Source organism: Stenotrophomonas sp. 116085_Sma (assembly GCF_056479585.1).
Genome location: NZ_CM151057.1, coordinates 2979900 through 3090630 on the forward strand (window position 1 = coordinate 2979900; position 110731 = coordinate 3090630).

Below are 110731 nucleotides of genomic sequence, written 5' to 3' on the forward strand. Positions count from 1 at the left end.
TCGGCGCACGTTGGAAAGCGTGCAGGTCAGCATGGGTCACGCCCGGCGTGGCATCCACCCATGCCCAGCCTTCGGCCTTCACCTGGGCGGCCATGCCCGCCAGCCGGTCTTGCGCCAGCCTGTCCAGCAGCGCGGCATCGGTCAGATACACGCCCGCGTCACCTTCGGCGAACAGATCACGGCGCACGCCACCGCCTGCGGCTTCATAGGTGTCCAGCCCGACGAAGTGCACCAGCGGATGCCGGTAGGCGTCGATTTCCCGCTCGGTGAGGCGGTCGCGCAGCGCGGACGGCTGGCGCTGCCACGTCGGCGCATCGTAGAAGGCGGCTTCCTGCGCGGCGTGGTCGTCGGTGATGGCAAGGGCCATCAACTGGTCAAGGCTTACGGCTTCGGCGCGGTAGTCGGCCAGCAGCCGGGGCGAGACGTTCGCCAGCTTCAAGCGGCGCTGCACCACCAGCGGGGACACGCTGAAATCGGCGGCTATGTCCTCGATGGGTCGGCCTTCGGCCACCAGCGCGGCGAATGCCTCGAACTGGTCTGCGGGGTGCATGGCTTCGCGCTGCACGTTCTCGGTCAGGCTGGCGGTGCGCGCCGTGCCATCGGCCACCAGCAGGCAAGGCACCTCCCATTCCTTGCTGATGCGGTGCTTCTTCGCCAGCAGCTTCAACGCGGCCAGCCTGCGGCCACCGGCCACGACTTCGTAATGTTCGCCATCGGCGGCGGCAATCACGATCAAGTTTTGCAGCAGGCCCACGCGCTGGATGCTCGCGGCCAGTTCGGGGATGGACATGCGCGGGGTCTTGCGCACGTTGCGGCCCGTGGGGCGCAGCACCAGCCGCGACAGCGGAACCAGAATCAGGTTCTTGGTCGGGTCGGCGGCTTCCAGCGGGATAGCGGCGGCGGCATTGACGGCGCGGGCTTCGGTGTAGGTGGTTGCGTTCATGGTGATAACTCCTAACGGTTCAGGGATGCAGCAGCGAAAGAAGCGGCAAGGGCTGCTGCCTGCCCCTGCCGCGTGGGGAATCAGGCTTTCAACTGGCGCAGGCCATCGGCCAGCATCCAGAGGGCGCGATTGAGGCGCACACCGGAATCAATGCCCTGCACGGGGCGGGTCTGCTGGCGGCGTCCGTTGGCGCTGCGGCCATGCAATCCGCCTTTGGTCAGGTTTTCTTGCGTGCGGTTGAACACGCTCCACAAGTCCGGGCGGCGGTCGTCGAACCGGCGCGGCATCAGGATTTGCGATTCGGTGATGGGCGCGGGCTTGTTGTCGGTGGGGTCGTACTTGAGGGCCAGCGCGGCGCGGGCGAATACTTCGGCCTCGCCTTCGTCCAGCGTGATCGCACGCATGGCATCGCGGGAATCCTTCACCCGGTCGAAGCCGCGCAAGACTTCGTAAGCGCCTTCGATGACATGCCCGGAAACGTCGCCCTTGTGGGGTACGCGCACATCGGCCACGGTGTCGCCACACACCAGCCCATTGCTGCACACGAACCGGAACATGCCCGCGAGCATCTGATAGCTGCTCGTGCCATCGTGCGAGTTCAACAACACGATTTCATTGGCCTCCGCGCCGTTGATCTGGCTGGCGTGGCGCAGGCGCAGCATGTGTTTCGTATGCTCGCGCTTGCCTTCATCGCGCACGCGGGTTTGCGTCACCAAGAAGGGCTGGAACCCTTCTTTGCGAAGCTCGGCCAGCACGGCGGCGGTGGGGATATAGGCGTACCGCTGCGAACGGCTTTCATGCGGCGCGTCCGCGAAGATGGACGGCGCTACGCGGTGAATCTGGTCATCGGACAGCGGGTAGTCGCTGCGCAGCGAGGGGGAGCGGGAAGCGAAGCGGGATGCGAGTTGCATTTCATTTCTCCTGACAAAGAAAAAAGGGTTTGCTGTTCACCGCACACCGGATTCCTAGATTCGGAGCCCAGCCTTTCGGCTGTTTGGTGCGGTCGGCGAGAGGAACCCGGTTGGCCCTGTTGCCACCGTCTTCCTGAGTTCATCGCCCGCGACGGTCAGGAGCGCGCGGACGGGGGCCGTCAAGGAAACAAGCGCAGGGGGTGGTGCGGCCCGCAGGCGTAGCCGAGGACACGGCCCTGCGCGCCTTGATGGCACGCGGGAGCGGGCTACAGTCGCGGACAAGGTGATGAAGTCAGGGGAGACGGCTGGACATGGCAACGGCCTTCCCCTTGCGCTGACTGCACGGCAAGCGAAGCGCGCAGGCCCGGATCTGGAAGCCGGGCCGAAGGCGTCAGCCGAGCGGAGCGAGGGAACGATGGAAGCCCGACAGGGGCGAGACGCCGCAGGCGGCTCGATGCGCTACGCGCACGACAGCGCGACCGGCCATGTTTCTTGGCCGGGGACGCCCAGCCTTCAAGGTTCGATGAGCACCAGGCGCACTACGCCCCACGCATCGGGAAGCGGGTTCTGCTGTGGCTGCGGATTTCTGGCCGAGCCGACGCAGCCGGTTCGGCGGTCTTTAGGGGTGCCAAGCATCGCGCGGTGGGGATAGCCCGCAGGGCTTTCCCCTAGAGGCAAGCGAAGCGCGCAGCGCCCCGGAAGGGGCGCGAAGGCATCAGGCCGAGCCATCAGGACGCAGGCTGGATTCCGCAACCGGCATCCACGGCGATGCCGAGTCCAGCAGGTAGCGCGCACCGCGGGCGTACATACCTGAAAGCCCGGTGGGCTGATAGAACCCGGTGACGCGGAGCCGGAACTGTGCGCCGTACTCGTTGGTGAAGATCACCGCGTCGCCGATCTTGAAGCGCAGCGGCTGGCCGTTTTCCGGCGCGAACGGCTTGAGCGCATCGTGCTGCGCGGTGATTTCGATGATGTAGTCGTGATGGCTGCTCATGGCATTGATCTCCTGTGATGGTCGAGAAAGCGCAAGGAGCGCCTTGCGGCGCTCCAGGTGCGAGGTCAGAGAACGATCCGCCCAGCCAGCCGCGCATCGCGCGCATAGCCGCTCAACCGCTTCTCGGCCCGGAAATACAGGTCACGCTCGATCGGCAGGCCCAGCCCGCCGCGCACGGTCGCCAGCTCGTTCAAGCTGACCCAGCCGATTTCCGGCTCGCCCAGGCCCAGGTCGAAAAGACCAAAGGCGTGGTCATGGTTGTCGGGATCAATCTCGGTCAGCAGCCAGGTCGCGCCACCGTCCGGCGTGAACAGCTTGACCACCGGGGCCGGATCGAAGTCCGGGTTCTCCAGCGATGCGCGGCCGTTGGCCTGCAGCACGATGCGCTGCTCGGCAGTGATGAGTGCGTTGTTCATGGTGAACTCCTGAAAGGTTGCCGGGCGGAATTGCCCGACCCTTCCGGGGCACGGCGCAGCGCAAGCAGTCAGGGGTCGCAGACGGCCGCCAGGACGCAAGCGCCATCGCGCGCAGCCCTTGACGGCGAGAACGCCGTGGCACGATGAAGGGGACAGCAAGACCGCCCCATACCTCCATGCAGGCCATGAATTTCCGAAACGCTGTCTCGGAAATCCGAGGCAGCGTTTTCGCCCGGCCCGCGCCGGGCGCAGCAAAAAGGGGCCGAAGCCCCTTGGTCAGATCAAGCCGCATTCGGCAAACGATGTGGTGTCGGTGCCCGCCACGATGACGTGATCCAGCACGCGCACGTCCACCAGCCCCAGCGCCTCCTTGAGCCGCTGGGTCAGCGCCCGGTCGGCACCGCTCGGCTCGGGATTGCCGCTCGGATGGTTGTGCGAAATGATGACCGCCGCCGCATTGAGCCGCAGCGCCTCCTTGACCAGCTCGCGCGGATACACCGATGCGCCGTCGATGGTGCCGCGGAACATTTCGGCGTATTCGATCAGCCGATGTTGCGTGTCCATGAACAGCACCGCGAACACCTCATGCTCGAAGCCGGCCAGCTTGGCGCGCAGGTACTCCTTGACCGCCGCCGGCGACGTGAACGACGTACCGCGTTGCATCTTGCGCTCGATGGCCTGGCGCGCGGCCTCCAGAATCTGCTCGGCAGTCGCCAGCAGGTAGCGGCCCTGTGCGTCACGCACCATCAGCGAGGAATCGAACGAGGAAAAGGACAGTTGCGACATGATCGTGCTCCGGTTGCTCGGGCGGAATTGCCCGGAACCGTGGAGAGCACGGCGCAGCGCAAGCAGTCAGGGGTCGAGGACGGCTGCCAGGCCGCAAGCGTGCAAGCACGCGCAGCCCTTGACGGCGAAAACGCCGTGATACGGTGAAGGGAACAGCAAGACCGCCCACACCCGCCCAATGCACACACTCGCCTTTGTGCAAGCGGAGCGCGCAGGCCCGCCAGGGCCGAAGGCGTCAGGGGTCAAAGCCGGATGGCCGCGATTCGGCACGAAGCGCGGGGCGCAGCCCGCGAACCCGACGGCGGTACGCCGGGACGCCACCAAGCGGTGTTTTCCTTTCTTCTTTCTATTAATTCTATAATTGTTGTATCATCGAATAATGAATGAAGATCAAGCCGTTTCCGCCCTGAGTGCGCTGGCCCACACGCAACGACTGCGTGTATTCCGCGCCCTGGTCGTCGCCGGGCCGGAAGGACGCACGCCCAGCGTCCTCGCCGATCAGCTCGACGTGGCCCGCAATACCTTGTCCTTCCACTTGAAGGAACTGGCCCACGCTGGCCTCGTTTCCATCGAGCAGCAGGGCCGCAACCTGATCTACCGCGCCGAGTACGGTCACATGAACGGCCTGATCGGCTACCTGACCGAGCATTGCTGCCAGGGCGGCGTCTGCGAGGTTTCCGAATCCCCTAACTGCAACTGCTGACGCCATGACCGACACCACCTACAACGCACTGTTCATCTGCACGGGAAATTCGGCCCGTTCCATCCTCGCCGAAGGCTTGCTCAATGAGCTGGGCCAAGGCCGCTTCCGTGCCTGGTCGGCCGGCAGCCACCCGAAAGGCGAAGTGAATCCGCTGGCACTCGCCACGCTGGAACGCCTGCGCCTGCCGACCACGGGCTACCGCAGCAAGAGCTGGGACGAATTCGTGGTTCCCGGTGCGCCGGTGTTCGACTTCATCTTCACCGTCTGCGACAACGCCGCCGGCGAGGCGTGTCCGCTGTGGCCGGGCCAGCCCGTCTCGGCGCATTGGGGCGTGCCCGACCCGGCCGCCGTCGAAGGCACCGAGGAACAACAGCGCAAGGCGTTCATGGACGCGGCCATCACGCTGCGCCGGCGCATAGAACTGTTCCTGTCGCTGCCGCTCCAGCGCCTCGATGCCATGTCCTTGCAGCGTGAGCTGCACGACATTGGACGCAAGTGAGGCAACCATGACCGCCAGTGCATCCGCCAGCCGCGCACCGACTGTTTCCGCCATGAGCGTGTTCGAGCGATACCTGACCGTGTGGGTGCTGCTGTGCATCGTCGCCGGCATCGCGCTCGGCCAGTTCGCGCCCGGCATGTTTCAGGCCATCGGCCGCATAGAAGTCGCCCAAGTCAATCTGCCGGTCGGCGTGCTGATCTGGGTCATGGTGATCCCAATGCTGCTCAAGGTGGATTTCGGTGCGCTCGGCCAGGTCAAACAGCACTGGCGCGGCATCGGTGTGACGTTATTCGTCAACTGGGCAGTCAAGCCGTTCTCAATGGCACTGCTGGCGTGGATCTTCATTCGGCACGTCTTCGCCGAGTGGCTGCCGGCCGACCAACTCGACAGCTACGTGGCCGGCCTGATCCTGCTGGCCGCCGCGCCCTGCACGGCGATGGTGTTCGTCTGGAGCCGGCTGACCGGCGGCGACCCCGTATTCACGCTCTCGCAAGTCGCACTCAACGACACCATCATGGTGTTCGCCTTCGCGCCCATCGTTGGCCTGCTGCTCGGCCTGTCGGCCATCAGCGTACCGTGGGACACGCTACTGATCTCGGTGGCGCTTTACATCGTCATCCCGGTCATCGTCGCGCAGCTCTGGCGGCGGGCGCTGCTGCGCCGGGGCCAGGCCGCATTTGACCGCGCCCTTGAACGCATCGGCCCGCTGTCCATCGCCGCGCTGCTGCTGACGCTGGTGCTGCTGTTCGCCTTCCAGGGCCAAGCCATCCTGCAACAACCACTGATCATTGCCATGCTGGCGGTGCCGATCCTGATCCAGGTGTTCTTCAATTCCGGCTTGGCCTATTGGCTCAACCGCAAGACAGGCGAGCAACACTGCGTCGCCGGCCCGTCGGCCCTGATCGGCGCGAGCAACTTCTTCGAGTTGGCCGTGGCCGCGGCCATCAGCCTGTTCGGTTTCCATTCCGGCGCGGCGCTGGCCACCGTGGTGGGTGTGCTGATCGAGGTGCCGGTGATGCTGCTGGTGGTGCGCGTGGTCAACCGCTCGCGCCGCTGGTACGAGCGCGGCCACGCAACGAACTGAGAGAAACCCATGAGCAACATCACGATCTATCACAACCCGAACTGCGGCACCTCGCGCAATGTGCTGGCCCTGATCCGCAACAGCGGCGAGGAACCCACGGTCATTGAGTACCTGAAGACGCCACCGACGCGGGAAACGCTGGTCAAGCTGCTGGCGGACGTGGGCCTGAGCGCGCGCGAGGTGCTGCGCGAGAAAGGCACGCCCTATGCGGAGTTGGGCTTGGCCAACCCAAAATGGACGGATGATCAGTTGCTCGATGCCATCGGGCAACATCCGATCCTGATGAACCGGCCCATCGTGGTCACGCCGCTGGGCACGAAGCTGTGCCGCCCCTCGGAAACCGTGCTGGACATTCTGCCGAATCCGCAGCGCGGCGCGTTCAACAAGGAAGACGGCGAGGCGGTAGTGGATGCAAAGGGGCAGCGTGTCTGATACCCGTATCGGCCTGCCGAACCTCGATGCCACGCTGTTCCAGCAGCCGGACAAGGAACGGCTCCTGACACCCGAACGCGCCACGCACGCGCCGCGCTTCCTGCTGCTCTACGGCTCGCTGCGCGACCGCTCGTACAGCCGCCTTGCCGCCGAAGAAGCGGCGCGCATCCTGCGTGCGCTCGGCGGCGAAACACGGTTCTTCAACCCGTCGGGCCTGCCGTTGGTGGACGATGCCGGCGACGATCATTCGAAGGTAAAGGAACTGCGCGAACTGGCGCAATGGATGGAAGGCATGGTGTGGTGCTCGCCGGAGCGCCACGGCGCGATGACCGGCCTGATGAAGACGCAGATCGACTGGATTCCGCTGTCCTCCGGAGCGGTGCGCCCGACCCAGGGCAAGACGCTGGCGGTGATGCAGGTATCAGGCGGCTCGCAGTCATTCAATGCGGTCAACCAGATGCGCGTGCTGGGTCGCTGGATGCGGATGCTGACCATCCCGAACCAGTCTTCGGTCGCCAAGGCATATCAGGAGTTCGATGAAACCGGGCGCATGAAGCCCTCGGCCTATTACGACCGCATTGTGGACGTGATGGAAGAACTGATGAAGTTCACGCTGCTCACGCGCGACGCGGCACCGTATCTGGTGGATCGGTACAGCGAGCGCAAGGAAAGCGCCGAAGCGTTGTCCAAGCGCATGAAACAGGAGTCGATTTGATGCCAGAGCCAGCCACCGCAGAGCGCGACAACGCCGGGCGCGTTTTTCTGGTCTTTCTGCGGCTGGGGCTGACCTCCTTCGGCGGGCCAATCGCGCACTTGGGCTACTTCCGCACGGAGTTCGTCGAGCGTCGCCGCTGGCTGGACGATCGCAGCTACGCCGATCTGGTCGCGCTGTGCCAGTTCCTGCCGGGGCCGGCCAGCAGCCAGGTCGGCATGGCGCTTGGCTTGGGCCGTGCTGGTGGGTGGGGCGCACTGGCGGCTTGGGTCGGATTCACGTTGCCCTCAGCGCTCGTACTGATCCTGTTCGCCTACGGCATTTCCGAATACCACCCGCTCGCTGAAGCCGGTTGGGTGCATGGCTTGAAAGTGGTTGCCGTCGCCGTGGTGGCGCAAGCGGTGTGGGGCATGGCGAAAACGCTGTGCCCCGACCGGCCCCGCGCCGCGCTAGCGATCCTGGCCGCGTTGCTGACACTATTGCTGCCGTCGGCCTGGGTGCAAGTCGCGGCCATCGTCATGACGGGCCTGATCGGTCGCTGGTGGCTGCAACTGCCGCCGCTGCCGGCAGCGCATCTGGCCTCGTATGCGGTGTCGCGCCGTACTGGCGCGATAGCGTTGGGCTTGCTGGCCGCGTTGCTGCTCGGTCTGCCGTTGTGGGCGGCGGCCAGCGGCTCGACGATGGCTGCGCTGATCGACGGCTTCTTCCGCGCCGGCGCACTGGTGTTCGGTGGCGGCCATGTCGTGTTGCCGCTGCTGCAAGCAGTCACCGGCTCGACCGGCGCGGTCGGCAATGCCGATTTCCTGGCCGGCTACGGTGCGGCGCAGGCCGTACCGGGGCCGCTGTTCACCTTCGCGGCCTATCTCGGCACTGTGGCCGACTGGCCCTTGCACGGCTGGCTTGGCGGGCTGGTGCTGCTGATCGTGATCTTCGTGCCAGCCTTCCTCGTGCTGATCGGCACGCTACCGTTCTGGCAGCGGTTGCGCCACCGGCCGAGCATCCAGGCTGCAATGGCGGGCATTAACGCAGGGGTGGTCGGCATCCTGCTGTCCGCGCTCTACGACCCCGTATGGACAAGCGCCATCCACGGACGCACCGATTTCGCTCTGGCCTTGGCCGCCTTCGGCCTGCTGGTCTATGGACGCTTGCCGCCGGTGCTGGTGGTTGTGCTGGCCGCCATAGCGGGGCAAATCCTGTCTGCCTGATCCTGCGCAGAATCAGGAGGGCGCTACGTCATGCACCTGGGTGTGCTGGGCATCAGGCGCATGCGGGTAGGCAAACGGGATGAGTGTGATTCGGAGCGAAACGCGGGGTGCAGCCCGCGAACCCGACGGCGGCACGACAGGACGCACAAATGCTGCTTGGCCTACTCCGTGTCCTGCGTGCGCTGTTCGATCTGTAAGCGCGCCCGCTCGGTCGCCTGCTGCAATCGTTCGCCCAACACCGCACGCGGCGGCAAGGTGGTCAGGTACTCGGCGACGTGGATGCCCGACTTGTCCAATTCCAGTAGTTCGATTTGCTCGCGCTTCTTGCCCGTGCAGAGGATGATTCCCAGCGGCGAGGCTTCTTCCGGCTCCCGCTCGTGCTTGTCCAGCCAGCGCAGATAAAGCTCCATCTGCCCCTTGTACGCTGCCTTGAACTCGCCGATCTTCAATTCGACGGCCACCAGCCGCCGCAGCTTGCGGTTGTAAAAAAGCAGGTCAAGGTGAAAATCCTCGTCGTCAATCGGGATGCGCTTCTGCCGGGCAACGAAGGAAAAGCCCGCGCCAAGCTCCAGCAGGAAGGCTTCCATTTCGCGGATGATCGCGGCTTCCAAGTCGCCTTCCTGCCAGCTATCCCGCAGGCCCAAGAAGTCGAGGATGTACGGATCGCGCATGACCAGCGCCGGGGTCATGCGCTGCGCATCGCGCAGGGTCGCCAGTTCCTGCGCGATGGTTGCTTCCGTCTTTTGGGACAGCGCCGTGCGCTCGTACAGCATCGAGTCGATGCGCTCGCGCAACGTCCGCACGCTCCAGCGTTCGGCGCTCGCCATCTGCGCGTAGTAGTCCCGCTGGAGCGGGTCTTTCAGCGGGATCAGGGCGATGAAGTGCGTCCAGCTCAATTGTCGTATCAGTGATACGACAATTCGCTCGTCCGGGTAAGCGACGGCGAACTGCACCATCCGACGCAGATTCTTGACCGAAAAACTGCTGCCGTACTCCTTCACCAGTTGCGCTGCCAAGGTCAGCACGACTTCCTCGCCGTAGTCGGCCCGCCGACCTTCCAAGACCTGCGTATGGATGCGCTGGCCGATGCGCCAGTAGAGCATCGACAGCTCGCTATTCACCGCCGAAGCGGCGCGCTTGCGCGCCGCTTCGATCAATGTCCGAATGTCGCCCAGCAGCGCCGTCGGCGCTGCGGGCGAAGGAACAGATGCTTTGCGCCTGTTCATGCGATGGCCTCCTGGGGCTGCCGCGCGCCCGTGATGGCCTGCCGCCGGCTCGCCACCAGTTCGGCCGCATCACGCACCGGCTTGTCCTCGGTGTGAACGTAGTGCATGAACATTGCCACGGTCTTGTGGCCCGTCAGCTTCATACCTACCTTGGTCGGCACGCCCGAATTGGCAATGTCGGTAGTCGAGCGATGGCGGATGCCGTGCGTACCGACATGCGGAACACCGGCGGCCTTGAGCACGCGGCACCAGCCGCCATAGTGCTCGCCAAAGGTCAGGTGCTTGGTCGGGTCGTTGGGCGACGGCAGGACGTAGGGGCAACCGTCCCGGCGCGGTGCGGTCGAGAACAGCCGATAGGCTTCCGCGCTCATGGGCTTGGAAAGGCCGCCGGTCTTGCTGTCCGGCCACACCACGCGCCGATTCTCCAGGTCGATCCAGCTCCATTCGAGCGTGCAGATTTCGGAGCGACGACCGGCAAACTCGAATTGCAGGCGGATCGCCAGCGGGATGACGTAGTTCTCCAGCCCTTCCGCCTCCAGCTTCTCCAGTTGGCGGAAGATCAGCGCCAGCTCGTCGTCCACGATGAGCCGGGTTTCCTCGCCGGGCGGATACATCGGGACGTGGCGGCACGGGTTCGTGCCGTCCGGGCGGAAGCCCCACACTTCGGCCAGGTTGAACATCTTGCGCAGCACGCCAAAGGCATTGTTCGCCTCGGCCGGCTTGTAGGCCAGCTTCTCCATCAGCCCGGCAATGTCGGGCCGCTTCACGTCCTGCACCTTCTTAGGGCCGATCAGCGGGACGATACAGCGGTCGATGACCGCCTGATAGCCGCGCTGCGTGCTGGGCTTGTTGCGCTTTTTGGAGTAGTCCTCCATGAACTTCTTGCACAACGCTTCGACCGTGGGTGCCTTGCGCGCCTCGGCCTTGGCACCGCCGGGATCGCCGCCCCGGCGAACCTCGGCCAGCCAGTCTTGCGCCATGACGCGGGCCTGCTCCACGGTCAGTTCCCCGAACAGGCCCAGCGAGGGCTTGCGAGGCTGCCCGGAGTTCGTGCGGTACTGGAGCATGAACACCCGGCGGCCCTTCGGGGTAATCTTGCAGAGGAAGCCGGGCACAACGGTATCCCGTAGTTCGATGTCCTTCGCCTGGGGTTGCGCAGACTCTACGGCGGTCTTGGTGAGCTTGATTTTTGCCATGATGACTCCTTGGAACGACCCGGATTCCAAGAGCCAGATAGGAGCGGCGCGAGGGCAAACCGGGTCAGATTTCAGAAAGCACCGGCATATGATGGACGCGCGTAAGCTATTGATAAACCTGCTGTATCGAGCTGCTGCGCAGTCCAGCGAACTACCGGGCTGGAGTCATCGTCAAACAAAAAACCCCGCTTGCGCGGGGTTCTCTGTGTGCTGCGGGCAGCAGGTGATTACGGGCGACGCTCCAGGGCTTCGATGTCCTTTGCCTTGGGCAACAGGTCCTGCTTGCTGACGCGCAGGAAGCCGATCGTCAGCATCGGCACCGCCACCAGGATCGAGGACAGCACCACGATCACTGCACCGATCATGTGCGTCTCGGCCAGGCCTTCCATCGAACTGCCACCGTACAGGTACAGGGCAAGCGCCGACAGGAAGAACATCACCGCGGTGATCACCGTACGCGACAGCGTCTGGTTGATCGAACGGTTCAACACTTCCATCGAGTCCACGCGCAGGCTGCGGAAGTTCTCGCGGACGCGGTCGAAGACCACGATGATGTCGTTGATAGCAAAGCCCATCACCGACAGCAGGCCGGCCAGCACGGTCAGGTCGAACTCACGGCCCAGCAGGGACACGTAAGCCACCGTCACGATCAGGTCGAACATCGCCACGATGCTGGCGGTGACCGCGAACTTCCATTCGAAGCGCACCGCGATGTAGATCAGGAAGCCGGCCAGCATGAAGATGGTGGCGTACAGGCCATTCATCGCCAGGTCCTTGCCGATCTGCGGACCCACGAACTCGTTGCGCAGCACGGTGGCCTGGTTGTCGGCCGACGACAGCGCCTTCACCACAGCGGCAGCAGTGGCCTTGTCCTCGGCGGCGGCGTCACCGGTACCCGGCGCATGCTCACCGTGCGGGGCCAGGCGGATCAGCAGGTCGGTGTTGCCACCGACGCTCTGCACCTGGGCGCCTTCGAAGCCATTCTGCTCGAGCTTGGTGCGGACCTGCTCGACGTCCACCGGCTTGTCGAAGCGGGCTTCGATCAGGGTGCCGCCGGTGAAGTCCAGCGCGTAGTTGAAGCCCTTGATGCCGATGATGGCGATCGAGGCCAGGAACACCACGATGGTGACTGCCATGGCGACATGGCGCCAACGCATGAAGTCGATCTTGGTGTCGTTCGGGAGGATGTGCAGCGGAAACAGTTTCATTGTGCGTGTCGTCCCGTCAGATGGCCACGTTCTGGAGCTTCTTGCGACGGCCGTAGATCAGCGTCGCCAGCGCACGCGACACGGTGATCGCGGTGAACATGGAGGCGAAAATACCGATGATCATGGTCAGCGCGAAGCCCTTCAGCGGACCGGTACCGAATGCGAACAGCGCCACGCCGACGATCAGGCCGGTCAGGTTGGCGTCGAGGATGGTGCCCGAGGCACGCTCGTAACCAGTCACGATCGCGGTCTTGCCCGGCACGCCGGCACGCAGCTCTTCACGGATACGCTCGTTGATCAGCACGTTGGCGTCCACCGACAGGCCCACCGACAACGCCAGGCCGGCGAAGCCCGGCAGGGTCATGGTGGCACCGAACAGCGACATCACCGCCACTACGATCAGCAGGTTGAACAGCATCGCCGCCGAGGTGATCACACCGAACATGCGGTAGTACACGCTGAAGAACACCAGGGTGAACAGGAACGCGAACACCACCGCGCGCATGCCGTTCTTGACGTTCTCGGCGCCCAGGCTCGGGCCGACCACGCGCTCTTCGACGAAGTCCATCGGCGCGGCCAGCGAGCCCGACTTCAGCAGCTTGGCCAGGTCGTCGGCTTCCTTCTTCTGCAGGCCGGTGGTCTGGAAGTTCTTGCCGAACACACCGTTGATGTTGGCCACCGAGATCACTTCCTCGTTGACCTTGAAGCCACGCACTTCCTGGCCGTCAACCATGGTCACGGTCGGCACGCGTTCGGTGTACACCACCGCCATCGGCTTGTTCACGTTGGCGCTGGTGAAATCGAACATGCGTTGGCCGCCGACGTTGTTCAGCGTCACGCTGACCGCCGGGGCACCGCTGGTGGAGTCGGTCACCGCCTGCGCGCCGACCATCTGGTCGCCGGTGACGATCACGCGCTTGTTCAGCAGGATCGGACCGCCGCCGTCACGACGCTGATAGACCTTCGCTTCCGGCGGGATGCGACCGGAGTTGATGGCGTCCTGCGCATTGCCCTCGACCACCGCACGGTATTCAAGGGTGGCGGTGGCGCCGATCATGCGCTTGGCTTCGGCCGTGTCCTGCACGCCGGGCAGCTGCACGACCACGCGGTCGGCACCCTGGCGCTGGATGATCGGCTCGGCCACGCCGAGCTGGTTCACGCGGTTGCGCAGGGTGTTGATGTTCTGCTCGATCGCGCCGTTGGCGATCTGGGTGATCTCGGTTTCCGGCACGGTGACCGTGATGCGGTTGCCGCTGACGTCATAGCCGAGCGTCGGCTGCGCCTTGACCAGGGCCGTACGGGCACGCTGCGCGGCGTCATCACCGGCGGACGGGCTCAGGTTGGCCACGATGCTGTTGTCCGCGCGGCGCTCCACCGACTGGTAGGCGATGCGCGCGTCACGCAGGGTGCTGCGCACGTCTTCGGTATAGGCGTCCAGGCGCTTGTCCAGGGCGGCCTTCTGGTCGACCTGCAGCACGAAGTGCACACCACCCTGCAGGTCCAGGCCCAGCACCATCGGACGACCGCCGAGGTTGGCCAGCCAGTCCGGCACGGTCGAGGCCAGGTTCAGGGCCACGGTGTACTTCTCGCCGACGGTGTCACGCAGGGCGTCGCTGGCGGCGGACTGCGCCTTCAGGTCCGGCAGGCGGACGATCAGGCTTTCCCCTTCCTTCTCGGCACCGAGGGTGTCCACTCCGGCCTTCTTCAGGTCGGCCAGCACACGGTCGCGCAGCGCGTCGTCGACCTGCCCGCCACGGTTGGCGGTGATCTGGACGGCCGGGTCCTTCTGGTAGATGTTGGGCAGCGCGTACAGCGAGCTGAGCGCCAGTACGATCAGGATGACGACGTACTTCCAGCGTGGAAATTCGAGCATTGCTTGGGTCCCGCGCGGCGCCATCCCCGGCGCCGCGGTTGTGCATCGGAAAGGGAGTGGCTTACTGGGCCGACTTCAGGGTACCGGCCGGCAGCACGTTGCCGACAGCGCCCTTCTGCACGCGGATGCGCACGTTGTCAGCCACTTCGATGGTGATGAAGTTGTCGCCGATGTCGGTGACGATGCCGGCGATGCCGCCGTTGGTCAGCACTTCGTCGCCGCGCTTGATCTTCTCCAGCATGGCCTTGTGCTCCTTCTGCCGCTTCATCTGCGGGCGGATCATCAGGAAGTACATGATGGCGATCAGGATGATCGGGAACAGCAGGGTGGTCAGGCCCATGCCCTGCGGTTGGCCGCCGGCGGCCTGGGCGTGGGCGGCGGGAATCAGGAAGGCAAGCAGGTTCATCGTTGGTCCTTTGGTTGGGCGGCGCTCCGGCCCTTTCACGGGCACGGGGTGTCGACCGCGGATCTGGGTCAGCCTTGAAGTATGCCACGGCCCCGGGCGTTCGTCCTTGGGCCGTTTGGCAGGGGGCGTCCGGGTTACAGGGCCGGCGCGACCGCCCCGCGTGCCGCGTAGAAAGACTCACGGAAGGCCAGGAAGGTTCCCGCCTCGATCGCCGCGCGGATGTCGGCCATCAGCTTTTCGTAATAGAACAGGTTGTGCAGCGTGCCCAGCATCGGCGCCAGCATCTCGTTGCAGCGGTCCAGGTGGCGCAGGTAGGACCGGGTGTAGCCGCCGGTGCAGGCCACGCAGCCGCAGCCCGGCTCGATCGGATCCATGTCCCGCGCGTACTGGGAGTTGCGGATGCGGACGGTGCCGAACGAGGTGAAGTAGTGACCGTTGCGCGCATTGCGGGTCGGCATCACGCAATCGAACATGTCCACGCCACGTGCGACACCCTCGACCAGGTCCTCCGGCCGGCCGACACCCATCAGGTAGCGCGGACGGTCGCCCGGCAACTCCGGGTCCAGGTGGTCAAGCATGGCATTGCGCTCGTGCTCGGGCTCGCCCACGGCCAGGCCGCCGATGGCATAGCCGTCGAAGCCGATCGCCTGCAGGGCCTCGGCCGAGCGGCTGCGCAGGTCGGTGTGAACGCCGCCCTGGACGATGCCGAACAGCGCCGCGTCATTGCCCAGCTCGTCATGCGCATTGCGGCTGCGCTGGGCCCAGCGCAGGCTCAGTTCCATCGAGCGGCGGGCAACATCCTCTGTAGCCGGGTACGGGGTGCACTCGTCGAAGATCATGACCACGTCCGAGTCGAGCACCTTCTGGATCTTCATGCTCTCTTCCGGGCCCAGGAACACGCGGGCGCCGTCGGTTGGCGAGGCGAAGGTCACGCCCTGTTCGGTGATCTTTCGGCGGTGGGCCAGCGAGAACACCTGGAAGCCGCCGGAGTCGGTCAGGATCGGGCCATCCCAGCGGCAGAAGCCGTGCAGGCCGCCGTGGTCGGCGATGATGTCCAGGCCCGGGCGCAGGTACAGGTGAAAGGTATTGCCGAGGATGATCTCGGCACCCAGCGCACGCACCTGGTCCGGCAGGATGCCCTTGACCGAGCCATAGGTCCCCACCGGCATGAAAGCCGGCGTTTCCACCGTGCCACGCGGGAAGGTCAGGCGGCCACGGCGGGCACGGCCGTCGCGGGTCTTGAGCTGGAACTGCAATCGGGACATGGAGCGGTCGTTCAGGCAAATAGTCGCCTATTGTCTCCCAAAACCGGGTCGGCCGCCCATTCAGGCCTGAATGGAGCCGAGGACCTGGCGACGCGACTGCTGGGCTGTCGTCTCTGGCCTTGGCCTTGGCCTGTCGCCACTCCAAGATGGGCGGCATATGTTGTTCCGCCAGAAAATCAGCCCCGAAAATGAATAAAGATGGCCGCGAGGTACTAGAGACAATTCTTGGGGGAAAGATCGAGCAACGAGCCGATCGAATCGCCCCGGGTATCAATCCCGTGGCCGGAGTGGAAGTTGTCTACTTTGAAGCTGACAAAACGACCCGCGCGGCAAGACAATTCGATGCGCTGCAGGACTCTGCTGGCGAGCTCACCGCAAGCAGCGGTGGCATCGTATCGGACAGCTGCCGGATAACCCTGCCCAACGGCCAGTGCTTCCGAGCCCTTTCCTTCCACGGCGATCTGGATGGATGGCGGAAGGCGGTTGAAGCCGGGGCAAGGACCCTGGGTCTTCGCCTGGCCCGTATTGAAGATGACCACCTGATCATCTCCGACGGCCAGTCTGTTCCGCTCAGCGAATGCGAGGTGGATTTGGGCTGAGCAGCCCGGCGGAACCGACTTGCGGAAGGAATTATCCACGCATGGCGTGGATCTACCTGGGTAGTAGAGCCACGCCATGCGTGGCTTTCCTGGCCTCCAGGTACCTGTAAGTGCGCACCAACGGTGCGCACCCACCACATGCGGAGGCTGTGGCCCTACCCCGCCTGCGGGAACAGCAGCATCGCGTCGCCGTAGCTGAAGAAGCGGTAGCGCTGCTCGATCGCGTGCTGGTAGGCCTCGAATACGCGCTCCTTGCCGGCGAACGCGGAGATCATCATCAGCAGCGTGCTTTCCGGCAGATGGAAGTTGGTCACCATCGCGTCGACGCTGCGGATGCGGTAACCGGGGGTGATGAAGATCTGGGTCTCGCCGGCAAACGGCAGCAGCTCACCGTCACGCATCGCGCTCTCCAGCGCGCGCACCACGGTGGTGCCCACGCCAATCACCCGGCCGCCGGCCGCGCGCGTGCGCCGTACCTGCTGCACCAGCTCAGCGCCGACGTTCAGCCACTCGCGGTGCATCACGTGGTCCTTCAGGTCATCGGCGCGCACCGGCTGGAAGGTGCCCGCGCCAACGTGCAGGGTGACGTGGCCGAACTCCACGCCCTTCTCCTTCAATGCGGCCAGCAGCGGTTCGTCGAAATGCAGGCCGGCGGTCGGCGCGGCCACCGCGCCCACTTCGCGCGCGAACACGGTCTGGTAGCGCTCGCGGTCGTCCACGCCCGGCTCGCGCTGGATGTAGGGCGGCAGCGGCAGGCGGCCGGCATGCAGCAACCACTGCTCCAGCGACTCCGGCACATGGAACTGCAGCACGTAGAACTCGCCGTCACGGCCCAGCACCTCGGCTTCGCCACCTGCGTCCAGGGCGATGCGACTGCCGGCCTTCGGCGACTTGCTGGCGCCGACCTGCGCGCGGGCCTGCTGGCCACCGAGCAGGCGCTCGATCAGGATTTCAACGCGGCCACCACTGGCCTTCTGCCCGAACAGGCGCGCCGGGATCACCCGGGTGTCGTTGAACACCAGCAGATCGCCCGGCTGCAGCAGCGACGGCAGGTCGCGCACCTGCAGATCGGTGAAGGCGGCCGGTGCCGGCGGCACCAGCATCAGTCGGCTGGCGGAGCGCTCGGCCAGGGGAGCCTGCGCGATCAGTTCAGCCGGCAGGTCGTAGTGGAAATCGGACTTCTTCAAGGCGGTGGGCGGCAACAGGTCGACAATGGCGCGCATTGTACGTCCAGCGTCTGCGAGCCGGCGCGCTTCGCGGCGAACGTCGCGCAAAATGCTGCTATGCAGCAGGTTTCTGCGGGGTTATCGCGCAAAAAAACAAGTGCTAGCATCGAGTCGGAAGTCCGCTGCACGAGCCTGCCCCAAGCGCGCGTGATGACGCGCGTTTTGCTTTTGAAGACCCGTGCGACCCATTGTTTCAGGAGATCTGCAATGAGCTTCATCGAACGCCTCGCCCCCCTGCGCAGCCAGCCCGGCACCCGCCTCACCACCGGCCTGGACGACGCCACCCTGACCGCCCTGTCCGCCCACCACCCGCAGCTGATCGCCGCGGTGGACGCCGCCGCCGAGGAATTCGCGCGTGTGCAGGCCGACCTGGGGCCGCTGCTGGCGCAGGACGAACAGGCGCAGATCGACGCGATGCAGGACGGTTTCGTCAATTTCTACGCCGATGACGCAGTGACGCCGTACGTGGCGCTGGCCGCGCGCGGCCCGTGGGTGGTCACCCTGAAGGGCGCCGTGCTGTACGACGCCGGCGGCTACGGCATGCTCGGTTTCGGGCATACCCCGGACGCGGTACTGGAAGCGATGGCCCGTCCGCAGGTGATGGCCAACATCATGACCCCCAGCCTGTCGCAGCAGCGCTTCATCACTGCCCTGCGCGCCGAGATCGGCCACCGCCGTGGCGGCTGCCCGTTCACCCGTTTCATGTGCCTGAATTCCGGCTCCGAAGCGGTCGGCCTGGCCGCCCGCATTGCCGACGTCAATGCCAAGCTGCAGACCGACCCGGGCGCGCGCCACGCCGGCGCCGCGATCAAGCGCGTGGTGGTCAAGGGCAGCTTCCATGGCCGCACCGACCGCCCGGCGCTGTACTCCGATTCCAGCCGCAAGAGCTACATGCAGCACCTGGCCAGCTACCGTGGCGAGGATTCGGTGATCACCGTGGCGCCTTACGACGAGGCCGGCCTGCGCAAAGTGTTCGAGGATGCCGCGCGCAACCAGTGGTTCATCGAGGCGGTATTCCTGGAGCCGGTGATGGGCGAAGGCGACCCGGGCCGTTCGGTGCCGCCGTCGTTCTATGCCGTTGCCCGTGAACTGACCCGTGCCCATGGCAGCCTGTTGCTGCTGGACTCGATCCAGGCCGGCCTGCGCGCGCATGGCGTGCTGTCGGTGGTCGATTACCCCGGCTTCGAAGGCCTGGACCCGCCGGACATGGAGACCTACTCCAAGGCACTGAACGCGGCGCAGTACCCGCTGTCGGTGCTGGCGGTGACCGAACATGCCGCGCAGCTGTACCGCAAGGGCATCTACGGCAACACCATGACCAGCAACCCGCGTGCGCTGGACGTGGCCTGCGCCACCCTGGCGCAGCTGACCCCGCAGGTGCGCGCCAACATCGCCGAGCGCGGTGCCGAGGCCGTGCGCAAGCTGGAGCAGCTCAAGGGTGAGCTGGGTGGCCTGATCACCAAGGTGCAGGGCACCGGCCTGCTGTTCTCCTGCGAGCTGGCCCCGCAGTTCAAGTGCTACGGCGCCAACTCCACCGAGGAATGGCTGCGCCAGCACGGCATCAACGTGATCCACGGTGGCGAGAACTCGCTGCGCTTCACCCCGCACTTCGGCATGGACAGCGAGGAGCTGGACCTGCTGGTGGGCATGGTCGGCCGCGCCCTCCGCGAAGGCCCGCGCCGCGAGCAGGCCGCGGCGGCGTAAGCCCCTGCTTCTTGTAGAGCCGAGCCATGCTCGGCTGGGACCTTGCCGCGATCTGAACGAAGAGCAGCCGAGCATGGCTCGGCTCTACAAGGGCATGTGGCGATTCAAGGCCTCATACTCTACGCACACCCCGTCCCTGACCGCCTTCCGGTTGGCGACGGGGCGTTTTCGTTTCCGGCCAAGAGACAGGAAGATCCATGAAATCGATCTGTGTGTACTGTGGTTCCAACGCTGGCAGCAAGCCGGCCTATACCGAACGTGCCATTGCCCTGGGTGACCGCATTGCCCGCGACGGCCTGCGCCTGGTGTATGGCGGCGGCAACGTCGGCCTGATGGGAACCGTGGCCAATGCGGTACTCGCCGCCGGTGGCGAGGTGACCGGCGTGATCCCGCGCCAGCTGGCCGATTGGGAAGTGGCCCACCGTGGCCTGACCGAACTGGAGATCGTCGGTTCGATGCATGAGCGCAAGTCGCGCATGTTCGATCTTGCCGACGGCTTCGTCACCCTGCCGGGCGGCTTCGGCACCATGGAAGAGATCTTCGAGATGCTGACCTGGCGCCAGCTGGGCATCGGCAACAAGCCATGCGCATTCCTCGACGTGGAAGGTTTCTACGCCCCGTTGATCGGCATGATCGACCGCATGGTGGAAGAGCGCTTCCTGCACCCGGACCAGCGCCAGGACCTGTGGTACGGCTCGGACATCGAAGAGATGCTGGAGTGGATGAAGAACTACCAGCCGGCGCAGGCCTCGAAGTGGATCGACGAGAAGCGCCGCGCCGCCCTGCGATGATGCAGCGGCACGCGGCGGCTCAGGCCGCCGCGTGCGCCCACGGGGCGGGCCGCCCCAGCAGGTAGCCCTGGCCGTAGTCGCAGCCCAGTTCGCGCAGGGTATTTCGCTGCGCCTCGGTCTCGATGCCTTCGCCGATGGTTTCGATGCCCAGCGTGCGCGCCAGCGACAGCACGCCCTCAACCAGCGCGCGCGTACTCTGCACTTCCGGACCATGCAGGCCGGCGATGAAGCTCTGGTCGATCTTCAGCGTGCTGATCGGGAAGCGATGCAGGTAGGACAACGCGGAGAAGCCGGTGCCGAAATCATCCAGCTGTACCTGGATGCCGCGCTCGCGCAGGCCCTGCAGGATGCGCAGCGTGTGCGGGCCATCGTCCAGCAGTGCGACCTCGGTGATCTCCAGCCGCAGTCGCTGCGGATCGGCGCCGTATGCATCAAGCAGGCCGAACAGGCGGCCGCTGAACTCCGCCGAGCGGAAATGACGCGGTGACACGTTCACCGATACGTAGCTGTGCCCCCCTTTGGCCAGCCCCGCGATGACCTGCTCGTAGATCAGCCAATCCACCTGTTCGATCAGGCCACTCTCTTCGCCCAGTTCCAGGAACGCACCGGGCAGCAGCAGGCCACGGCGCTCGTGCTGCCAGCGAAGCAGCGCCTCGTGACCGACCACTTCGCCGTCGGACAAGCGCACGATCGGCTGATAGAACGGCAGGAAGTCGCGGTTGTTGATCGCACGTCGCAGATCGGCTTCCAGGTCCAGGCTGCGCATCGCTTCTTCGCGCATGTCTTCGTCGAAGATCGCGCAGCGGTCATGGCCCTGCGCCTTGGCCCGGTACATCGCTGCGTCCGCATCGCGCAGCAGCTCTTCACCGGTGCGGTAGCGCGGATTCCACAGGGCAATGCCCAGGCTGCCGGACGGAAACAGTTCGCGCCCGGCGATCCACATCGACTCCTGCAACGCCAGCAGCAGCCGCTGGCCGAAATCCAGTGCCTGCGCCAGCCCCTGCGGGCACTGCAGCAGCACGGCAAACTCATCACCGCCGAGCCGTGCCACCACATCTTCGGTACCGGCCATCGACACGATGCGCTTGGCCACTTCCACCAGCATGCGGTCACCGGCGGCATGGCCGATGCTGTCATTGACCAGCTTGAAGCGATCAAGGTCGAGGAACAGAACGGCAAACACCGGCCCGCCCTCACGCTTGGCCAGTGCCAGGGCATCCTGCAGGCGATCCAGCAGGTGCAGACGATTGGGCAGGCCGGTCAGGGCATCGTGCATGGCCTGGTGGGTCAGGCGCTGTTCCGCACGCAGGCGCTCGCCGATCTGGCCGAGCAGTTTCTCGTTCACTTCGGCCAGTTCACGGGTGCGTTCTTCCACGCGCTTTTCCAGCTCGGCATGCGCCGAACGCAGCCGCTGCTGGTCGCGCTGGCGGGCCAACCCGGTACCGATGTTCTGCGCAACGAAGGTCAGCAGGCGCTGGTCGTGCACGCTGAAGGTACTGTTCTGGCTGTAGCTCTGCACCACGATCGCGCCGACCACTTCGTCGTCGCGCAGCAGCGGCACGCCCAGCCAGCAGTGCGAACGCGCGCCGTGTTCGCGCACTTCGCCGGCCGCCAGCAGGGCATCGATCTGCGCGCGCGATGCCAGCAGCGGGCGCCGGTTGCGCACCACGTATTCGGTCAGGCCACGGCTGAACGGCCGCGGCGCGCGGCTGGCGTTGTGCTCGTCCACCGAATAGACGAAGTCCAGGCCATTACCGGCGGCGTTGACCAGGGCGATGTAGAAATTGCGCGCATCGAGCAGGCGCCCGACCACGCCGTGCACCTGGCCGTAGAACTGGGCCAGGCTGTCGGCCGACATCGCCATCTCGGCGATGTTGTAGAGCGCGGTCTGCAGCTGCTCGGCACGGCGCCGTTCGGCTACTTCGTCCTGCAGGCTGCGGTTGGCGCGCTGCAGTTCCTGGGTGCGCCGCTCCACCTGCTGCTCCAGCCGTACCTGCGCCTGGCGCCGGTCCATCGCGGTCTGTACGTGCTGGGCGACGAACCCCAACAGGGCGCGCTCGGCCTCACCATAGCGGGCGGCACGCTCATAGCTCTGCACCACGATGGCGCCACAGACGCGGCCATCGCGCAGCATCGGCACGCCCAGCCAGTCCAGGCTTTCGGGGCCACGCTGCGGGTCATGCTCCTGTTCCACCACCCGCGCCAGCAGTTCGCGCGACGGGCCACTGAGCGGCTTGCCATGGCGCAGCAGCGCCACGGTCAGGCTGCGCGGCATCTCGCTGGCGTCATGGCTCTGCGACGGATCGGCAACGAAGTCATCCACCTGGTCGGCGAAGTACAGGAAGCGGATCTGTTCACGCACATCGTCGTACTCGACGATGTAGCAGTTCTCCGCGTACATCAGCGTGCCCAGCACACCGTGCACGTGGCGCAGCATCTCGCCCATCTCCAGGTCTGCGCCGGCCAGGTCGGCGATCTGGAACAACGCCTGCTGCAGCCGCTCGGTCTCTTCCAGGGCCTTGATCTGCCCGGCCTGTCGCCCGCGCTGCAGGGCCAGTTCCATCGCCTGCCGGGCCAGTCCCCACCACGCGGGCGAAGGCGCCGCACCGACCACCGACAACAGCAGCCGCGCGCCGTCGTACTCCCAACCGTGCTGGCCATCGCCAACGCCGGGGTCCACGAACGCGGCGCCGTCGATCACGACCGGGGGCCAGCCGCCCTGGCCACGCCCCACCTGCGGGTCGTCCCAACCGACCCGGACCACCGCCGATTCAGGCAGCAGCGCATGCAACGCGCGCACCAGCGCCGTGCTCAGCACGACCTCGTGTGGTGGCTCTTCCGCCGGTTCAGCATGCGTGGACAAATGACAATCTCTTGGCGCCGTCTAAGCGTCGCCTCCCCTGAGCCGCCGAGCATAGCGCGCCACCCGGGGGGCAATGGAAGCCCGTAAACCCCGAATCGTGCGCCCGTACGTTTTTCGTGCTGTCCGTAGCCGCTTCCATGCCATGAACCTCGCCCTGCCCGCCCCTGCCACCGGCTATGCGCCACCGCCTGCAGGCCTTACCCTGTACGCCGTGGAAGCCAGCGCACTGCCAACCGATGAAGCCTTGATGCTGGCCTGGGCCGGTGGTGACCTGCGCGCGTTCGAAAGCCTGTATGCGCGCCACCGCAAACGCCTGTTCGGCTTCCTGCTGCGGCAACTGCGCGACACGGCACTGGCCGAGGAGATCTTCCAGGACGTGTGGCAGCGGGTGATCAGCGCGCGCGCCGGCTGGCAACCCGAGGCGGCGTTCAGCACATGGCTGTTCCGCATCGCCCACAACCGACTGAACGACCATTGGCGTGCGGCACGTCATCGCCCGGCCGCACCTGCCGATGCCGATCTGCGCCTTGCGGCGATCGAGGATGGGCAGACCCCGGAAGCGGAACTCTCTGAATTCGAACAACGTCGCCGCATCCAGCTGGCGATGGAGCAACTGCCGCCGGAGCAGCGCGAAGTGCTGCAGCTGCGGCTGGATCAGGAACTGAGCCTGGAGGAGATCGGCCAGATCACCGGCGTGGGCCGGGAGACCGTGAAATCGCGGCTGCGCTATGCGATGGACAAGCTGCGTGCGGGACTGAACGCATGAACCGAGACGAACCCCTGACGCCGGAAGAACGCGAGCTGGCCCGGCTGCTCGGCCGTCGCGCCGAGCAGGCACCGCCGCCCGCGCTGGATGCTGCCATCCTGGCCGCGGCGCGTGCCGCCGTGGATGCTCCGGCCGCTGGCGCCGTTGCCTCTGCGGACGCACCGCGCGCACGACAGGCACGCCCTCGCTGGCCGGCAGTGTTCGGCATTGCCGCCTCGATGGTGTTCGCCATCGGCATCGCCTGGCAGCTGCGCCCGGAGCCGCCGCCGGTTCCGGCCGGTGAGGCCGCTGTTGCTGCGGCACCGGCAGCGGCAGAAGACGTTGCGGCTGCCGATCAGGCCGCTGGCCGCAGTGCATCCGACAGCGCTGTGGCGGCTGCCGAACCAAGCGCTGCGCCCGCAGCACCCGAGGCCGCCCCTGTTGCCGCTGCCCCGGCACCGGCCATCGCTCGCGCGCCCGAGCCGGCGCCGGCCGAGACCGCTGAAGCGCCGGCCCAAGCTGCACGATCGATGGCTGCGGATGCGGCCGCCGATACCGCCTTTGCGGCCCTCCCACCGGCGCCGACGGCAGCGCCGGCAGCAGCGCCGCCTGCGCCACCTGCACCCGCAGCCTACTCGGCACCGGCATTCGCGCCGGCAGAGTCCGGGGCACTGAAAGCACGCACGGCCGCGGCACCTGCACCGGCAGCCAATGCCGCCGAGGTCGAGCGGGCGGAGGCGCTGGATCGGGTGGAGATCACCTCGATGAAGCGTGAGGCTCCCAGCCGTTCGGCTCCGGGCATCATGCGCCGCGGCAGCGATGCGGGCCTGAGCGCGGACACGGTGCAGGCCGAAGTAGACGCCGACGCGCGCCTGCCACGCCGGCAGTGGCTGCAGAAGATCCGCGAGCGCCGTGACCAGGACCAGCGCGACCTCGCCCGCGCCAGCCTGGAACGCTACATACAGCAGTATCCGGAAGCGCGCCTGCCGCGCGACCTGCGCCCGCTGCTGGACGACTGAAACGGAGGGGGGGACCCGGCAACGCCGTAGAATGATGGGAATGCTCGATACCCTCGCCCAGCCCGTCAGCCACACGCTGGAAGTCAAACACAGCCGCTTCATCGCCCATGCCGCGCCGATCGATGGCGCCCCCGCAGCATTGGCGTTCCTGCAACAGGTTGCCGTGGCCGACGCCACGCACAACTGCTGGGCCTACCGGCATGGCCAGGACTACCGCTCCAGCGATGACGGCGAGCCGGCAGGCACCGCCGGGCGGCCGATCCTGGCCGCGATCGACGGCCAGGGCTTCGACCGGGTGATGGTGGTGGTGACGCGCTGGTTTGGTGGCATCAAGCTCGGAGCAGGCGGCCTGGTCCGTGCCTACGGCGGGGCCGCCGCCGAATGCCTGCGCACCGCGCCGCGGCTGGCGCTGGTCGCCATGGCACGGCTGCAGCTGCAGGCCGGCTTCGAGGACCTGGGCACCCTGCACGCCGCCCTGCCTGCGTTCGGCGTGGAGAAGCGCGATGAGCAGTTCGACGCGAACGGGGTATGCCTGCGGGTCGAATTGCCGGCCGATCAGGTCGACGCATTGAAAATCCGCCTGCGCGACGCCACTCGTGACCGTATCCGCATAGAAGACGACCACCAGGATGACTGACAAGGACGGCGCCCCCGCCTCGCCCCCGCCGCTGCGCCGCCTCGGCAGCCTGCGCACGCTATGGCCGTTCGTGCGCCGCCATAGTGGCCTGTTCACCGCCTGGCTGCTGGCGCTGGCGGTGTCTTCGGCGGCCACGCTGAGTCTGCCGCCGGCGGTCAAGCAGATGATCGACCATGGTTTCAGCAGCGGCGGCCAGATCAACCGTGCCTTCGCCCTGCTGATGCTGGTGGCCGTGGTGCTGGCCCTGGCCACCGCCGCGCGCTTCTACTTCGTGTCGCTGCTGGGCGAAAAGGTCGTAGCTGACCTGCGCAGCCGCCTGTACGCACACCTGATCCAGCTCGGTGCCGGGTTCCATGACCGCAGCCGCAGCGGTGAGCTGGTCTCGCGCCTGACCGCCGACAGTGAACTGCTGCGCAGCGTGGTCGGCTCGACCATGTCGGTGGCACTGCGCAGCAGCGTCACGGTGGTCGGCAGCCTGGCGATGCTGTTCGTCACCAGCCCACGGCTGGCGGCGTGGTCGCTGCTGGGCATTCCGCTTGCGGTACTGCCGATCATCATCGGTGCGCGCAAGCTGCGTACCGTCGCGCGCAGCAGCCAGGACCGCATCGCCGATGCCAACAGCCTGGCCAGCGAGACCCTCGGTGCGGTACGGACGGTGCAGGCGCACGCACGCGAACCCTACGAGCGCGGCCGCTTCGACCACGCACTGGGCGATGCCATCAAGGCCGCCCGCCGCCGCATCGGTGCGCAGTCGCTGGTCACCGCCAGCGCCATCCTGCTGGTGTTCGGCGCCATCGTCGGCGTGCTGTGGCTGGGTGCGCACGATGTCATCGACGGTCGCCTCAGCGCAGGCACCCTGGGCCAGTTCGTGCTGTACGCACTGATCGGCGGTGGCTCGGTCGGTGCGCTGGCCGAAGTCTGGAACGAACTGCAGCGCGCGGCCGGCGGCATGGGCCGCATCGGCGAACTGCTGGAGGAAGACATCGAGATCCGCGCGCCGGCGCAGCCGCACGTGCTGCCGCAGCCGCTGCGTGGCGAGATCCAGTTCGACGACGTGGTGTTCCACTACCCGCAGCGACCTGACCAGGCGGCGCTGGACCATTTCAACCTGCACGTGCGCCCGGGCGAGACCGTGGCCCTGGTCGGCCCGTCAGGCGCGGGCAAGAGCACGGTGCTGTCCATGCTGCTGCGCTTCCACGATCCGGCGGGTGGCCGCATCTGCGTGGATGGCATCGACGTTCGCCAGGTCGACCCGGCCGAGCTGCGTGGACAGCTGGCGCTGGTGCCGCAGCAGCCGACGCTGTTTGCCGCCAGTGCGCGTGACAACATCCGCTATGGCCGCCTGCAGGCCAGCGACAGCGAGGTCGAGGCTGCCGCACGCGCCGCCGAGGCAGACGGCTTCCTGCGCGCGTTGCCGCAAGGCTACGACAGTGAGCTGGGCGAGCGCGGAGCGCGCCTGTCCGGTGGCCAGCAGCAGCGTGTGGCGATTGCCCGCGCACTGCTGAAGGACGCACCGATCCTGTTGCTGGATGAAGCCACCAGCGCGCTGGACGCACAGAGCGAACATGGCGTGCAGCAGGCCCTGGAGCGCTTGATGGCTGGCCGCACCACGCTGGTGATTGCGCACCGCCTGGCCACCGTACTCAAGGCCGACCGCATCGTAGTGATGGACCAGGGCCGCATCGTGGCGGAAGGTACGCACGCACAGCTGCTTGCCGAAGGCGGCCTGTACGCTGAACTGGCACGACTGCAGTTCATCGATTGATGACGGCCGGCTAACATCGGCGGAGTGAAGCTGGCACCGCATCAACAGCATCCGCTGAAGGAGGTGCACGATGTCGTTCCGTCAGTTTCCCGCCGTCGACAGCCATGGTGAAAGCCACATCATTATCGAGTTCAAGCCCGAGGCGAACGGCAGCGGGCACCACTCCGAAGCCACGCCCCGCTACGAGCTCGACGATGGTCGCTTGCTGGTGCGAAATGGCCGCGAATTCACTACCAGCGGTGGTGAGCTGAGGCTGACGATCTGAGGTACGCCGGGCATGGCCCGGCACTCCCGGATCCGCTCTGGTGGGTGTCGACCTTGGTCGACACGCGCCGTGGCCGAAAGCAGCCGAGCATGGCTCGGCTCTACGGTAATGGCATGGTCAATTTTTGATCAACCATCTTGACAGCCTTGGCTGCCAAGGGCTGCACGCGGTTATCCACATGTTTGCTCAGGAATCATCCACACCGCCTGTGGATGAATGCGCTCAGCCGAGCACGCGTCCGATGCCGCTGGCGTCCACGTCGGCCGCCGCCAGGGTGATTGCAGCAGGATCACTGCCCGCAACGAAACCGATGCGGAAATGGACTTCGCCGCCGGGCGTACGCGAGGAGTGGATCGAGGCCAGGCTGATGCGGTGCTGCTCGAATACGTTCAGCAGTTCGCGCAGCGAACCCGGCCGGTCTTCGGGCAGGTGGACCGACAGCGCGTTGCGCTCGGTCAGGTCTGCCAGCAGATAGCCCACGCGTTCGAAGGTGTAGTTGCCCTCGGCCAGCGCCTGCTCACCGAACGCACTGCGATTGGCCGACAACAGCTGCTCGCGGAATGCACTGCGTGCAGTGTCGTCGCCCTGCCCGACCTGGCCCTGCAGGGCCTGCAGTTGGGCGACCAAGCGCTCCAGCATCGGCGCCACATACGGGTTGCCGAACTGGATGTCCTCGTAGATCGCCGGGTTCAACGACAGGATGCGCGAGATGATCGCCGTATCCAGTTCGAACGACGCCGAACGGTACGGCATCATCGCGGCCAGGTCGCCCAGCTGCGGCTGGTACTGGCGCAGCACGCCGGCCTGGGCCAGATGGGTGGCGTGCACCATCGCCTGCACCAGCGCCATCATCTGGTCGTGGTGCTGCGGCATGGCGCGCACGCATTCGGCCTGCAACGCCGCGCACAGCGTATCGACCCACGGCTGCCAGTGTTGCAGCCGCGCTTCGCAGACCACCATCACCCGGCCCTTCAGGGTGGGTGCCTTGGGCGGCGCGGTCATCGGATGCAGCCCGACCACCTCTGCCAGCGAGGCCAACATCGCCTGCACCGGCGCCTCCTTCACCGAGGTCACGTCCAGCCACAGTCGGTCGCGTTCACGGCCTGCGGACTGCCGCACGTACTCGGCGATCAACGCGGGCGTGTGCCGGATCGGCGCCGAGAACACCAGCACGTCGGCCTGCGCCAGCAACTGCTCCGGTGTATGCGATTGCGGATCAGCCGGATCATGGCCAATCACCTGCAACTGCATGTGCTGCTGGAAGAAGCGGGTCAACCAGCGCCCGTAGGCGCCAGCACTTCCGACGATGCCGACCGTGCGCGGCGTGCGTTCAAGCAGGCCGCTCATGCCACGCGTTCGGCGCGGAAGCGCGTGCCTTCGGCGAGGGCAGCGGGTGCTGCGACTATTACGTCGAACTCTTCGAAACCGTTGTCCAGGGTTGCTTCCAACGCCGCATGGGTACCGGCGATCGCACGCGAGATCGCCTGCTGCATCGATTCACCGCGCAGCAGGAACGACACCACCAGCGACATCAGCACATCGCCGGTGCCGGCCACGTCCACCGGCAGCAGCGGCGAGGTCCAGCGCCAGGTTTCCTCGCGGCCAACGGCCAGGGTCACCAGTTCCCCCGGGTTGCCGCCGACGCTATGCGCGATCACCCAATGGGGGCCACGGTCCAGCAGCGTGCGCGCGGCGGCGATGGCATCGGCTTCGGCCAACGCCGGCATGCCAGTAAGGCGATTGAGTTCGAAAGCATTCGGCGTGACCAGCCAGGCATGCGGCAGCAGGCGCTCGGCGAAGATCGCTTCCAGGCCTGGCTCCACATAGGGGCCGGTGTGGGTGTCGCCGATGACGGGGTCGAGGCAATAGCGCAGCTGCGGGCAGGCCGGCAGGATTTCGTCCAGCCAGTCGGCAAACGCGGCACCGTTGGCGGTGCTGCCGAAGTAACCGGAGACGAGCATCTTCGCCCGCTGCGGCAGGCCGCGCTCATGGGTACCGAGCAGCAGGTCGGCGAACCAGTCGGCCGGCAGCACGCGGCCACGGGTGGTGTCGTAGAACGGCGCATTGCTGAGCAGCACGGTCGGGATTTCCGCGACGCGCACGCCAAGTGCGCGCATGGGCGGCACGGCGGCGCTGTTGCCGGCGTGGCCGTAGACGAGTTGCGACTGGACCGAGATGACATCGATCGGCGACGGACCGTCGGGCCGCTGGCGGCGGCCGTGGACCAGGTGGTTATCAAGGGATTCGCTCATGCCCGCATTCTACGCCCGGTAAGGGGTTCGGCAGGGCTTGCAGCCCTGCACCTGCTCAATGCAACAGCAACGGCAACGGCAACGGCAAAAGCGAGCTATCCGTGGGGTGGCGGGGCGGTGTCGGAGTGCGGGGACGCCGCAAGTACGTCCCTGTAGGCTTGGCAGCGACATCCATGCCGCTGACACCCCGCAATCCGACACCGCCCCGCCTCTGACAGGTCTCCGCCGATGTTGGTAGGTGTCGACCTTGGTCGACACATCTGTCAGATATCGATACACAAAAATGGGGTCAGATCCGTTTTCCTTCGGAAAACGGATCTGACCCCACGAGATGTTCCGACAGATTGCGGCCAACTGTCGAAGGCGGGGTGGGTCCGGTTGAGGGGGCGTGAGCCGCATGGATGCGGCGACCGAGCTTACATGGACGTACTTGCAGCGTCCCCCGCAACCGGACCCACCCCGCCAACCCACGGATAGCCAGCTTCTGCTGTTGCTTCTGCTGTTGCTTCGGCCCTGGCTTGCAGCAGGTGCAGGGCTGCAAGCCCTGCAAACCCACCCTCCCTCAGTGAACAGCAGGCCGCGACGGCGGCAGCCACGCCGCCACGATGCCGAGCAGCGGCAGGAACGCGGTCAGGTGGTACACGTACTCGATGCTGGTCTTGTCCGCCAGCAGGCCGAGCACGGCTGCACCCAACCCGCCCATGCCGAACGCGAAGCCGAAGAACAGGCCGGACACCATGCCGATGCGGTGCGGCATCATTTCCTGCGCATAGACCACGATCGCCGAGAATGCCGATGACAGCACGAAACCGATCAGCACGGCCAGCACCGTGGTCCAGAACAGATCCGCATGCGGCAGCATCAGCGCGAACGGCGCCACGCCCAGGATCGAGGTCCAGATGATCGGCTTGCGGCCAATGCGATCACCCAGCGGACCACCCAGGAAGCCGCCGGCGGCCGACGCCACCAGGAACGCGAACAGGTGCAGCTGCGCCTGTGCCACCGGAATCCCGAAGTGATGGATCAGGTAGAAGGTGAAGTAGCTGCCGATGCTGGCCATGTAGAAGTACTTGCTGAAGATCAGCACCAGCAGGATCGCCAGCACCTTGGCTACGGTGCGCGGCGGATGGCGCGGGGCCATCGACGCGGTGCTGACCGGGCGCGGGGTGCCCAGGTGCAGCGCGTACCAGCGGCCGACATAGGTCAGCAGCGCGATGCCGATCAGTGCAGCGCCAGCAAACCACGACGCGGCATGCTGGCCATACGGCACGATCACCGCCGCAGCGATCAGCGGGCCGAGCGCGGTACCGAAGTTGCCGCCGACCTGGAACACCGATTGCGCGAAGCCATGGCGACCGCCTGAGGCCAGCCGCGCGATGCGCGAGGCTTCCGGATGGAAGATGGCCGAACCAATGCCGACCATCGCCGCCGCCATCAGCACCATCGCGTAGTTCGGTGCGAAGCCGAGCAGCAGCATGCCGCACAGGGTCGAGGCCATGCCGATCGGCAGCGAGTACGGCGCCGGGCGGCGGTCGGTAGCCATGCCGATCAGCGGCTGGAAGATCGAGGCGGTCAGCTGGTAGGTCAGCGTGATCAGGCCGATCTGGGTAAAGCTCAGGTTGAAGCCGCCCTTGATCACTGGATAGATGGCCAGGATCAGCGACTGCATCATGTCGTTGACGACGTGCGAGGTGGAAATGGCGGCCAGCACGCCGGGAGCCACCGGGCGTGAGGGTGTTGCGGGGGAAGCCAAGGCGGACATGGACGCAGTCAGGTTGGGGGCGAGCCACGCATGCTACGGTTGCCCTCTCTTCCCTTCTGCCGCGTTCGGGTCATGCCCTATCGCAAAAAGGACATTGCCAGCGATGTCGATCCGGCCGCACCGTGGCGGGAGGTGCCGCTGCATCGCCCTGTCACCTACCGGGTTACCCAATACCCGGCCGGCACCCATATCGCCGGGCACAAGCACCAGCGCCACCAGCTGGTCTACGCCATCTCCGGACTGATGGTGGTGCGATCGGAAGTGGGGCGCTGGGTGGTGCCCTCGACGCGCGCGATCTGGATGCCGGCGGGCATGGTGCACGCGGTGGACTGCATCGCCGCCGTGCACATGCGCAGCCTGTACATCGATCCGTCATTCGCCCCGCACCTGCCATCCGAACCATTTGCGGTACAGGTGGCACCGCTGCTGCGCGAACTGCTGCAGGCCGCCACGCTGATCAAGGGGGAGCACATCGAAGACAGCCGCGATGGCCGCGTGGTGCGCCTGCTGTTGGACGAACTGCACCGCATGGACGTGCTGCCGCTGCACCTGCCGGCCCCGACCGACCCGCGCCTGCGGCGGATCTGCCAGCACCTGCAGAAGCATCCGGGTGACGACGCCACGTTGCAGGACTGGGCGCAGGCACTGGAGGTGGACGTGAAAACCATCCAGCGCCATTTCTCCGGCGAACTGGGCATGACCTTCGGCCAGTGGCGGCAGCAGGCACGGCTGCTGGCCGCATTGGAGCGGCTGGCGGTTGGTGACAAGGTCATCGATGTCGCGCTGTCGATGGGCTACGACAGCCCCAGCGCGTTCACCAGCATGTTCAAGCGGCAGCTGGGGCAGACGCCCGCGGCATTTTTCCGGTAACCGCATTCACGCATGGCGTGGATCTGCCACAGCGGCGTATGCCCGGCGGAAACCACCGCCGCCCGCAAACGAAAACGCCGGGCATGGCCCGGCGCTACCGTTCACCGTCTGCGTTGAGAACTCAGGACGTCATCCGGTCCCAGAAGCCCTTCACGCCATCCATGAAGGTGGCCGACTTCGGCGAATGCTTACGCGCTTCCTCGCCGACGAAGGTGGCTTCGAACTGCTCCAGCAGCTTGCGCTGTTCGTTGGTGAGGTTCACCGGCGTCTCCACCACCACGCGGCAGTACAGGTCGCCTTCGCTGCGGCTGCGAACCGAACGCACGCCCTTGCCGCGCAGGCGGAACAGCTTGCCGGTCTGGGTCTCGGCCGGAATGCGGATCTCCGCTTCGCCGCCCAGGGTGGCCACGCGCACGGTGTCACCCAATGCGGCCTGCGAGATGCGGATCGGCACTTCGCAGTGCAGGTCGTCGCCATCGCGCTGGAAGATGGCGTGCTCGCGCACGCGCACTTCCACGTACAGGTCACCCGGCGGCGTACCGGCCGGGCCGGCCTCGCCCTCGCCCTGCAGGCGGATGCGGTCACCGGTGTCGACGCCGGCCGGCACCTTCACCGACAGCACCTTGTCTTCCTCGACACGGCCGTTGCCGTGGCAGGTCTTGCAGGGCTTGGCGATGATCTGGCCACGGCCGCCGCAGTTGTGGCAGGCCTGCTGCATGGCGAAGATGCCGCGCTGGATGCGCACCTGGCCACGGCCATGGCACACATTGCAGGTTTCGACCTTGCCGTCTTCGGAGCCACTGCCATCGCAGTCGCCGCACTCGGCCAGAGTCGGAATCTCGATGCGGCGCTCGACGCCGCGCACGGCTTCTTCCAGGTCCAGCTCCATCACGTAGCCGATATCGGCGCCGCGACGGGCCTGGCGCGGACCACCGCCCCCGCCGCCAAAGATGTTGCCGAAGATATCGCCGAAGATATCGTTCATGTCCGGGCCGCCCGGACCACCGCCGCCCATGCCGTGCTCGAACGCAGCGTGGCCGTGGCTGTCATACATGCGGCGCTTGTTGCCGTCGGACAGCACTTCGTAGGCTTCCTTGCACTCCTTGAAGGAGGCTTCGGCCGCCGCATCACCCGGGTTGCGGTCCGGGTGGAACTTCATCGCACAGCGACGGTAGGCCTTCTTCAGCTCGTCGTCGGTGGCGGTGCGGGCAACGCCCAGCACTTCGTAGTAATCGCGCTTGCTCATATCGTGAATCGGGTTCCGAAACGTCGGGATTCGTCAAAGCGGAAGAGCGGAACCAGGTCCGCTCTTGCGTCGGGCGCCCCGACACGCCGGTGGGCGGTCAGGACCCTGATGCGACAACGGGACGCTGGTGGCCAGCGTCCCGCGTCGGTCCGGATCAGGACTTCTTGTCGTCCTTGACTTCGGTGAACTCAGCGTCGACCACGTCATCCTGCGCCTTGCCGGCATTGCCGGCGTCGGCGCCCGGGGCACCGCCCTGGTCGGCCGAAGCAGCGGCGAACAGCGACTGGCCAGCCTCTTCCAGCGCCTTCGACTTGGCTTCGATCTGTGCCTTGTCGTCACCCTTCATCGCGGTTTCCAGGTCGGCCAGCGCGGCCTCGACCTTGCCGATGACATCGCCGCCGACCTTGCTGCCGTGCTCGGTGATGGCGCTGCGGGTGCCGTGGATCAGGGCGTCGGCCTGGTTGCGGGCCTGCACCAGCTCCTGGAACTTCTTGTCTTCTTCGCGGTTGGCTTCCGCGTCGGCGACCATGCGTGCGATCTCCTCCTCGGACAGGCCCGAACCGGCCTTGATCTCGACCTTCTGTTCCTTGTTGGTCTTCTTGTCCTTGGCCGACACGTGCAGGATGCCGTTGGCGTCGATGTCGAAGGACACTTCCACCTGCGGCAGGCCACGCGGGGCCGGCTCGATGCCGGACAGGTCGAACTTGGCCAGCGACTTGTTGAAGCGGGCCTGTTCGCGCTCACCCTGCAGCACGTGCACGGTCACGGCCGACTGGTTGTCCTCGGCGGTGGAGAACACCTGCGAGGCCTTGGTCGGGATGGTGGTGTTCTTCTCGATGATCTTGGTGAACACGCCGCCCATGGTCTCGATGCCCAGCGACAGCGGGGTCACGTCCAGCAGCAGCACGTCCTTGACGTCGCCGCCCAGCACGCCGCCCTGGATGGCCGCGCCCAGTGCCACGGCTTCGTCCGGGTTGACGTCCTTGCGCGGTTCCTTGCCGAAGAACTCGGTCACCGCCTGCTGCACCTTCGGCATGCGGGTCTGGCCACCGACCAGGATCACTTCGCTGATGTCGCTCGAACGCAGGCCGGCATCGTTCAGGGCGACGCGGCACGGCTCGATCGACTTCTTGATCAGGTCGTCCACCAGCGCTTCCAGCTTGGCGCGGGTCAGCTTGATGTTCAGGTGCTTCGGACCCGACGCGTCAGCGGTGACGTACGGCAGGTTCACTTCGGTCTGCTGGGCGCTGGACAGCTCGATCTTGGCGCGCTCGGCAGCATCCTTCAAGCGCTGCAGGGCCAGCGGATCCTTGCGCAGGTCGATGCCCTGGTCCTTGTTGAATTCTTCAACCAGGTACTCGATGACGCGGTTGTCGAAGTCTTCGCCGCCCAGGAAGGTGTCGCCGTTGGTGGCCAGCACTTCGAACTGCTTCTCGCCGTCGACGTTGGCGATCTCGATCACCGACACGTCGAAGGTGCCGCCGCCCAGGTCGTACACCACGATCTTGCGATCCTTGTTGTCGCCCTTGTCCAGGCCATAGGCCAGTGCGGCCGCGGTCGGCTCGTTGATGATGCGCTTGACGTCCAGGCCGGCGATGCGGCCGGCGTCCTTGGTCGCCTGGCGCTGGCTGTCGTTGAAGTAGGCCGGCACGGTGATGACCGCTTCGGTGACCTTCTCACCGAGGAAGTCCTCGGCGGTCTTCTTCATCTTTTCCAGCACCTTGGCCGAGATTTCCTGCGGGGCCATCTTCTTGCCGTCGCTGGTGGCCACCCAGGCGTCGCCATTGTCATGGGCGAGGATGCTGTACGGGACGTGCGCGATGTCCTTCTGCACTTCGGCGTCGGTGAACTTGCGGCCGATCAGGCGCTTCACCGCGTAGAAGGTGTTCTTCGGGTTGGTCACGGCCTGGCGCTTGGCCGAGGCACCGACCAGGACTTCGCCGTCCTTGGTGTAGGCGACGATCGACGGGGTGGTGCGATCGCCTTCCGAATTCTCGATGACGCGGGCCTTGCCGCCGTCCATGATCGCCACGCACGAGTTGGTGGTGCCGAGGTCGATACCAATGATCTTGCCCATGGGGGAGACTCCTGAGGATGCTTGTTGGTGTCAGTCCGGCCGTTCGGCCGGTGGATGAATACGATGTGGGGGAGGCTCGTGGAACATTCAAGCCATCTCCCGAACGCTGTGTTTCCGGTCGTCCGGCGCGTTCAGCGTCGGGCCGGGTCGCGGGTCATTCCCGCCTCCCGGCCCCGCAGGGTCAGTCGGCGGCCACCACCACCAGCGCCGGCCGAAGCAGGCGCTCGTTGAGCAGGTAGCCCTTCTGGAACACGGTGACCACGCTGCCCGGGGCTGCGCCCGGGGTCGGCACCTGGCTGATGGCCTGGTGGTGTTCCGGGTTGAACGGCTGGCCGATCGGGTCCAGCAGCACCAGGCCGTTGTCGGCGGCCACCTTCAGCAGCTGCTTGTAGGTCAGCTCCAGGCCTTCGCGCAGCGGGTGCGGGTCGTCGCCGGCGGCTTTCAGGCCGGCATCCAGGCTGTCGAACACCGGCAGCAGCTCGCCCAGCAGCTTCTCGTTGGCGAACTTGCGGGCCTGCTCGATGTCACGGGCCACGCGCTTGCGCTGGTTCTCCAGGTCGGCGCGCTCACGCAGCGCATCGGCCTTGATCTGCTCGACTTCGGCGCGCAGGCGCTCCACTTCGTCGTTGACGCCGGCTGCGGCAGCCGCGTCGGCGGCACTCTGCTGGGATTCGATATCTGGATGTTCGTGGTTCATGTCTGGGTCCCTGGCGGTCACTCTCCGCCTCCACCCACCCTAGTGTGGGCGGGATGCTTCGTTTCAAGCGTCGGATGTTTCCGGCGTGCGTCCGGCCGGCGAAAAGGCCGCGCCGAGCACATCGGCGGTGGCCTGGACCAGCGGGATCATGCGGTCGTAGGCCATGCGCTTGGGGCCGATCACGCCCAGCACGCCCAGCACCTGGCCGTTGGCGGTGTACGGGGCAGTGACCAGCGAGACGCCCTGCAGCGGCATCATCCCGGTCTCCTCGCCGATGAAGATGCGAACGCCCGGCGCCTGGATGGTCCGCTCCAGCAGCTGCAGGATCTCGCGCTTGCTGGAGAACAACTCGAACAGCTCGCGCAGGCGCTCCAGGTCGGACAGGTCCTGTACCCCCATCAGGCGGGTCTGGCCGGCCACCAGCATGTCGTCGGCCGCTGGCTGCAGGGCCTGCTCGGCCAGCTCGATGCTGTGCGCCAGCAGCTGCTCCAGCTCGGAGCGGGCGTCGCGCAGCTCCAGCAGCAGGCGGGTACGGATCTCGGCCATCGGCAGGCCGGCGAAATGGGCATTGAGGTAGTTGGCGACCTGCTCCAGCTGGCCCGGCGCGAACTCCTGGCGGGTCTCGATGACCCGGTTCTGCACCTCGTTGTCGGCGAACACCAGGATCGCCAGCACCCGGCGACCGTCCAGCGCCACGAAATCGATCTGGCGGAAGGCGAACTGCTCGCGTCGCGGCGCGCTGACCACGCCGACGAAGTGGCTCATCGCCGAGAGCAGCTCCGAGGCGCTGCCGAGCAGGGCCTGGGTGCTGCCGCCGCCAGCCAGCTCCTGGCGCAACCGGGCCAGCTCGCCCTCGCCCGGCGGCTGCATCTGCAGCAGGCTGTCGACGAACACCCGGTAGCCATGCGCGGTCGGGACGCGCCCGGCCGAGGTATGCGGCGAGGCCAGCAGCCCCAGGTCCTCAAGGTCGCCGAGGATGTTGCGGATGGTGGCCGGGCTGACCTCCAGGCCGGCCACGCGCGCCAACGTCTGCGAGCCGACCGGCTCACCGTCCTGGATGTAACGCGCGATCAGCGTGCGCAGCAGATGGCGCGCACGCGGGGCAAGCTGGTCGGGAGAACCGTGCATGGAATCAACCTGTGAGACACGGACACTAGATAATGGCGACGCATCACCTTGGCAAGTCATTGGACCTCCCTCGCCCGCGTGCTAGCGTTGCGCGGCTGCTGATACCCCCTTACCCATGCTCAGACATCTTTCGATCAAGGATTTCGCCGTCGTCCGCGCCACCGAACTGGAGTTCGGGCCAGGCATGACCGTAGTTTCAGGCGAGACCGGCGCCGGCAAGTCGCTGATGGTCGACGCGCTGGGCTTCCTGTCCGGCCTGCGCGCCGACAGCGGCGTGGTCCGCCATGGCGCCGCCCGCGCCGAGCTTTCGGCCGAGTTCGCACTGGAGCAGCTGCAGGCCGCGCGCCAGTGGCTGGCCGACAACGAGCTGGACGATGAGGAACAGTGCCAGCTGCGCCGGGTGATCCGCGCCGATGGCGGTTCGCGGGCCTGGATCAATGGCCGCCCGGTGACCCTGGCGCAGCTGGGCGACCTGGCCTCCCTGCTGGTGGAGATCCACGGGCAGCACGAACAGCAGGCCCTGCTGACGCGCCCGTCGCAGCTGGCCCTGCTCGACGCCTATGCACGCAACGAAAACGAACGCCGCCAGGTGCGCCGCGCCGCCGCGGCCTGGCAGGCACTGGTCGACGAATCGCTGGCGCTGTCGCAACAGGGCGACGTGAGTGACCGGATCGGCTTCCTGGAGCACCAGCTGCGCGAACTGGACCGCGAAGACCTGGAGCCGGAGTCGATCGTGGCGCTCGGTGCCAGCCATCGCCGCCAGGCCCACGCCAGCGCCCTGCTGAGCGCCTGCCAGGCCGCCAGCAACCAGCTCAACGGCGATGACGGCAGCTCCGCACTGGACCTGCTGCAGCAGGTGCGCCACGAGCTGTCGCGCCTGATCGAACACGACCCGCGCCTGGGCGAGGTGGACGGCCTGATCGAGAACGCCTCGATCCAGCTGCACGAAGCCCTGTCGCTGCTGGACCGGGTGCACGATGACCTCGATGCCGACCCGGAACAGTTCGAAGAGAACGAGCGCCGTCTCGGCCGCCTGCACGACCTGGCCCGCAAGCACCGCGTGCCGATGGACGAGCTGGGCGCGCAGCGGGAGCGCATGCACGCCGAAGTGGAGCAGCTGCGCGGCGCCGACGAACGCCTGCAGCGCCTGGCCGGCGAGATCGACAAGGCCGCTGCGGCCTGGCGCGTGCAGGCCGAGGTGCTGACCGCCAGCCGCCGCAATGCCGCCGCCGAGCTGTCGGCTACCACCACCGGCATCATCTCCGAGCTCGGCATGGGCGGTGGCCAGTTCCTGATCGAGCTGGAACCGCAGGATGCCGGCAAGCCCGATCCGCAGGGTGCCGAGCGCGTGGAATTCCTGGTCGCGGCCAATGCCGGCCAACCGCCGCGCGCCCTGCGCAAGGTCGCCTCGGGCGGTGAACTGTCACGTATCTCGCTGGCCATCGAAGTCGCCGCGCTGGACCTGGATGCGGTGCCGACGATGGTGTTCGACGAGGTCGACTCCGGCATCGGCGGCGCCGTGGCCGACATCGTCGGCCAGAAGCTGCGCGCCCTCGGCGAGAAGCGCCAGGTGCTATGCGTGACCCACCTGCCGCAGGTCGCCTCCAAGGGCCACGCGCATTACCGGGTCAGCAAGGCGCCAGTGGAAGGCATGACCCAGAGCGCAGTGGAAAAGCTGGACAGCAAGGCGCGCGAGGAAGAGCTGGCACGCATGCTCGGCGGCGTGGAAGTGAGCAAGGAAGCGCGCGCCGCTGCGCGCAAGCTGCTGCAGGTGTAGCGCCGGCGGAGCCGAGCATGGGCTCGGCTCTACAGGAACATCCCGAACGAAACCGACATGTAGAGCCGAGCCCATGCTCGGCTTCTGTCCGCCGGCGCTCTCACCCCAACGGCCGCGCCAGATCCACGTTCTCCACCAGGTAATCCAGGAACGCGCGCACCCGCAGCGGCAGGTAGCCGCCCTGCCCCAGGAACACCGCGTGCACCTCTTCCAGGTCACCGGGATTGGCTTCCTCCAGCACCGGCAGCAGGCGTCCGGCAGCGATGTCGGCCTGCACCTGGAACGCTGCCAGCCGTGCCATGCCCAGCCCCCCCAGCACCAGCTGGCGCAGTGCATCGCCGTTGCTGGCACGGGCGTTGCCGCTGGGCAGCAGCATCCGTTCGCGACCGTCCTGCAGCAGCGGCCAACCCTGCATCGCCCGCGCATGGCCAATGTCCAGACGGTTGTGCGACTGCAAGTCCTCCACGGTGGCCGGCAGGCCATGCTGTTGCGCATAGGCCGGCGCGGCCACGATCATCATCCGCGTCGCGCCCAGCCGCCGCGCCACCAGGCTGGAGCTCTTCAGCGGACCGGCCCGCACCGCCACATCGGTGCGCTGCTCCAGCAGATCGATCACCTCGTCGTTGAGGGTCAGGTCCACGCCTACCTGCGGGTTGCGCTGCAGGAACACCGGCAGCAGCGGCAACAGGAAATGCTGGCCGAACGGCACATTGGAATTGACCCGCAGGCGTCCACGCGGCTCGGCGTGGGCACTGGCACAGCGCTCGGCCTCGTCCAGGTCGGCCAGCACGCGCAGGCCGCGCTCGTAGAACGCGCAGCCCTCGGGAGTCAGCTGCAGCTGGCGGGTGGAACGCTGCAGCAGGCGTGTCCCCAGCCGCTGTTCCAGCCTCGCCACCAGCTTGCTGACCGCCGACGGGGTCATCTCCAACGTTCGGGCGGCCGCGGAAAAGCCCCCGGTCTCGATCACCCGCACGAACACTTCCAGTTCGCCGGATCGGTTGATGTCGGAGCGCGCCATGGCAATGAATCCCGTTCACAGATGATTTTCCATGCGCAGTCTAGTTCACAGATGAGTGCGGAATCACCATGGCCTTCCCTCCACCCGGGATTGCCCGATGAACCGCTTCAACCAGCTCGTAGCCACCGCATTGATCGGTCTGTCCGGCGCCGCCAGCGCCGCCTCTGCCCCGCACTGGGTGGCCAGCTGGCAGGCCAGCCCGCAACCGGTCTGGGGAGCGGACTTCCTGTTCCCGTCACTGATACCGGCGTCGCTGCACGACCAGACCTTCCGCCAGACCGCGCGCATCAGCCTGGGCGGCCTCCGCCTACGGGTGCGGCTGAGCAATGCCTATGGCACCCAGCCGCTGCGGATCGGCGGTGCCAGCGTCGCGCCGCAGGCCGGTGCGACGCCGCATCAGCTCCGCTTCGATGGCCGGCCCGAGGTGCTGATCGGCCCCGGCCAGGAACGGCTGAGCGATCCGCTGCCGCTGGCGGTGCAGGACCGTCAAGCGCTGCAGGTCAGCGTCTTTGTGCCGGAGTCGACGCCGTTGCAGACCTTCCACTGGGACGGCCGCCAGACCAGCTGGATCGCCCCCGGCGACCAGAGCCTGGCGCGCGAGCTGGACAGGGCCAGCGCCACCACGGCCCGCCTGTTCCTGACCGGCATCGAAGTCGAGGCCCCGACCAGCGCACGCAGCGTGGTGGTGATCGGCGATTCGATCACCGACGGCGCCACCGCCAGCCTCGACCGGGACCAGCGCTGGACCGACCACCTGGCCGCCCGCCTGGCCCCGCAGGGGGTGGCGGTGGTCAGTGCCGGCATCTCCGGTGGCCGCCTCTTGCGCGACGGCATGGGCGAAGCCGCGCTGGCCCGCTTTCAACGCGATGCGCTGGATCAGCCTGGCGTGTCCAGCGTGATCGTGCTGATCGGCATCAATGACATCAGCTGGCCCGGCACCGCCTTCGCGCGCAAGCAGGCGCGGCCCACGCTTGCCGAACTGCAGGCGGGCTACCGCGCCCTGGCCGGACAGGCCCATCGCCGTGGCGTTCGGATCGTGGGCGCGACCCTGCCGCCGTTCGCTGGCGCCCTGCCCGGTACGCCGCTGGACGACTACTACCAGCCGGACAAGGACGCCCTGCGCAGCCAGCTCAATGCGTGGCTGCGCACCGACGGCCCGTTTGACGCAGTGATCGACCTGGACGCGGCGCTGCGCGACCCGGCCGATCCGTCGCGGATGGCCGCCGCCTATGACTCCGGCGACCACCTGCACCCGGGTGATGCGGGGAACCGGGCGATGGCAGAGGCGGTGGATCTGGACGCGCTGCTTGGAGGTCAGGGGTCAGAGCCCTTTTCCCATGGAAAAGGGCTCTGACCCCAGCATCAGGCCCACCAACGAAAAACCCCGGGCAGGCCCGGGGTTTCGTCGCATATGGCAGGCCGGATCGGCCTACTTGCGCTTCTTGCGCACGTACAGCACCAGCGAGTGCTCTTCCAGCTCGTAGCCGTGGTCGGCTGCGATCTTGCGCTGCAGCTCCTCGATCTCGTGGCTTTCGAACTCGATGATCTTGCCGCTGTCCACGTCGACCATATGGTCGTGGTGGCCGCCACGGTCCAGCTCGTAGACGGCCTGGCCACCTTCGAAATTGTGCTTGAGCACGAGGCCGGCGGCCTCGAACTGGGTCAGAACCCGGTACACCGTGGCCAGGCCGATCTCGTCGCCATGCTCCAGCAGCTGGCGGTAGATGTCTTCGGCGGTCATGTGGTGCTGGGCATTGCGCTGCTCGAGCAGCGCCAGGATCCGCATCCGCGGATGGGTCACCTTCAGGCCGACTTTACGCAGGTCGTGGGTTTCCATAGGTCTCCGTTCATTGGCGATTTAGCGCCAGCTGCCTCGGATTGGGTCGCGGTGGCACGCCGGGAGTGTATCATCGGTTTGATTTCCCCAACCGCCAGTCCCGATGCGCAATCTCCTGTTGGTCGCCGCCGTCGCCCTGTCCACCACCGGGTGCGGCATCATCTACAAGCAACCCATCTATCAGGGCAACCTGATCCGGGAAGATGCCGTGGCCAAGCTGCAGGTCGGGCAGAGCAAGCAGCAGGTCACCGCCCTGCTGGGCACCCCGTCCATTCCCGATGCGTTCCACGCCCAGCGCTGGGACTACACCTCCAGCCAGCGCGTGAACCGCCTGGGCCGTACCGAAGTGAAGAACTTCGTGGTGTTCTTCGAGAATGACACCGTGACCCGTTGGGAAGGCGACTACTTCCCGGGCAACGACAAGGCCCTGGCCCAGCAGACCGTGCGCCAGTTCGGCCGCAACCTGCCGAAGGACAAGAAGAAGAAGGGCCGCTGAGGCCCCCTGCCCGTCCCCACGGGCGGGTTGCGGGCATCAACCGCCGAGCGCACGTCGCCGGCGGTTGTCCTTGGGGTCGGCCAGCAACGGGCGTAGCAGCTCGATACGGTCACCCTCCAGCAACACCTGCTGCGGGCGCGCCAGTACGCCATGCACGGCCACGGCCGGGCATCGGTCACTGCCTTCCAGCGCGGCGGCGGCAATGGCATCAGCCACGGTCGCGCCCTCGTCCAGCTGCAGCCGGCGCGACAGCACCTGCTGCGGCCAGGCCAGCACCACCTCGACCTCGATCATCGCTCAGGCCTCGTCGGCGACGCGGACGAAATCATTGACCATCCGATCGGCCAGCCCCTGGAAGCCGATCGCCAGGGCCGGTCCCAGCAGGCGTGAGCTGGGCTCGAATTCCAGGGTCAGGGTGACCTTGCAGGCGTCCTCGGCCAGCGCATGGAATTCCCAGCGGCCGTGCAACTGCTTGAACGGGCCATCGCGCAGCTGCATGTCGATGCTGTGCGGGCGTTGCAGGGTGTTTTCGGTCTGGAACCAGGTGCTGAACGAACCCAGGCCCAGATCCAGGCGCGCCACCAGCCGGTCCTCGCCCTGCTCCAGGATCTGGGCAGCCGAGCACCAGCGGAAACGGCGCGGATAGGCCTGGACATCGTTGACCAGGTCGAACATGCGCGCGGACGAATGCTCGACCAGGGCGCTGCGGCGAATAGTAGGCATGAATACAGGACGTTTCGGCAATCGACCGGGCGGGCCCGAATCGGAGACAATACGGAAATGAGCAAGAACAGCGGCAAGGATAAAGCAAAGAGCGCGACGGCCAACAAGACCATCGCGTTGAACAAGCGTGCCCGCCACGAGTACCACATCGAAGAACGCTTCGAGGCCGGCCTGGCGCTGCAGGGCTGGGAGGTGAAGTCGATCCGCGCTGGCCGCGGCAACATCATCGATGCCTACGCCTACGTGAAGCACGGCGAGATCTTCCTGATCGGCGCCCAGATCACCCCGTTGATCCAGGCCTCCACCCACGTGGTTGCCAACGACCGGCGCGAGCGCAAGCTGCTGCTGCACCGGAGCGAGATCGACAAGCTGGTCGGCAAGGTCGAGCGCGATGGCTACACGATCGTGCCCACCGCGATGTACTGGAGCAAGAACAAGATCAAGCTCGAAGTCGCGCTGGCCAAGGGCAAGCAGACCCACGACAAGCGCGATGCCGCCAAGGACCGCGACTGGGCGATCGAGAAGCAGCGCGTGATGCGTCGCGGCAACCGCGACGCATAAGGCTGCAATACCGGGCCATGCCCGGCGGCCTTGGCCTTCTGTAAAGCGGAGCCACGCTCGGCTGCCGTGGCTTTCTGTAGAGCCGAGCCATGCTCGGCTTCGGCGAAGAAGCCGTCGAGCATGGCTCGACTCTACAAAAGGCGGATCACCCCGCCAGTACGCCCTGCCCGCGCATGCGCGGCGCCAGCGCCGCGTGCATCACCGCCAGGTGCATCACCACCGCCAGTTCCGGCGCGTAGCGATCATCCCCCGCCCGCCACTGCTGGGCCAGCTGCGCGGCATCATCCGGCAGCAACGACAGCAGCTGGGCATCATCCATCGCATCGGCCGCGCCCTGCAGCTGGCGCGCCATCTGCCGCGACTGCCACACGTGCACGCCAATACTGAGACTGGCCAGCGACATCAGGACCACGGCCAGCCCGTGCTCGAACCACTGCGACAGCACTTCCGGCCCCCACAGCAGGGCCGCCAGTACGGCCAGGCCCGGCAGGCGCCACCCCAGCCAATGGATGCGACCGCGCTGCGACCAGTGCACCACCACCGCGCTGGCGATCAGCGCGGCCGCAGCCGTGGCCGGCAGCTCGGTCAGCCAGGTGGCCGCCAGCAGCACCGCCAGCAACGCCCAGACCCAGACCGGCGGCAACGCGCGCCGCTGGTAGTCGGCACCGACCGGCCCGATCAGCTGTCGCAGGCTGCGTTGTTGGCTTGCATCGGTCACCCACCGTCTCCGTGTCTGTCCTGGCTTGGATGGTCGTCGCCAGTGTGTCGCAAATCCGTGCCAATGACGTTACCAATCCGCTATGACGGCGGCTCTACAACTTGTTGTGGATTGCCAAGGTGACTGTTCAGGCGTTTTGCCGTAGCATTGCAAGCGTTGGGCAGGCCCTGACCGTGGCAACGCGGGATCGGCCCTGTACCTTGCAGCACTGTAGAAACCGGGGGTGCATTGGTTTCGACGGGGGTTGTGAAGTCGCCTGGCGCATGCCGAGGGGGTAGCTTTCCTCGTAAATCCAGCTGCAAAACTCTAGTTGCCAACGACGACAACTACGCTCTGGCCGCTTAAGGCCTAAGCCTCGAAACCGCTTGTGTCCATGCTCGCGGTGTAGAGTCACTATCATGGAATCGCGCTGGGTGGCTGCCTGTCAGTCCGGCACTAGAACACAACAGGCTGGTTCCCGGATGCGCTTTGCACGCCGTGCTGTTCGGGGACGAGATCTAACGGCGAGCTAAGCATGTAGTGCTGGGGATGGAGTGCCTTCGGACGGCGGTTCAATTCCGCCCACCTCCACCATCTGTATGGCCTGTCGAGGCCGCAAGAAGCCGGATCTCCCGCAACGGAGCTTCGGCTTTTTTGTTTCCCGAAGATGGCGCCCCCGCCTGCTGATCCGACCTCCCCCAATGCCACCCGCATCGGGAGCCAGTCACAGAAGCTGAGATCCGGATCCAGTAGAGTCCATGCGTCACACGACGTGACCCGAAACCTGAAAGGACATCAGATGAAGCGCATCACACTGTTTGTGGGCTTGGCCGTGGCGTTGGCACTGGGGCAGGCTTCCGCTGCCACGCCAGGCTCCCGCTATCTACAGCTGGCCGCTGACCAGCGCGTACAACCCGGCACGGCAACCCTGCTTTCGAGCACCATCGATCTGAGCGCCCCCGGTTGGGTGTACGTGCAGTCGGATGGACGGTACTTCCCTGGCGGCAGCTCGGCTGCCAATGCCTACATCACCATCAACGGTGAGGTGGTCTCCAACGACAGCTACATCGACTGGCGGCAGTCAACGTCGGCCCAACAGCACTCCTTCAATGTCATCGGTGCCAAGTACCTGCCTGCCGGACGCCATACGGTCAACCTGGCCGGGCAGGCCATCGGTTCGGCCGTCAATTTCGGCTCCGCCAGCAACCTCTCCGTGCTCATCACCTCTGCGGGCGCGGTTACCAACAGCGGCCTTGCGAGTGACACCGCACAGCTGGACTTCAATACGGTCGGCAGCCCTGAAGGAATGGCGCTGCAGGCCAAGGACCGCAAGCTGCTGATGACTGCCCAGGCCGGTAATCCCGGTGGCCCCATCGTGGCCATGGCTTCCGGCCGCGCGTTCGCGTGGGGCAACTACGGCGATGGCATGATGGGAATTTTCCTGAACGAGCAGGAGCCCGGCATCGAATCGATGACCTGGTCGATCAATGACATCTTCAGTGGCGCAGAAACGCAGGCTCCCTTCTATTCGCAGGGCCTGTTCGTCAATCCGCCGGCTTACAGCACTGTCAGCTTCGTCGCGTCCGAATCGCCGTACTACCAACCGCAGGACGCCAACACCAACAACGTAAAGTACAAGTTCGGCGCCAACTCCCGACTGGTGACGCTGTCCAACGGCTTTGGCGTGGTCGGAAAGGGGTTGAATCCTGGATTCAACTACGCCGCCGCAGGCCCGTACCGCCGATTCGCCTATGTCTGCGTCGGGACCAATGGCTTCGCGCCGGGCTGTCCGTCGGTGGGCTCGCAGGTGGTCATTGGCGAGGGCCAGGTCTGCATTCCGCAGGGGCACAACGGCGTGGTGCTTTTCTCGACGAAGTCCCGCGTGCAGGGTGACCCGAACGACGGTGGCGGAAGCGTGTTCCTGTTCCTGAAGATCGATGGCCAGCAGGTGGGCAGCCTCGGCACCCAGCAGTTGGGCTCCAAGCCGGACTCGGTCAGCACCCGCACCATCTCCGCCAGCTACCTGAGCGCGGGATCATCCGCGCTGGGGACGGGCTGCCACACTGTGCAGGCCGTGGCCCAGGTATTGGGAGATTTCCGCCACATGTCGCTCAATGCCGACATGCCACTGGTCTGGTTCGACTGACCCATCGCGTCGAATGTGGCCGGTGGCCGGGTCTGTTCGCCCCGCCACCGGCTATCCCGCAACACGTTGAAGGACCTGCCATGAAAGCCCCTCTCGCCCTCACCCTGCTCTTCGCCGCATTCGCCGCAGCCCCAGCCACGCTCGCCGCCGCACCGGCCATCGCGCCCCCCGGCACCGCCACGCTGGAAGCCCTGCTCGCCTGCAAGGCCGGCTCCAACTTCAGCGAGGCTGAAGCCATCGATGCACTGCAGGCCGCTGGCCTGGCCAGGAAACCGGGTGGCACCTTCGAGCCGGAGGACAAGCCGGTCGCTCTGTTCGGCGGTACCGTCACCAGTGCCGATGTGAACGTGGCCGAGGGCGAGAAGAGCCTCTTCGTCTATTTGAACGGCGTTGATTCCAAGCGTCTGGCCAAGGCATGGTCAGTAACCACGGTCAACGAGCACGCCAACACGGAAGAGCCTTCATACGTGAAGGCCATCGACAAGCGACACACCCTGCACGTGATCGCAGGCGACGACTACGAAGGCTATTCCGCTGCCGTGAAGTGCCAGATCACCCGGTAACGGGTTGATCCCCGCTACAGCCAACGCCGCACACGTTGGCGGAACAACGGATACACCTCGGGGAAGCGGGCCAGCAACGCCCGCTCTTCCGGCATGATCTGCAGCCAGGTGATGTACAGCACGAACAACGGTACAGCCAGCAACGCGATCGCGTTCTGCAGGTACAACATCGCACCGGCCAGGATCGTTGCCTGGCCCAGATACATCGGATTGCGCGTGTAGCGGTACACGCCGTGCATGACCAGCGCGCTCGATGCTGAAGGGCGCAGCGGATTGACCGTGGTGCGCGCCCGCTGGAACGCGAGCTTCGGCAGCAGGTTCAGCGCCACACCAATCGCCATCACCCCGCCTGCCATCAGCGCCGGCATCGGCAGGGGCAACGCCGCCTCCGGCCACAGTCGGCTCCCTAGCCAGCCGATCCCCGCGCATAGCAGCATCACCAGCGGCGGCGGGATCCGGGTCTCAAGCCACGTCATCGCAGTCCCTGCATCGCTCCATTCACCCCAGTGTCACACGAACCTGTCTGAATCGCTTGCACGGCAGCGGCTCAGGGGCCCAAACCGACCGCCCGGTATCTTCCGCTTTGACAGGCCGACCGCTAGAGTGGCGCGACCGCGCAGGAGGATCGTATGGCTACCATGGGCTTGGGCTTCATCGGCCGCACGACCCTCATCATCACCGTGCTGCTCACCCTGGGCGGCTGCGCGACATTGCGCCAGTTCGGCCCCTCGGTGCAGGTGACTTCGGTCACGCCCGGCCAGTACATCGCGCTCAAGCGCGGCGACATCCTCACCACCGGCAAGCTCAGCTCGGCGACGATGGAAACGCTGCGCGTGGCCGGCCTGGATGAAGGCGTCTGCGCCAAGCCGGGCCTGCCCTGCATCGAAGCGATGGAAGGCAGCATCGTGGTGCGCGAGGAGGACAAGCGTTCGAGTCTGTCCGAGTTGTGGCTGCAGTATGCAATGACCCTGCCCGCGCCGAAGCGCGAGTACTCCACCTCCGGCCGTGCCAAGAGCGCGATCAACGAGCTGGATGCCGATTTCCAACCGCGCCTGGACGCGTGGATGCAGGTCGCGCGCCAGGCCTACGCCTATCTGTTCTTCACCGAGCGCACCGCCAACCAGCGCGGCTTCGAAGACCGCCAGACCCAGGTGCGCGACTACTACAACCTGGCCGTGCAGGAAGCCTCGGTGCAGCTGTACAACGCGTATGCCACCGGGCGCGTGCACAGCGAAGCCAGCCACTTCCAGCTGGGCCGATGGACCTTTGTGCTGGCCCCTTCAGGCGAAGCATCGCCGCTGGATACGCGCACCCCCACCGAGCTGGTGCCGGCGGCCTCGCTGTCGTTCACCGGCACGCTGCGCAGCGTGCACCGCCGCGATGGCTTCGGTGCCGAGCTGGTAGCGGTGATGGACGATCCTGCAGCCGCCACGACCACGACGCCGCCGGCAGCGACGCCTGCCACGCAGGCCAGCGCTCCGGCCACGCAGAGCTGGAGCGAGATGCCGTCGCCGTCGATGACGGTGCTGCTGCGCTTCTCGGGAAAGAACCTGTGGGAAGTGCTGCACGACGACGAGCCGAAGCTGGAGATCCACGACCCCTACCAGGTCACGGAAGTCACCCTGCATGGCCAGCAGGTGCCGCTGGCCGCGAACTTCACGGCTGGCTACGCGCTGTGGCTTGCCCGTTCCAACTTCAGCCACCAGTCGCTGCGCTCGTTGTTCGGCAGCAAGGGCGGCATCGACACGCCGCATCTGTACATGATGCAGCCGTACGATCCCAACCGCCGCGTGCTGCTGATGATCCATGGCCTGGCCAGCAGCCCGGAAGCCTGGGTCAACGTTGCCAACGAGCTGATGCGTGACGACGAGATCCGCCAGGATTTCCAGATCTGGCAGTTCTATTACCCGACCAACATGCCCATCGCGATGAGCCACGATGCAATGCGCCATACGCTGGCCGAAGTGCTCAAGCATTTCGATCCCAGTGGCAAGGCGCAGGCGTCGCACGACATGGTGCTGGTCGGGCACAGCATGGGCGGCGTGATCGCGCGGCTGATGATCTCCTCTTCCGGAGATCATCTGGTGGACACGCTGCTGGCAACCGCGCAGATGACACCTGCACAACAGGAGCTTCTGCGCACCAAGGGCGCACCGGTGCTGACCTTCCTGCCGGAACCGGAAGTGTCGCGCGTGGTGTTCATCGCCACGCCGCACCGTGGCACCGACGTGGCCGGCACCCGCCTGGGCCGCTGGATCGGACGTCTGGTGCGGTTGCCGCTGACCGTGCTGGAAGACGTGGCCACCATTGCCAACGATGGTCAGATCGACCGCAATGACGGCAAGCACGGCTACCAGATGAACAGCATCCAGAACCTGGACAAGGATGATCCCTTCGTCCGCGCGGTGGCCGACCTGCCGATGTCGCCGAAGGTGCACTACCACTCGATCATCGCGCGCGCCAAGGCCGATGGTCCGCTGGAAAAGACCGACGACGGACTGGTGCCCTACTGGAGCTCGCACCTGCCGCACGCGGACTCGGAGAAGGTGATCGTGTCCGGTCACAGCGTGCAGGAAGCCACGCCGGCCATCGTTGAGCTGCGGCGGATCCTGCATGAGGACATGCAGGAGCACGACCGCCAGAACAGGTAGCCCACATCATCACGGCCGCTGGCTGTCCAGCGCGGCCGCATCACAGCGGCGGTGCCCGGGCTTGCCGGAACACCGCCACTGCGGCAGGCGCGAACTGCTCAGCCTTCCCCGCCGGCTGCAGCGTCGATGATCAGATCTGCCACTGCTACCGGCTGCGATGCCAGCGACGCGTGGCTGGCATCCAGCGTGAGGGTGGCACGCGGCTGCATGCGCGCCGCCATGCGCCGCTGGTTGTCGGGATGGATCATGTGATCGGCGCTGGAGACCTGGTACCAGCTCGGCTTGTACCGCCACGCTGGATCGCTGATGGCATCACCGAACGTGCTCGCCAGAGGCGCCTTCTGCGTGACCGCCATTACCCGCGCCTCGTCGACCGGCAGGTCCTGGCAGAAGCTCTCGTGGAACCTGCCCGGCTGCAGCCACAGGTAACCGTCGCTGTCTGGCGCCAGGTTGGCCGCCGCCTCGGGCAGCTGCTGCTGGGTAATGCCGCCGGGGCTCTCGCCCGCATCCGGCGCAAACGCGGCAATGAAGACCAGCCCTATCACGTTGGGTTCGTTTCCGGCCTCGGAGATCACGGCTCCACCATAGGAATGGCCGACCAGCAGCACCGGCCCCTGGAACTGGCGGATCATGCGGCGGGTGCGTTCCGCGTCGTCGGCCAGCGATGTCAGTGGCAGTTCCACGGCATGCAGGTCGCGGAAGCCTCGGCGATCGAGCTCCAGGATCACCTTGGCCCAATGCGCGGCACCGCCCCAGAAACCATGAACCAGAATGATGCTTGGCTTGCTCATCTTGCAGGACTCCTCACTTGGATGGGATGGTTGGCTGGCAGCAGCCCGCGCTGCCTGAAGCCACCCGGCCAGACTACGGATCGCACCCGCCAGCAGCGATGCACGGACTCCTGAAAACCATGCCAAGGCTCCACAACACCGAATCGCTCCAGGCTGGATCCGACGCACTGTTTGCGATCTTCCAGTCATCGCGCATGCAGGGCGGCGACATCAACCGCCACGTCATGCAGCCCGGCGGATCACTCACCGTTGCCGAAGGCCAGGGGTGCTTCCATTTCATCGAGCACGGCACGGCGCGGCTGCATGCAGATTCCGCCGTCGTGCCGCTGCGTACGGGCGAGCTGCTGTTGATGCCGCATGGCCGGACGCATCGCATCGACTGCGCCGCCGACGCGCAGGGGCCGGCCCATCTGACCACCGCATCGTTCGGGTTCGATGGCCCCGGCAGCCGTCTGCTGCTCGATGCCCTGCCCGGTTGGTTGCATGTCCCAGGGGTGGACCGGATGCCAAGCGGATTTCCCGCCAATTCGGCCGACTGGATGGCGGTAACCCTGGCCGCGATCCAGGCTGAAGCGTCCCGGCCTACGCTGGGCAGCGGCTTGATGCTGTCACGCCTGCTCGACCTGCTGTTTGTCTGGACCCTGCGCTACTGGCTCGGAACGTCCGGTCCGCACAACTGCCAGCGTCTGCACGCCTTGGCCGACCCCCTGATCGGACGAGCATTGGCGTTGATGCAGGCCCAGCCCGCACACGCATGGACCGTCGAGTCACTTGCAGCGTGCCTGAATCAGTCCCGCTCGAATTTCGCGCAGCGATTCAGCCTCGCCACCGGCATGTCACCGATGCGCTATCTGACTGAATCGCGACTGCAGCTGGCCGCGCAGATGTTGCGCAGTGGCAACCGACGGGTGTCGCAGATTGCAGGAGACGTCGGGTATCTGTCCGAACCCGCATTCAGTCGTGCGTTCCGCCGCGCGTTCGGCATGAGCCCGAATGCCTGGCGCCAACAGGCACCGGCGACATCCGACTGAGGGAAATCCCTCATCGCGCGTGCGCACCCGCCCTCCTATGCTGGCCTCACATTCCCCGCAGGAGGTCCGCATGACCACGCAAGAGCCCAGCCGCCAGCCCAGCCCCGACCCGGCCGAGCGCGATGCCTTCTTCCCGTCGCCCTACTCGCTGTCACAGTTCACATCGCCCAGGAGCAACCTGTCCGGCGCCGACTATCCGGACGCACGCCGCGACGGTCGCTGGAAGGTGCTGATGATCGCCGCCGACGAGCGCTACCTGCCCACCGCCAATGGCCACCTGTTCTCAACCGGCAATCATCCGGTGGAGACCCTGCTGCCGATGTACCACCTCGACAAGGCCGGCTTCGGCATCGATGTCGCCACGCTGTCGGGCAACGCCGCCAAATTCGAGTGGTGGGCGTTCCCGCGCGAGGACACGGAGATCGGCGGACTGTACGAACGTTACGAGTCGCGCTTCCGTCAGCCGCTGCCGCTGGACGAGGTGGTCACCGGGCTCGATGCGGATTCGGACTATGCCGCCGTGTTCATCCCCGGCGGCCATGGCGCCCTGATCGGGCTGCCGCAGAGCCGCGCGGTGAAGGCCGTCCTGCACTGGGCGATGGCCCAGCAACGCCACATCATCACCCTGTGCCACGGTCCGGCCGCACTGCTGGCTGCAGGCGTGGACGAGGCCGATGGCGGTTCGCTGTTCCGCGGCTACCGCATCTGTGCCTTCCCCGATGCGATGGACCGGCAGACGCCAGAGATCGGCTACATGCCCGGGCAGCTGCCGTGGTTCTTCGGCGAGCGCCTGGCGCAGCAGGGTGTGCAGATCGTCAACGATGGCATCGACGGCAGCGTGCTGCAGGATCGCCTGCTGCTGACCGGCGACAGTCCGCTGGCTGGTAATGCGCTGGGCAAGCTGGCAGCGCGCACGCTGCTCGACGCCCTGGCCGGGCGCTGAACCGGATGACCGCGCTGGTGCAGGCGTTGCTGGAACTGGAACGCGCCCGTTCGCTGAGCGCGGTGGGTGCGGTCCTGCGAGGCATCGCGGCACCACTCGGCTACGACCGCGTGCTGGTGTTCGCCACCGGCACCGGGCTGGAGCGCGGTACACAACGCGTGTACTGGATCGAGGGCGACTGGTTCGGCGACGGCAGCAGTACCGACCTTGCGCGCTATCTGCACGCCTGTCCGGTCAACCGCCACGTACTGGACAGTGACGCGCCGTTCTTCTGGAGCAAGCGCCAGGGCGTTCGTGGCGAACGCTATCAGGTGGTGACGCAGCCACGTGGTGAAGGCCTGCACGGTCTGCAGGTGCCGGTATTCGGAACCACCGGTCTGGAGGGCGCGATCAGTTTTGCCGGGACATCGATCGACGCGTCGGCCAGCGCGCGCCTGCAGCTGGAAGCTGCTGCAACCGCAGCATTCCGAGCCGCACGCCACCTGGCCGAATCGCCTGCCGAGCTTTCGGGAAGCGCGCTGAGCAACCGCGAGCGCGAAGTGCTGCGCTGGGTTGCCGCCGGCCGCCGGCAGGCTGAGATCGCGGCCACGCTTGGGCTTTCCACGCGCACGGTGGAGAACCATCTGCGCCACGCGCGTCAACGCCTGAGTGTGGCGACCACCGCGCAGGCAGTGCGTGCCGCCAGCCGTCGCGGCGAGATCGAAGACTGATCGCGGCGAGGCACTTCCGGCGGTCTGGTTCGCGTGTTACACACGCCATGCGCATGTGCGCGATTGCAGAAAGCAAGGATGATGCTTATGAAACTGCAACTGGCCACGATGGCCGCGTTGGTGGTGGCAACTGCAACCCTGGCTCCGGTGGCGGACGCCAACACAGGGGTCCCGAGAGAGAATGTTTCCTGTGTGCCTGTGAATGTGGACCGCAACCGCGTCCACCACCACTGCACGGAAACCTACACCGATGAATTCGGCAACGTCTACACAGCCGAGTACTGGATCGACGAGTACGGCAACCCTTACCTGCGCGACTGAGCCGGGAAGGGACTGCGCCGGGCCGCGAGCCGGGCCGGCGCGTACGCAGCAGCTGCCGCACGGTCGCCTGATCTACCGGGGGTAGTTGCATGACACCGCGCAGATGCGCGATTGCAAACACAAGGATGATGCCCATGAAACTGCACCTGGCCTCGATGGCCGCACTGATGCTTGCTGTGGGAGCTCTCTCCACGTCGTCCCAGGCCACCGCCAGCGGTGGTGGCGGTGGTCCGGAGAACACGAACTGCGTCCGGGTCAAGATGGGGCCCTATTACCATCAACGTTGCGAAGTGACGTACTTCGAAGAGGATGGCACTCCCTACATCCGGGTGTACTGGATTGACCAGAATGGCCAGTGGTACCTGCCCGCCGACTGAGCAGACATGATCTCCTGATCGCGCCCGCGCGATCCGCCGGGCGGCGCTTTCACCGCCCGCCCGGCACCTGCCATCCGCCCATCCCGGCATACCGCTGCCCTCGCCTTCCATGGCATGCTCCATGAAACCGTTTTCATGGAATGGAGGGATTCCACGATGTTGTCGCGCTTCCATCGCCCTGCGCTGTGTGCGCTGTTGGCGCTTGTTCTGCCTGCCGTTGCCTGGGCCGCCGCACCGGCGCCACTGAAAGTGATGTCGTTCAATGTCCGCACCCCGGCTGATACCGAACCGGGCAAGCGCTGGCCGGACCGTCGCGATGCCATGGTCAAGGTCATCCTCGATGCACACCCGGCCGTGATCGGCACCCAGGAGCTGGTGAAGGAGCAGGCCGACTTCCTGTCCGAGCACCTGCCCGGTTACCGCTGGTTCGGCGAAGGCCGCCGCGGCGGAAGCGGTGACGAACACATGGGCGTGTTCTACGACAGCAAGGTGCTGGCCGTCGAGGAATCCGGCAACTTCTGGTTGTCCGATACGCCGGAGGTGCCCGGTAGCATCACCTGGGGCAACCTGTACCCGCGCATGGTCACCTGGGCCCTGTTCCGGCGCCTGGACGATGGCCGTCGTTTCTACTTCATGGATACCCACCTGCCCTACCGCGACGAGGACGAGCCGCGCCGGGTGAAGGGTGCCGAACTGATCGGCAAGCATCTGGCAACCCTGCCGGCCAACCTGCCGGTGGTCCTGACCGGCGACTTCAACAGCGAGCCCGGTGGTGACACCTACAAGGCATTCACCCGCCTGCTGCAGGACACCCGTACCCAGGTGAAGGCTCCGCAGGGGCCACGCCTGACCTTCCACGATTTCACCGGCAAGGCCACCGTGCAGCTGGACTGGGTGCTGGTGCGCGGCTTCCATGCACGCAGCTTCGTCACCGATGACCGTCGCATCGACGGCATACTGCCGTCGGATCATTTCCCGCTGGTGGTCGAGCTGGACTGGCCGGAACACTGAACCTGCGCGGCAGCCGCAGCTACGGCGGCGGCTGTCGCGACATCAGCCGGTACAGCGCCTGATGCTGGTTGCGTGCCTGGCTGATGCGGGCACCGACCGCCAGAAACACGGAGATGCCGATCAGGCCCAGCCCCAGCATCTGGTCCGGCAGGCGCACGAAGCCGATCGCAGCCGCCATCGTAGCCAACACTATCAGCACTACGACCGCTACCGACAGCCCTGCACCAGGCGGCCCCGGATCACCGAACAGCATGCGCTGGGTATCGCGCTTGTCATCGCTCATCGCCTGCCCTCCTGGAATCTGCCCCACTAGTTACACCGCGGGCCCCGATTCCGGCAGAGTCAGAAACGTCATGACTGTGACAACGTCCACAGCACGCGACGCGCTACCCTGCCTCCATTCCCAATCTGCGGAGGACGTCATGGCGCACCAGAGCCGTCTGGCCGGATTCATCATCGACTGCCAGGACACGCCCGCTGACGAAGGCGCACGCTTCTGGGCGGCCGCACTCGGTCTGCAGGCGCAGCCATCGTATGGCGAAGATGGCGCCGAGTACGCCGAGCTGCGGGATGCGCCGGGAGGGCTGCAGGTGGAGGTGCAGCGGGTCGCTCACCCCTCGCGCGTGCACCTGGACATCGAGAGCGACGACATCGATGCCGAGGCAGATCGACTGGAGAAACTCGGCGCGCGCCGGATCGGCTTCGTCAAACGCTGGTGGGTGATGGAAGCGCCCACCGGCCATCGCTTCTGCATCGTGCGCATGCGCGAACGCGCAGTACCGGCCAATCTCTGGCCCTGAAGCAGAAAGGGACGGAAGCCGCGGCTTCCGTCCCCTCATGCCTACTGCAGCTGCGCCACGCTGGGTTGCTGCGGCGATTGCCCCCAGCCGCCCAGCGCCTTGTACACACCAACCACGCTGACGTTGACTTCGGCCTCGGCCGCCGCCAATGCATCATCCGCCGCCAACTGCGTGCGCTGCGCATCCAGCAGGGTCAGGAAGTCTTCCGAGCCCTCGCGATAGCGGATCTGCGCCAGCGATTCGGCACGTCGTGCCGCCTGCGCCTGCTCGACCACGATCGCCAGCCGCGCCTGCTGCTTGGAATAGCGGGTCAGCGCGTTTTCGGTGTCTTCCAGTGCCAACAGCACGGCCTGCTCATACTGCGCAGCCACACCCTCGGCTTCAGCCTTGCTGGCACGCAGGCGTGCACGCACGGTGCCGAAGTCGAACGCGGCCCAGCTCAGCGACGGGGTCAGCGACCAGGCCTTGTTGTTGCCATTGACCAGGCCACTGGCGTCGCCGCCGAGGAAGCCGACGAAACCGGACAACGACAGCCGCGGGAACAGGTCCGCAGTGGCCACGCCCACCCGCGCGGTGGCGGCGGCCAGGCGACGCTCGGCCACGCGCACGTCGGCGCGTTGGCGCAGCAGCTCGCGGGTATCGCCCAGCGGCAGCGCCTTGGCAAATGCCGGCACGTCGTGCGGCGCAAGCATGGCGGTCAGCGTTTCCGGACGCTGGCCCAGCAGAACCGCCAGCCGGTTGCGCGACTGCGTCTCGGCCACTTCCAGCAGCGGGATATCGGCCTCGATCGCCTTCAACCGGGCACGGCTGCTCTGCACATCCAGCTCGCTGCCGGCGCCCAGCTCCCAGCGCGCCTCGGTCAGCTTCTGCGTATCGCGCAGGTTGGCCAGGGTGTGCTGGGCCACGGCGATGCGCTTCTGCGTGCCACGCAGCTCGAAGTAGTTGCGCGCCACTTCGGCGGCGACCAGCACCTGTGCATCGGCCAGGTTGGCCTGCTCGGCGTCGAGGTCGGCGCGCGCGGCTTCTGCAGCACGGCGCTTGCGGCCGAACAGATCCAGCTCCCAGCCGGCGTCGAAGCCGAGCTGGTAGCTTTCACTGAACACCCGCTGCCCACCCAGCTGCGGATCGGGTTGCTTGCGGCGGTCGTAGCTGCCGCCTGCGGTGATGTGCGGGGCCTGGTCGAAACGGCTTTCGACGAACACCGCACGGGCCTGGCCGACGCGGGCCACCGCCACGCGCAGGTCGAGGTTGTCCGACAGTGCACCGTGCACCAGCTGTTCCAGCACCGGGTCATCGAACTGCGCCCACCAGCTGGCAACCGGCGAGGTGGTGCTGAACACCGGCTGCTGCGCACCCTGCAGCACCACAGGCTCCTGTACCGGCGCCTTGTAGTTGGGGCCGACGCTGACACAGCCTGCCAGCACCAGGCTGGAGACGGCCATCGCCAACGTGCGCATCACCATGGCAGCACCTCGCCCAGGTAGGTGAAGCTGCCGCTGGCGCCGGATTCACCGATCAGCGCCATTTCCACGCTGGAACGTGCGCCTTCGCTGATTTCGATTTCGCCGTTGCCGCCGTTCATGTCGGTCTTCACGTAACCCGGATGCACGGTGTTGACCTTGATCGGGGTATTGCGCAGTTCGTAGGCCAGGCTCAGGGTCCAGCTGTTCACCGCTGCCTTGGAGGCGTTGTAGGCCGGGATCTTGAAATCGTAGATGCCCGACGCCGGGTCGGAGTGCAGGGTCTGCGAGCCGAGCATGCTCGATACGTTGACGATGCGGCCGGATTTGGCCTGCTTGACCAGCGGCAGGAAGGCCTGGGTGACCGCCACCAGCGCGTACACGTTGGTGTCGAAGGTGCGCTTCCAGGTCTCGAGCGACTGCTCCGACGGCGCCTGCGCCGGGTTCTCGATCATGATGCCGGCGTTGTTGACCAGGATGTCGAGGCGGCCATGGCGCTGGCGTACCTGCTCGACCGCTTCGGCGATGCTGGCTGCATCGGTCACGTCCAGCTGGATGGCTTCGACCGGCAGGCCTTCAGCCTGCAGCTGCAGTGCCAGCTCCACTGCCGTGTCGCGCTTGCGACCTGCCAGCAGCGTGTGCACACCGGCCTGGGCGAGCTGGCGCACGGTTTCCAGGCCGATGCCACGGGTGGCGCCGGTGACCAGCGCGATCTTGTTCTGATGGGTGTTCATGGATTCATGCCTTGTGAGGGGAAAGCCGCCGCCGGCCAATGACCGGCGGCGACGGGGTTCCATGTCAGTGGTGGATGGTGGGCTCGCCGTGCTGCACCAGCTGGCCACCACCATTGCGGGTGACGAACTTGCGCAGGGCCACGTAGAACACCGGGGTGAGGAACAGGCCGAACAGGGTCACGCCCAGCATGCCGGCGAACACGGTGATACCGGTCACCGAGCGCACCTCGGCGCCTGCACCGTGCGACAGCACCAGCGGCACGGTGCCGGCGATGAACGCGATGGAGGTCATCACGATCGGGCGCAGACGCAGGCGGCAGGCTTCCAGTGCGGCTTCAACGATGCCCTTGCCGCCCATCTCCAGCTCTCTGGCGAATTCGACGATCAGGATCGCGTTCTTGCACGCCAGGCCCATCAGCACCACCAGGCCGACCTGCACGAACACGTTGTTGTCACCGCCGGTGAGCCAGACGCCGAACAGCGCGGACAGCAGGGTCATCGGCACGATCAGGATCACCGCCAGCGGCAGCGACCAGCTCTCGTACAGCGCAGCCAGCACCAGGAAGGCCAGCATGATCGCCACCGGGAACACGATGAAGGCGGCCTTGCCCTGGGTGGCCTGCTGGTAGCTCAGGTCGGTCCATTCAGTGGTCATGCCCACCGGCAGCACCTTGCCGGCGATCTCGGTCAGCTTGGTCATCGCTTCGGCCGAGGACAGCAGGCGCGGGTCGGCTTCACCGGCCAGGTCCGCTGCCGGGTAACCGTTGAAGCGCAGCACCGGGTCCGGGCCGAAGGTCTGCTTGATGGTGACCATCGAACCGATCGGCACCATTTCGCCGCGGTCGTTGCGGGTACGCAGCTTGCCGATGTCCTCGACCGTCTCGCGGAACGGACCGTCAGCCTGGGCGATCACCTGCCAGGTACGGCCGAACTGGTTGAAGTCGTTGACGTAGGCCGAACCCAGGTAGGTCTGCAGGGTGTCGAACAGTTCGGTGAGCTGCACGCCCTGTGCCTTGGCCTTGACGCGGTCCACCTCGGCATCCAGCTGCGGCACGTTGGCCTGGTAGCTGGAAATCGGGAAGGCCATGCCCGGGGTCTGCGCAACGGTGCCCTGCATTGCCTGCACGGCATTCTGCAGCGCGCCGTAGCCCAGGTTGCCGCGGTCCTCGATGAACATCTGGTAGCCGTTGCCGTTACCCAGGCCGAGGATCGGCGGCGGCATCATCGCGAACGCGAAGCCTTCCTGCAGCCCGGCGATCTTCTGGTTGATCTCCGCGTTGATCTGCGCGGCGGTACGGCCATGACGTTCGGCGAACGGCTTGAGCGGAATGAACGCCACACCGGTGTTCGGCGTGTTGGTGAACTGCAGCGCGTTCAGACCCGGGAACGAGATGGTGTGGGCCACGCCATCGGTTTCCTGGGCGATCTTGGCGACCTTGCGCAGCATTTCATCGGTACGCGCGATCGACGAACCTTCCGGCAGCTTCACGCCGGCAATCAGGTACAGCTTGTCCTGGGTAGGGATGAAGCCCGGCGGCACCAGCTTGAAGATCACGCCGGTACCGACCAGCAGGACCGCGTAGACCACGAACACCGCGCCGCGACGGCCGAGGATGCGCGCCACGCCACGTTCGTACTTCTCCGAGCTGGACTTGAAGAAGCGGTTGAACGGACGGAACACCCAGCCGAACAGGCGGTCGATCAGGCGGCTCGGTCCGTCCTTCGGTGCGCCGTGGGCCTTCAGCAGGCGCGCGGCCAGCGCCGGCGACAGGGTCAGCGAGTTGATCGCCGAGATCACCGTGGAGATGGCGATGGTGACCGCGAACTGCTTGTAGAACTGGCCGGTGACACCGGACAGGAACGCCATCGGCACGAACACGGCACACAGCACCAGCGCGATCGCCACGATCGGGCCGGACACTTCGCGCATGGCCTGGTGGGCCGCGGCGGTGGGCGACAGGCCTTCTTCGATGTTGCGCTCGACGTTCTCCACCACCACGATCGCGTCGTCGACCACGATGCCGATCGCCAGCACCAGGCCGAACAGGCTCAGCGTATTGATCGAGAAGCCCAGCAGGTACAGCGCGGCGAAGGTACCCACCACCGACACCGGCACGGCGATCAACGGGATGATCGAGGCACGCCAGGTCTGCAGGAACAGGATCACCACCAGCACCACCAGCGCGATCGCTTCCAGCAGCGTGGAGACCACGGCCTTGATCGAGTCACGCACGAAGATGGTGGTGTCATACACCGCTTCGTACTTCACGTCGGCCGGCATGGTCTTCTGCATCTCGTCCATCGTCGAGATGACCTGGTCACGGATTTCCAGCGCGTTCGCACCCGGCGACTGGAAGATGCCGATACCGACCGCGTTCTTGCCGTCCAGCTGCGAGCGCAGGGTGTAGTCACCCGCACCCAGTTCCAGGCGGGCCACGTCGGACAGGCGCACGATCTCGCCATCGGTGCCGCTCTTGAGCACGATGTCGCCGAATTCCTTTTCGGTCTTCAGCCGGCCCTGGGCATTGATCAGGGTCAGGAACTTGCTGTCCGGCAGCGGTTCGGCGCCGAGCTGGCCGGCCGACACCTGCACGTTCTGCTCGCGCATGGCGCGCACCACGTCGCTGGCGGTCAGGCCGCGCGAAGCCACCTTGTCCGGATCCAGCCAGGCGCGCATGGCGTAGTCGCCACCACCGAAGATCTGCGCATCACCGACGCCCGGAATGCGCGCCAGTGCATCCTTGACGTGCAGGCGGGCGTAGTTGCGCAGGTACAGGGTGTCGTACTTGCCTTGCGGGGAGGTCAGGTGCACCACCATCAGGAAGGTCGGCGACTGCTTCTGCGTGGTCACGCCCTGCCGGCGCACGTCCTCGGGCAGGCGCGCCTGCGCCTGCGCCACGCGGTTCTGCACCTTCACCGCCGCTGCGTCCGGGTCGGTGCCCGGGCGGAAGGTGACGGTCATCTGCAGCACGCCGTCGGAACCGGCGACCGACTTCAGGTACATCATGCCTTCGACGCCGTTGATGGCTTCTTCAAGCGGCGTGGCGACGGTCTCGGCGATGACCTTGGGGTTGGCGCCCGGATAGACCGTGCGCACGACCACCGACGGCGGCACCACTTCCGGGTACTCGCTGATCGGCAGGATTGGAATCGTGATCAGGCCTGCGGCAAAGATCACGATCGACAGCACCGCCGCGAAGATCGGCCTGTCGATGAAGAAACGGGAAAAGTCCATGGAGGAATTCCTGGGAAAGGCATTCGGCGGGCAACAGCCACCCTGCCCCTCGCCGAAATGACGAAGGCAGGGAAGGCTGCCGCTGGCGCCGGCAGCTAAGCGGGGACGCGGATCAGTGCTTCAGGGCGGCGGTGGCATCGCGGCCCGGTGCCGGCGCCGGCTGTGGCTGCATCGCCACCGCCTTGGCCTGCACCGGCATGCCCGGCATGAAGACCTTCTGCACGCCGTCGATGATCACCTTGTCGCCCGCGGCCAGGCCGTGTTCGACAATGCGCAGGCCATCAGCGGTGCGACCGAGCTGGATGTCGCGGCGCTGGGCCTTGCCATCCTTGTCGACCACGTAGACATACTTGCGGTCCTGGTCGGTCAGCACGGCCTTGTCATCGATCAGCAGGGCCTGGAACTGGCCGCTGCCGAGCAGCTGCACGCGGGCGAACAGGCCCGGCGTGAACTGGCGGTCGGCGTTGTCCAGCAGTGCGCGGACGCGGATGGTGCCGGTGCTGCGGGCGACCTGGTTGTCGAGGAAGTCGACCTTGCCCGAGTGCGGGTAGCCCTCTTCGCCGGACAGGCCAACCTTCACCGGCAGTTCGCTGTCACGCTCGCTCGGGCGCTCGCCCTTGCGTGCCATCTGGGCGTAGCGCAGGAAGGTGCTTTCGTCGGCATCGAAGTAGACAAAGACGGTATCCAGCGAGACCAGCGTGGTCAGCACGCTGGCACTGTCGCCGGCGGTGACCAGGTTGCCGGCGGTGACCATCGCGCGACCGGCACGGCCGTCGATCGGTGCGCGCACCTTGGTGAACTCCAGATTGAGCCGGGCCGCATCCAGCGCGGCCTGCGCCGCCTGCACGGCGGCACCGGACTGGTCAGCGGCGGCACGACGTTGCTCGGCGGTCTCGGTGGAGATCGCCTGCTGCTCGGACAGGCGCTTGGCGCGCTCGGACTCGCTGCGGGCCAGCGTGGCCTGGGTACGTGCGCGGGCCAGTTCGGCGGCAGCGCGATCGTACTCGGCCTGGTAGCTGCGCGCGTCGATGGTGAAGAGCACTTCGCCCTTCTTCACTTCCTGGCCTTCGACGTAGTTGACCTTGTCGATGTAGCCGGACACGCGCGGACGCAGTTCAACGCTCTGTACCGCTTCGACGCGGCCGCTGAATTCGTCCCACTGGCTGACCTGCTTGACCAGCACCGGCGCTGCGCTGACCTGCGGCGGAGGCGGTGCACCGGCTTCTTCGGCATGGCCGCCGCTGCACGCCGCCAGCACGGCCGCAGCGAGGATCGACACGCCGACCATCGCGATGCGATGGCCGAAACGATGTGGGGTGGTATTGGGGGAAGTCATGGCATGCATCCGTACGGAGGGGTGGTACAGCTATATGAGAACGTGTTGCAAAAATCGGCGCCGCATACTGCGACCTCAACCATGGTCGAGGTCAAGCGACGCCTGCGGTATCGCGCCACAAAGGGGGAACTTCCAAGTGCAGCAGGCCACGCGGCAGTTCGGCATCGCTGCTGTCACAGCGGACGATGGCGCGGTTGTCGCGGCAACCATCCAGCAGCGAGACCACGCGACGGCCGACCAGCAGCGAGCTGGGCCACTCGATGCAGGCATTGGCCGCGTTGGCCGGGGTACAGACCGGGCTGCAGACTTCCAGCATCTGCGCACGCACGCCCAGCGCCTGCGCCTCCTGGTGCACGACCTGCGCGTACATGCGCAGCGCGGCGGTGGTGATCGAGGTCTCGCCGTAACCCGCCCACGGTTTGGCGTTGGCCGGGCTGCCGATCATCACGTAGCGCCGTGCATGCACGTTGTCCTGCAGCAGCGGCAGCAGGTGACGCACCGCGTGCACGTGCGGCATCAGATCGGCCTGCATCGCGCCCATCAGTTCGTCACCGTTGCGGTCGACCACGCGACCGCGGCGGTATGGCCCACCCATTGCGGCGATCACTGCCGCCAACGGGCGCGGGCGCTGCGCGATGCGTTCGGCCAGCGCGCGCGCCGATCCGTCGTCGCTGAGCGAACCCAGCACCGTCTCCAGGCCCGGCTCATCGGCGAACTGCTCGTGCAGCGCCGCCAGCCGGCCCGGATCGCGGCCGACAACCAACACCGGGCTGCCGGCCTCCAGCAGCGCGCCCACCACACCCTGGCCGACGGCACCGGTGCCGCCCAAGACCAGGACTTCGGGCGTCAGCATCCCATTCACGGGACATTTCCTCCCATATCCGGGATAGTCCCGATTCGACGCAGTCGGTCACCCTTGTGAGGGACCAGGCGGAGGGCGCCGCCACGCTGCTGACGCATGGGCGCGGTAAACTCACGGAAGTCCTTGTGTACCAAGGAACTCGGGCGGGCTTCGACGGTCATCGCCAGGTCCAGGGTGTTCTGGCCGGCGTTCCGGAGTCGGGCAAGAATGTTGCGCAGGCTCATGGCGGACGGGCTCCAATTAACGAATGGCGCCACGATAGACCTCAAACCTTTACTTGATTAGTCCTGATTAAGGGGAATAATCATCCCGCTCCCGGTCCAATCGTTCTGTCACGATTGTCCCATCCCCGACGTCCAGGATCCCCGACCATGTCCCACGATCTCAACGAGACGCTGATCTTCGTCAAAGTGGTCGAGCAAGGCAGCTTCATCGCCGCTGCCAAATCGCTCGGCCTGCCCAAGACCACGGTCAGCCGCAAAGTGCAGGAGCTGGAAACGCGCCTGGGCGCGCGCCTGCTGCACCGGACCACGCGCCGCCTCGGCCTGACCGAAGCCGGTTCGATCTACCACGAACATTGCCAGCGCATCGCGCGCGAACTGGAAGAAGCCGAGAGCGCGGTGAGCCAGCTGCAGTCCGGCCCGCGCGGCTGGCTGCGCTTCACCGTGCCCTATTCGATCGGCATCACCTGGATCGCCCCGCTGCTGGGCCAGTTCCATGCGCAGTACCCGGAGATCCGCCTGGACATGCACATGGGCAACGAGAAGCTGGACCTGATTGCAGGTGAAGCGGACCTTGCGCTGCGCGTGGGGGCCCTGCCCGATTCCAACCTGGTCGCGCGCAAGCTGGGTAGCCTGCGTACGCAGGTGTTCGCCAGCCCGGCCTACATCGAGCGCTATGGCGAACCGCTGCACCCGGAAGAACTGCAGTTCCATCGCATCCTGGCCATGCGCAAGCCGTACCACACGGGTAATTCGCCGCGCTTCACCTGGCAGCTGGGCGAGAACGGCGGTGAACTGCGCGACTTCCCGGTCACCCCGCTGATGACCGCCAACGACATGTCTGCGTTGAATGGGGCATTGGTGTGTGGCGAAGGCCTGCTGCTGACCGGCGACGTGATGGCCAAGCCCTTCGTCGAATCGGGCATGGTGCGCCGCGTACTCGCTGGCTGGACCGGTCCGGAAGTGGACTTCAACGCCGTGTTCGCCGGTGGCCGCCTGGTCTCGCCAAAAGTGCGTGCGTTCGTCGACTTCCTTGTCGAGAAGCTCAACTTCGACGCCAATTACATGCTGGCGCAGTGCCCGGGTGCGAAGCTGGCGCAGCAGCAGAAGGAAAAGGAAGACGCTGCACTGGAAAGCAGCGGCAAGCGGATCCTGGAGAAGGTGGCCGCTTCGGCGGCATGACCGAGGGTATCCTCGCGTGGCGTGGATCTACCCGGGCGCGCGATATCGCTTTCTGTAGCGTCGAGCCATGCTCGACTGCTTTTCGAACGGCGCCGACCAAGGTCGGCATCTACCAGAAGAGGTAGCCGAGCGTGGCTCGGCTCTACAGGCGCTATCGGCGTGCCGAGCAAGCTCGGCACCCACAAAAATGCCGCCTGCAAGGGCGGCATTTTCGTTCCGGGTGCGCCCGGTTTCCGGTAGATGCCGACCTTGGTCGGCGCCGTTGGGAGAAGCCGCAAACGGGAACGCTATCGGTGTGCCGAGCAAGCTCGGCACCTACAAAAATGCCGCCTGCAAGGGCGGCATTTTCGTTCCGGGTGCGCCCGGTTTCCGGTAGATGCCGACCTTGGTCGGCGCCGTAGGGAGAAGCCGCAAACGGGAACGCTATCGGTGTGCCGAGCAAGCTCGGCACCTACAAAAATGCCGCCTGCAAGGGCGGCATTTTCGTTCCGGGTGCGCCCGGTTTCCGGTAGATGCCGACCTTGGTCGGCGCCGTAGGGAGAAGCCGCAAACGGGAACGCTATCGGCGTGCCGAGCAAGCTCGGCACCCACAAAAATGCCGCCTGCAAGGGCGGCATTTTCGTTCCGGGTGCGCCCGGTTTCCGGTAGATGCCGACCTTGGTCGGCGCCGTTGGGAGAAGCCGCAAACGGGAACGCTATCGGTGTGCCGAGCAAGCTCGGCACCTACAAAAATGCCGCCTGCAAGGGCGGCATTTTCGTTCCGGGTGCGCCCGGTTTCCGGTAGATGCCGACCTTGGTCGGCGCCGTAGGGAGAAGCCGCAAACGGGAACGCTATCGGTGTGCCGAGCAAGCTCGGCACCTACAAAAATGCCGCCTGCAAGGGCGGCATTTTCGTTCCGGCTACGCCCGGTTTCCGGTAGATGCCGACCTTGGTCGGCGCCGTTGGGAGAAGCCGCAAACGGGAACGCTATCGGTGTGCCGAGCAAGCTCGGCACCTACAAAAATGCCGCCTGCAAGGGCGGCATTTTCGTTCCGGCTACGCCGGAACTGTAACGCTGCGCGTTACTGCTTGAGCGGAATCACACGAATTTCGACACGGCGGTTCTTGGCACGGCCCGCATCGGTGCTGTTGTCGGCAATCGGGTACGACTTGCCGGCGCCCAGCGTTTCGATACGCACGCTCTGCACACCCTGGCCGATCAGGTACTGCGCGACCGAGTCGGCACGTTCCTTCGACAGGCGGTTGTTGACCGCGTCGCTGCCGATGCTGTCGGTATGGCCGACCACTTCGATCATGGTCTGGTTGTAATCGCGCAGGGTGCCCGCCACGCCGTTGAGCGACCCGTAGAACTGCGGCTTCAGGGTCGACTTGCCGAAGTCGAAGGTGATGCCGTCCGGCAGGTTCAGCATGATGTTGTCGCCCTGGCGCTGCACATCGATGCCGGTGTTGGCGGTGCGCTCGCGCAGCGCGCGTTCCTGGCGATCCTGGTACTGGCCGACGGCGGCGCCGCTGAGCGCACCGATACCGGCACCGATCAGGGCATGCTGACGACGCTCGGTGGCGCTGTCGCCGGTCAGCAGGCCGGCTGCCACGCCAATGGCGGTGCCGATCAGGGCGTTGCGGCCGGTGCGGTTCTGCTGCTCGGTCGGGTTGCCGTACTGGTCACTCTGTACGTAGGAGCCGCCGGTGGCGCAGGCCGACAGGACGGCCGCACTCATCAGGGCCAGTGCGACGTTGCGGGTGGTGTTGCGGATCATGAGATTCTCCTTGGTTTCCGGTCGGCCGGCGGCCTGCGGGCGCAAAGAGAATAAACAGCCCGATGCGATGCCGGAATGATGATCGGGCACCGCGACAGGCCCACGTTCAGCTAACTGACCGGATCGCTCAGGTCGCTCTTTACCCTGCCCCCGACTGGCGGTAAGCCGCCAACGCGGCGTCGCGGCCCGCGGCCAGATCCACCAGCGGCGTGCGTGGATAGCCCGGTGCATGCGCCGCCAGCAGCAACGGATGCTGCCAGGGCGCGAATCGTGCCTTCACCGGCAGTGCGGCCAGTTCGGGCACCCAGCGGCTGATGTACCGAGCCTGCGGATCGAATTTCTCGGCCTGGGTCACGGGGTTGAACACACGGAAATACGGTGCGGCATCGGCACCGGTTCCCGCCACCCACTGCCAGCCCATCGTGTTGTTGGCCAGGTCGGCATCGAGCAGGGTGTCCCAGAACCATCGCGCGCCATGCAGCCAGTGCGCACGCAGATGCTTGCACAGGTAGCTGGCGACGATCATCCGCACCCGGTTGTGCATGTAGCCGGTGTGCCACAGCTCGCGCAGGCCTGCATCGACGATCGGCACACCGGTGTTGCCGCGCTGCCAATCGCGCAGCTGCGCGTCACTGGGCGTTGCCCATGGGAAGCGATCGAAGCGCGGGTTGAGGTTGTCGGTGGGCGTCTTCGGGAAGTGATGCAGCAGGTGGTAGGCGAAGTCGCGCCAGCCCAGCTGGCGCAGGTAGCCATCGATGTCGGCGTCGGTGCCGGCACTGCGCAGCCCTTCCAGCGCGTGGGCGATGCGCCAGGGTGCGATTTCGCCGAAATGCAGGTGCGGCGACAGCCGCGAGGTCCCGACCCGGTCCGGCAGGTCGCGCTGCTGGCGGTACCCGCGCAGGGCACCGTCTTCAAAGACGGACAGTGCTTCCAGCGCACCTGCCTCGCCTGGCTGCCAGTGCTCCCAGAAGCCGGTATCCCAGTCCAGTGCTGGCGCCAGCTGCAGCGCGTCCAGCGCGCGGCTGTCGACCTCATGTGCCGGCAGTTTCTCCGGTGCAGCCTGCAAGGCTGGCAACCGCCAATGGCTTAGCACGTTGCGCCAGTACGGGGTGAATACCTTGTACGGCTGCCCTTGCTGGGTCGCGATGTCCCAGGGCTCGAACAGCAGGCTGCCATTACAGCTCTGCGCATCGATGCCCTGCTCGCGCAGCGTGCGCTTGATGGTGGCATCACGAGGTTGCGTGGCCGGCTCGTACTTGCGGTTCCAGTACACGGCTTCTGCGTCGCTCTGTTCGATCAGGGCCTGCAGCGTCGGCAGGCTGTCACCGCTGCGCAGCACCAGCGAGGACCCCCGCGCGCGCAGGTCCGCATCCAACGCGGCCAGTGATCGGTGGCGCCACGCATCGGAGGCGGCACCCGGCGCCCAATCGCCTTCTTCGTGCGGCGCATGGATGTAGACCGGCACCACGTCGTGACCGGCATCCAGCGCGGCCTGCAGGGCCGGATTGTCCTGCAGCCGCAGATCACGGCGGAACCATACCAACGCTACCGACACAGACACCGCCTTCGTTGTGGAAGGCGGACATGATAGCCAGCGACGGTGAAGGCGTTGCACGCAGACGCCGTCTGCTAGGCTGCCGGGCCGCTCCTCGTTGGACCCCGCCATGGATGATCTGCATGCCCCATTCGCCCGCTTCGGCCTGCTACGGGCCCAGCACGAGGGTGACTGGCAGGGACCTTTCCCGCTACCGCCTGTATTGGCATGCTTCTACGCGCAGGTCGGACCCCTGGGTCATGAGATCAATGCGAAGGTGGGCAACGCCGGCATCACCCTTCCGGGCCTCGATATCTGGATACCGCCGCTGCAGCGCCTGTGGAGTCACCAGGCCGGCTATCGCTGGCACGGCATCAGCGGCGAGCCGATCCACGACTGGCCATCGAACTGGCTGGTGATTGCCGATCGCAGCGCCGATCCGTTCATCCTCGATCTGGATGACGGCCACGTGCTGTTCAGCCATCACGGCGCCGGCCTGCTGGATGCCGGCGAGATCGCTGCCGACGTCCCGACCCTGATGGCTGTGCTGGCGGCGGCCGGCACGGTATACCTCGGTGCCGGCGATGACCTCTACAACGACGATGACGATGGCGGCATCCGTCCTGAACACCAGGAGGCAGCCGTACAGGCGGTGGCCCGGGTACTGGGCCACCGCCTGCAGGCCGAGTCGTTCATCGAGACGTTGCTGGACTGAATCCACGCATGGCGTGGATCTACTTTTCGAAGCGCTGCATCGCCTCGCTGATCAGTGCCCGCGCCTCGGCGGCGTTGCCCCAACCGTTGAGCCGCACCGGGTTGCGCCCGGCCGGCAGGTCCTTGTAGACCCGGAAGAACGCTTCGATGCGCTGTCGTTCGATCTCCGGCAGATCGGCCAGGTCGCGGATACCAGCGTAGGTCGGATCCACCTTGTCGGTCGGCACGCCGATGATCTTTTCGTCGTGCTCGCCGCCGTCGATCATCTTCAGGTAGCCGATCGGCCGGAAGCGCACGATCACGCCCGGGTACAGGGGTTCACGGGTCAGCACCAGCGCGTCCAGCGGATCGTTGTCGCCAGCCAACGTGCGCGGCATCGAACCGTATTTGGCCGGATAGGCGACCGGCATCGACTCGAAGCGGTCCACATGCACCAGGCCGTCTTCCTTGATCTCGTACTTGGTGAAGCTGCCGGCCGGAATCTCCACCGCCAGATTCACTTCCTGCGGGGCTTCCCTTGGTTGGGCCACCAGGAACGGATGCAGCACGGTATCGGCAGCGGTCACCGCTGTCGCGAGCAGGAGCAGGGCCCCGCCGATGGCAGCCATGGGGACAAGACGGCGTACGGTTTTCATCTGGATCTCCTCATTCCCAGCAGCGATCAGCGCGGCCCTTGGCAGTCTGCGCACGCGGGCAGTCACGCGGCGTGATGCGGCCTTCGGTCAGCTCCATGCGCTGTTTTCCCCCCTTGGCATCGCGGCGCAGTTCGAAGGCATCGTAGAGACGGCCGGTCACGGTGCGCGCTTCATAACGCAAGCGCTGCGGGTCGATGTTCAACACCTGGAACAACTGGGTGTCTTCGGCCACTGGGTTCATCGTCCTGCGCGCTTCATCGGACAGGCGGTACTGCTTCGGTCCGGCTACAGTCACCACGTACTGAGGCGTCGCGGCCTGCCCTTCGCCACGGCGACCATAGGTGTGATCGTGGCCCTGCAGCACCAGATCGACGTTGTGGCGGCGTACCACCGGCAGCAGCACGTCGCGCAGCGCGGCGTTCTCGCGGCCTTCGCGCGGCGAATAGAACGGCTGGTGCAGCAGTACGAGGGTCCACGGCTGCAGATTGCCGGTCAGCACCTTGTCCAGCCACTGCGCCTGTGCCTTGGCCGTGCCAAGGTCGAGTGCCGATGTGCCATCGACCACCGCCACGCGCACGCCCTGCGCATCGAACCAGTAGCTGGTCTGCCGTGCCGCGGCAGCACCATTGCCCGGCAGCGCGAACGTCACCGGCCAGTGCCTGCCCAGCACGCGGCGCTCCTGCGGGGTGTCCTCGAACTCCTCGAAATACTCGTGGTTGCCGATCGCCGGCGCCACCAGCGTTTCCTGCGCGAGCCAACCGGTGGCGGCAAACCACTCCCCCCACTCGCTGTCATCCATGTTGTCGCCGCCGCTGACCAGATCGCCAGCGAACAGGCTCAGGCGTGCCCCGGGTGCGGCCTTCTGCGCAGCGCGCACCAGGCGGCTGACATGGCTGACGTTCTTGTTCTGGGTATCGCCGAAGTACAGCAGGGTCAGCGGCTGGTCGGGCGCAGCCAGCGTGCGCAGCTGGTTCCAGGCGCTCCAGCTGCCATTGCCCTGCACGCGGTAGACGTACTGCGTATCCGGCTTCAGGCCATCGATGTCGGCGCGATGATGGTGCGATACACCGTTTTCTGTCTGCAGTGTGCGGGTCGTCGCACGGATCTGGCGGATGCCCTCGATGGCGGGTGAATCACCGGCCAGGGCGATTTCCAGCAGCGGCGCCTGCACACTGCCGTCGGTGCGCCAGGCCACGGCGAAACCGTGGCTGGGATCGGCTGCAGGCGAAGCCACGATGCGGTCAGGCACCGTGGTTGCCGCGTAATGGCGGCTGCCCGCCGGCACCTGGGTGTTCGGTTCAGCCGCCGCGAACGACAGCGACGGCACGGCCAACAGCAGGCCAAACACCAGCGTGCGCATCACGCAACGCCGGCTCATGCGCCACACTCCAGCGGCAGCGCCAGCTGCTTGGCGATGCTCTCCCAGTCGAACGCCACCACGCCCTGGTCGTCGTGCACCGCGTACAGCGCACCATGGGGGAAGCGCGCGCTGGGCTGCTGCATCATCCAGATGCCATCGGTGTTGGCCACGGTATTGCCCTGGAACGCGCCGACGGGCTTCAGGGTATGGCGGTCGAACAAGTGGAACACGCTGCGCTGCTTGCCCTGTTCGGTGGTGATCCACCAGCCGTCCTTGCCACAGGTGCGCAGGGTCACGCCTTCGGCCTGTGCCTTGAACACATCACGGCCGAAGGTGGTGCCGGTGAAACGCCCCGCCAACGTGTAGACCTTGAACTCGCTGGCGTAGCTCTCGTCCTCCTCGGCGATCAGCAGGCGGTCGTTCTCGGGGTCGCCCCAGATCGATTCGACCACGCGCAGGGCGCCGGCCTCCGTGGTGTCACCAATGCTGGCCACAAGTTTCGCTTCGACCTTCGCACCGTCGCGGGTCACGTGGTACTGGCGCACGCGCTTGTCCAGTTCCTCCAGCGGCGGCAGGATGTCACGGCCCTGTGCATCCTCGCCGTTGTCCCAGGAGTCGGTGACGTAGACGCTGTAGCCATCGGCACGGCGGTCGACCCACAGCCCGTACGGCTTGCGCAGGTCGTCCGCAGCGAAGGTCGCCAGCGGGGTGAAGTCCGGAAGGCCCAGTACCTGTACGCGGTGATTGTCGCGCTCCACGATCCACAGCAGATCGTCGGTCACCGCGATGCCGTTTGGGCGGTCGAACTGCCCTGGCGCGGTGCCGCTGCTGCCTACGTCGCGCAGGTGCTGGCCGCTGCTGCCGTCGTAGACCACCAGCTTGTCGGTGGCCTTGGCAGTGGCGATCAGCCACAGCTTTCCGTCAGGTGCACGCCAGGCGGCGGGCGAATCGATGTTGTCGGCCGGCGTCATCGGCGAAAGGAATGCCTCGGCGATGGTGGTCACCGCACGCTCGGCCGTGGCCTTTGCCCCGGGCTTGGCCACGGACGGATCGTTGCTGGAGCCCGGCGTGCAGCCCGCCAGCAGGGCAGCCGTCAGCGCCGCGGCCATGACGGTGATGCGACGCCCCATCACAGTGCCACCTTCAGGCCCAGCACGTAGGTACGGCCATACTCTTCCATCTGCAGCGTGCGCGAGCGCGTGCCCTGGTACAGCTCAAGCGGCTTGTCCAGCAGGTTCTGTGCTTCCAGGTACATGCTCACGCGTGGAGTGAACTTGTAGTCCAGCGAGAAGTCGAGCTGGGTGTTCGGCGCAACGTAGATGTCGAAGGCGCGGCCCTTGCCGATGCTGTCCAGGTACTCGCTGCGGTATACCGCCGCCAGCCGCGTACTCAGACCGTACTTCTCATAGCCGATATGGGCACTGTAGACGTGCTTGGAGGCACGCGGCAGGGTGAAGTCCTCGCCTGGGCGGTCCTTGATGCCGGCATCGAACGTGGTGTCCAGCCAGGTGCCGCTGGCACCGACCAGCAGTCCATCCAGGCCGGAAGGCAGGAAGGCCAGCTGCTGCTGCCAGTTGAACTCGGCACCACGCACGGTGGCCTTGCGGCCGTTGATCGGCTGGGTCACGTCGAAACCGCCGTAGGCCGGATCATTGGTGCGCACGGTTTCCACGATGTAGCCGTCGATCGACTTGTGGAACAGGCCCAGCGAGACGATGCCGCTGGTGCCGATGTACTTCTCCACCGACAGGTCAATGTTCTTCGATTCGTACGGGTCCAGTTCCGGATTGCCCAGGCGCACTTCCTCGTCACCCCGGCTGTAGCCCACGCGCGGTGAAATGTCACCGAACGAGGGGCGCGATACGGTCTTGTTGGCCGAGGCACGCAGCACCCAGTCGTCTGCGGCGTCGTAGCGCAGGTGCAGGCCCGGCAGCACGTTGGTGTAGCTGCTGTTGGCCACGCGCGGGGTGACGGTGAAGCTGCGGCCGTTGGCCGCCACGTCCACCTGGTTGCCGGTCGCCTTGAACTGGGTGTTCTCCACGCGCACGCCGCCGATGATGCGCAGTGCGCCGATGTCCCAGGTACCCATCGCGTAGCTGGCGAAGATGTCCTCGCTGGCCACGTAGTCTTCTTCCAGCGAGGTCATCGCGTTGCCGCCAATGTCCTGCGGTCGGGCGCTGTACTGGCTGCCATTGGCCGCCCAGAACGCGCGCATCGCCGCCGAGTCCATGCCGTCGCCCAGGTTGCCATGGCGGTGTTCGGGCGAGGAGGTGCTCCAACTCGACAGCGCGACCTTCGGGCCGACCCGCAGTTCGTTCTCGTCGACATTGACGTCGCGGTCGCGCCAGCGGCCCAGCAGGCCGATCTTGATGCTGCCGCTGTCGCCGTCGAAGCGCACGTTGACCTGCGCGCTGTGTTCCTTGTCATTGACCTGCTTGGGCGAGAGCACGAAGCGGTCGAAGGCGTAGTTGCTGTTGTCCAGCCACTGCGGATTGTCGAAGCTGTAGCTGGGCAGGCGGCTGCTCTGGTCAAGAGTGCCATTGAAGGCCTTGCCGCTGAGCTTGAAGCGCGCTTCCATCTCATCGTTCACCCGCTCTTCGGTGCGGGTGTAGCCCACCTTGTAGTCGACCACGGCGTTGGTCAGCTTGTTCTCACCGCCCAGGCTGGCCGCGAAGGTGTTTTCCTTCTTGGTGCGATAGCGCATGCGCTTGTCGATCGAATCCTTCGGCATGCCATCCAGGCGGTACTGGTCCGTGCCGGTCTTGACCATCTTCGCGTCGTCGAAGTTGAAGATCACGCGCTGGCGGGTTTCGGCATCGTCGAACTGGCTGTACAGCGTGCGCAGGTAGTACCTGCTGTCTTCGTTCGGGCGCCAGTCGAGGTTGAGGTTGGCGCCGATGCGCTTGCGCTCGATCTCGTACTTGCGGTGCTGCAGGTTGATCGCGGTGACGTCGCCCGGTGCGGCGTCATCCTCGCCGTCGTACTCCACTTCGGTATTGTCCGACTCGAACTTGCGCTTCTGGTAGTTCACGCCCAGCGCCACGCCGAAGGTGTCGTTGAACACTTCGCTGTAGTTGAAGGCCGCCTTCGGGCTGGTTTCACCGGACAGCTGCTGATGGCTGCCTTCGATCTTGCCACGCAGGCTGCGGCCGTCACGGTCGAAGGCCGAGGCCGACTCGACCAGCACCGCGCCGCCGATGGCGTCGCCGGGCATGTCCGGGGTGGGTGACTTCACCACGCGCAGGCGCTCGGTGGAATCGGACGGGATGACGTCCAGCGGGGCGGCGCGACTGGAATCCTCCGGCGTACCCACGGCGATGCCATCCACGCTGACGCTGTTGAGATTGGCATCCAGGCCACGGATCACCACGAAGCGGCCCTCGCCCTGGTCGCGGGTGACGCTGATGCCCGGCAGCCGCTGCAGCGACTCGGCCACGTTCTTGTCCGGGTACTGGCCCAGCGCGTCGGAGGACACCGCGTCTTCGATCGCGTCGCTGCTGCGCTTGAGGTCCACTGCGCGGATCTGCGATTCAAGCTGGGCGCGCACTTCAATGCGGTCCAGGTCGACCGCATCGGCGGCCACGGCGCCGGTGGCGGCGACCGCCTGCTGCCCGGCGGCCTGCAGCGGTGCGGCAGCCCCCATCGCCAGGGTCAGGGTGATGGCAACGGCCAACGGAGTCTTGATATGCACTGGGAATCCCCATTCCTGTTAAGAATGGGTCTGCACGGTATGTCCGCAAGGTTGCATGGCAATGACATGCATCTGCACATTTCATGCAGGCCGTCTCCGGCCCCGGTTTGGGGTTGTGCGCCCAATCCGGCAAAATGGCGGCCTCTCTCCTTCTTCCCCTTCCCGACCATGAAGATCGTCGAAGTGCGCCACCCGCTGGTGCGGCACAAGATCGGCCTGATGCGCAACGCCGCGCTCAGCACCAAGGATTTCCGCGAACTGGCCAACGAGCTGGGCACCCTGCTGGCCTACGAGGCCACCGCCGACCTGGACACCGAACCGCACACCCTGCCCGGTTGGGCCGGTCCGGTCACCGTGCAGCGCATCGCCGGTGCCAAGATCACCGTGGTGCCGATCCTGCGCGCCGGCCTGGGCATGCTCAGCGGCGTGCTGTCGCTGATCCCGGCCGCGCGCGTCAGCGTGGTCGGCCTGCAGCGCGATGAGGAAACCCTGCAGCCGGTGCCCTACTTCGAGCGCCTGACCGGCCGACTGGAAGAGCGCGATGCGCTGATCCTGGACCCGATGCTGGCCACCGGCGGCACCCTGATCGCCACCATCGACATGCTCAAGCGTGCCGGCGCCCGCCGCATCAAGGGCATCTTCCTGGTGGCCGCGCCGGAAGGCATCGAGGCGGTCAAGGCCGTGCACCCGGACGTGGAGATCTACACCGCGGCCATCGACGCCCAGCTCAACGACAAGGGCTATATCCTGCCGGGCCTGGGCGATGCCGGTGATCGCATCTTCGGTACCCGCGTCGGTTGATCCGGCGAACCGGGGTCAGAGCCCTTTCGTGCCGAAAGGGATCTGACCCCAGGCGCTACCCCAAGCGCTGTACTACAGGCCGGCTGCGGCGGCCGGGGCACGTTTCTTCACGTGGCCTTGCTGCCAGCAGGCCAATGCTCCGCGCACCCGCCACCGCTTGGAGTGTCCCCGATGAAAGCTTCATTCCTGCTGGCTGCTGTCCTGCTGGTCAGCCTGCCCCTGGCCGCCAATGCCACCACGCCGCAGCAGCAGCGCATGGCCGACTGCTCGGCCAAGAACAAGGGCCTGAAGGGTGACGCCTACAAGACCGCGCAGAGTTCCTGCCTCAGTGGCCACGCCGCCGAAGCCAAGCCGGCCAATGCGCAGCAGGAACGCATGCGCAAGTGCAACGCTGACGCGGGTGCCAAGAAGCTGGCCGGTGATGCGCGCAAGACCTTCATGAGCAGCTGCCTGAAGGCGTCGTAAGACAGTCCAGTTCAATCGAATGGGGTCAGAGCCCGTTGCACAGCAACGGGATCCGACCCCGACAGATCGCAGCCAACTGTCAGAGGCGGGGCTGCAAGCCCCGCCGACAACACCCCTCACCCCAGCGCGCGCGCCTTCAGTTCGCCCTGCTCGTGCAGGGTCACGAAACGGCCTTTGTCATCGCGCCCCAGCTGCGCCAGTGCCACCTGCGGATCGTGGGTGAAAAACAGATGCACGTTGCGCGCCAGCTTGTCCTCAAGGAACTGCCGCTTCTCGTCGATCAACAGTTCGGCGTTGCGGTCGTAGCCCATGGTGATCGGTACATGCACCCAGGAGCGGCCGGGAATCAGGTCGGCACAGAACACCACCCCGCCGTGCGCATCCTCGCCGGCGTGCGCATGGCCGACGATCTCGGCCAGCATCAACCCCGGCGTGTGACCATCGCTGTAGCTGAAGCGGACGCTGCGACCCAGTACCTTCGAGTACTCGCCGTCCACCACTTCCAGGCGGCCACTGGCCTGCAGCAGGCCAGGCAGCTCCGGAATGAAGCTGGCGCGGTCGCGCGGATGCGGCTGCATGGCGCGCTGCCAATGCTGCGCACCGACCACATAGGTCGCGTTGGGAAACAGCAGTTCCGGCTCACGCCCTTCGCTCCACGCCGCCAGCAGGCCACCGGCGTGATCAAAGTGCAGGTGGCTGAGCACCACCACGTCGATATCCTCGTGCTCGAAACCGGCCTCGCGCAGCGAATCGATCAGCACGTGCTGGCTTTCCTGCACACCGTAACGCTCGCGCATGCGCGGATCGAAAAATGCGCCGATACCGGTTTCAAACAGCACTGTCTTGCCTTCCAGCGGGCTGGCAAGCAGCGCACGGCAGGCCAGCTCGATGCGATTGAGCTCGTCCGGTGCCGCCCATTTTTCCCACAACGCACGCGGCGCGTTGCCGAACATCGCGCCGCCATCGAGGCGTTGCGAGTTTCCACGAATAGACCAGAGTTTCATGGGCTGATTATCGGCGCCGGCTCGTTAAATAATCGCTAGGAAGAAAACAGAAAACCCCGCCGTGGCGGGGCTTCAAGGTTTGCGTCCGCCGGGCATGGCCCGGCGCTACCGCCGCATCAGCGGGCCGGCACGACCTGGGCGCTGCCGACCGGGTTGCGCGGGTCGCTGCCGCCGAACAGTCTATTGGCCTTGCGGTCCCATTCCACGGTCTGCAGGTTGCCCCACACGTGGCTGGAACCGCGGCCGCCGGCGGCGACGTTGCCCGGCAGGTCGATCTTGTGGCCCATCGCCTGCAGCTGCTTCACCGTCGCCGCGTCGAACGCATCGTCCTCGGCTTCGATCAGGTCCGGCAGCCACTGGTGGTGGTAACGCGGCAGCGCGGCAACCTGCTGCGCATCCAGCCCGGCGTCGTAGCCGAGGATGCCCAGCAGCACCATGGTGATGATGCGACTGCCACCCGGGGTGCCCAGCACCACCACCTTGTCGGCATTCTCCATGAAGGTCGGCGTCATCGAACTGAGCATGCGCTTGCCCGGCTTCGGTGCATTGGCCTCGTAGCCCATCACACCGAACGCATTGGGCGTGCCCGGCTTCAGCGCGAAGTCGTCCATCTCGTTGTTCAGCAGCACGCCGGTGCCCTTCGGAATCAGCCCCGAGCCGTACAGCAGGTTGACGGTCTGGGTGGCGCCGACACGGTTGCCGTCGCGGTCGATGATCGAGAAGTGCGTGGTCTCGTCGTCTTCCAGCGGGGTCGGATTGCCCGACAGCAGGTCGCTGGGCGTAGCCTTCTCCGGATGGATGGTGGCGCGCAGGCCCTGTGCGTAATCCTTGCTGGTCAGCACCTTCTGCGGGATCTGCACGAAGTCCGGATCGCCGAGGAAGAAGGTGCGATCGCGGTAGGCACGGCGCATCGACTCCACCACAAGGTGGGTGCGGTGCGCCGGGTCCATCTTGTTGATGTCCCAGCCTTCCAGGATCTGCAGCATGCTGGCCAGCGCGATGCCACCGGACGACGGCGGCGGCGCAGTGGTGATCTTCCAGCCGTTGTAGTTGAACACGATCGGCTCGCGCTGCTTCACGCGGTAGCCGGCCAGCTCTTCAGCGGTCCACTTGCCGCCAGCCTGCTTCACCCCGGCCAGCAGCAGTTTTCCGGTCTGGCCCTTGTAGAAGCCATCAAAGCCACCCGCGGCCAGGCGCTCCAGCGTCTGCGCCAGTTCCGGCTGCTTGAACAGGTCACCGGTGGCGATCGGCTTGCCGTTGCGCAGGTAAACCTCGCGCGTGCCGGGATAGCGCTCCATCACCTCACGACGCGAGGCATAGCCCTTGGCCATGCGGTCGTACACCGGGAAACCTTCGCGCGCGATGCGGATGGCTGGCTGCAGCGAGGCCGACAGCGGCAGCTTGCCATGCTTGGCCGACAATTCGACCAGCGCTGCAGGCAGGCCCGGAATACCGGCCGACCAGGCACCGTTGACCGAGCGGTCACGGTCGAGGTTGCCCTGCTTGTCGAGGAAGGCCTGCGGCGTTGCAGCGGCCGGCGCGGTCTCGCGCGCGTCCAGCATCACGTCCTTGCCGGTGGCCGCGTCATGCAGCAGGAAGAAGCCGCCACCGCCCAGGCCGGAGCTGATCGGCTCGACCACCGCCAGCGTGGACGACACTGCCACCGCGGCGTCGAAGGCGTTGCCGCCCTGCGCCAGGATGTCGATGCCGGCCTGCGTCGCCAGCGCGTGCCCACTGGCAATGGCCGCGCCATCGGGGCGCTCGGCACGGGCCGGGCTGTCGGCCCAGGCAATCGGGCTCAGCAGCAGGCCGAGCAGCAACAGGGGGCGGACGATCAGCGTCTTCATTCGGATGGGGGCTCCGCATAGAGTTCGGGGTGATCGTGCTGCAGCTGGCGCAGCTTGGCCAGCAGCTGGTCTTCCGTTTCCACGATCTCCGGGTCCGGATCGATGCACTCGACCGGGCAGACGACCACGCACTGTGGCTCGTCGAAATGACCCACGCATTCGGTGCAGCGCGCAGGGTCGATCACGTAGATGGTTTCACCCATCGCAATGGCCTGGTTCGGGCAGGCCGGCTCGCATACGTCGCAGTTGACGCAGAGCTCGTTGATTTTCAGCGACACGGCGATACTCCTCGCCCGCGCCCTGGGACAAAGGACCGGCCAGCGCGGGCGCGCGGGCCGGTCAGGTCATCAGCGACGCCCCTGCGGAGCGCCGCCCGGGCCATGCCGGAACATGGCCGCCATGGCTCGGTATTACTTGGCTTCGACGAAAATGTACTCGGCACCGGTCGGCTGGATGGCAGCCTGCACGCGGGCGTTGTCGGCCGACTGGCCGATGAAGACGACGCGCACGCCCTTCATCGAATCCGGCGACACGTCCTTGAACACGGCCTGGATCATGTCAGCCATCTTGCCCGAGGCCGACGAACCGAAGGCCAGCATGTTGCCCGGCTGCACGCCACGGGCCACGGCCTGGGTCGCGCTCTCGGTCTGGCGCTCGTACTTGGACTGGAAGTCCGGGTCCGATTCCGGCGAGAGGTAGTACAGGAACGGGCTGTTGGTGATGTTGCCCATGTTCTGGATGGCCACTTCCTGCAGGTACTTCTTCCAGCCTGCATCGTCATCCTTGGCCGGGGCGACCAGGGCCTGCTTGGCCTCGTCGACCGGAGCGGCCTCTTCCTTCTTGCAGGCGGTGAAGGCCAGGGCCAACGAAGCGATCAGCATCGCGCGCATGGTGGTGTTCATGGGTTTCCTCCCGGAATGGTGCGTGGTGTTGTACGTAATGGGGTGCGGGTACAGCGGGGCTTACGACTGTGCCGCCTTCGCTTCGCGGACCTTGCGCAGGGCTTCGAGCACCGCGGCCGGCACGAAGCCGGACACGTCGCCGCCCAGGCGCGCGATCTCGCGGACCAGCGAGGACGAAATGAAGCTGTGCTGCTCGGCCGGGGTCAGGAACAGGGTCTCGACCTCGGGGATCAGGTGTCGGTTCATGCTGGCCATCTGGAACTCGTACTCGAAATCGGACACCGCGCGCAGGCCGCGCAGCAGCACCCCGCCCTGGACCGAACGTACGAAATGGGCCAGCAGGGTGTCGAAGCCGATGACCTCGACGTTGCCATGGTGGCCGAGTGCGCCACGCGCCAGCTGAACGCGCTGTTCCAGCGGCAGCGCCGGGCCCTTGGACGGGCTCTGCGCCACGCCCACCACGACCTTCTCAAACAGCGGCGCGGCCCGGCTGACCAGGTCGATATGACCATTGGTGATCGGGTCGAACGTGCCGGGGTAGACGGCGATGCGGCGGTTGGCCACGGTCATGGGCGGATGCAGATGTTCAGATGAAGTCAAAGTGTAGCAGCGGCGCGGCGGTACAGGGCAAAGCGCACCTCACGGGTGCCGCCCTCGCGGTGCAGCAGCCAGTCCGGCGGCAGCACCGGCACGTGGCCGGCCGGCGATTCCAGGTACAGCCAGGCATCGGCGGCCAGGTGCCGCGGCAGCTGGGCCAGTACGTCCTGCCACAGGCCATCGGCGAACGGCGGATCGATGAACACCAGATCGGCCTGCTGCGCCGGCGCGTCCTGCAGCCAGCGCAGGGCATCGGCCTGCACCAGGGTGACCTGTTCGGTAGCCTGCAGCTTGGCCACGGCGGCGGTCAGATTGCGCCCCAGCTGAGCATCACGCTCGACCAGGGTGGCGTGGGCGGCACCGCGCGACACCGCTTCCAGGCCCAGCGCGCCGCTGCCTGCGAACAGATCCAGCACCCGTGCACCGCCCAGCTTGGGCATCAGCCAGTTGAACAGGGTCTCGCGCACGCGGTCGCTGCTGGGCCGAAGCCCGGGCAGGGACGGCACCGGCAAGCGGGTGTTGCGCCAGCGCCCGCCGATGATGCGGACCTGGCCGTCGTTGCCCGCACGGCCGCTCACAGGCGCCCCCGGCGGGGTTCATTCGAGAATTTCAGCATGAGCGGGATTGTAGTCGTCCGGGCGGCGCCCGGGGACGCGCCAACGCATGCGCGCTGTCGCTCCCACGCTTCGCTGCGCGAAACGCGGGCCCCACTTACCAGCTTCCACACCCCCGCCGCTTCGCGGCCGCCCCCTGACTCAGGGGGCTCCACCCCAGACGCGATCCAATGCTCGACATACAGGCAGGGTCAGATCCGTTTTCCTGCGGAAAACGGATCTGACCCCAGTTTTATTTCGATATCGGACAGATGTGTCGACCAAGGTCGACACCTACCAACAGCCGCGTGAACCTGTCAGAGGCGGGGCGGTGTGGGTTGGCAGGACCGTTGGCGCCATGGGCCCGAGGCATGCCTCGGGCGGGTTGGGCAGGACGCCCAACCCCGGTCTTGCTGAGTGCGCAGGACAGCGCACACGAGCAAGGCGCCATCGAGCCCCCATGGGTGAGGGCGCTTTGCTTGCGAAGCACCGCTTCGCAAGCGCCCGAACGCACAGCCGCCAGCGGCTGGGCCGGCCCCCGGAGGGGGGTTTACGGCGTGTCCTGCCCACCCACACCGCCCCGCCATCCCACGGATAGCCCGCTGTTGCTGTTGCATCGGCCTCTGCAGGTGCAGGGCTGCAAGCCCTGCCCGACCAACCCCTTGATTTCGGGACAATCATCCCTACCCCTTGGCGAGGCCGCACGCGCTGGCGCGGCATTGCACATGGAGCCCTATCGATGACCGAGACCACCCAGACCGAAACCCTTGGCTTCCAGACCGAAGTCAAGCAGCTGCTGCAGCTGATGATCCACTCGCTGTACTCCAACAAGGAGATCTTCCTGCGCGAGCTGGTCTCCAACGCCGCCGATGCCGCCGACAAGCTGCGCTTCGAGGCCCTGACCCAGCCTGCCCTGCTGGAAGGCGACAGCGAGCTGCGCGTGCGCGTCAGCTTCGACGCCGCCGCCCATACCATCACCATCGAAGACAACGGCATCGGCATGAGCCGCGCCGAAGCCATCGCCCACCTGGGCACGATTGCAAAATCCGGCACCGGTGACTTCCTGCGCCAGCTGTCCGGCGACCAGAAGAAGGATTCGCAGCTGATCGGCCAGTTCGGCGTCGGCTTCTACAGCGCCTTCATCGTCGCCGACGAAGTGGAAGTGACCTCGCGCCGTGCCGGCCTGGCTGCAGGCGAAGGCGTGCGCTGGACCTCGCGTGGCGAAGGCGATTTCGAAGTGGCCACCGTCGACAAGGCCGAGCGCGGCACCCGCATCGTGCTGCACCTGAAGGACGGCGAGCACGACTTCGCCGATGGCTGGCGCCTGCGCAGCATCCTGAAGAAGTACTCGGACCATATCGGCCTGCCGATCCAGATGCCGAAGGAAGGCGGCGAAGAAGGCGCCGCCATCGAGTGGGAGACCGTCAACCGCGCCAGCGCGCTGTGGACCCGCCCGCGCACCGAGATCAGCGACGCCGAGTACAACGAGTTCTACAAGCACGTGGCGCACGACCACAGCGACCCGCTGGCGTGGAGCCACAACAAGGTCGAAGGCAAGCTGGAGTACACCTCGCTGCTGTACGTGCCCGGCCGCGCGCCGTTCGACCTGTACCACCGTGACGCGCCGAAGGGGCTGAAGCTGTACGTGCAGCGCGTGTTCGTGATGGACCAGGCCGAGCAGTTCCTGCCGCTGTACCTGCGCTTCATCAAGGGCGTGGTCGATTCCAACGACCTGTCGCTGAACGTCTCGCGCGAGATCCTGCAGTCCGGTCCGGTCATCGACTCGATGAAGGCCGCGCTGACCAAGCGCTCGCTGGACATGCTGGAGAAGCTGGCCACCGACAAGCCTGAGCAGTACGCCACGTTCTGGAAGGAATTCGGCCAGGTGCTGAAGGAAGGCCCGGCCGAGGACTACAACAACCGCGAGAAGGTGGCCGGGCTGCTGCGCTTCGCCTCCACCCGTGGCGACGCCGATGCGCAGGCCGTGTCGCTGGCCGATTACATCGGCCGCATGGCCGAAGGCCAGGACAAGATCTATTACCTGACCGGTGAGAGCTATAGCCAGGTGCGCAACAGCCCGCACCTGGAAGTGTTCCGCAAGAAGGGCGTGGAAGTGCTGCTGCTGACCGACCGCATCGACGAGTGGCTGATGGGCTACCTGACCGATTTCGACGGCAAGGGCTTCGTCGACATCGCCCGCGGCGACCTCGACCTGGGCGCGCTGGAAAGCGAGGCCGACAAGCAGGAACAGGAAGCGGCCGCCAAGGACAAGCAGGGTCTGGTCGAGCGCCTGAAGACGGTGCTGGGCGACGACGTGGCCGAGGTGCGCGTGTCGCACCGCCTGACCGATTCGCCGGCGGTGCTGGCCATCGGCGAACAGGACCTGGGGCTGCAGATGCGCCAGATCCTGGAAGCCAGCGGGCAGAAGGTGCCCGAAAGCAAGCCGGTGCTGGAGATCAACCCGGGTCACCCGCTGATCGCCAAGCTGGACGCCGAAGGCGATGGCGCACGTTTCGACGACCTCGGCCGGGTGCTGTTCGACCAGGCCGCACTGGCTGCCGGTGACAGCCTGAAGGACCCGGGCGCGTACGTGGCACGCCTGAACAAGCTGCTGCTGGAGCTGTCGGCCTGATCGACCCGGTAGCGCCGGGCATGGCCCGGCGCTACCGGGTGCTGGTGGATGCCAACCTTGGTGACGCGCTTTTGTAGAGTCGAGCCATGCTCGACTGCTCCATGAGTGCCAACCAAGGTTGGCACCTACCGAGGCGGGTCGGGCGTGCCAACCAAGGTTGGCACCTGCCGAGGCGGGTTGCTCAGGCTTCGCGATCCAGCAGTGAGCCCAGCATCTGGTCCTGCCGCCGGATCACTGCGGCGTTGGCAGCGAAAGCCACCACTTCGGCCTTGGCCGCCAGCAGATCACCCAGTGGCGCGCCCGGATCGGAGCCGGTGGTGGCCACCGCCGTCTCCACTCCGCCCTGCTCCACCGCACTGCGCTGCAGTTGCAGGCGCTCGGCATCCGGGGTCGCCAGATTGGCCACGTTGTGCGCGGCCACCTGAACACCCTGCTGGGCCGCGCGCATGCCGCTGAGTGCCGTTCCCATCACGTTGTTCATGGCGGTCTCCGGGCCGCACTGCGCAGCCCTCCGGACCGGTTAACGGCCGGCGGGCCGCGACCTTGAGTCCACATCGGCCGGACAGGCCCGAGTGGTAGCATATCCATCTGATTTCAGCGCCTTTTGCCAATGCTCAGTTTTTTCCGCCGCAAGAAGCCCCAGGATGCCCCCGCAACGGAGGCTCCCAAGACCCAGCACTACTCGGCTGAAGAGCTGGCGGCGGCGTTCCCGTCGGCCGCACCGGTCGAGGACAAAGAACCAGCACCGGTAGTCGTACCGGTCGAGCCTGCGCCGGTCGAGCCGGCCCCAGCAGCCGTCGCTCCAGTCGCTGTCGAGCCCACTCCGGTGATTCAGGCTCCAGCCACTCCGGTTCCGGCAGCTCCGATGGTGATCGACGTCGCTCCCATCGCACCCGCGGCCATCGAACCGGCACCGGCGCCTGAATCCACTCCGGCACCGGCCGCCGACGACCTGCCAGCCGCCGCTTCGGTCGACGCCGTTCCGGCGCCGGCCGGTAAGCCCGGCTGGCGCGAACGCCTGCGCAACAGCGTCATCGCACGCAGCTTCGGCGGCCTGTTCTCGCGCAACCCCAAGCTCGACGACGACCTGCTGGACGAGCTGGAAACCGCACTGATCACCGCCGACGTCGGCGTGGGCGCCACCACCGACCTGGTCGAAGGCCTGCGCAAGCGCATGAAGTCGCGCGAGTTCGCTGATGCCAATGCGCTGCTGGCCGCGCTGCGCGCCGAGCTGATCGCGATCCTGCAGCCGGTGGCCAAGCCGCTGGTGATCGACCGCAACGCCAAGCCGTTCGTGGTGCTCACCGTCGGCGTCAACGGCGTCGGCAAGACCACCACCATCGGCAAGCTGGCCAAGCGCTTCAAGGATGACGGCCACAGCCTGATGCTGGCCGCCGGCGACACCTTCCGTGCCGCTGCCGTGGCCCAGCTGCAGGCCTGGGGCGAGCGCAACGGCGTGGCCGTGGTCGCCCAGGGGCAGAACGCCGATGCCGCTTCGGTGGCATTCGACGCACTGCAGGCCGGCAAGGCCCGCGGCACCTCGGTGCTGATCGCCGATACCGCCGGCCGCCTGCACACCCAGTCCGGTCTGATGAACGAGCTGGGCAAGATCCGCCGCGTGCTCGGCAAGATCGATCCCACCGCCCCGCACGAAGTGCTGATGGTGATCGACGGCACCACCGGCCAGAACGCGCTGTCGCAGCTGCGCCAGTTCAATGCTGCGGTGAACGTGACCGGCCTGGTGGTGACCAAGCTGGACGGCACTGCCAAGGGCGGCGTGGTGTTCGCGCTGGCCCGCGAGTTCGGCATTCCGATCCGCTTTGCCGGCATCGGCGAGCGCCCGGAAGACCTGCGCGTGTTCGATCCGGAAGCCTTCGTCGACGCCCTGCTGCCTGAAGCTTTGGGCGCCTGATACACCGTGCAGCCACCGCACTCTGGTGCGGCCACCCATGGGGTGGCTCTACAAGGGTGAACCCACGGGTGGCTGCCTCTCTGGAACATCGATGCCCCGCCAGCCGCACGCCAGCGCCGACACCGCCCAGCAAGACGACTTCGTCGCCCGCATGCTGCACTGGTTCGACGACCACGGCCGCCACGACCTGCCCTGGCAGCACCCGCGCAGCCCGTACCGGGTCTGGCTGTCGGAAATCATGCTGCAGCAGACCCAGGTGGCCACGGTCATCCCGTATTTCCAGCGTTTCCTGCAGCACTTCCCGACCCTGCCCGACCTCGCCGCCGCCAGCAACGACGCGGTGATGGCGCAGTGGGCCGGGCTCGGCTACTACGCCCGCGCACGCAACCTGCATGCCGCTGCAAAGCGCTGCGTGGAACTGCACGACGGCGACCTGCCGCGCGATTTCGATGCACTGCACGCCCTGCCCGGCATCGGCCGCAGCACTGCCGGCGCGATCCTCAGCCAGGCCTGGAACGACCCGTTCGCGATCCTCGACGGCAACGTCAAGCGCGTGCTCAGCCGCTACCACGGCATCGACGGCTTCCCCGGCCTGCCGGCCATCGAGAAGCAGTTGTGGGCCATCGCCGAGGCGCACGTGGCACACGTGCCGGAAGGGCGCATGGCCGACTACACCCAGGCGCAGATGGACCTGGGCGCCACCGTGTGCAGCCGGGCCAAACCCGCCTGCGTCATCTGCCCGCTGCAGGACCAGTGCGTGGCACGCCGTGAAGGCCGCACCACTGATCTGCCCACGCCCAAGCCCAGCAAGACGCTGCCCGAACGCGAAGCGGTCGCCCTGCTGCTGCGCGACGCCCAGCAGCGCGTGCTGCTGCAGAAGCGGCCGGACACCGGCATCTGGGCGCAGCTGTGGACGCTGCCGCAGGCCGAGGCGGGCAGTGACCTGCAGGACTGGTTCGACACGCATGTCGACGGCTCGCTGGAAGATGCCGACGAACTGCCGGTGTTGCAGCACACCTTCAGCCACTACAAGCTGCATCTGCAGGTATTGTCACGGCAGGTACACGGACTGCGCGTGGAAGAACCCACGCTGCGCTGGGTGGCTGTCGACGAACTGCCCGCGCTGGGCCTTCCGGCGCCGATCCGCAAACTGCTCGACGGCGCCACGATCAAGACGCCGAAACGAACCTCCAAGAAATCCCGCAACCACGAGTGAGTGCCATGCCCCGAACCGTCTTCTGCCAGTACGAACAACGCGATGCCGAGGGCCTGGACTTCGTGCCCTACCCCGGTGAGCTGGGCCAGCGCATCTTCAACAACATCGGCAAGCAGGCCTGGGCCGCGTGGCTGGTGCACCAGACCATGCTGATCAACGAGAACCGGCTGTCGCCGCGCACGCCGGAGCATCGCGCGTTCCTGGAAGGCGAACTGGTCAAGTTCCTGTTCGAGAAGGACGCGGAAAAGCCGGCTGGCTTCGTGCCGGAAGCCTGACCCACAGGGAGTGCCGGCCGCTGGCCGGCAACCTGGCATCTGTGCGATGCCGGCCAGCGGCCGGCACAACCGCTATTTCGTGGCTTCCTCGCGCTCCTGCACCTGCGCCTGGCGCAGCTCCTGCTCGGAGGCGCGCAGTGCCTTCACGTCCAGCTTGCGGATGCTGTCGATGAAGCACGGCATGCGCGGGCCGCCGGTGGGGTCGCGCACAAGCACCTTGTCAAAGCGCGCCGAGACACGGTTCATCTGGCTGGTCAGGCCGATGGCGGTGGCATACGGCAGGTCCTGGCAGGGGCCTCTCAACTCCAGCAGATAAGCCTCGCTGGGCCGGGTCCACACCGCCAGCGCGCTGTCACCCAGTTCGGTCCAGCCATTAAGGCTGCCGAAGAACTGCATGTCATTCTGTGGCGCGCCCGCATGGGCGCGGTACAGGGCCAGTTTTTCAGTGCTGCTGATCCGACCGGTGGTGGCACAGGCGGCCAGGGCCAGGCAGAGGCCGGCCAGCAGAAGCGGGGTCTTCATGGCGATCTCCTCGGGGAACTGCCGCCATCATGCGCCTTGCCTGGCAACGCCGGCGCGACGACCGGCAGCCCCATTCAGCCGCTGGTCGGCGGCTGCCCTGGTCGACCAAGGTCGGCCTCTATCAAAGCGGGCCCGGAACGCCGGATTCCGGTAGACGCCAACCTTGGTTGGCGCTTGCCCTGCAGGAGCAGCCGACCAAGGTCGGCTTCCACCAAAGCGGGCCCAGCGCCTCAGACGTCGGCGTGGGCCAGCGCGTGCAGGCGCCCTTCGCGCAACTCCAGCACCCGGTCCAGGCGACGCGCCAGGCTCCGGTCGTGGGTGACCAGCACCAGGCTGGTGTGCCGTGCGCGGTTGAGCTCAAGCATCAGCTCGAACACGGTGCCGGCGGTGCGGTCATCCAGGTTGCCGGTCGGCTCGTCACCCAGCACGCAGGCCGGATGATTGACCAGTGCACGAGCTACGGCGGCGCGCTGGCGCTCACCACCGGACAGTTCGCCTGGCTTGTGATCGAGGCGGTGGCCGAGGCCGACCGCTTCCAGCAGCGTGGTGGCGCGGCTGCTCGCCTCGGCCACCGCGGTGCCGGCCAGCAGCACCGGCATCATCACGTTTTCCAGCGCGGTGAACTCCGGCAGCAGGTGATGGAACTGGTAGACGAAGCCCAGTGCCTGGTTGCGCAGCAGGCCTCGCGCGGTGTCCGACAGCGCCGACATGCGCTGGCCGGTCACGTAGACCTCGCCGGCGGTCGGAATGTCCAGGCCGCCCAGCAGGTGCAGCAGCGTGCTCTTGCCGGCGCCGGAGGCACCGATGATCGCCACCGTTTCGCCGGCGGTCACGGTCAGGTCCAGGCCATCGAACACCGGGGTCTGCATGCGCCCTTCGGCGTAGGTCTTGCCCAGTGCTTCGGCGCGGATCACTTCATCGCCGCGGTTGAAGACCTTATTCATAACGCAGGGCCTCCGCCGGCTGGGTGCGTGCCGCCCGCCAGGCAGGGTACAGGGTGGCCAGGAAGCTCATCAGCAGTGCGACCACGGTAATCGCCACCACGTCGCCGGTCTGCATGTCGGTCGGCAGGCCGGTGATGTAGTAGACATCCTCCGGCATCAGCTTGACGTTGAACACGCTCTCGATGGCGCCGAGGATGCGCTCCAGGTTGAGGGTCAGGGTGATGCCACCGATCAGGCCGGCAAGCGTGCCGAAGATGCCGATCAGCGAGCCCTGCACCATGAACACCTGCATCACCCCGCCCGGGGTCAGGCCGAGGGTGCGCAGGATGGCGATGTCGGCCTGCTTGTCGGTCACCAGCATCACCTGCGAGGAGACCAGGTTGAAGGCGCCCATGGCGATGATCAGCGACAGCAGGATGCCCATCACCACCTTCTCCATGCGCAGCGAGTGGTAGAGGTTGGCATTCTGCTGGGTCCAGTCGCTCACCCGGTAGGCACCACCGAGGTTCTGCGCCAGATCCACGCCCACTTCCAGCGAGCGGTCCATGTCGTGCAGTTTCAGGCGCACGCCGGTGGCGCCGTCGCTGCGCAGTACGCGCTCCAGGTCCTGCATGTTGGCGAAGCCCACGCCACGGTCGACTTCGTTGTAACCGGCCTCGAAGATGCCGCTGACGGTGAAGCGTTTCATCCGTGGCACCGCGCCGGCAGGCGTGCCCTGCACTTCTGCAAAGGTCACCAGCACCTGGTCGCCGACGTCCACGCCCAGCCAGATCGCCAGCTCCTTGCCCAGCAGCACGTTGAAGCTGCCCGGCTTGAGGCTGTCATAGCTGCCCTTGGCGATCTTCTTGTCGATCACCGACACCTTCGGTTCCAGCGCCGGATCGATGCCTTGGATGATCGCGCCCTGCACGCGCGGGCCGCTGATCATCGACTGGATCTCGATGTACGGCGCGGCACCGGCCACGCGCGGATCCTTGTTGGCCACGTCGACCACCCGCATCCAGTCCGGCATCGGCTCGCCGTCGCGGCTGATGGTGGTGTGCGCGGTCATCTGCAGCAGGCGGCTGCGGATTTCCTTCTGGAAACCGCTCATCACCGCCAGGGTGGTGATCAGCACCGTGACGCCGAGCGCGATGCCCAGGATCGATGCCATCGAGATGAAGGAGATGAAGCCGTTGCGGCGCTTGGCGCGCAGGTAGCGCAGGCCGATGGCCACGGGGATGGGTTTGAACATGCAGGCACGCCGGTCAATTCAGCTTATGGTGCCATCGACCGGGGCCGACGGGAAACGCTGCGTGCGGCGACGGCCAGTCGCAGTTCACGTCGCTGCCCGGAATCGAGCACATCCGGCCAGAACAGCAGGCGCCGGCGGCGCCGATCCTCACGCCAGAGCAGCAGCAGCCAGGGGCCGCGCACCACCATTTGCGGCGCCGCCACCTCCTTCCCCGCCACCTGCAGCGGTTCGGCTGGCGCCGGCAGAAGCACCTGCACACGTGGCCTGCGCTGTCGCCAGGCCAGTTCGGTCACGCCGATGGCCCAGGCCAGCAGTACCGCGGGCATCAGCAGGCGCGGCGGCAGGTCCGATGCGCGCAGCAGCCAGGGGGCGGCCAGCAGCACCGCCAGCTGGGCCGCGGCCTGCAGCCGTGAGGGCCGCCACTCAAGGCTTGAGGGCGAGGATCTTCTGCATGAGGGGGATTGCGTGCGCATGCGGGCAGGCCTCATAGCCCATGAACCAGCGCCACAACCTATCGTCCTCGCAGTCGAGCAGGAACAGGAAAACCTCGCGCTCTTCTGTCGGCGCAGCGCTCCATTCGTGGTCGAGGTAACGGCCGAACAGCTGGTCCAGCTCGCGCATGCCGCGGCGGCAGCGCCAGCGCAGCTTCTTCAGCAGAACGTCTTCTTCCATCGTGTTTCTCCAGATACAGCAAAGCCACGCATGGCGTGGCTCTACTGAGGTGGTGCAGCCACGCGTGGCGTGGCTCTACCCGGTACAGCCGGACCGTATCAGGCGCGGCGTTCCATCATCAGCTTCTTGATTTCGGCGATCGCCAACGCCGGGTTCAGGCCCTTCGGGCAGGTCCGGGCGCAGTTCATGATGGTGTGGCAGCGGTACAGCTTGAACGGATCTTCCAGATCGTCCAGGCGCGCACCGGTGTCCTCATCGCGCGAGTCGATGATCCAGCGGTAGGCCTGCAGCAGGATCGCCGGGCCGAGGTAACGCTCGCCGTTCCACCAGTAGCTCGGGCAGCTGGTCGAGCAGCAGGCGCACAGGATGCACTCGTACAGGCCGTCCAGCTTCTTGCGGTCTTCCGGCGACTGCAGGCGCTCGCGGTCCGGCGGTGCCGGGGTCTGGGTGCGGATCCACGGCTTGATCGAGGCGTACTGCGCGTAGAAGTGGGTCAGGTCCGGAACCAGATCCTTGACCACGTTCATGTGCGGCAGCGGGTAGATCGGCACTTCCTTCTTGCCGCAGTCCGAGATGGCTCGGGTGCAGGCCAGGGTGTTGGTGCCGTCGATGTTCATCGCGCACGAACCACAGATACCTTCGCGGCAGGAGCGGCGGAAGGTCAGCGTCGGATCAATCTCGTTCTTGATCTTGATCAGGGCGTCCAGGACCATCGGGCCACAGGCGTCCAGATCGACTTCATAGGTGTCGGTGCGCGGGTTGCTGTCGTCGTCCGGACTCCAGCGGTAGATCTTGAAGGTGCGCACGTTCTTGCCGCCGTTCTTGACGGGGAAGTGCTTGCCCTTCGTGATCTTGGAATTCTTGGGGAGTGAAAACTCGGCCATGGCTGCTCTCGTTGGCTCAGGCGGCCCGCGCCCGTGGGCGCGGATTGCATGGTAGGCGGGGTCGGATCAGTACACGCGCGGCTTCGGCGGCACCACGGACACGTCGTCGGTCAACGTGTACATGTGCACCGGACGGTAGTCGAAGCTGCACTTGCCCTTCTCGTCGACGCTGACCAGGGTGTGCTTCTGCCAGTTGACGTCGTCGCGGTCCGGATAGTCCTCGTGCGCATGCGCGCCGCGGCTTTCCTTGCGCTGTTCGGCCGAGTTGATCGTCGCCACCGCGTTGAGCAGCAGGTTGTTCAGCTCGTAGGTCTCGATCAGGTCCGAGTTCCAGACCAGCGAACGGTCGGAGACCTTCACGTCCTGGAACGAGTCGAAGATCTTGTCCATCTTCTCGCAGCCTTCCTTCAGCGTCTGGCTGGTGCGGAAGACGGCCGCGTCGGCCTGCATGGTGCGCTGCATGCGATCGCGGATGACCGAGGTCGGGGTATCGCCGTTGGCGTGGCGCAGCTTGTCCAGCAGGCCCAGCGCCTTGTCGCAGGCATCGGCCGGCAGCGGCTTGTGCGAAGCGCCCGGCTTGATGGTCTCGGCGCAGCGGTTGGCCACCGCACGACCGAACACCACCAGGTCCAGCAGCGAGTTCGAACCCAGGCGGTTGGCGCCGTGCACGGACACGCAGGCCGCTTCACCGATGGCGTACAGCCCCGGCACCACGGCATTGTCGTTGTCGCCGACCTTCTGCACCACTTCGCCGTGGTAGTTGGTCGGGATGCCGCCCATGTTGTAGTGCACGGTCGGGATGACCGGGATCGGCTGCTTGTGCACGTCGACGCCGGCGAAGATGCGGGCGCTCTCGGCGATGCCCGGCAGCTTCTCGTCGATCACGCCCGGGCCGAGGTGGGTCAGGTCGAGCAGGATGTGGTCCTTGTGCTCGCCGACGCCGCGGCCTTCGCGGATCTCGATGGTCATCGAACGACTGACCACGTCGCGCGAGGCCAGGTCCTTGTAATGCGGCGCGTAGCGCTCCATGAAGCGCTCGCCGCTGCTGTTGCGCAGGATGCCACCTTCACCGCGGACACCCTCGGTGATCAGGCAACCGGCGCCGTAGATGCCGGTCGGGTGGAACTGCACGAACTCCATGTCCTGCATGGCGATGCCGGCACGCATGGCCAGGCCGCCACCGTCGCCGGTGCAGGTGTGCGCCGAGGTGGCGCTGAAGTAGGCACGGCCGTAGCCGCCGGTAGCCAGCACCACGCCCTGGGCGCGGAACAGGTGCAGAGTGCCGTCGGACATGTCCAGGGCCAGCACACCGCGGCACGCGCCCTCATCGTCAAAGATCAGGTCGAGTGCGAAGTACTCGATCATGAAGCGCGCGTCGTGCTTCAGCGACTGCTGGTACAGGGTGTGCAGCATCGCGTGGCCGGTACGGTCGGCCGCCGCGCAGGTACGCTGCGCCGCCGGGCCTTCGCCGTACTTGGTGGTCATGCCACCGAACGGGCGCTGGTAGATCTTGCCTTCGGCGGTGCGCGAGAACGGCACGCCGTAGTGCTCGAGCTCGATGATGGCCGGGATGGCCTCACGGCACATGTATTCGATGGCGTCCTGGTCGCCCAGCCAGTCCGACCCCTTGATGGTGTCGAAGAAGTGGTAGCGCCAGTCGTCCTCGCCCATGTTGGCGAGTGCGGCCGAGATACCGCCCTGGGCGGCAACGGTGTGCGAGCGGGTCGGGAAGACCTTGGTCAGGCACACGGTCTGCAGGCCCTTGGCGGCCAGGCCGAACGTGGCGCGCAGGCCGGCACCGCCGGCGCCGACCACGACCATGTCGTACTTGTGTTCGGTGATCTTGTAAGCGGACATCTAATCTGGATTCCTGTGTAGGTGCCTGGGCTCAGGCAACGCCGAGGGCGATGCGGCCCACCGCAAACACACTGACGATCATGCCGAGCACGGCGACGAACTTCACCGCGGTCTGCAGCACCAGGGCCAGCAGCGATTCGTGGATGTAGTCTTCCAGCACGACCTGCATGCCGAGCTGCGCGTGCCAGAACATGGCGATCAGCAGGCCGATCAGCGGCACGGCGTTCCACGGCTTGGCCACGGCGGCGGCGGCGGTCGCGTAGTCCGAGCCCAGCAGGCCCAGCACGAAGACCAGGAACCAGATGCCCAGTGCCACCAGGGCGGCGGCGGTCAGGCGCTGGTGCACGAAGTGCTCGGTGCCGGTCTTGGCCGAACCGAGGCCGCGCACGTTCTTCAACGGGGTACGGAACTTGCTCACGCGGCACCTCCGAACATCACATAGGCCCACACCAGCAGGGTGATCACCAGGCTGCCGATGACCGACAGCCAGCTGCTGCGGATGAAGGCGGGGATGCTGAAACCAATGGCGAAGTCCTGCACGACGTGGCGAATGCCATTGCACAGGTGATAGGCGAACGACCATGTCCACGCGAACAGGAACACGCGGCCATACCAGGCCCCGGCATGGCCGGTGAAGCAGTTCCAGGACTCGGGCCCCATCATCAGGGCCAGCAGGCCGGCAGCGATGATGAGGGCACCAACAGACAGAAAGATGCCAGTAGCTCGATGCAGGATCGAGGTGGCCATCTGAATCTGCCAGCGATACACCTGAAGGTGCGGGGAAAGTGGGCGTTGTCTGGTCGCCATTCGCTGGGCTCGTTGTCTCGGCTGGGCGGCACGCGGCCGCGTTGGCTCAATGCTGATCAGAAATCGATGCAGCGTCCGTTTTTCTCCCAATCGCCATACCGCACCGGATCAAGTCCGCCGCGGCCGCCGAATTCCTCCGCCTTTTCCTGTTCCACGGGCACGGGTGCCGCAGGGACCAGCGGGGCTTCAGATTCGTCGTCGGGAGTGGGGGTTGTTTGGCCTATCATGTTCGGTCTCGCAACGCACAAATTTTAGACCTCGTTCACGTGCCTGACAACCTGCCCCCTGCTTTCGTCGGATATCCGCGCCTGCCCGGCCACCAGCTGCTGAGCCTGCAAGGCCCGGATGCGGCTGTCTTCGCCCACGCCCAGTTCAGCAGCGATGTCACCGCCCTGCCCCTGCAGCACTGGCAGTGGAGTGCCTGGCTGAGCGCCAAGGGCCGCACCCTGGCGGTGTTCCAGCTGCTTCGGCTGGCCGAGGACCACGTGATGCTGGTGCTGGCCGACGGCGATGCCGATGCGATTGCGTCGCAACTGCAGCGCTTCGTGTTCCGTCGCAAGGTGAAGGTGCAGGTGCGCAGCGATCTGGCCGTGGCCGGCGCGTTCACTGCGCCGGAGGCCGCCAGCGGCGCCGCGATTGCGCACGCTGCAGCGGACGACTGGGAACTGGATCTGGGCAGCGACGCACTGCCGCGCACCCTGCGAATTGGCGCCGCTGATGCCTTTGCCGCCGGCAGCGAAACCGATGAGGCCGCTTTCGCCCTGGCTTGGCGCCAGTCCGACCTGCGCTACGGCCTTCCGCGGCTGGAGGAAAGCCAGCGCGAAGTGTGGACCCCGCAGCAGCTGGGCCTGGACCGCCTGAACGGCTACAGCGTGAAGAAGGGCTGCTACCCGGGCCAGGAAATCGTTGCCCGCACCCACTTCCTCGGCAAGGCCAAGCGTGCGGTGCAGTTGCTTCAGACAGCCGCACCGGCGCAGGCCGGCGATGGCGTGCAGCAGGACGGCGCCGCGTTGGGCACGATTGCCAGCGTGGCCGGTGAGCTGGCGCTGGCGGTCTTGCCACTGGAGGCCGGCGACGCCGAGCTGCAGGTGGGTGGCGCCGTGGCGCAGCGCGTGCCGTTGCTGGATGGCCTGGCACGCTGAGGTTCACGCCGGGCACGGCCCGGCGCTACCGCTTCATCCACGCATGGCGTCGATCTACTGAACCCACCTTCTGTAGAGCCGAACCCATGCTCGGCTTCTCCATGAAATACAGCCGAGCGTGGGCTCGGCTCTACAGGGTCAGAGGCGCTCGCCGGTTTCCGCGTTGAAGAAATGCAGGCCCTGCGGGTGGATCGCTACGCGGATGTCCTCGCCCACCGCAGGCAACGCCTGCGGCGCCACGCGCATGGTCAGCGCGTGCTGGCCACTGCTGAGGTTGACGAATATCTCGTTGCCGACCGGTTCGATGCCTTCAATGCGCGCGCTGAACGCATGCGCATCGTCGGCGGTCGCCGGCTGCAGGTGCTCTGGACGCACGCCCACCGCGATCGGCTTCTGCAGCCACGCCGGATCGATCGTGGCCTGGCCCAGCGGTGCACGCCAGTCGCCGTCGACCACGGTCACGCCACCGGCGTCGCCCTGCAGCGTGCCACGCAGCACGTTCATCGCCGGGCTGCCGAGGAAACCGGCCACGAACAGGTTGGCCGGGCGGTCGTACAGCGCCATCGGCGTATCGATCTGCTGGATGATGCCGTCCTTCAGCACCACGATGCGCTGGCCCAGGGTCATCGCTTCCACCTGGTCGTGGGTCACGTAGATCATCGTGGTGCCCAGCTTGCGGTGCAGCTGCGCGATCTCGGTGCGCACGCTGTGGCGCAGCTTGGCGTCGAGGTTGGACAGCGGCTCGTCCAGCAGGAACACCGCCGGCTCGCGCACCAGCGCACGGCCCAGTGCCACGCGCTGGCGCTGGCCACCGGACATCGCCTTGGGAAGCTTGTCCATCATCTCGGTCAGGCCCAGCGTCTGCGCCGCCTCGGCGATGCGCTTGTCGATGGTGGCCTTGTCATGGCCGCGCAACTTCAGGCCGAAGGCCAGGTTCTCGGCCACGGTCATATGCGGGTACAGCGCGTAGCTCTGGAACACCATGGCGATGTCGCGGTCCTTCGGCGCCACGTCGTTGACCACGCGGTCGCCGATGCTCAGCGTGCCGCCGCTGATCTCCTCCAGGCCAGCCACCATCCGCAGCAGGGTCGACTTGCCACAGCCGGACGGGCCGACCAGCACCATCAGCTCGCCATCGGCGACCTCGAAGGTGGCGTCCTTCACCGCGACCTGGCCGTTGTCATAGACCTTGCGCACACCCTGCAACTGCACTTTTGCCATATCACCTATCCGGTCCGCCCGAAGCCGGGCTGTCTTTTGGGACTGCCTCGGCCCTCCCGATGGCAGTGATGATTGCGCGCTTGCCGCATGACGGCGAGCACTGCAATCGAATACAGTTGCCCATTCTGCCATGTAAACGTTTTCACGTGGCACTATCCGATGATCGGTGCGCACCGATCTGCGTCGGCGGTGGAACGAAGCTTCCGCCGAGGCAGTGGTTTCGAATGGAACGGTCTTCCGGTGCCCGGTAGAACGCCCCTGACGAACCTCGGACAGGCAGTTGCGCGGATGTCCCCCGAACCCAGCCATGAAGCGATTGACAACGATGTCACCCGGATCTGAAACTCGAGCGATGCACGACACCCTCTTCCTGTTCGGTGCCACAGGTGATCTGGCCCAGCGCTACCTGTTCCCTTCGCTGCTTCGCCTGCTTGGCGACGGCCTGCTGCCGGAGGACTTCCGCATCCGTGCGCTGGCCCTGTCCGGGCATGACACCGAAGCCTTCCATGACATCCTGCGCCCGCGCCTGCAGCAGGCCATGCCGATGGCCTCGCAGGACGACATCAACGGCCTGCTGCGCCGCATTGACTACCGTTCGGTCGACCTGCGCGACGTCGACTCGGTCGCCGCCGCGGTCTCCGACCTGGTGCACCGCAAGTGCGTCAGCTACCTGGCCATTCCGCCGGGCCTGTACATCTCCACCTGCGAAGGCCTGGCCAAGGGCGGCGCCCTCGCCGCGCCGGCGCGCCTGATGCTGGAAAAGCCGATCGGCAGCGACAGCGAGAGCGCCGAGGAGATCATCTCCACCATCGGCCAGTGGATCGACGAGGACCGCGTGTTCCGCCTCGACCACTACCTGGGCAAGGCGGCGGTGCAGAACCTGATCGCGCTGCGCTTCGGCAACACGCTGCTGGAAGCGGTGTGGAACCGCAACTACATCGAATCGGTGCACATCCTGGTGGCCGAGAGTGAAGGCGTGGATGGCCGCGATGCCTATTACGCCCGTTCCGGTGCGCTGCGCGACATGGTGCAGAGCCATATCCTGCAGCTGCTGTGCATGGTGGCGATGGAGCCGCCTGCCTCGCTGGAAGCCGACCGCATCCGCGACGAGAAGGTCAAGGTACTGCGTGCGCTGCGTCCGCTCGATGCCAGGCACGCCGCGCGTGACAGCATCCGTGGCCGCTACACCGCCGGCAGCATCAACGGCCAGCCGGCCCAGGCCTACCAGCCGCCGGAAGGCAGCGACGTGGAAACCTTCGCCGGCGTCACCGCGCATATCGACAACTGGCGCTGGAGCGGCGTGCCGTTCCACCTGGTCACCGGCAAGCGCCTGCCCGAACGCACCACCCGCGTGGTGGTCACGCTGAAGCCGGTCACCCACTGGCTGTTCGAGCGCCCGCAGCGTGCGCAGGCCGCGCCGAACCGCCTGGTATTCCAGCTGCAGCCGCAGGAGAACATCGAACTGGGCCTGATGAGCAGCCTGGCCGGCCCGGAATGGGGCGCGCTGGAACTGCATCCGCTGGAACTGGAACTGTCGGTGCCGACCGGCCTTCATCGCCGCATCGCCTACGAACGCCTGTTCCTGGACGCCTTCAACGGCAACCACACCCTGTTCGTGCGCGACGACGAAGTGCGTGCCGCCTGGGCGTGGATCGACAGCGTGGCCGATGCCTGGAAGGCGGCCAAGCTGCCGCTCGAACCCTACCCCGCTGGCCAGTGGGGCCCGAGCAGCGCAACGGAGTTCCTGCCGCAGGGCGTGGACGCACCGGACAGCGGAGCCTCGGCATGAGTGCCAGCTCGCAGCCGGTTCTGGTCGCCGACATCGGTGGCACCAATGCGCGCTTCGCCCTGGCCGACACCTCGCTGGACGCGCCATTGCTGAAGGAGAGCATCCGCGAATACGCAGTGACGGAGTTCCCGTCGCTGGGGGATGCCGCGCACCACCACCTGGAACAGATCGGTGCCACCGCAAGCCGCGGCGTGTTCGCGGTTGCCGGGCGTGTCGACGGCGACGAGGCACGCATCACCAATCATCCGTGGGTGATCTCGCGCAGCCGTACCGCAGCAATGCTGAGCTTAAACGAACTGCACCTGATCAACGACTTCGCCGCACAGGCGATGGCGATTTCATTGCTGCAACCCGACGACGTGGTCCAGGTGGGCGGTGCCGCCTGGGTGCCGGGCAAGCCGGGCCAACCGCGCAACTACGCGGTGATCGGGCCGGGTACCGGCCTCGGTGTCGGTGGTCTGATCCTGCGTCACGGCCGCTGCTATCCGCTGGAAACCGAAGGCGGCCATGTAAGCTTCCCACCGGGTACTCCGGAAGAGATCCGCATCCTGGAGATCCTCTCCGAGCAGTTCGGGCGCGTCTCCAACGAGCGGCTGATCTGCGGCCCCGGCCTGGTCAACATCCATCGCGCGGTGTGCGAGATGGCCGGCATCGATCCGGGCCAGCTGCAACCGGTGGACGTGACCGCCCGCGCCCTGCATGGCGATCCGCAGGCAATGCGCACCGTCGATGTGTTCTGCGCGGTGTTCGGCGCCATTGCCGGCGACCTGGTACTGACCCAAGGCGCCTGGGACGGCGTGTTCCTGACCGGCGGACTGACCCCGAAGATGCTCGATTCACTGCAGCACTCCGGGTTCCGCCAGCGCTTCGAACACAAGGGGCGGTTCTCTTCGATCATGGCGCGGGTTCCGTCGCTGGCCGTGATGCATCCTCACGCCGGGCTGCTGGGCGCCGCTGCCTATGCCGCCGACGCCGAACGTGACGCACCAGGAGTTGCCGCATGAGCCCCACCTTCCACGACGACCGCATCGATTTCATCCACCACGGCGATGCCGATGGCTGGATCGAAGCGGTAGCCGCCGAGATGGCGCAGACCCTCAACCACGACATCAATGAAGTGGGCCGCGCGCGCATCCTGCTGTCCGGTGGCACCACGCCGGCACCGGTGTATCAGGCGCTGGCCGAACTGGACGTGCACTGGGACCGGGTTGAAGTGAGCCTGGCCGACGAGCGCTGGCTGTCGCCGCAGGATCGCGACAGCAATGCCTGGCTGGTGCGCGAACACCTGCTCAAGCGCGCCGAGGGTGCCCACTTCGATCCGCTTGTGCGGATCGGCAAGCCGCTGCCGGAATGCGTCTACACCGCCAACCTGCAGGCCCAGCACAGCCAACCGCCGAGCCTGGTGGCACTTGGCATGGGCAACGACGGCCACACCGCCTCGCTGTTCCCGGGTTCGAAGGACCTGGCCCGTGCACTGGAAAGCACCCTGCCCTACGCAGCGCTGGATGCCACCGGCTGCCCGGGCGCGAACCAGTGGCCGCTGCGCATCACGCTGACCCCGCACGGCCTGCGCCAGTGCCGCCAGCGCCTGCTGCTGCTGCGCGGCAAGCAGAAGCTGCAGGTGCTGCGCCAGGCGCTGGATAGCAACAACGCCCAGCAGTACCCGATCCTCAATGCGATCAACCTGGACGGCGCGCGCCTGCGCGTCCACTGGGCTGATTGATGTCGGCGGCGGCGCATGCCGCCGCTTGCCTCTCGCCACCACGAACGCCGGTAGCCAATGAGCCTCCATCCGCAACTGCAAGCCATCACTGAGCGCGTCATCCGCCGCAGCGCCGCCTCGCGTGCCGCCTATCTGGCCGCGATCGACGCCTCCCTGCGCGAGGGCCCGTTCCGCAGCCGCCTGAGCTGCGGCAACCTCGCCCACGGATTCGCCGCCTGCGGCGGCACCGACAAGAGCCGCCTGCGCGGTGGCGTGACGCCGAACCTGGGCATCATCACCGCCTACAACGACATGCTGTCGGCGCACCAGCCGTTCGAAACCTATCCCGAGCAGATCCGCGAGATCGCCCGCGAACTGGGCGCCACCGCGCAGGTGGCCGGCGGCGTGCCGGCGATGTGCGACGGCGTCACCCAGGGCCGTGGCGGCATGGAACTGTCGCTGTTCTCGCGCGATGTGATCGCACAGGCGACCGCCATCGGGCTCAGCCATGACATGTTCGACACCACCGTCTACCTCGGCGTGTGCGACAAGATCGTGCCGGGCCTGCTGATCGGTGCGCTGGCCTTCGGCCACCTGCCGGCGGTGTTCGTGCCGGCCGGCCCGATGACCCCGGGCATCCCGAACAAGCAGAAAGCCGAAGTCCGCGAGCGCTATGCTGCCGGCGAAGCCACCCGCGAAGAACTGCTGGAAGCCGAGTCCGCCTCGTACCACGGCGCCGGCACCTGCACCTTCTACGGCACCGCCAATTCCAACCAGGTACTGCTGGAAGCGATGGGCGTGCAGCTGCCGGGTGCGTCGTTCGTCAACCCGGGCACGCCGCTGCGCGATGCACTGACCCGCGAAGCCACCGAACGCGCGCTGGACATCACCGCGCTGGGCGATGACTTCCGTCCGCTGGGCCGCATCATCGACGAGCGCGCGATCATCAACGCGGTCATCGCGCTGATGGCCACCGGCGGTTCGACCAACCACACCATCCATTGGATCGCGGTGGCACGTGCCGCCGGCATCGTGCTGACCTGGGACGATTTCGACGAGCTGTCGCAGCTGATCCCACTGCTGGCCCGCGTCTATCCGAACGGCGATGCCGACGTGAACCGTTTCGCTGCGGCCGGCGGCCCGGCGTTCGTGTTCGGCGAGCTGATCAAGGCCGGCCTGATGCACGGCGACCTCGTGAGCGTGGCGCGCGGCGGCATGGCCGACTACGCGCGCGAACCGCAGCTGCGCGACGGCCAGCTGGTCTACCTGCCAGGCCTGGAACGCAGCGCCGATGACGAAGTGGTGCGCGGTGTCGACAACCCGTTCGAACACCAAGGTGGCCTGCGCCTGCTGCGCGGCAACCTGGGCAAGTCGCTGATCAAGCTGTCGGCGGTGAAGCCGCAGTACCGCACGATCGAAGCACCGGCGGTGGTGGTGGATGCACCGCAGGTGTTGAACAAGCTGCACGCCGGTGGCCTGCTGCCGCAGGATTTCGTGGCGGTGGTGCGCTACCAGGGCCCGCGTGCCAACGGCATGCCGGAACTGCATTCGCTGGCGCCGCTGCTGGGCCTGCTGCAGAACCAGGGCCGGCGCGTGGCGCTGGTCACCGACGGCCGCCTGTCCGGCGCCTCGGGCAAGATCCCGGCGGCCATCCATGTGACGCCGGAAGCGGCGCGTGGTGGCCCGCTTGCCAAGGTGCGCGAAGGCGACATGATCCGCTTGGATGGCGAGGCTGGCACGCTGGAAGTGCTGGTGGATGCGGCGGAATGGGCCGCACGTTCGCTGGCACCGAACACCGCGCCGGCCGCGCATGATCTGGGCCGCAATCTGTTCGCGATCAACCGTCGCGTGGTGGGTCCGGCGGACCAGGGGGCGATCTCGATTTCGTGCGGGCCGGCGGCGGCCGATGGCGGGCCGTGGGATTACGACGCGGAGTATGAGCTGGGGCACGATGCGGCCGCGGCGGCGGCGCCGCATGAGGCGAAGGACGCCTGAAGCGAAAAGCCGCGGCAGGCTTCCCGGCCTGTGCAGTAGAGCGCCCTGGCCGGGACACGCCGTAAACCCATCCATGGGGGCTCGATCGCGGCATCCATGCCGCTCACGGTCCCGGCCAGGGCGCTCTACTGCCCTTGGACAATTCCCGGCGCGTCATCTGCGCTGCGGCCACTGAATCAAGAAGAGCAAAGGCAAGGGCAAAAGCATGGGTATCGAACAACATCAGGTGAAGGCGGCGGAGCTGTTGCATGCGGCGGGCATCCTGCCGGTGGTGACGATTCATACGCTGGACCAGGCGCGGGCGGTCAGTGCGGCGCTGCTGGAAGGTGGTTTGCCGGCCATCGAGCTGACGCTGCGGACGCCGGTGGCGATGGAAGCGCTGGCGATGCTCAAGCGTGAGCTGCCGGATGTGGTGGTGGGCGCGGGCACGGTGCTGACCGTGGAGCAGATGCAGCAGTCCATCGACGCGGGTGCGGATTTCCTGGTGACCCCGGGTACGCCGCCAGCGCTGGCGGATGCACTGGCCGCTGCTCCGCTGCCGGTGGTACCGGGCGCGGCCACGCCGACCGAGCTGCTGTCGCTCTACGCGCGCGGCTTCCGCGTGTGCAAGCTGTTCCCGGCCACGGCCGTAGGCGGGCTGGCAATGATCAAGGGCCTGGCCGGCCCGGTCGCCGACCTCAAGCTGTGCCCGACCGGTGGCATCACCGAAAATACCGCTGCCGAGTACCTTGAGCAGAAGAACGTGGTCTGCATCGGTGGTTCGTGGATGGTGCCGGGCAACTGGATCGCCGACGGCGAATGGGACAAGGTGCGCGCCAGCGCCGCCGACGCCGCGAAGATCATCAAGCGCGTACGCGGCCACTGACAAGAGGATCGGGGTCAGAGCCCTTTCCGTCGGGAAAGGGATCCGACCCCAAGCTACGACCGCGCGCAGCGCGCGACCCGCTCCTGCTCTTCCTTCTTCATTCCGCGGTGGACGCGCACGGAAACTGTCCGTGGCCCTGCGGAGGGATTGCGCAGGGGCGTAAGCGCCATGGATGGCGCGCCCGAGCCTCCAGGGATGGATTCACGGCATCCCCTGCGCAATCCCTCCGCAGGGCCAACCACACGAATCCTGCCGCACACCGCGAGGGGCTCAGCCGTTGGCCGAACCCCTTACAGCGGCCGTGCCGGATCCACCAGCCCGTACTGGCTGGCCATCCGCGCCAACGCGATGTTGTCGTGGATCCCCATCTTCTCGAACAGCCGCGCCTTGTGCGTGTTGACCGTCTTCGCACTCAGGCTCAGGCGCCGCGCGATGTCTTCCTGGCGCAGGCCCTGGGTCAGCAACAGCGCCACCTCAAGCTCGCGCGGCGACAGGTTGTCGAACGGCGAACCATTGCCTTCCACCGTCGACAGCGCCAGATTCTGCGCGATGCTGGTGCCCAGGTAGCGACGACCGGCCGCCACATCACGCACCGCACGCAGCAGTTCCTGCGCATCGCAGCCCTTGCCGATGTAACCGGCCGCGCCGGCTTCGAGCAGGCGCTTGGGCAGCGGGCCGTCTTCCAGTACCGACACGATCACCACGCGGGTGTTGCGGTGGCTGCGGACGATGCGCTCGGCCACTTCCATGCCGCTCACGCCCGGCAGATGCAGGTCGCACAGCACCACGTCCGGCAACAGCTGTCGGACCTCGCGCAGTGCGTCCTCACCGGTCTCGGCTTCGCCCACCACCTCGATGTCGGTTTCCCCCGACAGAATCATCTTCATACCGGTGCGGACCAGTGCGTGGTCATCCACCAGGTAGACTCGAATCGTCATTCACGTACCTCTTCGAATGCGGCCATTGCAGGTCAAGCTAGGCAGGGTGCCGATACCCTGCAAGCGCGTCCGGAATGTGGCGCCGGCGATCTGCCTTGCGCATCACATAACCGCGCGTTGTGCTTGCCCCTGTCTTGCAGAACCTGCTGCAACGAAACAACTGATCTATCACGTAGACGTCCCTCAAGGGCCATCCACGTCAAACCCCCTGTGGTGGTGCTTCGCTGGCCTTCGCTGGCGGCGGGCCGTGACGTCGCCAAGGGTGCCGGCGACTGAACATGACCAGATAGCACCCTACCACCCAAACCAGCGCGGCACACCATCCGGCCAGGATGTCGGAGGGGTAATGCACCCCCAGGTAGACCCGCGACACGCTGACCAGCAGGCTGAACGCGGGTGCCAGCATCAGGACCGGCCAGCGCCAGCGGGTGTTCCAGGCCAGCAGCACCAGGGTCACCGCCAGGGTCATCGAGCCCATCGCGTGCCCGCTGGGGAAGCTGAACGTCGACTCCGGCGCAATCGATTCCCACAGGCTGGGGCGCTGGCGCTGGAAGAACTGCTTGCTGCCCATGTTCAGCAGCGCCGATCCCACGAAGCTGACCGCGACGAAGGTCGCCTCGCGCCAGCGCCGGAAGCCCAGCAGCGCGCCGATGATCAGCACGTCGGCCGGGATCAGGAACCACTCGTAGCCCAGTTTCGAGATGAGCACGAAGAAACGGTCCAGCCACGGCGAATGCAGACCATGCATCTGCCACAGCAGGGGCGCGTCGAAATGGAACGATTCAAACTCGTGCACTTCGTCCGCCAGGGCAACAAAGCCTGCCAACGGCAGCAGTAGGCCACCGAACAACAGGACCAGGCGCCAGGCGTTGCGCGCCATCCAGTGGCGGAAGCCGGAGGCGGACTCCGGTGCGGCGAGGATCGCAGGCTTATCCGGCGCTTCGGACATATTTGTGTTCGACGTAATCGTCGATCAGGGCGACGAACTCCTGGGCGATGTTGTCGCCGCGCAGGGTCACCTTCTTCTCGCCATCAACGAATACCGGTGCCGCAGGCGTCTCACCCGTGCCCGGCAGCGAGATGCCAATGTTGGCGTGACGCGACTCGCCCGGCCCGTTGACGATGCAGCCCATCACCGCCAGGGTCATGTTTTCCGCACCCGGGTGGTGGATCTTCCACAGCGGCATCTTCTCGCGCACGTGGTTCTGCACCACCTTGGCCAACTCCTGGAAGAATTCGGAGGTGGTGCGGCCGCAACCAGGGCAGGCCGTGACAAGCGGCGTGAAGGCACGCTGGCCGGTGGTCTGCAGCAGCTCCTGGGCGACGATCACTTCCTGCGTGCGCGACTGGCCCGGTTCCGGGGTCAGCGAGATGCGGATGGTGTCACCGATGCCTTCCTGCAGCAGCACGCTCAGCGCCGCGGACGATGCCACGATGCCCTTGCTGCCGATACCCGCTTCGGTCAGGCCCAGATGCAGGGCGAAGTCGGAGCGCTGGGCCAGGTCGCGGTACACCGCGATCAGCTCCTGCACGCCACTGACCTTGGCCGACAGCACGATGCGATCGCGCGGCAGGCCCAGCTCCACTGCCTGCTCGGCCGAATCCAGCGCCGAGCGGATCAGCGCCTCGCGCAGCACGCGGCCGGCGTCCCAGGGCTGTTCGCGCAGGTTGTTCTCGTCCATCAGCTTCGCCGCCAGGGCCTGGTCCAGCGAGCCCCAGTTGGCGCCGATGCGCACCGGCTTGTTGTAGCGGATCGCGAACTCGATCAGCTGGGCGAACTGCAGGTCCTTCTTCTTGCCGAAGCCGACGTTGCCCGGGTTGATGCGGTACTTGGCCAGCGCTTCGGCACACGCCGGCTCGGCGGTCAGCAACTGATGGCCGTTGTAGTGGAAGTCACCGATCAGCGGTACATCGATACCCATCATCGCCAGCTTCTCGACGATGCGCGGAATCGCCGCAGCGGCTTCAACGGTGTTGACGGTCAACCGCACCATCTCCGAACCGGAACGCCACAGCTCGGCCACCTGCTTCACGCTGGAGGCGACATCGGAAGTGTCGGTATTGGTCATCGACTGCACCACCACCGGCTTGCCCCCGCCTACGGTGACCCCGCCGATCTGCACGGCATGGGTCTGGCGGCGGGGCCAGGAGGTGGCATCGGAGGGCGGAGTCGGGCGGGTGACGGCGTCGTGCATGGGCGCATTCTACCGCCCGCCCCCGCATTCGGGGTGACTCGCATTCAGCCGGCGGCACGGCTGCGGCCTATTGTCGCAGGCACGCTCGCCCGTGAACGCATACGATGAGCGTGCATGACCGGTCCCGACGCCCCGTTTCTCCGTACCCTGTGCAGCCTGCGCTGGCTTGCCGTGGGCGGCCAGGCCGCCACCATCCTGGTCGCCACCTGGGTGCTGGGCCTGCCGTTGCCGCAGCTGCCACTGTGGGCCGGCGTGGCCGTACTGACCCTGTTCAACATCTACACCCAGCTGCGCCCGGAAGCGGCTGATACCGCGCCCCTGACCGCGTTCGGCCACATCCTGGTGGACGTGATCATCCTGACCTGGATGGTCGGCTGGAGCGGTGGCATGGCCAATCCGTTCAGCTCGCTGTTCCTGATCCTGATCGCGCTGGCTGCGTTCGCCCTGCCCCTGCGCTGGGCGCTGGCGGTGGCACTGGCCTGCCTGCTCGGCTATGCCAGCAGTGGCATCTTCGGCCAGCCGCTGCCGGACGGTTACTTCCGCGCGCAGGACCTCAACCGCTGGGGCGTGGTCGCCAACTTCCTGATCTCCGCAGCGGTGGTGCTGGCCTTCTCGACCCGGCTGGCCCTTGCGCTGCGCCAGCGCGAACTGGAACTGTCGGCCCTGCGCGAGCGCTTCGCACGCAACGAGGGCATCGTCGCCCTGGCCACTCATGCCGCCTCGGTGGCCCATGAACTGAACACACCGCTTGCGACCATGACCCTGCTTGCCGACGATGTGGCCGAGCGCAGCGAAGAACCGGAAGTGCGCGAGGACATGGAAACGCTGCGCGAACTGCTGGTGCAGTGCCGCGAGCGCGTGCTGGCGCTGGCCGCACCGGCCTCGGCCGATGCACCCGGACGCAGCCATTCCAGCGCCCAGCAGGTGCTGGAGCAATGGCGGCTGGTGCGCCCGACCATCGACCTGCACCGCAACGACGATGCGCCGCTGCGGTTGCCGCTGGACCCGGGCGTGGGCCACCTGCTGATGGTGCTGCTGAACAATGCCGCCGATGCTGGTGAACAGGCCGGCCGGCCGCGCGTGGACCTGGACCTGCGCATCGAAGGCGACGATCTGATCGGCGAAGTACGCGACTACGGCCACGGCTTCAACGCGCGCGCCGCGGTACTGCCGGGCAAGCTGTTCGGCAGCAGCAAGAGTGAAGGCATGGGGGTCGGCCTGGCCCTGTCCCATGCCACGATCGAACGCCTCGACGGCGAGATGTGGATGCGCCCGGCCCAAGGGGCCGGCAGCCGCGTCGGCTTCCGCCTGCCGCTGGCCCCACGCGAGGAAACCCCATGAGCGCCTCAACCCTCGGCCTGCTGGTCGACGACGACGAACTGTACCTGCGCACCCTGCAGCGCAGCCTGGCCCGCAAGGGGCTTGAAACCCAGACCGCGCAGGATGCCGCCAGCGCGCTGGCATTGGCCCGCCAGCACCCGCCGGCGTTCGCCCTGATCGACCTGAAGCTGGGCAGCGACTCCGGCCTGGCACTGATCCAACCGTTGCGCGCCCTGCGCGCGGACATGCGGATCCTGCTGGTGACCGGCTACGCCAGCATCGCCACCGCGGTGGAAGCGATCAAGCTCGGGGCCGACGACTACCTGCCGAAGCCGGCCACGGTACCGATGATCCTGCGCGCCCTGGGCGAGGAGGATGACGGCCCGGCCGACGACGGCGAAATGGAAGTGCCCGATGCGATGACGCCGATCAGCCGCCTGCAGTGGGAACACATCCAGCAGGCGATGCACGAAACCGGAGGCAACGTATCAGCGGCCGCACGCCTGCTCGGCATGCACCGGCGTTCGCTGCAGCGCAAGCTGGCCAAGCGACCCAGCCCGGAACGCGACCCGAGCCGGTGACACGGCGTCGCCTCCGCCGGGCATGGCCCGGCGCTACCGGATTGTAGAGTCGAGCATGGCTCGACCCTACAGGGGGCGTCAGCGCTTCAGCTGCGCGAGGATCTCGCGGGTCATCGGATCGGCTACCGCCACATCCTCGCCCTGCAGCGCCGGCAACAGGCCGCTGGCCAGCTGCTTGCCCAGTTCAACACCGAACTGGTCGAAGGCGTTGATGTTCCAGATCACCGACTGCACGTACACGGCGTGTTCGTACATGGCGATCAACGCACCCAGCGCCTGCGGGGTCAGCGCGTCGAGCAGGATCAGCGTGCTCGGGCGCCCTCCCGGATAATCGCGATGCGGGTCGTCGCTGCTCTGGCCATTGGCCAGCGCTTCGGTCTGCGCCAGCAGGTTGGCCAGCAGCGCCTGGTGATTGATCGTGTACGGATCATCGTTGTGCACGCAGCCGATGAAATCGGCCGGCACGACGCTGGTGCCCTGGTGCAGCGCCTGGAAGAAGCTGTGCTGCACGTCGGTACCTGCCCCGCCCCACCACACCGGCACGGTATCGGTGGTGACCGGCTGGCCATCACGCTGCACGCGCTTGCCCAGGCTTTCCATCACCAGCTGCTGCAGGTAGGCCGGCAGCAGCGCCAGGCGCTGGTCGTAGGTCATCACCGCGTGCGTGGCATGGCCCAGCACGTTGCGGTTCCAGATGTCAGTCAGGCCATGCAGCACCGGCAGGTTGCGCTCCAGCGGCGCGTCCAGCGCGTGCGCATCCATCTGCGCGGCGCCGTCCAGCAGCTGCTCGAAACGCTCGAAACCGATGGCCAGCGCAATCGGGAAACCAACCGCCGACCACAACGAATAACGGCCACCGACCCAATCCCACATCGGCAGCACGCGATCGGCGGCGATGGCGAAGGCCTTGGCCGCACGCTCCGGGTTGGCGCTGACCGCGTACAGGCGCTCGCTGCCACCCAGCCAGTCGTGCAGGATCTGCCCGTTGAGCAGGGTTTCCTGGGTGCCGAAGGTCTTGGAAATGAGGATGCCGGCGGTCCTGGCCGGACCCAGCGTGGCCAGCGTGCGCTGCATGGCGGCGCCGTCCACGTTCGACACGAAATGCACGCGCAGGCGCGCACCGCTGACCGGGCGCAGCGCATCGGCGACCAGGCGCGGACCGAGATCGGAACCACCGATGCCGACGCTGACCACGTCGGTGACGCCGCTGTCTTCCAGCGCGCGCACCAGCACACCCATGCGCTGGCGGATTTCGCGCGCGGTGGCATAGGCCTCGGCCGCCACCGGCGCATCGACCACGTCGCCGCGCAGTGCGGTGTGCAGTGCGGCGCGACCTTCGGTCAGGTTGACCTGCTCACCACGGAACAGGCGCGTGATGGCACCGCCGACATCACGTTCGGCGGCCAAAGCCAGCAATGCCTGCAACGCCGCGGCATCGTATTTCTGCCGGGCGAAGTTGACGTACAACGGACCGACCCGCAGCGCCAGGTCCTGCACGCGGCCGGGTTCGGCGGCGAGGAGGCTGGGGATGCTTGCGCCCTTCAGGCGCTGGGCGTGGGAATGCAGCGAGTCGAATCCGTTGTTCGTTGTCATGCGGCCTGGGTCGGGATCGTGTCGTTGGTGTGGGTGATCTGGTTCTTGCCATCAACGTACACCAGCTTCGGCTTGAAGCTGTCGGCTTCCTGCTCGGTCATGCTGGCGAACGCGGCGATGATGATGATGTCACCGACCTGCACGTGGCGCGCGGCGCCACCGTTGAGCGAGACAACGCCGCTGCCGGCTTCGGCGCGGATGGCATAGGTCGAGAAGCGCGCACCGTTGGTCACGTCCCAGATGTGCACCTGCTCGAACTCGCGGATGCCGGTGGCAGCCAGCAGGTTGTCATCGATGGCGATCGAGCCTTCGTAGTTCAGCTCGGAATGGGTGACGGTGGCGCGGTGGATCTTGGTCTTGAGCAGGGACAGGTGCATGGGGGCGCTGCAACGGCAAAGGAAAGAGCGGATTCTAGCACCCGCTTGGCCATCGTCAGGGGTCTGCGGCAGGACGCTGAAGGCCGTTCAGGTGCCCTCGCCCGGCGGCATTGCCGGAGCGCGGCCGGAGGCACCCTCCAGCCAGAGGCGGAACACCGCATGGAAGGCCAGCCCGGCAACCAGGCCGAGGCCACCCGCCGCCAGCACCATCAAGGCGTAGCTGATCACATCGAAGGTATCGACATAGCGCAGGCGGTGCAGCAGGGGGCCCTGGGTTTCACCCGGCCAGCCGCAGGTGGCCATCGCCAGCGCGCCAAGGCCAAAGCCGGCCAGCACGAAACCGGCCCGGCGCAGGCGTCGCTGAGAATGCTGGATCAATGCCATCGGCAGCAGCACGGCAATCGCATTGCAGGCTGCCAGCACGAACATCAGCCCCCCACCGGTGAGCGCAGGCATCGGCGTACGCCTGAATTCAAGCGCGAACAACAGGCCGCCAAACAGCTGGGCCGGCAGCATGCCGGCCGCCAGCACCGCCAGGATCGAGGCCTGGGCGAGGCGGCCCGCGTCAGTGTCCGGTTCCTTCATTTCCAGTCTCCCGTCCGTGGGATGGTGAGAGGCGCCCCGCGGGGCGCCCAGGAGCCAGGTGCGGCTCAGAATTCCAGGTTGTCGATCAGGCGCGTCGTGCCCAGGCGCGCGGCGATCAGCGCCACGCGGCCGCCGCCATCGAAGGTCGGCTCAGCCAGTTCGGGCGTGCGCAGCACCGCGTAGTCGACCTGGAAACCAGCCGCCTGCAGCGCGGCCGTGGCGTCGGCCTCGATCTGCGCCCGCGTGTACCCGGCCACGTAGCCTTCGCGCATGCCCAGCAGCGTGCGGTGGATGGTCGTCGCAACCGGGCGCTGTTCTGCGCTGAGGTACTGGTTGCGGGAACTCTTGGCCAGGCCGTCCTCGTCGCGCACGATCTCGGCGCCGACGATCTGGATGGGGAACGACAGCTCAGCCACCATCTGCCTGATCACGGCCAGCTGCTGGTAGTCCTTGCGGCCGAACACGGCCACATCCGGCTGCACCTGCAGGAACAGGCGCGCCACCACCGTGCAGACGCCATCGAAGTGGCCCGGGCGGCTGGCGCCTTCCAGCACCTCGCTCACGCCCGGCGTGTGCATCTGCGT

The 110731-nt window shown here is 66.5% G+C and carries 110 protein-coding genes and 1 other RNA gene (2 of these 111 only partly in view); 46 read left to right on the forward strand and 65 right to left on the reverse strand.

Annotation, left to right across the window (positions count from 1 at the left end; translation table 11 throughout):
- The 5 genes from ACZK0Z_RS13885 to radC form a co-directional block, all read right to left on the reverse strand.
- Positions 1-943, reverse strand: the 5' portion of a protein-coding gene (locus ACZK0Z_RS13885; protein WP_023121646.1) for a ParB/RepB/Spo0J family partition protein. The gene continues 1142 nt to the left of window position 1, outside the view; only the first 943 of its 2085 coding nucleotides appear in the window; its start codon is at positions 941-943; the stop codon falls past the left edge of the window.
- An 80-nt stretch (positions 944-1023) separates the two neighbouring features.
- Positions 1024-1854: a DUF932 domain-containing protein gene (locus ACZK0Z_RS13890; protein ID WP_134231268.1), complete on the reverse strand. Its 831-nt coding sequence runs from the start codon at positions 1852-1854 to the stop codon at positions 1024-1026.
- 715 nt (positions 1855-2569) lie between these two features.
- The gene (locus ACZK0Z_RS13895; protein WP_023121648.1) at positions 2570-2848 is read right to left on the reverse strand and encodes a hypothetical protein; all 279 of its coding nucleotides are present in this window, start codon (positions 2846-2848) and stop codon (positions 2570-2572) included.
- A gap of 65 nt (positions 2849-2913) precedes the next feature.
- Positions 2914-3264 carry a DUF2958 domain-containing protein gene (locus ACZK0Z_RS13900; RefSeq protein WP_023121649.1) on the reverse strand — a complete coding sequence of 117 codons (351 nt, stop codon included), beginning with the start codon at positions 3262-3264 and terminating at the stop codon, positions 2914-2916.
- Between the two features lie 276 nt (positions 3265-3540).
- The gene (gene radC / locus ACZK0Z_RS13905) at positions 3541-4050 is read right to left on the reverse strand and encodes a RadC family protein (protein ID WP_023121650.1); all 510 of its coding nucleotides are present in this window, start codon (positions 4048-4050) and stop codon (positions 3541-3543) included.
- 379 nt (positions 4051-4429) lie between these two features.
- Here radC and ACZK0Z_RS13910 point away from each other — a divergent pair, with 379 nt between their 5' ends.
- From ACZK0Z_RS13910 to chrA, 6 genes are read left to right on the forward strand one after another with little or no spacing between them, the layout of a single operon-like run.
- Entirely contained in the window at positions 4430-4753 is a 324-nt protein-coding gene (locus tag ACZK0Z_RS13910; protein ID WP_023121651.1) for an ArsR/SmtB family transcription factor, read from the forward strand.
- Between the two features lie 4 nt (positions 4754-4757).
- Entirely contained in the window at positions 4758-5252 is a 495-nt protein-coding gene (locus ACZK0Z_RS13915) for an arsenate reductase ArsC (protein WP_023121652.1), read from the forward strand.
- Positions 5253-5304: 52 nt separating this feature from the next.
- Positions 5305-6336, forward strand: coding sequence for an ACR3 family arsenite efflux transporter (gene arsB / locus ACZK0Z_RS13920; RefSeq protein WP_031655583.1), 1032 nt, complete (start codon positions 5305-5307; stop codon positions 6334-6336).
- A 9-nt stretch (positions 6337-6345) separates the two neighbouring features.
- On the forward strand, positions 6346-6768 hold the full coding sequence (arsC, locus tag ACZK0Z_RS13925; protein ID WP_023121654.1) for an arsenate reductase (glutaredoxin): 423 nt from the start codon (positions 6346-6348) through the stop codon (positions 6766-6768).
- Complete coding sequence (gene arsH, locus ACZK0Z_RS13930) at positions 6761-7483, forward strand: arsenical resistance protein ArsH (protein WP_031655584.1); 723 nt, start codon at positions 6761-6763, stop codon at positions 7481-7483. The genes arsC and arsH overlap by 8 nt, the downstream gene beginning before the upstream one ends.
- Positions 7483-8685: a chromate efflux transporter gene (gene chrA / locus ACZK0Z_RS13935; protein ID WP_023121656.1), complete on the forward strand. Its 1203-nt coding sequence runs from the start codon at positions 7483-7485 to the stop codon at positions 8683-8685. Before arsH ends, chrA begins: the two co-directional genes overlap by 1 nt.
- A 161-nt stretch (positions 8686-8846) precedes the next feature.
- On the opposite strand, the gene ACZK0Z_RS13940 is transcribed toward chrA, so the two are convergent.
- From ACZK0Z_RS13940 to tgt, 6 genes are all read right to left on the reverse strand, one after another.
- On the reverse strand, positions 8847-9911 hold the full coding sequence (locus ACZK0Z_RS13940; protein ID WP_023121657.1) for a PDDEXK nuclease domain-containing protein: 1065 nt from the start codon (positions 9909-9911) through the stop codon (positions 8847-8849).
- Entirely contained in the window at positions 9908-11107 is a 1200-nt protein-coding gene (locus ACZK0Z_RS13945) for a tyrosine-type recombinase/integrase (RefSeq protein WP_023121658.1), read from the reverse strand. The genes ACZK0Z_RS13940 and ACZK0Z_RS13945 overlap by 4 nt, the downstream gene beginning before the upstream one ends.
- A 227-nt stretch (positions 11108-11334) precedes the next feature.
- Entirely contained in the window at positions 11335-12315 is a 981-nt protein-coding gene (secF, locus tag ACZK0Z_RS13950) for a protein translocase subunit SecF (protein WP_049428521.1), read from the reverse strand.
- A 16-nt stretch (positions 12316-12331) separates the two neighbouring features.
- Positions 12332-14188, reverse strand: coding sequence for a protein translocase subunit SecD (gene secD / locus ACZK0Z_RS13955; protein ID WP_197620308.1), 1857 nt, complete (start codon positions 14186-14188; stop codon positions 12332-12334).
- Between the two features lie 61 nt (positions 14189-14249).
- A complete protein-coding gene (yajC, locus tag ACZK0Z_RS13960) occupies positions 14250-14594 on the reverse strand; it encodes a preprotein translocase subunit YajC (protein WP_006434333.1) in 345 nt (114 codons plus the stop codon).
- A gap of 134 nt (positions 14595-14728) precedes the next feature.
- Positions 14729-15859 carry a tRNA guanosine(34) transglycosylase Tgt gene (tgt, locus tag ACZK0Z_RS13965; RefSeq protein ID WP_197620309.1) on the reverse strand — a complete coding sequence of 377 codons (1131 nt, stop codon included), beginning with the start codon at positions 15857-15859 and terminating at the stop codon, positions 14729-14731.
- A 188-nt stretch (positions 15860-16047) separates the two neighbouring features.
- Here tgt and ACZK0Z_RS13970 point away from each other — a divergent pair, with 188 nt between their 5' ends.
- Positions 16048-16458: a hypothetical protein gene (locus tag ACZK0Z_RS13970; RefSeq protein WP_197632475.1), complete on the forward strand. Its 411-nt coding sequence runs from the start codon at positions 16048-16050 to the stop codon at positions 16456-16458.
- A gap of 155 nt (positions 16459-16613) precedes the next feature.
- Here ACZK0Z_RS13970 and queA read toward each other — a convergent pair whose 3' ends face one another.
- Positions 16614-17681, reverse strand: coding sequence for a tRNA preQ1(34) S-adenosylmethionine ribosyltransferase-isomerase QueA (gene queA, locus ACZK0Z_RS13975; protein ID WP_049428518.1), 1068 nt, complete (start codon positions 17679-17681; stop codon positions 16614-16616).
- Positions 17682-17891: 210 nt separating this feature from the next.
- On the opposite strand from queA, the gene ACZK0Z_RS13980 reads away from it, so the two are divergent.
- The gene (locus ACZK0Z_RS13980) at positions 17892-19388 is read left to right on the forward strand and encodes an aminotransferase class III-fold pyridoxal phosphate-dependent enzyme (RefSeq protein ID WP_049428517.1); all 1497 of its coding nucleotides are present in this window, start codon (positions 17892-17894) and stop codon (positions 19386-19388) included.
- A gap of 197 nt (positions 19389-19585) precedes the next feature.
- A complete protein-coding gene (locus ACZK0Z_RS13985; RefSeq protein ID WP_049428514.1) occupies positions 19586-20179 on the forward strand; it encodes an LOG family protein in 594 nt (197 codons plus the stop codon).
- A 19-nt stretch (positions 20180-20198) separates the two neighbouring features.
- Here the strand turns inward: ACZK0Z_RS13985 and ACZK0Z_RS13990 are convergent, their stop codons facing one another.
- Positions 20199-23042, reverse strand: a complete 2844-nt coding sequence (locus ACZK0Z_RS13990) for a bifunctional diguanylate cyclase/phosphodiesterase (protein WP_459004320.1) — start codon at positions 23040-23042, stop codon at positions 20199-20201.
- Between the two features lie 247 nt (positions 23043-23289).
- On the opposite strand from ACZK0Z_RS13990, the gene ACZK0Z_RS13995 reads away from it, so the two are divergent.
- The 5 genes from ACZK0Z_RS13995 (at position 23290) to ACZK0Z_RS14015 (ending at position 27473) form a co-directional block, all read left to right on the forward strand.
- Positions 23290-23808 (forward strand): RNA polymerase sigma factor, encoded by a 519-nt coding sequence (locus ACZK0Z_RS13995; RefSeq protein WP_238378638.1) that lies wholly within the window; start codon positions 23290-23292, stop codon positions 23806-23808.
- Positions 23805-24806: a hypothetical protein gene (locus ACZK0Z_RS14000; protein ID WP_197632473.1), complete on the forward strand. Its 1002-nt coding sequence runs from the start codon at positions 23805-23807 to the stop codon at positions 24804-24806. The genes ACZK0Z_RS13995 and ACZK0Z_RS14000 overlap by 4 nt, the downstream gene beginning before the upstream one ends.
- Before the next feature lie 40 nt (positions 24807-24846).
- Positions 24847-25443: an IMPACT family protein gene (locus ACZK0Z_RS14005; protein WP_049428511.1), complete on the forward strand. Its 597-nt coding sequence runs from the start codon at positions 24847-24849 to the stop codon at positions 25441-25443.
- Entirely contained in the window at positions 25436-27208 is a 1773-nt protein-coding gene (locus ACZK0Z_RS14010) for an ABC transporter transmembrane domain-containing protein (protein ID WP_049428509.1), read from the forward strand. Before ACZK0Z_RS14005 ends, ACZK0Z_RS14010 begins: the two co-directional genes overlap by 8 nt.
- A gap of 70 nt (positions 27209-27278) precedes the next feature.
- Positions 27279-27473 carry a hypothetical protein gene (locus tag ACZK0Z_RS14015; RefSeq protein ID WP_049428506.1) on the forward strand — a complete coding sequence of 65 codons (195 nt, stop codon included), beginning with the start codon at positions 27279-27281 and terminating at the stop codon, positions 27471-27473.
- A gap of 222 nt (positions 27474-27695) precedes the next feature.
- Here ACZK0Z_RS14015 and ACZK0Z_RS14020 read toward each other — a convergent pair whose 3' ends face one another.
- From ACZK0Z_RS14020 to ACZK0Z_RS14030, 3 genes are all read right to left on the reverse strand, one after another.
- Entirely contained in the window at positions 27696-28820 is a 1125-nt protein-coding gene (locus ACZK0Z_RS14020; protein WP_197632472.1) for a prephenate dehydrogenase, read from the reverse strand.
- On the reverse strand, positions 28817-29725 hold the full coding sequence (pdxY, locus tag ACZK0Z_RS14025; protein ID WP_049428502.1) for a pyridoxal kinase: 909 nt from the start codon (positions 29723-29725) through the stop codon (positions 28817-28819). Before pdxY ends, ACZK0Z_RS14020 begins: the two co-directional genes overlap by 4 nt.
- A gap of 562 nt (positions 29726-30287) precedes the next feature.
- Positions 30288-31487 (reverse strand): MFS transporter, encoded by a 1200-nt coding sequence (locus ACZK0Z_RS14030; RefSeq protein WP_049429551.1) that lies wholly within the window; start codon positions 31485-31487, stop codon positions 30288-30290.
- A gap of 72 nt (positions 31488-31559) precedes the next feature.
- On the opposite strand from ACZK0Z_RS14030, the gene ACZK0Z_RS14035 reads away from it, so the two are divergent.
- Complete coding sequence (locus ACZK0Z_RS14035; protein ID WP_197633506.1) at positions 31560-32357, forward strand: helix-turn-helix domain-containing protein; 798 nt, start codon at positions 31560-31562, stop codon at positions 32355-32357.
- A 121-nt stretch (positions 32358-32478) separates the two neighbouring features.
- Here ACZK0Z_RS14035 and dnaJ read toward each other — a convergent pair whose 3' ends face one another.
- The 4 genes from dnaJ to hrcA form a co-directional block, all read right to left on the reverse strand.
- Complete coding sequence (dnaJ, locus tag ACZK0Z_RS14040) at positions 32479-33603, reverse strand: molecular chaperone DnaJ (protein WP_014036853.1); 1125 nt, start codon at positions 33601-33603, stop codon at positions 32479-32481.
- Between the two features lie 154 nt (positions 33604-33757).
- On the reverse strand, positions 33758-35680 hold the full coding sequence (gene dnaK, locus ACZK0Z_RS14045) for a molecular chaperone DnaK (RefSeq protein WP_005409241.1): 1923 nt from the start codon (positions 35678-35680) through the stop codon (positions 33758-33760).
- A gap of 181 nt (positions 35681-35861) precedes the next feature.
- On the reverse strand, positions 35862-36377 hold the full coding sequence (gene grpE, locus ACZK0Z_RS14050; protein ID WP_049429553.1) for a nucleotide exchange factor GrpE: 516 nt from the start codon (positions 36375-36377) through the stop codon (positions 35862-35864).
- A gap of 63 nt (positions 36378-36440) precedes the next feature.
- A complete protein-coding gene (gene hrcA / locus ACZK0Z_RS14055; RefSeq protein ID WP_459004317.1) occupies positions 36441-37505 on the reverse strand; it encodes a heat-inducible transcriptional repressor HrcA in 1065 nt (354 codons plus the stop codon).
- Positions 37506-37620: 115 nt separating this feature from the next.
- Between hrcA and recN the strand changes: the two genes are divergently transcribed.
- Positions 37621-39282: a DNA repair protein RecN gene (gene recN / locus ACZK0Z_RS14060; protein ID WP_197633504.1), complete on the forward strand. Its 1662-nt coding sequence runs from the start codon at positions 37621-37623 to the stop codon at positions 39280-39282.
- A 100-nt stretch (positions 39283-39382) separates the two neighbouring features.
- On the opposite strand, the gene ACZK0Z_RS14065 is transcribed toward recN, so the two are convergent.
- Complete coding sequence (locus ACZK0Z_RS14065) at positions 39383-40300, reverse strand: LysR substrate-binding domain-containing protein (protein ID WP_197633502.1); 918 nt, start codon at positions 40298-40300, stop codon at positions 39383-39385.
- 97 nt (positions 40301-40397) lie between these two features.
- Here ACZK0Z_RS14065 and ACZK0Z_RS14070 point away from each other — a divergent pair, with 97 nt between their 5' ends.
- Complete coding sequence (locus ACZK0Z_RS14070; RefSeq protein WP_197633500.1) at positions 40398-41654, forward strand: SGNH/GDSL hydrolase family protein; 1257 nt, start codon at positions 40398-40400, stop codon at positions 41652-41654.
- A 75-nt stretch (positions 41655-41729) separates the two neighbouring features.
- Here the strand turns inward: ACZK0Z_RS14070 and fur are convergent, their stop codons facing one another.
- Positions 41730-42137 (reverse strand): ferric iron uptake transcriptional regulator, encoded by a 408-nt coding sequence (gene fur, locus ACZK0Z_RS14075; protein ID WP_005409235.1) that lies wholly within the window; start codon positions 42135-42137, stop codon positions 41730-41732.
- A gap of 103 nt (positions 42138-42240) precedes the next feature.
- Here fur and ACZK0Z_RS14080 point away from each other — a divergent pair, with 103 nt between their 5' ends.
- Positions 42241-42633, forward strand: a complete 393-nt coding sequence (locus tag ACZK0Z_RS14080) for an outer membrane protein assembly factor BamE domain-containing protein (protein WP_197633498.1) — start codon at positions 42241-42243, stop codon at positions 42631-42633.
- Between the two features lie 36 nt (positions 42634-42669).
- Here the strand turns inward: ACZK0Z_RS14080 and ACZK0Z_RS14085 are convergent, their stop codons facing one another.
- Positions 42670-42927, reverse strand: coding sequence for an RnfH family protein (locus ACZK0Z_RS14085; protein ID WP_005409233.1), 258 nt, complete (start codon positions 42925-42927; stop codon positions 42670-42672).
- 3 nt (positions 42928-42930) lie between these two features.
- Positions 42931-43356: a type II toxin-antitoxin system RatA family toxin gene (locus ACZK0Z_RS14090; RefSeq protein WP_005409232.1), complete on the reverse strand. Its 426-nt coding sequence runs from the start codon at positions 43354-43356 to the stop codon at positions 42931-42933.
- Between the two features lie 57 nt (positions 43357-43413).
- Here ACZK0Z_RS14090 and smpB point away from each other — a divergent pair, with 57 nt between their 5' ends.
- Positions 43414-43917: an SsrA-binding protein SmpB gene (gene smpB, locus ACZK0Z_RS14095; protein ID WP_005409231.1), complete on the forward strand. Its 504-nt coding sequence runs from the start codon at positions 43414-43416 to the stop codon at positions 43915-43917.
- A 145-nt stretch (positions 43918-44062) separates the two neighbouring features.
- On the opposite strand, the gene ACZK0Z_RS14100 is transcribed toward smpB, so the two are convergent.
- Entirely contained in the window at positions 44063-44635 is a 573-nt protein-coding gene (locus tag ACZK0Z_RS14100) for a hypothetical protein (protein ID WP_049429121.1), read from the reverse strand.
- A 219-nt stretch (positions 44636-44854) separates the two neighbouring features.
- On the opposite strand from ACZK0Z_RS14100, the gene ssrA reads away from it, so the two are divergent.
- The 3 genes from ssrA to ACZK0Z_RS14115 all read left to right on the forward strand — a co-directional run bounded on the left by ssrA (position 44855) and on the right by ACZK0Z_RS14115 (position 47323).
- Positions 44855-45208: a transfer-messenger RNA gene (gene ssrA, locus ACZK0Z_RS14105) on the forward strand.
- A 205-nt stretch (positions 45209-45413) separates the two neighbouring features.
- Positions 45414-46760, forward strand: a complete 1347-nt coding sequence (locus ACZK0Z_RS14110) for a hypothetical protein (RefSeq protein ID WP_049429122.1) — start codon at positions 45414-45416, stop codon at positions 46758-46760.
- 80 nt (positions 46761-46840) lie between these two features.
- Positions 46841-47323 carry a hypothetical protein gene (locus ACZK0Z_RS14115; RefSeq protein WP_049429123.1) on the forward strand — a complete coding sequence of 161 codons (483 nt, stop codon included), beginning with the start codon at positions 46841-46843 and terminating at the stop codon, positions 47321-47323.
- A 14-nt stretch (positions 47324-47337) separates the two neighbouring features.
- Here ACZK0Z_RS14115 and ACZK0Z_RS14120 read toward each other — a convergent pair whose 3' ends face one another.
- On the reverse strand, positions 47338-47799 hold the full coding sequence (locus ACZK0Z_RS14120; RefSeq protein WP_049429124.1) for a methyltransferase family protein: 462 nt from the start codon (positions 47797-47799) through the stop codon (positions 47338-47340).
- A 153-nt stretch (positions 47800-47952) separates the two neighbouring features.
- Here ACZK0Z_RS14120 and ACZK0Z_RS14125 point away from each other — a divergent pair, with 153 nt between their 5' ends.
- Entirely contained in the window at positions 47953-49974 is a 2022-nt protein-coding gene (locus tag ACZK0Z_RS14125) for an esterase/lipase family protein (RefSeq protein ID WP_100443614.1), read from the forward strand.
- A 98-nt stretch (positions 49975-50072) separates the two neighbouring features.
- Here ACZK0Z_RS14125 and ACZK0Z_RS14130 read toward each other — a convergent pair whose 3' ends face one another.
- Positions 50073-50765 (reverse strand): alpha/beta hydrolase, encoded by a 693-nt coding sequence (locus tag ACZK0Z_RS14130; RefSeq protein WP_049429126.1) that lies wholly within the window; start codon positions 50763-50765, stop codon positions 50073-50075.
- Positions 50766-50863: 98 nt separating this feature from the next.
- Here ACZK0Z_RS14130 and ACZK0Z_RS14135 point away from each other — a divergent pair, with 98 nt between their 5' ends.
- The 6 genes from ACZK0Z_RS14135 (at position 50864) to ACZK0Z_RS14160 (ending at position 55158) form a co-directional block, all read left to right on the forward strand.
- On the forward strand, positions 50864-51796 hold the full coding sequence (locus ACZK0Z_RS14135; protein ID WP_459004315.1) for an AraC family transcriptional regulator: 933 nt from the start codon (positions 50864-50866) through the stop codon (positions 51794-51796).
- A gap of 70 nt (positions 51797-51866) precedes the next feature.
- Positions 51867-52739 (forward strand): glyoxalase III HchA, encoded by an 873-nt coding sequence (gene hchA / locus ACZK0Z_RS14140; protein ID WP_197633496.1) that lies wholly within the window; start codon positions 51867-51869, stop codon positions 52737-52739.
- A gap of 5 nt (positions 52740-52744) precedes the next feature.
- Positions 52745-53449, forward strand: coding sequence for a PA1136 family autoinducer-binding transcriptional regulator (locus ACZK0Z_RS14145; protein WP_197633494.1), 705 nt, complete (start codon positions 52745-52747; stop codon positions 53447-53449).
- Between the two features lie 87 nt (positions 53450-53536).
- The gene (locus tag ACZK0Z_RS14150) at positions 53537-53770 is read left to right on the forward strand and encodes a hypothetical protein (protein WP_049429130.1); all 234 of its coding nucleotides are present in this window, start codon (positions 53537-53539) and stop codon (positions 53768-53770) included.
- A 134-nt stretch (positions 53771-53904) separates the two neighbouring features.
- Positions 53905-54147, forward strand: a complete 243-nt coding sequence (locus tag ACZK0Z_RS14155) for a hypothetical protein (protein WP_049429131.1) — start codon at positions 53905-53907, stop codon at positions 54145-54147.
- 156 nt (positions 54148-54303) lie between these two features.
- A complete protein-coding gene (locus ACZK0Z_RS14160; RefSeq protein WP_197633492.1) occupies positions 54304-55158 on the forward strand; it encodes an endonuclease/exonuclease/phosphatase family protein in 855 nt (284 codons plus the stop codon).
- Positions 55159-55177: 19 nt separating this feature from the next.
- On the opposite strand, the gene ACZK0Z_RS14165 is transcribed toward ACZK0Z_RS14160, so the two are convergent.
- Positions 55178-55441 carry a hypothetical protein gene (locus tag ACZK0Z_RS14165; RefSeq protein WP_197633490.1) on the reverse strand — a complete coding sequence of 88 codons (264 nt, stop codon included), beginning with the start codon at positions 55439-55441 and terminating at the stop codon, positions 55178-55180.
- Positions 55442-55580: 139 nt separating this feature from the next.
- On the opposite strand from ACZK0Z_RS14165, the gene ACZK0Z_RS14170 reads away from it, so the two are divergent.
- Entirely contained in the window at positions 55581-55958 is a 378-nt protein-coding gene (locus ACZK0Z_RS14170) for a VOC family protein (protein ID WP_106549381.1), read from the forward strand.
- 41 nt (positions 55959-55999) lie between these two features.
- On the opposite strand, the gene ACZK0Z_RS14175 is transcribed toward ACZK0Z_RS14170, so the two are convergent.
- The 6 genes from ACZK0Z_RS14175 to ACZK0Z_RS14200 form a co-directional block, all read right to left on the reverse strand.
- Positions 56000-57421, reverse strand: a complete 1422-nt coding sequence (locus tag ACZK0Z_RS14175) for an efflux transporter outer membrane subunit (RefSeq protein ID WP_049429135.1) — start codon at positions 57419-57421, stop codon at positions 56000-56002.
- Positions 57415-58152, reverse strand: coding sequence for an SDR family oxidoreductase (locus ACZK0Z_RS14180; protein ID WP_478449136.1), 738 nt, complete (start codon positions 58150-58152; stop codon positions 57415-57417). The genes ACZK0Z_RS14175 and ACZK0Z_RS14180 overlap by 7 nt, the downstream gene beginning before the upstream one ends.
- Before the next feature lie 64 nt (positions 58153-58216).
- Complete coding sequence (locus ACZK0Z_RS14185) at positions 58217-61387, reverse strand: multidrug efflux RND transporter permease subunit (protein WP_197633488.1); 3171 nt, start codon at positions 61385-61387, stop codon at positions 58217-58219.
- A gap of 112 nt (positions 61388-61499) precedes the next feature.
- Positions 61500-62723 (reverse strand): efflux RND transporter periplasmic adaptor subunit, encoded by a 1224-nt coding sequence (locus tag ACZK0Z_RS14190; protein WP_005409110.1) that lies wholly within the window; start codon positions 62721-62723, stop codon positions 61500-61502.
- 91 nt (positions 62724-62814) lie between these two features.
- Positions 62815-63585 carry an SDR family NAD(P)-dependent oxidoreductase gene (locus ACZK0Z_RS14195; RefSeq protein WP_049429139.1) on the reverse strand — a complete coding sequence of 257 codons (771 nt, stop codon included), beginning with the start codon at positions 63583-63585 and terminating at the stop codon, positions 62815-62817.
- The gene (locus ACZK0Z_RS14200; protein WP_049429140.1) at positions 63582-63809 is read right to left on the reverse strand and encodes a hypothetical protein; all 228 of its coding nucleotides are present in this window, start codon (positions 63807-63809) and stop codon (positions 63582-63584) included. Before ACZK0Z_RS14200 ends, ACZK0Z_RS14195 begins: the two co-directional genes overlap by 4 nt.
- A 147-nt stretch (positions 63810-63956) precedes the next feature.
- Here ACZK0Z_RS14200 and ACZK0Z_RS14205 point away from each other — a divergent pair, with 147 nt between their 5' ends.
- On the forward strand, positions 63957-64988 hold the full coding sequence (locus ACZK0Z_RS14205; protein WP_005409107.1) for a LysR family transcriptional regulator: 1032 nt from the start codon (positions 63957-63959) through the stop codon (positions 64986-64988).
- Between the two features lie 1062 nt (positions 64989-66050).
- On the opposite strand, the gene ACZK0Z_RS14210 is transcribed toward ACZK0Z_RS14205, so the two are convergent.
- Both ACZK0Z_RS14210 and ACZK0Z_RS14215 read right to left on the reverse strand, forming a co-directional pair.
- The gene (locus ACZK0Z_RS14210; protein ID WP_010484399.1) at positions 66051-66746 is read right to left on the reverse strand and encodes a YiaD family glycine zipper/OmpA-like lipoprotein; all 696 of its coding nucleotides are present in this window, start codon (positions 66744-66746) and stop codon (positions 66051-66053) included.
- A 139-nt stretch (positions 66747-66885) separates the two neighbouring features.
- The gene (locus ACZK0Z_RS14215) at positions 66886-68301 is read right to left on the reverse strand and encodes a cryptochrome/photolyase family protein (RefSeq protein ID WP_049427050.1); all 1416 of its coding nucleotides are present in this window, start codon (positions 68299-68301) and stop codon (positions 66886-66888) included.
- A 109-nt stretch (positions 68302-68410) separates the two neighbouring features.
- On the opposite strand from ACZK0Z_RS14215, the gene ACZK0Z_RS14220 reads away from it, so the two are divergent.
- On the forward strand, positions 68411-68995 hold the full coding sequence (locus ACZK0Z_RS14220) for a hypothetical protein (RefSeq protein WP_197633693.1): 585 nt from the start codon (positions 68411-68413) through the stop codon (positions 68993-68995).
- A 19-nt stretch (positions 68996-69014) separates the two neighbouring features.
- Here the strand turns inward: ACZK0Z_RS14220 and ACZK0Z_RS14225 are convergent, their stop codons facing one another.
- The 4 genes from ACZK0Z_RS14225 to ACZK0Z_RS14240 are packed head-to-tail and all read right to left on the reverse strand — an operon-like array spanning position 69015 to position 74632.
- A complete protein-coding gene (locus ACZK0Z_RS14225; protein ID WP_478449138.1) occupies positions 69015-69629 on the reverse strand; it encodes an inorganic diphosphatase in 615 nt (204 codons plus the stop codon).
- A gap of 10 nt (positions 69630-69639) precedes the next feature.
- Positions 69640-71007, reverse strand: a complete 1368-nt coding sequence (locus ACZK0Z_RS14230) for a purple acid phosphatase family protein (protein WP_100443615.1) — start codon at positions 71005-71007, stop codon at positions 69640-69642.
- On the reverse strand, positions 71004-72119 hold the full coding sequence (locus tag ACZK0Z_RS14235) for an NHL repeat-containing protein (protein ID WP_049426849.1): 1116 nt from the start codon (positions 72117-72119) through the stop codon (positions 71004-71006). The genes ACZK0Z_RS14230 and ACZK0Z_RS14235 overlap by 4 nt, the downstream gene beginning before the upstream one ends.
- Positions 72119-74632: a TonB-dependent receptor gene (locus tag ACZK0Z_RS14240; RefSeq protein ID WP_219632311.1), complete on the reverse strand. Its 2514-nt coding sequence runs from the start codon at positions 74630-74632 to the stop codon at positions 72119-72121. The genes ACZK0Z_RS14235 and ACZK0Z_RS14240 overlap by 1 nt, the downstream gene beginning before the upstream one ends.
- Positions 74633-74848: 216 nt before the next feature.
- Between ACZK0Z_RS14240 and upp the strand changes: the two genes are divergently transcribed.
- The gene (gene upp / locus ACZK0Z_RS14245; protein ID WP_197620661.1) at positions 74849-75481 is read left to right on the forward strand and encodes a uracil phosphoribosyltransferase; all 633 of its coding nucleotides are present in this window, start codon (positions 74849-74851) and stop codon (positions 75479-75481) included.
- 171 nt (positions 75482-75652) lie between these two features.
- Complete coding sequence (locus tag ACZK0Z_RS14250) at positions 75653-75946, forward strand: PsiF family protein (RefSeq protein WP_012479780.1); 294 nt, start codon at positions 75653-75655, stop codon at positions 75944-75946.
- 116 nt (positions 75947-76062) lie between these two features.
- Here the strand turns inward: ACZK0Z_RS14250 and ACZK0Z_RS14255 are convergent, their stop codons facing one another.
- From ACZK0Z_RS14255 to rsmD, 6 genes are all read right to left on the reverse strand, one after another.
- Complete coding sequence (locus ACZK0Z_RS14255; RefSeq protein WP_005412984.1) at positions 76063-76950, reverse strand: MBL fold metallo-hydrolase; 888 nt, start codon at positions 76948-76950, stop codon at positions 76063-76065.
- Between the two features lie 116 nt (positions 76951-77066).
- On the reverse strand, positions 77067-78797 hold the full coding sequence (gene ggt / locus ACZK0Z_RS14260; protein ID WP_049429084.1) for a gamma-glutamyltransferase: 1731 nt from the start codon (positions 78795-78797) through the stop codon (positions 77067-77069).
- Positions 78794-79075, reverse strand: coding sequence for a YfhL family 4Fe-4S dicluster ferredoxin (locus tag ACZK0Z_RS14265; RefSeq protein WP_004153175.1), 282 nt, complete (start codon positions 79073-79075; stop codon positions 78794-78796). The genes ggt and ACZK0Z_RS14265 overlap by 4 nt, the downstream gene beginning before the upstream one ends.
- Before the next feature lie 132 nt (positions 79076-79207).
- Complete coding sequence (locus ACZK0Z_RS14270) at positions 79208-79699, reverse strand: hypothetical protein (RefSeq protein WP_197633690.1); 492 nt, start codon at positions 79697-79699, stop codon at positions 79208-79210.
- A gap of 60 nt (positions 79700-79759) precedes the next feature.
- Complete coding sequence (coaD, locus tag ACZK0Z_RS14275; RefSeq protein WP_005409091.1) at positions 79760-80269, reverse strand: pantetheine-phosphate adenylyltransferase; 510 nt, start codon at positions 80267-80269, stop codon at positions 79760-79762.
- A gap of 26 nt (positions 80270-80295) precedes the next feature.
- Entirely contained in the window at positions 80296-80874 is a 579-nt protein-coding gene (gene rsmD, locus ACZK0Z_RS14280; protein ID WP_197633689.1) for a 16S rRNA (guanine(966)-N(2))-methyltransferase RsmD, read from the reverse strand.
- Between the two features lie 754 nt (positions 80875-81628).
- Between rsmD and htpG the strand changes: the two genes are divergently transcribed.
- Complete coding sequence (htpG, locus tag ACZK0Z_RS14285; RefSeq protein ID WP_197633688.1) at positions 81629-83521, forward strand: molecular chaperone HtpG; 1893 nt, start codon at positions 81629-81631, stop codon at positions 83519-83521.
- 181 nt (positions 83522-83702) lie between these two features.
- Here the strand turns inward: htpG and ACZK0Z_RS14290 are convergent, their stop codons facing one another.
- Positions 83703-84002: a hypothetical protein gene (locus tag ACZK0Z_RS14290; protein WP_197633520.1), complete on the reverse strand. Its 300-nt coding sequence runs from the start codon at positions 84000-84002 to the stop codon at positions 83703-83705.
- A 129-nt stretch (positions 84003-84131) separates the two neighbouring features.
- Between ACZK0Z_RS14290 and ftsY the strand changes: the two genes are divergently transcribed.
- The 3 genes from ftsY (at position 84132) to ACZK0Z_RS14305 (ending at position 86924) form a co-directional block, all read left to right on the forward strand.
- The gene (ftsY, locus tag ACZK0Z_RS14295; RefSeq protein WP_049427985.1) at positions 84132-85433 is read left to right on the forward strand and encodes a signal recognition particle-docking protein FtsY; all 1302 of its coding nucleotides are present in this window, start codon (positions 84132-84134) and stop codon (positions 85431-85433) included.
- Positions 85434-85524: 91 nt separating this feature from the next.
- Positions 85525-86649 carry an A/G-specific adenine glycosylase gene (gene mutY, locus ACZK0Z_RS14300; RefSeq protein WP_100443616.1) on the forward strand — a complete coding sequence of 375 codons (1125 nt, stop codon included), beginning with the start codon at positions 85525-85527 and terminating at the stop codon, positions 86647-86649.
- Positions 86650-86654: 5 nt separating this feature from the next.
- The gene (locus tag ACZK0Z_RS14305) at positions 86655-86924 is read left to right on the forward strand and encodes an oxidative damage protection protein (protein WP_049427989.1); all 270 of its coding nucleotides are present in this window, start codon (positions 86655-86657) and stop codon (positions 86922-86924) included.
- A gap of 72 nt (positions 86925-86996) precedes the next feature.
- Here ACZK0Z_RS14305 and ACZK0Z_RS14310 read toward each other — a convergent pair whose 3' ends face one another.
- The 10 genes from ACZK0Z_RS14310 to ACZK0Z_RS14355 all read right to left on the reverse strand — a co-directional run bounded on the left by ACZK0Z_RS14310 (position 86997) and on the right by ACZK0Z_RS14355 (position 94071).
- Positions 86997-87446: a DUF6491 family protein gene (locus ACZK0Z_RS14310; protein ID WP_100443617.1), complete on the reverse strand. Its 450-nt coding sequence runs from the start codon at positions 87444-87446 to the stop codon at positions 86997-86999.
- Between the two features lie 230 nt (positions 87447-87676).
- Positions 87677-88390 (reverse strand): lipoprotein-releasing ABC transporter ATP-binding protein LolD, encoded by a 714-nt coding sequence (gene lolD, locus ACZK0Z_RS14315; protein ID WP_014036806.1) that lies wholly within the window; start codon positions 88388-88390, stop codon positions 87677-87679.
- A complete protein-coding gene (locus ACZK0Z_RS14320; RefSeq protein WP_459004313.1) occupies positions 88383-89624 on the reverse strand; it encodes a lipoprotein-releasing ABC transporter permease subunit in 1242 nt (413 codons plus the stop codon). The genes lolD and ACZK0Z_RS14320 overlap by 8 nt, the downstream gene beginning before the upstream one ends.
- A 23-nt stretch (positions 89625-89647) precedes the next feature.
- Positions 89648-90097 (reverse strand): hypothetical protein, encoded by a 450-nt coding sequence (locus tag ACZK0Z_RS14325; protein ID WP_100443618.1) that lies wholly within the window; start codon positions 90095-90097, stop codon positions 89648-89650.
- Positions 90048-90296: an FAD assembly factor SdhE gene (locus ACZK0Z_RS14330; protein ID WP_049429307.1), complete on the reverse strand. Its 249-nt coding sequence runs from the start codon at positions 90294-90296 to the stop codon at positions 90048-90050. The genes ACZK0Z_RS14325 and ACZK0Z_RS14330 overlap by 50 nt, the downstream gene beginning before the upstream one ends.
- Before the next feature lie 98 nt (positions 90297-90394).
- Entirely contained in the window at positions 90395-91180 is a 786-nt protein-coding gene (locus ACZK0Z_RS14335; RefSeq protein WP_005409079.1) for a succinate dehydrogenase iron-sulfur subunit, read from the reverse strand.
- 66 nt (positions 91181-91246) lie between these two features.
- Entirely contained in the window at positions 91247-93037 is a 1791-nt protein-coding gene (gene sdhA, locus ACZK0Z_RS14340; protein WP_049429308.1) for a succinate dehydrogenase flavoprotein subunit, read from the reverse strand.
- Between the two features lie 31 nt (positions 93038-93068).
- Positions 93069-93455 (reverse strand): succinate dehydrogenase, hydrophobic membrane anchor protein, encoded by a 387-nt coding sequence (sdhD, locus tag ACZK0Z_RS14345; RefSeq protein ID WP_049400952.1) that lies wholly within the window; start codon positions 93453-93455, stop codon positions 93069-93071.
- The gene (gene sdhC, locus ACZK0Z_RS14350; RefSeq protein WP_005416132.1) at positions 93452-93844 is read right to left on the reverse strand and encodes a succinate dehydrogenase, cytochrome b556 subunit; all 393 of its coding nucleotides are present in this window, start codon (positions 93842-93844) and stop codon (positions 93452-93454) included. Before sdhC ends, sdhD begins: the two co-directional genes overlap by 4 nt.
- A gap of 56 nt (positions 93845-93900) precedes the next feature.
- Positions 93901-94071, reverse strand: coding sequence for a DUF1674 domain-containing protein (locus tag ACZK0Z_RS14355; protein ID WP_005409075.1), 171 nt, complete (start codon positions 94069-94071; stop codon positions 93901-93903).
- Positions 94072-94110: 39 nt separating this feature from the next.
- On the opposite strand from ACZK0Z_RS14355, the gene ygfZ reads away from it, so the two are divergent.
- Entirely contained in the window at positions 94111-94986 is an 876-nt protein-coding gene (gene ygfZ, locus ACZK0Z_RS14360) for a CAF17-like 4Fe-4S cluster assembly/insertion protein YgfZ (RefSeq protein WP_197633519.1), read from the forward strand.
- A gap of 138 nt (positions 94987-95124) precedes the next feature.
- Here the strand turns inward: ygfZ and ACZK0Z_RS14365 are convergent, their stop codons facing one another.
- On the reverse strand, positions 95125-96207 hold the full coding sequence (locus ACZK0Z_RS14365; protein WP_049429310.1) for an ABC transporter ATP-binding protein: 1083 nt from the start codon (positions 96205-96207) through the stop codon (positions 95125-95127).
- A 352-nt stretch (positions 96208-96559) separates the two neighbouring features.
- Here ACZK0Z_RS14365 and zwf point away from each other — a divergent pair, with 352 nt between their 5' ends.
- The 5 genes from zwf to eda all read left to right on the forward strand — a co-directional run bounded on the left by zwf (position 96560) and on the right by eda (position 102558).
- Positions 96560-97996, forward strand: coding sequence for a glucose-6-phosphate dehydrogenase (gene zwf, locus ACZK0Z_RS14370; RefSeq protein ID WP_197633518.1), 1437 nt, complete (start codon positions 96560-96562; stop codon positions 97994-97996).
- Positions 97993-99000: a glucokinase gene (glk, locus tag ACZK0Z_RS14375; protein ID WP_197633517.1), complete on the forward strand. Its 1008-nt coding sequence runs from the start codon at positions 97993-97995 to the stop codon at positions 98998-99000. The genes zwf and glk overlap by 4 nt, the downstream gene beginning before the upstream one ends.
- Entirely contained in the window at positions 98997-99719 is a 723-nt protein-coding gene (gene pgl / locus ACZK0Z_RS14380) for a 6-phosphogluconolactonase (protein ID WP_049429313.1), read from the forward strand. The genes glk and pgl overlap by 4 nt, the downstream gene beginning before the upstream one ends.
- Before the next feature lie 57 nt (positions 99720-99776).
- Positions 99777-101693: a phosphogluconate dehydratase gene (gene edd, locus ACZK0Z_RS14385; RefSeq protein ID WP_049429314.1), complete on the forward strand. Its 1917-nt coding sequence runs from the start codon at positions 99777-99779 to the stop codon at positions 101691-101693.
- Positions 101694-101898: 205 nt separating this feature from the next.
- Positions 101899-102558 (forward strand): bifunctional 4-hydroxy-2-oxoglutarate aldolase/2-dehydro-3-deoxy-phosphogluconate aldolase, encoded by a 660-nt coding sequence (gene eda / locus ACZK0Z_RS14390; protein ID WP_049429315.1) that lies wholly within the window; start codon positions 101899-101901, stop codon positions 102556-102558.
- A gap of 290 nt (positions 102559-102848) precedes the next feature.
- Here the strand turns inward: eda and ACZK0Z_RS14395 are convergent, their stop codons facing one another.
- From ACZK0Z_RS14395 to ispG, 3 genes are all read right to left on the reverse strand, one after another.
- Entirely contained in the window at positions 102849-103496 is a 648-nt protein-coding gene (locus tag ACZK0Z_RS14395) for a response regulator (protein ID WP_197633516.1), read from the reverse strand.
- Between the two features lie 199 nt (positions 103497-103695).
- Complete coding sequence (locus ACZK0Z_RS14400) at positions 103696-104445, reverse strand: phosphatase PAP2 family protein (RefSeq protein WP_049429316.1); 750 nt, start codon at positions 104443-104445, stop codon at positions 103696-103698.
- The gene (gene ispG / locus ACZK0Z_RS14405) at positions 104426-105691 is read right to left on the reverse strand and encodes a flavodoxin-dependent (E)-4-hydroxy-3-methylbut-2-enyl-diphosphate synthase (protein ID WP_197633515.1); all 1266 of its coding nucleotides are present in this window, start codon (positions 105689-105691) and stop codon (positions 104426-104428) included. Before ispG ends, ACZK0Z_RS14400 begins: the two co-directional genes overlap by 20 nt.
- 114 nt (positions 105692-105805) lie before the next feature.
- Between ispG and ACZK0Z_RS14410 the strand changes: the two genes are divergently transcribed.
- Together ACZK0Z_RS14410 and ACZK0Z_RS14415 are read left to right on the forward strand one after the other, a co-directional pair.
- Positions 105806-107032, forward strand: coding sequence for an ATP-binding protein (locus ACZK0Z_RS14410; RefSeq protein WP_197633514.1), 1227 nt, complete (start codon positions 105806-105808; stop codon positions 107030-107032).
- Positions 107029-107592, forward strand: coding sequence for a response regulator transcription factor (locus tag ACZK0Z_RS14415; protein WP_005409063.1), 564 nt, complete (start codon positions 107029-107031; stop codon positions 107590-107592). Before ACZK0Z_RS14410 ends, ACZK0Z_RS14415 begins: the two co-directional genes overlap by 4 nt.
- Positions 107593-107670: 78 nt before the next feature.
- Here ACZK0Z_RS14415 and pgi read toward each other — a convergent pair whose 3' ends face one another.
- The 4 genes from pgi to panC all read right to left on the reverse strand — a co-directional run.
- Positions 107671-109185: a glucose-6-phosphate isomerase gene (pgi, locus tag ACZK0Z_RS14420; RefSeq protein ID WP_197633513.1), complete on the reverse strand. Its 1515-nt coding sequence runs from the start codon at positions 109183-109185 to the stop codon at positions 107671-107673.
- Positions 109182-109562 (reverse strand): aspartate 1-decarboxylase, encoded by a 381-nt coding sequence (gene panD, locus ACZK0Z_RS14425; protein ID WP_005409061.1) that lies wholly within the window; start codon positions 109560-109562, stop codon positions 109182-109184. Before panD ends, pgi begins: the two co-directional genes overlap by 4 nt.
- Positions 109563-109649: 87 nt before the next feature.
- Positions 109650-110147, reverse strand: a complete 498-nt coding sequence (locus ACZK0Z_RS14430; RefSeq protein WP_049431726.1) for a hypothetical protein — start codon at positions 110145-110147, stop codon at positions 109650-109652.
- Between the two features lie 65 nt (positions 110148-110212).
- A protein-coding gene (gene panC, locus ACZK0Z_RS14435; RefSeq protein WP_049431728.1) for a pantoate--beta-alanine ligase crosses the window boundary here: on the reverse strand, positions 110213-110731 show its 3' portion. 321 nt of this gene lie beyond the right edge of the window; the window shows 519 of its 840 coding nt (coding positions 322-840); its start codon lies off the right edge, out of view; the stop codon is at positions 110213-110215.

What these genes read in the sequence shown, in the direction of transcription:
- ACZK0Z_RS13890 (WP_134231268.1), bottom strand. Translation starts at nt 1,854, where the DNA reads ATGCAACTCGCATCCCGCTTCGCTTCCCGCTCCCCCTCGCTGCGCAGC.
- ACZK0Z_RS13895 (WP_023121648.1), bottom strand. Translation starts at nt 2,848, where the DNA reads ATGAGCAGCCATCACGACTACATCATCGAAATCACCGCGCAGCACGAT.
- ACZK0Z_RS13900 (WP_023121649.1), bottom strand. Translation starts at nt 3,264, where the DNA reads ATGAACAACGCACTCATCACTGCCGAGCAGCGCATCGTGCTGCAGGCC.
- radC (WP_023121650.1), bottom strand. Translation starts at nt 4,050, where the DNA reads ATGTCGCAACTGTCCTTTTCCTCGTTCGATTCCTCGCTGATGGTGCGT.
- ACZK0Z_RS13910 (WP_023121651.1), top strand. Translation starts at nt 4,430, where the DNA reads ATGAATGAAGATCAAGCCGTTTCCGCCCTGAGTGCGCTGGCCCACACG.
- ACZK0Z_RS13915 (WP_023121652.1), top strand. Translation starts at nt 4,758, where the DNA reads ATGACCGACACCACCTACAACGCACTGTTCATCTGCACGGGAAATTCG.
- arsB (WP_031655583.1), top strand. Translation starts at nt 5,305, where the DNA reads ATGAGCGTGTTCGAGCGATACCTGACCGTGTGGGTGCTGCTGTGCATC.
- arsC (WP_023121654.1), top strand. Translation starts at nt 6,346, where the DNA reads ATGAGCAACATCACGATCTATCACAACCCGAACTGCGGCACCTCGCGC.
- chrA (WP_023121656.1), top strand. Translation starts at nt 7,483, where the DNA reads ATGCCAGAGCCAGCCACCGCAGAGCGCGACAACGCCGGGCGCGTTTTT.
- ACZK0Z_RS13940 (WP_023121657.1), bottom strand. Translation starts at nt 9,911, where the DNA reads ATGAACAGGCGCAAAGCATCTGTTCCTTCGCCCGCAGCGCCGACGGCG.
- ACZK0Z_RS13945 (WP_023121658.1), bottom strand. Translation starts at nt 11,107, where the DNA reads ATGGCAAAAATCAAGCTCACCAAGACCGCCGTAGAGTCTGCGCAACCC.
- secF (WP_049428521.1), bottom strand. Translation starts at nt 12,315, where the DNA reads ATGAAACTGTTTCCGCTGCACATCCTCCCGAACGACACCAAGATCGAC.
- secD (WP_197620308.1), bottom strand. Translation starts at nt 14,188, where the DNA reads ATGCTCGAATTTCCACGCTGGAAGTACGTCGTCATCCTGATCGTACTG.
- yajC (WP_006434333.1), bottom strand. Translation starts at nt 14,594, where the DNA reads ATGAACCTGCTTGCCTTCCTGATTCCCGCCGCCCACGCCCAGGCCGCC.
- tgt (WP_197620309.1), bottom strand. Translation starts at nt 15,859, where the DNA reads ATGTCCCGATTGCAGTTCCAGCTCAAGACCCGCGACGGCCGTGCCCGC.
- ACZK0Z_RS13970 (WP_197632475.1), top strand. Translation starts at nt 16,048, where the DNA reads ATGAATAAAGATGGCCGCGAGGTACTAGAGACAATTCTTGGGGGAAAG.
- queA (WP_049428518.1), bottom strand. Translation starts at nt 17,681, where the DNA reads ATGCGCGCCATTGTCGACCTGTTGCCGCCCACCGCCTTGAAGAAGTCC.
- ACZK0Z_RS13980 (WP_049428517.1), top strand. Translation starts at nt 17,892, where the DNA reads ATGAGCTTCATCGAACGCCTCGCCCCCCTGCGCAGCCAGCCCGGCACC.
- ACZK0Z_RS13985 (WP_049428514.1), top strand. Translation starts at nt 19,586, where the DNA reads ATGAAATCGATCTGTGTGTACTGTGGTTCCAACGCTGGCAGCAAGCCG.
- ACZK0Z_RS13995 (WP_238378638.1), top strand. Translation starts at nt 23,290, where the DNA reads ATGCTGGCCTGGGCCGGTGGTGACCTGCGCGCGTTCGAAAGCCTGTAT.
- ACZK0Z_RS14000 (WP_197632473.1), top strand. Translation starts at nt 23,805, where the DNA reads ATGAACCGAGACGAACCCCTGACGCCGGAAGAACGCGAGCTGGCCCGG.
- ACZK0Z_RS14005 (WP_049428511.1), top strand. Translation starts at nt 24,847, where the DNA reads ATGCTCGATACCCTCGCCCAGCCCGTCAGCCACACGCTGGAAGTCAAA.
- ACZK0Z_RS14010 (WP_049428509.1), top strand. Translation starts at nt 25,436, where the DNA reads ATGACTGACAAGGACGGCGCCCCCGCCTCGCCCCCGCCGCTGCGCCGC.
- ACZK0Z_RS14015 (WP_049428506.1), top strand. Translation starts at nt 27,279, where the DNA reads ATGTCGTTCCGTCAGTTTCCCGCCGTCGACAGCCATGGTGAAAGCCAC.
- ACZK0Z_RS14020 (WP_197632472.1), bottom strand. Translation starts at nt 28,820, where the DNA reads ATGAGCGGCCTGCTTGAACGCACGCCGCGCACGGTCGGCATCGTCGGA.
- pdxY (WP_049428502.1), bottom strand. Translation starts at nt 29,725, where the DNA reads ATGAGCGAATCCCTTGATAACCACCTGGTCCACGGCCGCCGCCAGCGG.
- ACZK0Z_RS14030 (WP_049429551.1), bottom strand. Translation starts at nt 31,487, where the DNA reads ATGTCCGCCTTGGCTTCCCCCGCAACACCCTCACGCCCGGTGGCTCCC.
- ACZK0Z_RS14035 (WP_197633506.1), top strand. Translation starts at nt 31,560, where the DNA reads ATGCCCTATCGCAAAAAGGACATTGCCAGCGATGTCGATCCGGCCGCA.
- dnaJ (WP_014036853.1), bottom strand. Translation starts at nt 33,603, where the DNA reads ATGAGCAAGCGCGATTACTACGAAGTGCTGGGCGTTGCCCGCACCGCC.
- dnaK (WP_005409241.1), bottom strand. Translation starts at nt 35,680, where the DNA reads ATGGGCAAGATCATTGGTATCGACCTCGGCACCACCAACTCGTGCGTG.
- grpE (WP_049429553.1), bottom strand. Translation starts at nt 36,377, where the DNA reads ATGAACCACGAACATCCAGATATCGAATCCCAGCAGAGTGCCGCCGAC.
- hrcA (WP_459004317.1), bottom strand. Translation starts at nt 37,505, where the DNA reads ATGCACGGTTCTCCCGACCAGCTTGCCCCGCGTGCGCGCCATCTGCTG.
- recN (WP_197633504.1), top strand. Translation starts at nt 37,621, where the DNA reads ATGCTCAGACATCTTTCGATCAAGGATTTCGCCGTCGTCCGCGCCACC.
- ACZK0Z_RS14065 (WP_197633502.1), bottom strand. Translation starts at nt 40,300, where the DNA reads ATGGCGCGCTCCGACATCAACCGATCCGGCGAACTGGAAGTGTTCGTG.
- ACZK0Z_RS14070 (WP_197633500.1), top strand. Translation starts at nt 40,398, where the DNA reads ATGAACCGCTTCAACCAGCTCGTAGCCACCGCATTGATCGGTCTGTCC.
- fur (WP_005409235.1), bottom strand. Translation starts at nt 42,137, where the DNA reads ATGGAAACCCACGACCTGCGTAAAGTCGGCCTGAAGGTGACCCATCCG.
- ACZK0Z_RS14080 (WP_197633498.1), top strand. Translation starts at nt 42,241, where the DNA reads ATGCGCAATCTCCTGTTGGTCGCCGCCGTCGCCCTGTCCACCACCGGG.
- ACZK0Z_RS14085 (WP_005409233.1), bottom strand. Translation starts at nt 42,927, where the DNA reads ATGATCGAGGTCGAGGTGGTGCTGGCCTGGCCGCAGCAGGTGCTGTCG.
- ACZK0Z_RS14090 (WP_005409232.1), bottom strand. Translation starts at nt 43,356, where the DNA reads ATGCCTACTATTCGCCGCAGCGCCCTGGTCGAGCATTCGTCCGCGCGC.
- smpB (WP_005409231.1), top strand. Translation starts at nt 43,414, where the DNA reads ATGAGCAAGAACAGCGGCAAGGATAAAGCAAAGAGCGCGACGGCCAAC.
- ACZK0Z_RS14110 (WP_049429122.1), top strand. Translation starts at nt 45,414, where the DNA reads ATGAAGCGCATCACACTGTTTGTGGGCTTGGCCGTGGCGTTGGCACTG.
- ACZK0Z_RS14115 (WP_049429123.1), top strand. Translation starts at nt 46,841, where the DNA reads ATGAAAGCCCCTCTCGCCCTCACCCTGCTCTTCGCCGCATTCGCCGCA.
- ACZK0Z_RS14120 (WP_049429124.1), bottom strand. Translation starts at nt 47,799, where the DNA reads ATGACGTGGCTTGAGACCCGGATCCCGCCGCCGCTGGTGATGCTGCTA.
- ACZK0Z_RS14125 (WP_100443614.1), top strand. Translation starts at nt 47,953, where the DNA reads ATGGCTACCATGGGCTTGGGCTTCATCGGCCGCACGACCCTCATCATC.
- ACZK0Z_RS14130 (WP_049429126.1), bottom strand. Translation starts at nt 50,765, where the DNA reads ATGAGCAAGCCAAGCATCATTCTGGTTCATGGTTTCTGGGGCGGTGCC.
- ACZK0Z_RS14135 (WP_459004315.1), top strand. Translation starts at nt 50,864, where the DNA reads ATGCACGGACTCCTGAAAACCATGCCAAGGCTCCACAACACCGAATCG.
- hchA (WP_197633496.1), top strand. Translation starts at nt 51,867, where the DNA reads ATGACCACGCAAGAGCCCAGCCGCCAGCCCAGCCCCGACCCGGCCGAG.
- ACZK0Z_RS14145 (WP_197633494.1), top strand. Translation starts at nt 52,745, where the DNA reads ATGACCGCGCTGGTGCAGGCGTTGCTGGAACTGGAACGCGCCCGTTCG.
- ACZK0Z_RS14150 (WP_049429130.1), top strand. Translation starts at nt 53,537, where the DNA reads ATGAAACTGCAACTGGCCACGATGGCCGCGTTGGTGGTGGCAACTGCA.
- ACZK0Z_RS14155 (WP_049429131.1), top strand. Translation starts at nt 53,905, where the DNA reads ATGAAACTGCACCTGGCCTCGATGGCCGCACTGATGCTTGCTGTGGGA.
- ACZK0Z_RS14160 (WP_197633492.1), top strand. Translation starts at nt 54,304, where the DNA reads ATGTTGTCGCGCTTCCATCGCCCTGCGCTGTGTGCGCTGTTGGCGCTT.
- ACZK0Z_RS14165 (WP_197633490.1), bottom strand. Translation starts at nt 55,441, where the DNA reads ATGAGCGATGACAAGCGCGATACCCAGCGCATGCTGTTCGGTGATCCG.
- ACZK0Z_RS14170 (WP_106549381.1), top strand. Translation starts at nt 55,581, where the DNA reads ATGGCGCACCAGAGCCGTCTGGCCGGATTCATCATCGACTGCCAGGAC.
- ACZK0Z_RS14175 (WP_049429135.1), bottom strand. Translation starts at nt 57,421, where the DNA reads ATGGTGATGCGCACGTTGGCGATGGCCGTCTCCAGCCTGGTGCTGGCA.
- ACZK0Z_RS14180 (WP_478449136.1), bottom strand. Translation starts at nt 58,152, where the DNA reads ATGAACACCCATCAGAACAAGATCGCGCTGGTCACCGGCGCCACCCGT.
- ACZK0Z_RS14185 (WP_197633488.1), bottom strand. Translation starts at nt 61,387, where the DNA reads ATGGACTTTTCCCGTTTCTTCATCGACAGGCCGATCTTCGCGGCGGTG.
- ACZK0Z_RS14190 (WP_005409110.1), bottom strand. Translation starts at nt 62,723, where the DNA reads ATGACTTCCCCCAATACCACCCCACATCGTTTCGGCCATCGCATCGCG.
- ACZK0Z_RS14200 (WP_049429140.1), bottom strand. Translation starts at nt 63,809, where the DNA reads ATGAGCCTGCGCAACATTCTTGCCCGACTCCGGAACGCCGGCCAGAAC.
- ACZK0Z_RS14205 (WP_005409107.1), top strand. Translation starts at nt 63,957, where the DNA reads ATGTCCCACGATCTCAACGAGACGCTGATCTTCGTCAAAGTGGTCGAG.
- ACZK0Z_RS14210 (WP_010484399.1), bottom strand. Translation starts at nt 66,746, where the DNA reads ATGATCCGCAACACCACCCGCAACGTCGCACTGGCCCTGATGAGTGCG.
- ACZK0Z_RS14220 (WP_197633693.1), top strand. Translation starts at nt 68,411, where the DNA reads ATGGATGATCTGCATGCCCCATTCGCCCGCTTCGGCCTGCTACGGGCC.
- ACZK0Z_RS14225 (WP_478449138.1), bottom strand. Translation starts at nt 69,629, where the DNA reads ATGAAAACCGTACGCCGTCTTGTCCCCATGGCTGCCATCGGCGGGGCC.
- ACZK0Z_RS14230 (WP_100443615.1), bottom strand. Translation starts at nt 71,007, where the DNA reads ATGAGCCGGCGTTGCGTGATGCGCACGCTGGTGTTTGGCCTGCTGTTG.
- ACZK0Z_RS14235 (WP_049426849.1), bottom strand. Translation starts at nt 72,119, where the DNA reads ATGGGGCGTCGCATCACCGTCATGGCCGCGGCGCTGACGGCTGCCCTG.
- ACZK0Z_RS14240 (WP_219632311.1), bottom strand. Translation starts at nt 74,632, where the DNA reads ATGGGGGCTGCCGCACCGCTGCAGGCCGCCGGGCAGCAGGCGGTCGCC.
- upp (WP_197620661.1), top strand. Translation starts at nt 74,849, where the DNA reads ATGAAGATCGTCGAAGTGCGCCACCCGCTGGTGCGGCACAAGATCGGC.
- ACZK0Z_RS14250 (WP_012479780.1), top strand. Translation starts at nt 75,653, where the DNA reads ATGAAAGCTTCATTCCTGCTGGCTGCTGTCCTGCTGGTCAGCCTGCCC.
- ACZK0Z_RS14255 (WP_005412984.1), bottom strand. Translation starts at nt 76,950, where the DNA reads ATGAAACTCTGGTCTATTCGTGGAAACTCGCAACGCCTCGATGGCGGC.
- ggt (WP_049429084.1), bottom strand. Translation starts at nt 78,797, where the DNA reads ATGAAGACGCTGATCGTCCGCCCCCTGTTGCTGCTCGGCCTGCTGCTG.
- ACZK0Z_RS14270 (WP_197633690.1), bottom strand. Translation starts at nt 79,699, where the DNA reads ATGAACACCACCATGCGCGCGATGCTGATCGCTTCGTTGGCCCTGGCC.
- coaD (WP_005409091.1), bottom strand. Translation starts at nt 80,269, where the DNA reads ATGACCGTGGCCAACCGCCGCATCGCCGTCTACCCCGGCACGTTCGAC.
- htpG (WP_197633688.1), top strand. Translation starts at nt 81,629, where the DNA reads ATGACCGAGACCACCCAGACCGAAACCCTTGGCTTCCAGACCGAAGTC.
- ACZK0Z_RS14290 (WP_197633520.1), bottom strand. Translation starts at nt 84,002, where the DNA reads ATGAACAACGTGATGGGAACGGCACTCAGCGGCATGCGCGCGGCCCAG.
- ftsY (WP_049427985.1), top strand. Translation starts at nt 84,132, where the DNA reads ATGCTCAGTTTTTTCCGCCGCAAGAAGCCCCAGGATGCCCCCGCAACG.
- mutY (WP_100443616.1), top strand. Translation starts at nt 85,525, where the DNA reads ATGCCCCGCCAGCCGCACGCCAGCGCCGACACCGCCCAGCAAGACGAC.
- ACZK0Z_RS14305 (WP_049427989.1), top strand. Translation starts at nt 86,655, where the DNA reads ATGCCCCGAACCGTCTTCTGCCAGTACGAACAACGCGATGCCGAGGGC.
- ACZK0Z_RS14310 (WP_100443617.1), bottom strand. Translation starts at nt 87,446, where the DNA reads ATGAAGACCCCGCTTCTGCTGGCCGGCCTCTGCCTGGCCCTGGCCGCC.
- lolD (WP_014036806.1), bottom strand. Translation starts at nt 88,390, where the DNA reads ATGAATAAGGTCTTCAACCGCGGCGATGAAGTGATCCGCGCCGAAGCA.
- ACZK0Z_RS14320 (WP_459004313.1), bottom strand. Translation starts at nt 89,624, where the DNA reads ATGTTCAAACCCATCCCCGTGGCCATCGGCCTGCGCTACCTGCGCGCC.
- ACZK0Z_RS14325 (WP_100443618.1), bottom strand. Translation starts at nt 90,097, where the DNA reads ATGCGCACGCAATCCCCCTCATGCAGAAGATCCTCGCCCTCAAGCCTT.
- ACZK0Z_RS14330 (WP_049429307.1), bottom strand. Translation starts at nt 90,296, where the DNA reads ATGGAAGAAGACGTTCTGCTGAAGAAGCTGCGCTGGCGCTGCCGCCGC.
- ACZK0Z_RS14335 (WP_005409079.1), bottom strand. Translation starts at nt 91,180, where the DNA reads ATGGCCGAGTTTTCACTCCCCAAGAATTCCAAGATCACGAAGGGCAAG.
- sdhA (WP_049429308.1), bottom strand. Translation starts at nt 93,037, where the DNA reads ATGTCCGCTTACAAGATCACCGAACACAAGTACGACATGGTCGTGGTC.
- sdhC (WP_005416132.1), bottom strand. Translation starts at nt 93,844, where the DNA reads ATGGCGACCAGACAACGCCCACTTTCCCCGCACCTTCAGGTGTATCGC.
- ACZK0Z_RS14355 (WP_005409075.1), bottom strand. Translation starts at nt 94,071, where the DNA reads ATGATAGGCCAAACAACCCCCACTCCCGACGACGAATCTGAAGCCCCG.
- ACZK0Z_RS14365 (WP_049429310.1), bottom strand. Translation starts at nt 96,207, where the DNA reads ATGGCAAAAGTGCAGTTGCAGGGTGTGCGCAAGGTCTATGACAACGGC.
- zwf (WP_197633518.1), top strand. Translation starts at nt 96,560, where the DNA reads ATGCACGACACCCTCTTCCTGTTCGGTGCCACAGGTGATCTGGCCCAG.
- glk (WP_197633517.1), top strand. Translation starts at nt 97,993, where the DNA reads ATGAGTGCCAGCTCGCAGCCGGTTCTGGTCGCCGACATCGGTGGCACC.
- pgl (WP_049429313.1), top strand. Translation starts at nt 98,997, where the DNA reads ATGAGCCCCACCTTCCACGACGACCGCATCGATTTCATCCACCACGGC.
- edd (WP_049429314.1), top strand. Translation starts at nt 99,777, where the DNA reads ATGAGCCTCCATCCGCAACTGCAAGCCATCACTGAGCGCGTCATCCGC.
- eda (WP_049429315.1), top strand. Translation starts at nt 101,899, where the DNA reads ATGGGTATCGAACAACATCAGGTGAAGGCGGCGGAGCTGTTGCATGCG.
- ACZK0Z_RS14395 (WP_197633516.1), bottom strand. Translation starts at nt 103,496, where the DNA reads ATGACGATTCGAGTCTACCTGGTGGATGACCACGCACTGGTCCGCACC.
- ACZK0Z_RS14400 (WP_049429316.1), bottom strand. Translation starts at nt 104,445, where the DNA reads ATGTCCGAAGCGCCGGATAAGCCTGCGATCCTCGCCGCACCGGAGTCC.
- ispG (WP_197633515.1), bottom strand. Translation starts at nt 105,691, where the DNA reads ATGCACGACGCCGTCACCCGCCCGACTCCGCCCTCCGATGCCACCTCC.
- ACZK0Z_RS14410 (WP_197633514.1), top strand. Translation starts at nt 105,806, where the DNA reads ATGACCGGTCCCGACGCCCCGTTTCTCCGTACCCTGTGCAGCCTGCGC.
- ACZK0Z_RS14415 (WP_005409063.1), top strand. Translation starts at nt 107,029, where the DNA reads ATGAGCGCCTCAACCCTCGGCCTGCTGGTCGACGACGACGAACTGTAC.
- pgi (WP_197633513.1), bottom strand. Translation starts at nt 109,185, where the DNA reads ATGACAACGAACAACGGATTCGACTCGCTGCATTCCCACGCCCAGCGC.
- panD (WP_005409061.1), bottom strand. Translation starts at nt 109,562, where the DNA reads ATGCACCTGTCCCTGCTCAAGACCAAGATCCACCGCGCCACCGTCACC.
- ACZK0Z_RS14430 (WP_049431726.1), bottom strand. Translation starts at nt 110,147, where the DNA reads ATGAAGGAACCGGACACTGACGCGGGCCGCCTCGCCCAGGCCTCGATC.